112 protein-coding genes and 1 riboswitch (2 of these 113 cut by a window edge) are annotated in these 112,027 nt (G+C 72.4%); of the genes, 63 read left to right on the top strand and 49 right to left on the bottom strand.

From position 1 onward, the window contains the following. Nucleotides 1–93, bottom strand: partial view of a hypothetical protein gene (locus FR742_RS22965; RefSeq protein ID WP_187281268.1) — the 5' portion only. The gene continues 231 nt to the left of window position 1, outside the view; 93 of the gene's 324 nt are visible here — the first part of the coding sequence; it begins with the start codon at nt 91–93; its stop codon lies beyond the left edge, outside the window. 65 nt (nt 94–158) lie between these two features. Between FR742_RS22965 and FR742_RS22960 the strand changes: the two genes are divergently transcribed. The 3 genes from FR742_RS22960 to FR742_RS22950 are packed head-to-tail and all read left to right on the top strand — an operon-like array spanning nt 159 to nt 2,264. Then, nucleotides 159–620, top strand: a complete 462-nt coding sequence (locus FR742_RS22960) for an RDD family protein (RefSeq protein ID WP_148032847.1) — start codon at nt 159–161, stop codon at nt 618–620. A 49-nt stretch (nt 621–669) separates the two neighbouring features. Next, nucleotides 670–1,275 carry a TetR/AcrR family transcriptional regulator gene (locus FR742_RS22955; protein WP_261808689.1) on the top strand — a complete coding sequence of 202 codons (606 nt, stop codon included), beginning with the start codon at nt 670–672 and terminating at the stop codon, nt 1,273–1,275. Then, nucleotides 1,272–2,264 carry a hypothetical protein gene (locus FR742_RS22950; protein ID WP_222709024.1) on the top strand — a complete coding sequence of 331 codons (993 nt, stop codon included), beginning with the start codon at nt 1,272–1,274 and terminating at the stop codon, nt 2,262–2,264. The genes FR742_RS22955 and FR742_RS22950 overlap by 4 nt, the downstream gene beginning before the upstream one ends. Here the strand turns inward: FR742_RS22950 and FR742_RS22945 are convergent. The 6 genes from FR742_RS22945 to FR742_RS22925 all read right to left on the bottom strand — a co-directional run bounded on the left by FR742_RS22945 (nt 2,245) and on the right by FR742_RS22925 (nt 8,448). Beyond that, nucleotides 2,245–3,009 carry a class I SAM-dependent methyltransferase gene (locus FR742_RS22945; RefSeq protein ID WP_148032845.1) on the bottom strand — a complete coding sequence of 255 codons (765 nt, stop codon included), beginning with the start codon at nt 3,007–3,009 and terminating at the stop codon, nt 2,245–2,247. The genes FR742_RS22950 and FR742_RS22945 overlap by 20 nt on opposite strands. After that, on the bottom strand, nt 3,009–3,689 hold the full coding sequence (locus FR742_RS22940) for a DUF4191 domain-containing protein (protein ID WP_148032844.1): 681 nt from the start codon (nt 3,687–3,689) through the stop codon (nt 3,009–3,011). Before FR742_RS22940 ends, FR742_RS22945 begins: the two co-directional genes overlap by 1 nt. A gap of 93 nt (nt 3,690–3,782) precedes the next feature. After that, nucleotides 3,783–6,149 carry a beta-glucosidase gene (locus FR742_RS22935; RefSeq protein ID WP_148032843.1) on the bottom strand — a complete coding sequence of 789 codons (2,367 nt, stop codon included), beginning with the start codon at nt 6,147–6,149 and terminating at the stop codon, nt 3,783–3,785. A 31-nt stretch (nt 6,150–6,180) separates the two neighbouring features. Next, on the bottom strand, nt 6,181–6,990 hold the full coding sequence (locus FR742_RS22930) for an alpha/beta fold hydrolase (protein ID WP_187281267.1): 810 nt from the start codon (nt 6,988–6,990) through the stop codon (nt 6,181–6,183). Then, entirely contained in the window at nt 6,987–7,373 is a 387-nt protein-coding gene (locus FR742_RS44675; protein ID WP_187281266.1) for a VOC family protein, read from the bottom strand. The genes FR742_RS22930 and FR742_RS44675 overlap by 4 nt, the downstream gene beginning before the upstream one ends. Nucleotides 7,374–7,488: 115 nt before the next feature. Further along, entirely contained in the window at nt 7,489–8,448 is a 960-nt protein-coding gene (locus FR742_RS22925; protein WP_187281265.1) for a helix-turn-helix domain-containing protein, read from the bottom strand. 92 nt (nt 8,449–8,540) lie between these two features. Between FR742_RS22925 and FR742_RS44670 the strand changes: the two genes are divergently transcribed. Continuing rightward, the gene (locus FR742_RS44670) at nt 8,541–8,693 is read left to right on the top strand and encodes a hypothetical protein (RefSeq protein WP_187281264.1); all 153 of its coding nucleotides are present in this window, start codon (nt 8,541–8,543) and stop codon (nt 8,691–8,693) included. Here FR742_RS44670 and lipA read toward each other — a convergent pair. From lipA to FR742_RS22885, 8 genes are all read right to left on the bottom strand, one after another. After that, nucleotides 8,657–9,586, bottom strand: coding sequence for a lipoyl synthase (lipA, locus tag FR742_RS22920; protein WP_148032841.1), 930 nt, complete (start codon nt 9,584–9,586; stop codon nt 8,657–8,659). The two genes, FR742_RS44670 and lipA, sit on opposite strands and share 37 nt — an antisense overlap. 49 nt (nt 9,587–9,635) lie before the next feature. Next, entirely contained in the window at nt 9,636–10,598 is a 963-nt protein-coding gene (locus FR742_RS22915) for a hypothetical protein (protein WP_148032840.1), read from the bottom strand. A 75-nt stretch (nt 10,599–10,673) separates the two neighbouring features. Further along, entirely contained in the window at nt 10,674–11,366 is a 693-nt protein-coding gene (lipB, locus tag FR742_RS22910; protein ID WP_148032839.1) for a lipoyl(octanoyl) transferase LipB, read from the bottom strand. Between the two features lie 38 nt (nt 11,367–11,404). Continuing rightward, on the bottom strand, nt 11,405–12,142 hold the full coding sequence (locus FR742_RS22905; RefSeq protein WP_148032838.1) for a peptidase E: 738 nt from the start codon (nt 12,140–12,142) through the stop codon (nt 11,405–11,407). 34 nt (nt 12,143–12,176) lie between these two features. After that, a complete protein-coding gene (locus FR742_RS22900) occupies nt 12,177–13,070 on the bottom strand; it encodes a TIGR01777 family oxidoreductase (protein WP_148032837.1) in 894 nt (297 codons plus the stop codon). Nucleotides 13,071–13,348: 278 nt separating this feature from the next. Further along, nucleotides 13,349–14,794 (bottom strand): 2-oxoglutarate dehydrogenase, E2 component, dihydrolipoamide succinyltransferase, encoded by a 1,446-nt coding sequence (sucB, locus tag FR742_RS22895; protein ID WP_148032836.1) that lies wholly within the window; start codon nt 14,792–14,794, stop codon nt 13,349–13,351. A 37-nt stretch (nt 14,795–14,831) separates the two neighbouring features. Beyond that, a complete protein-coding gene (gene lpdA, locus FR742_RS22890) occupies nt 14,832–16,196 on the bottom strand; it encodes a dihydrolipoyl dehydrogenase (RefSeq protein WP_148032835.1) in 1,365 nt (454 codons plus the stop codon). A 42-nt stretch (nt 16,197–16,238) separates the two neighbouring features. After that, nucleotides 16,239–17,717 (bottom strand): leucyl aminopeptidase, encoded by a 1,479-nt coding sequence (locus FR742_RS22885; RefSeq protein WP_261808688.1) that lies wholly within the window; start codon nt 17,715–17,717, stop codon nt 16,239–16,241. A gap of 104 nt (nt 17,718–17,821) precedes the next feature. Here FR742_RS22885 and FR742_RS22880 point away from each other — a divergent pair, with 104 nt between their 5' ends. The 3 genes from FR742_RS22880 to FR742_RS22870 are packed head-to-tail and all read left to right on the top strand — an operon-like array spanning nt 17,822 to nt 20,036. Beyond that, nucleotides 17,822–18,169 carry a GntR family transcriptional regulator gene (locus FR742_RS22880; RefSeq protein ID WP_187281263.1) on the top strand — a complete coding sequence of 116 codons (348 nt, stop codon included), beginning with the start codon at nt 17,822–17,824 and terminating at the stop codon, nt 18,167–18,169. Beyond that, a complete protein-coding gene (locus FR742_RS22875; protein ID WP_148032833.1) occupies nt 18,166–19,128 on the top strand; it encodes a DUF1648 domain-containing protein in 963 nt (320 codons plus the stop codon). The genes FR742_RS22880 and FR742_RS22875 overlap by 4 nt, the downstream gene beginning before the upstream one ends. Beyond that, a complete protein-coding gene (locus tag FR742_RS22870; RefSeq protein ID WP_148032832.1) occupies nt 19,125–20,036 on the top strand; it encodes a CPBP family intramembrane glutamic endopeptidase in 912 nt (303 codons plus the stop codon). Before FR742_RS22875 ends, FR742_RS22870 begins: the two co-directional genes overlap by 4 nt. On the opposite strand, the gene FR742_RS22865 is transcribed toward FR742_RS22870, so the two are convergent. Together FR742_RS22865 and FR742_RS22860 are read right to left on the bottom strand one after the other, a co-directional pair. Next, a complete protein-coding gene (locus tag FR742_RS22865; protein ID WP_261808687.1) occupies nt 20,018–20,854 on the bottom strand; it encodes an adenosylcobinamide-GDP ribazoletransferase in 837 nt (278 codons plus the stop codon). The genes FR742_RS22870 and FR742_RS22865 overlap by 19 nt on opposite strands. Next, complete coding sequence (locus FR742_RS22860; protein ID WP_148032831.1) at nt 20,851–21,573, bottom strand: aminoglycoside 3'-phosphotransferase; 723 nt, start codon at nt 21,571–21,573, stop codon at nt 20,851–20,853. Before FR742_RS22860 ends, FR742_RS22865 begins: the two co-directional genes overlap by 4 nt. Nucleotides 21,574–21,640: 67 nt before the next feature. On the opposite strand from FR742_RS22860, the gene FR742_RS22855 reads away from it, so the two are divergent. Then, entirely contained in the window at nt 21,641–22,438 is a 798-nt protein-coding gene (locus FR742_RS22855) for an ABC transporter ATP-binding protein (RefSeq protein WP_148032830.1), read from the top strand. Nucleotides 22,439–22,453: 15 nt separating this feature from the next. Here FR742_RS22855 and FR742_RS22850 read toward each other — a convergent pair whose 3' ends face one another. Beyond that, a complete protein-coding gene (locus FR742_RS22850) occupies nt 22,454–23,533 on the bottom strand; it encodes a bifunctional adenosylcobinamide kinase/adenosylcobinamide-phosphate guanylyltransferase (RefSeq protein ID WP_148032829.1) in 1,080 nt (359 codons plus the stop codon). Between the two features lie 157 nt (nt 23,534–23,690). On the opposite strand from FR742_RS22850, the gene FR742_RS22845 reads away from it, so the two are divergent. Next, nucleotides 23,691–23,897 carry a hypothetical protein gene (locus FR742_RS22845; protein WP_148032828.1) on the top strand — a complete coding sequence of 69 codons (207 nt, stop codon included), beginning with the start codon at nt 23,691–23,693 and terminating at the stop codon, nt 23,895–23,897. A 55-nt stretch (nt 23,898–23,952) separates the two neighbouring features. Here the strand turns inward: FR742_RS22845 and FR742_RS22840 are convergent, their stop codons facing one another. Then, nucleotides 23,953–24,954, bottom strand: a complete 1,002-nt coding sequence (locus tag FR742_RS22840; RefSeq protein ID WP_148032827.1) for an aldo/keto reductase family protein — start codon at nt 24,952–24,954, stop codon at nt 23,953–23,955. 82 nt (nt 24,955–25,036) lie between these two features. Further along, the gene (locus tag FR742_RS22835; protein WP_261808686.1) at nt 25,037–25,621 is read right to left on the bottom strand and encodes a DUF3043 domain-containing protein; all 585 of its coding nucleotides are present in this window, start codon (nt 25,619–25,621) and stop codon (nt 25,037–25,039) included. Between the two features lie 151 nt (nt 25,622–25,772). Here FR742_RS22835 and FR742_RS22830 point away from each other — a divergent pair, with 151 nt between their 5' ends. From FR742_RS22830 to FR742_RS22800, 7 genes are all read left to right on the top strand, one after another. After that, nucleotides 25,773–26,594, top strand: a complete 822-nt coding sequence (locus FR742_RS22830) for a PspA/IM30 family protein (RefSeq protein WP_148032826.1) — start codon at nt 25,773–25,775, stop codon at nt 26,592–26,594. Continuing rightward, nucleotides 26,591–26,869, top strand: coding sequence for a PspA-associated protein PspAA (locus FR742_RS22825; protein WP_148032825.1), 279 nt, complete (start codon nt 26,591–26,593; stop codon nt 26,867–26,869). The genes FR742_RS22830 and FR742_RS22825 overlap by 4 nt, the downstream gene beginning before the upstream one ends. Nucleotides 26,870–26,873: 4 nt before the next feature. Continuing rightward, nucleotides 26,874–27,773, top strand: a complete 900-nt coding sequence (htpX, locus tag FR742_RS22820) for a zinc metalloprotease HtpX (RefSeq protein ID WP_148032824.1) — start codon at nt 26,874–26,876, stop codon at nt 27,771–27,773. 5 nt (nt 27,774–27,778) lie between these two features. Next, on the top strand, nt 27,779–28,336 hold the full coding sequence (locus FR742_RS22815) for a PspA-associated protein PspAB (RefSeq protein ID WP_148032823.1): 558 nt from the start codon (nt 27,779–27,781) through the stop codon (nt 28,334–28,336). A gap of 41 nt (nt 28,337–28,377) precedes the next feature. Beyond that, complete coding sequence (locus FR742_RS22810; RefSeq protein ID WP_148032822.1) at nt 28,378–29,742, top strand: alpha/beta fold hydrolase; 1,365 nt, start codon at nt 28,378–28,380, stop codon at nt 29,740–29,742. A gap of 123 nt (nt 29,743–29,865) precedes the next feature. Continuing rightward, nucleotides 29,866–32,067, top strand: a complete 2,202-nt coding sequence (locus FR742_RS22805; RefSeq protein WP_187281262.1) for a serine/threonine-protein kinase — start codon at nt 29,866–29,868, stop codon at nt 32,065–32,067. A gap of 16 nt (nt 32,068–32,083) precedes the next feature. Further along, nucleotides 32,084–32,695, top strand: coding sequence for an SIMPL domain-containing protein (locus tag FR742_RS22800; RefSeq protein ID WP_261808685.1), 612 nt, complete (start codon nt 32,084–32,086; stop codon nt 32,693–32,695). On the opposite strand, the gene nadA is transcribed toward FR742_RS22800, so the two are convergent. After that, complete coding sequence (gene nadA, locus FR742_RS22795; protein ID WP_148032820.1) at nt 32,692–33,843, bottom strand: quinolinate synthase NadA; 1,152 nt, start codon at nt 33,841–33,843, stop codon at nt 32,692–32,694. The genes FR742_RS22800 and nadA overlap by 4 nt on opposite strands. Nucleotides 33,844–34,002: 159 nt before the next feature. Here nadA and erpA point away from each other — a divergent pair, with 159 nt between their 5' ends. Both erpA and FR742_RS22785 read left to right on the top strand, forming a co-directional pair. After that, a complete protein-coding gene (erpA, locus tag FR742_RS22790) occupies nt 34,003–34,356 on the top strand; it encodes an iron-sulfur cluster insertion protein ErpA (protein ID WP_148032819.1) in 354 nt (117 codons plus the stop codon). Between the two features lie 116 nt (nt 34,357–34,472). Next, entirely contained in the window at nt 34,473–35,459 is a 987-nt protein-coding gene (locus tag FR742_RS22785) for a carbohydrate kinase family protein (RefSeq protein ID WP_148032818.1), read from the top strand. Between the two features lie 52 nt (nt 35,460–35,511). Here the strand turns inward: FR742_RS22785 and FR742_RS22780 are convergent, their stop codons facing one another. The 3 genes from FR742_RS22780 to FR742_RS22770 all read right to left on the bottom strand — a co-directional run bounded on the left by FR742_RS22780 (nt 35,512) and on the right by FR742_RS22770 (nt 37,367). Then, the gene (locus FR742_RS22780) at nt 35,512–35,928 is read right to left on the bottom strand and encodes a CBS domain-containing protein (protein WP_148032817.1); all 417 of its coding nucleotides are present in this window, start codon (nt 35,926–35,928) and stop codon (nt 35,512–35,514) included. Nucleotides 35,929–35,991: 63 nt separating this feature from the next. Then, nucleotides 35,992–36,237 carry a sulfurtransferase TusA family protein gene (locus tag FR742_RS22775; RefSeq protein ID WP_148032816.1) on the bottom strand — a complete coding sequence of 82 codons (246 nt, stop codon included), beginning with the start codon at nt 36,235–36,237 and terminating at the stop codon, nt 35,992–35,994. After that, nucleotides 36,234–37,367 (bottom strand): cysteine desulfurase family protein, encoded by a 1,134-nt coding sequence (locus FR742_RS22770; RefSeq protein ID WP_148032815.1) that lies wholly within the window; start codon nt 37,365–37,367, stop codon nt 36,234–36,236. The genes FR742_RS22775 and FR742_RS22770 overlap by 4 nt, the downstream gene beginning before the upstream one ends. Nucleotides 37,368–37,583: 216 nt before the next feature. Between FR742_RS22770 and FR742_RS22765 the strand changes: the two genes are divergently transcribed. The 4 genes from FR742_RS22765 to FR742_RS22750 all read left to right on the top strand — a co-directional run bounded on the left by FR742_RS22765 (nt 37,584) and on the right by FR742_RS22750 (nt 41,772). Next, nucleotides 37,584–38,351 (top strand): cytochrome c oxidase subunit II, encoded by a 768-nt coding sequence (locus FR742_RS22765; RefSeq protein WP_246639776.1) that lies wholly within the window; start codon nt 37,584–37,586, stop codon nt 38,349–38,351. Beyond that, entirely contained in the window at nt 38,348–40,021 is a 1,674-nt protein-coding gene (ctaD, locus tag FR742_RS22760; protein ID WP_148032813.1) for a cytochrome c oxidase subunit I, read from the top strand. The genes FR742_RS22765 and ctaD overlap by 4 nt, the downstream gene beginning before the upstream one ends. After that, entirely contained in the window at nt 40,021–40,434 is a 414-nt protein-coding gene (locus FR742_RS22755) for a cytochrome c oxidase subunit 4 (protein WP_148032812.1), read from the top strand. The genes ctaD and FR742_RS22755 overlap by 1 nt, the downstream gene beginning before the upstream one ends. A 165-nt stretch (nt 40,435–40,599) precedes the next feature. Further along, on the top strand, nt 40,600–41,772 hold the full coding sequence (locus FR742_RS22750) for an Ig-like domain-containing protein (protein WP_261808684.1): 1,173 nt from the start codon (nt 40,600–40,602) through the stop codon (nt 41,770–41,772). A gap of 33 nt (nt 41,773–41,805) precedes the next feature. Here the strand turns inward: FR742_RS22750 and trpD are convergent, their stop codons facing one another. Together trpD and FR742_RS22740 are read right to left on the bottom strand one after the other, a co-directional pair. Next, nucleotides 41,806–42,849: an anthranilate phosphoribosyltransferase gene (trpD, locus tag FR742_RS22745; protein WP_148032810.1), complete on the bottom strand. Its 1,044-nt coding sequence runs from the start codon at nt 42,847–42,849 to the stop codon at nt 41,806–41,808. Nucleotides 42,850–42,858: 9 nt separating this feature from the next. Beyond that, nucleotides 42,859–43,257, bottom strand: a complete 399-nt coding sequence (locus FR742_RS22740; protein ID WP_148034755.1) for a hypothetical protein — start codon at nt 43,255–43,257, stop codon at nt 42,859–42,861. A gap of 193 nt (nt 43,258–43,450) precedes the next feature. Between FR742_RS22740 and FR742_RS22735 the strand changes: the two genes are divergently transcribed. Genes FR742_RS22735 through FR742_RS22720 form a run of 4 tightly spaced genes read left to right on the top strand, consistent with a single transcriptional unit; the run spans nt 43,451 to nt 47,695 of the window. Continuing rightward, nucleotides 43,451–44,104, top strand: coding sequence for a heme-copper oxidase subunit III (locus FR742_RS22735; RefSeq protein WP_148032809.1), 654 nt, complete (start codon nt 43,451–43,453; stop codon nt 44,102–44,104). Between the two features lie 14 nt (nt 44,105–44,118). After that, on the top strand, nt 44,119–44,928 hold the full coding sequence (locus FR742_RS22730) for a c-type cytochrome (protein WP_148032808.1): 810 nt from the start codon (nt 44,119–44,121) through the stop codon (nt 44,926–44,928). Further along, nucleotides 44,925–46,046: a ubiquinol-cytochrome c reductase iron-sulfur subunit gene (locus tag FR742_RS22725; RefSeq protein WP_148032807.1), complete on the top strand. Its 1,122-nt coding sequence runs from the start codon at nt 44,925–44,927 to the stop codon at nt 46,044–46,046. The genes FR742_RS22730 and FR742_RS22725 overlap by 4 nt, the downstream gene beginning before the upstream one ends. Beyond that, nucleotides 46,043–47,695 (top strand): ubiquinol-cytochrome c reductase cytochrome b subunit, encoded by a 1,653-nt coding sequence (locus tag FR742_RS22720; RefSeq protein ID WP_148032806.1) that lies wholly within the window; start codon nt 46,043–46,045, stop codon nt 47,693–47,695. The genes FR742_RS22725 and FR742_RS22720 overlap by 4 nt, the downstream gene beginning before the upstream one ends. A gap of 287 nt (nt 47,696–47,982) precedes the next feature. On the opposite strand, the gene FR742_RS22715 is transcribed toward FR742_RS22720, so the two are convergent. Together FR742_RS22715 and FR742_RS22710 are read right to left on the bottom strand one after the other, a co-directional pair. Next, a complete protein-coding gene (locus FR742_RS22715) occupies nt 47,983–48,270 on the bottom strand; it encodes an Lrp/AsnC family transcriptional regulator (protein WP_148032805.1) in 288 nt (95 codons plus the stop codon). Between the two features lie 17 nt (nt 48,271–48,287). After that, nucleotides 48,288–50,012 carry a DEDD exonuclease domain-containing protein gene (locus FR742_RS22710; protein ID WP_148032804.1) on the bottom strand — a complete coding sequence of 575 codons (1,725 nt, stop codon included), beginning with the start codon at nt 50,010–50,012 and terminating at the stop codon, nt 48,288–48,290. Between the two features lie 85 nt (nt 50,013–50,097). Between FR742_RS22710 and FR742_RS22705 the strand changes: the two genes are divergently transcribed. The 3 genes from FR742_RS22705 to FR742_RS22695 all read left to right on the top strand — a co-directional run bounded on the left by FR742_RS22705 (nt 50,098) and on the right by FR742_RS22695 (nt 54,724). Further along, entirely contained in the window at nt 50,098–51,606 is a 1,509-nt protein-coding gene (locus FR742_RS22705) for a serine/threonine-protein kinase (RefSeq protein ID WP_148032803.1), read from the top strand. Beyond that, nucleotides 51,596–53,047 carry a serine/threonine-protein kinase gene (locus FR742_RS22700; protein ID WP_148032802.1) on the top strand — a complete coding sequence of 484 codons (1,452 nt, stop codon included), beginning with the start codon at nt 51,596–51,598 and terminating at the stop codon, nt 53,045–53,047. Before FR742_RS22705 ends, FR742_RS22700 begins: the two co-directional genes overlap by 11 nt. Nucleotides 53,048–53,248: 201 nt before the next feature. After that, on the top strand, nt 53,249–54,724 hold the full coding sequence (locus FR742_RS22695; protein ID WP_148032801.1) for a hypothetical protein: 1,476 nt from the start codon (nt 53,249–53,251) through the stop codon (nt 54,722–54,724). Here FR742_RS22695 and FR742_RS22690 read toward each other — a convergent pair. From FR742_RS22690 to FR742_RS22670, 5 genes are all read right to left on the bottom strand, one after another. Continuing rightward, a complete protein-coding gene (locus tag FR742_RS22690; RefSeq protein ID WP_148032800.1) occupies nt 54,721–57,711 on the bottom strand; it encodes an FtsX-like permease family protein in 2,991 nt (996 codons plus the stop codon). The genes FR742_RS22695 and FR742_RS22690 overlap by 4 nt on opposite strands. Then, nucleotides 57,708–58,520 carry an ABC transporter ATP-binding protein gene (locus FR742_RS22685; protein WP_148032799.1) on the bottom strand — a complete coding sequence of 271 codons (813 nt, stop codon included), beginning with the start codon at nt 58,518–58,520 and terminating at the stop codon, nt 57,708–57,710. Before FR742_RS22685 ends, FR742_RS22690 begins: the two co-directional genes overlap by 4 nt. Further along, entirely contained in the window at nt 58,517–59,161 is a 645-nt protein-coding gene (locus tag FR742_RS22680) for an ATP-binding cassette domain-containing protein (protein WP_148032798.1), read from the bottom strand. Before FR742_RS22680 ends, FR742_RS22685 begins: the two co-directional genes overlap by 4 nt. A gap of 85 nt (nt 59,162–59,246) precedes the next feature. Next, nucleotides 59,247–59,603 (bottom strand): hypothetical protein, encoded by a 357-nt coding sequence (locus tag FR742_RS22675; protein ID WP_148032797.1) that lies wholly within the window; start codon nt 59,601–59,603, stop codon nt 59,247–59,249. 31 nt (nt 59,604–59,634) lie between these two features. After that, entirely contained in the window at nt 59,635–60,144 is a 510-nt protein-coding gene (locus FR742_RS22670; protein WP_148032796.1) for a PH domain-containing protein, read from the bottom strand. A gap of 112 nt (nt 60,145–60,256) precedes the next feature. Between FR742_RS22670 and FR742_RS22665 the strand changes: the two genes are divergently transcribed. The 8 genes from FR742_RS22665 (at nt 60,257) to FR742_RS22630 (ending at nt 69,279) form a co-directional block, all read left to right on the top strand. Next, the gene (locus tag FR742_RS22665; protein ID WP_148032795.1) at nt 60,257–61,465 is read left to right on the top strand and encodes a sensor histidine kinase; all 1,209 of its coding nucleotides are present in this window, start codon (nt 60,257–60,259) and stop codon (nt 61,463–61,465) included. Nucleotides 61,466–61,511: 46 nt separating this feature from the next. Continuing rightward, a complete protein-coding gene (locus tag FR742_RS22660) occupies nt 61,512–62,180 on the top strand; it encodes a response regulator transcription factor (RefSeq protein WP_148032794.1) in 669 nt (222 codons plus the stop codon). A gap of 296 nt (nt 62,181–62,476) precedes the next feature. Continuing rightward, complete coding sequence (locus tag FR742_RS22655; RefSeq protein WP_148032793.1) at nt 62,477–63,799, top strand: NYN domain-containing protein; 1,323 nt, start codon at nt 62,477–62,479, stop codon at nt 63,797–63,799. A gap of 84 nt (nt 63,800–63,883) precedes the next feature. Continuing rightward, nucleotides 63,884–64,858, top strand: a complete 975-nt coding sequence (locus FR742_RS22650) for an NlpC/P60 family protein (RefSeq protein ID WP_261808683.1) — start codon at nt 63,884–63,886, stop codon at nt 64,856–64,858. Between the two features lie 310 nt (nt 64,859–65,168). Further along, nucleotides 65,169–65,335: riboswitch (cyclic di-AMP (ydaO/yuaA leader) on the top strand. A 61-nt stretch (nt 65,336–65,396) separates the two neighbouring features. Continuing rightward, entirely contained in the window at nt 65,397–65,945 is a 549-nt protein-coding gene (locus tag FR742_RS22645) for a C40 family peptidase (RefSeq protein WP_261808682.1), read from the top strand. A gap of 84 nt (nt 65,946–66,029) precedes the next feature. Then, on the top strand, nt 66,030–66,851 hold the full coding sequence (locus tag FR742_RS22640; RefSeq protein ID WP_148032792.1) for a hypothetical protein: 822 nt from the start codon (nt 66,030–66,032) through the stop codon (nt 66,849–66,851). Between the two features lie 95 nt (nt 66,852–66,946). After that, nucleotides 66,947–68,197: a M48 family metallopeptidase gene (locus tag FR742_RS22635; RefSeq protein ID WP_148032791.1), complete on the top strand. Its 1,251-nt coding sequence runs from the start codon at nt 66,947–66,949 to the stop codon at nt 68,195–68,197. Then, nucleotides 68,194–69,279, top strand: a complete 1,086-nt coding sequence (locus tag FR742_RS22630; RefSeq protein ID WP_148032790.1) for a glycosyltransferase family 4 protein — start codon at nt 68,194–68,196, stop codon at nt 69,277–69,279. The genes FR742_RS22635 and FR742_RS22630 overlap by 4 nt, the downstream gene beginning before the upstream one ends. A gap of 1 nt (nt 69,280) precedes the next feature. Here the strand turns inward: FR742_RS22630 and FR742_RS22625 are convergent, their stop codons facing one another. The 4 genes from FR742_RS22625 to FR742_RS22610 all read right to left on the bottom strand — a co-directional run bounded on the left by FR742_RS22625 (nt 69,281) and on the right by FR742_RS22610 (nt 74,284). After that, entirely contained in the window at nt 69,281–70,198 is a 918-nt protein-coding gene (locus FR742_RS22625; RefSeq protein WP_148032789.1) for a carbohydrate ABC transporter permease, read from the bottom strand. Beyond that, nucleotides 70,195–71,067 carry a carbohydrate ABC transporter permease gene (locus FR742_RS22620; protein WP_148032788.1) on the bottom strand — a complete coding sequence of 291 codons (873 nt, stop codon included), beginning with the start codon at nt 71,065–71,067 and terminating at the stop codon, nt 70,195–70,197. The genes FR742_RS22625 and FR742_RS22620 overlap by 4 nt, the downstream gene beginning before the upstream one ends. Then, entirely contained in the window at nt 71,067–72,350 is a 1,284-nt protein-coding gene (locus FR742_RS22615) for an ABC transporter substrate-binding protein (protein WP_148032787.1), read from the bottom strand. The genes FR742_RS22620 and FR742_RS22615 overlap by 1 nt, the downstream gene beginning before the upstream one ends. Nucleotides 72,351–72,517: 167 nt before the next feature. Next, on the bottom strand, nt 72,518–74,284 hold the full coding sequence (locus tag FR742_RS22610) for a long-chain fatty acid--CoA ligase (protein WP_148032786.1): 1,767 nt from the start codon (nt 74,282–74,284) through the stop codon (nt 72,518–72,520). 137 nt (nt 74,285–74,421) lie between these two features. On the opposite strand from FR742_RS22610, the gene FR742_RS22605 reads away from it, so the two are divergent. The 7 genes from FR742_RS22605 to FR742_RS22575 are packed head-to-tail and all read left to right on the top strand — an operon-like array spanning nt 74,422 to nt 80,137. Continuing rightward, nucleotides 74,422–75,189 carry a metallophosphoesterase gene (locus tag FR742_RS22605; RefSeq protein ID WP_148032785.1) on the top strand — a complete coding sequence of 256 codons (768 nt, stop codon included), beginning with the start codon at nt 74,422–74,424 and terminating at the stop codon, nt 75,187–75,189. Nucleotides 75,190–75,237: 48 nt separating this feature from the next. Continuing rightward, the gene (locus FR742_RS22600) at nt 75,238–75,675 is read left to right on the top strand and encodes an SRPBCC family protein (protein ID WP_148032784.1); all 438 of its coding nucleotides are present in this window, start codon (nt 75,238–75,240) and stop codon (nt 75,673–75,675) included. Between the two features lies 1 nt (nt 75,676). Continuing rightward, nucleotides 75,677–76,858 carry an ArsA family ATPase gene (locus FR742_RS22595; RefSeq protein WP_148032783.1) on the top strand — a complete coding sequence of 394 codons (1,182 nt, stop codon included), beginning with the start codon at nt 75,677–75,679 and terminating at the stop codon, nt 76,856–76,858. A 38-nt stretch (nt 76,859–76,896) separates the two neighbouring features. Continuing rightward, nucleotides 76,897–77,334, top strand: a complete 438-nt coding sequence (locus FR742_RS22590; RefSeq protein WP_148032782.1) for a hypothetical protein — start codon at nt 76,897–76,899, stop codon at nt 77,332–77,334. A gap of 15 nt (nt 77,335–77,349) precedes the next feature. Then, nucleotides 77,350–78,282, top strand: a complete 933-nt coding sequence (locus tag FR742_RS22585; protein WP_148032781.1) for an ROK family glucokinase — start codon at nt 77,350–77,352, stop codon at nt 78,280–78,282. Nucleotides 78,283–78,287: 5 nt separating this feature from the next. Beyond that, complete coding sequence (locus FR742_RS22580) at nt 78,288–78,986, top strand: endonuclease/exonuclease/phosphatase family protein (RefSeq protein WP_148032780.1); 699 nt, start codon at nt 78,288–78,290, stop codon at nt 78,984–78,986. Nucleotides 78,987–79,024: 38 nt separating this feature from the next. Next, the gene (locus tag FR742_RS22575; protein ID WP_261808681.1) at nt 79,025–80,137 is read left to right on the top strand and encodes a hypothetical protein; all 1,113 of its coding nucleotides are present in this window, start codon (nt 79,025–79,027) and stop codon (nt 80,135–80,137) included. Here FR742_RS22575 and FR742_RS22570 read toward each other — a convergent pair. Both FR742_RS22570 and FR742_RS22565 read right to left on the bottom strand, forming a co-directional pair. Continuing rightward, a complete protein-coding gene (locus FR742_RS22570) occupies nt 80,134–80,595 on the bottom strand; it encodes a hypothetical protein (protein WP_148032779.1) in 462 nt (153 codons plus the stop codon). The genes FR742_RS22575 and FR742_RS22570 overlap by 4 nt on opposite strands. Before the next feature lie 46 nt (nt 80,596–80,641). After that, nucleotides 80,642–81,400: a carboxylesterase gene (locus FR742_RS22565; protein ID WP_148032778.1), complete on the bottom strand. Its 759-nt coding sequence runs from the start codon at nt 81,398–81,400 to the stop codon at nt 80,642–80,644. Between the two features lie 148 nt (nt 81,401–81,548). Here FR742_RS22565 and FR742_RS22560 point away from each other — a divergent pair, with 148 nt between their 5' ends. Beyond that, nucleotides 81,549–82,256, top strand: coding sequence for a 1-acyl-sn-glycerol-3-phosphate acyltransferase (locus tag FR742_RS22560; RefSeq protein ID WP_148032777.1), 708 nt, complete (start codon nt 81,549–81,551; stop codon nt 82,254–82,256). Nucleotides 82,257–82,272: 16 nt separating this feature from the next. On the opposite strand, the gene mmuM is transcribed toward FR742_RS22560, so the two are convergent. The 3 genes from mmuM to FR742_RS45295 form a co-directional block, all read right to left on the bottom strand. Continuing rightward, complete coding sequence (gene mmuM / locus FR742_RS22555) at nt 82,273–83,130, bottom strand: homocysteine S-methyltransferase (RefSeq protein ID WP_148034751.1); 858 nt, start codon at nt 83,128–83,130, stop codon at nt 82,273–82,275. Between the two features lie 940 nt (nt 83,131–84,070). Next, on the bottom strand, nt 84,071–86,389 hold the full coding sequence (locus tag FR742_RS22550) for a VIT domain-containing protein (protein WP_148032776.1): 2,319 nt from the start codon (nt 86,387–86,389) through the stop codon (nt 84,071–84,073). Beyond that, nucleotides 86,386–87,480 carry a helix-turn-helix domain-containing protein gene (locus FR742_RS45295; protein ID WP_222709022.1) on the bottom strand — a complete coding sequence of 365 codons (1,095 nt, stop codon included), beginning with the start codon at nt 87,478–87,480 and terminating at the stop codon, nt 86,386–86,388. Before FR742_RS45295 ends, FR742_RS22550 begins: the two co-directional genes overlap by 4 nt. 89 nt (nt 87,481–87,569) lie before the next feature. Here FR742_RS45295 and FR742_RS22535 point away from each other — a divergent pair, with 89 nt between their 5' ends. Both FR742_RS22535 and FR742_RS22530 read left to right on the top strand, forming a co-directional pair. Continuing rightward, entirely contained in the window at nt 87,570–88,037 is a 468-nt protein-coding gene (locus FR742_RS22535; protein ID WP_148032775.1) for a Dps family protein, read from the top strand. Between the two features lie 145 nt (nt 88,038–88,182). After that, complete coding sequence (locus tag FR742_RS22530; RefSeq protein WP_148032774.1) at nt 88,183–89,205, top strand: alkaline phosphatase PhoX; 1,023 nt, start codon at nt 88,183–88,185, stop codon at nt 89,203–89,205. Here the strand turns inward: FR742_RS22530 and FR742_RS22525 are convergent. Beyond that, nucleotides 89,169–89,786 carry a TetR/AcrR family transcriptional regulator gene (locus FR742_RS22525; RefSeq protein ID WP_261808680.1) on the bottom strand — a complete coding sequence of 206 codons (618 nt, stop codon included), beginning with the start codon at nt 89,784–89,786 and terminating at the stop codon, nt 89,169–89,171. The genes FR742_RS22530 and FR742_RS22525 overlap by 37 nt on opposite strands. Nucleotides 89,787–89,879: 93 nt before the next feature. On the opposite strand from FR742_RS22525, the gene FR742_RS22520 reads away from it, so the two are divergent. Then, nucleotides 89,880–92,048: an MMPL family transporter gene (locus FR742_RS22520; protein ID WP_261808679.1), complete on the top strand. Its 2,169-nt coding sequence runs from the start codon at nt 89,880–89,882 to the stop codon at nt 92,046–92,048. Here FR742_RS22520 and FR742_RS22515 read toward each other — a convergent pair. After that, entirely contained in the window at nt 92,005–92,919 is a 915-nt protein-coding gene (locus FR742_RS22515) for a helix-turn-helix domain-containing GNAT family N-acetyltransferase (protein WP_261808678.1), read from the bottom strand. The genes FR742_RS22520 and FR742_RS22515 overlap by 44 nt on opposite strands. A 39-nt stretch (nt 92,920–92,958) precedes the next feature. Here FR742_RS22515 and FR742_RS22510 point away from each other — a divergent pair, with 39 nt between their 5' ends. Then, nucleotides 92,959–93,870 (top strand): beta-propeller fold lactonase family protein, encoded by a 912-nt coding sequence (locus FR742_RS22510; protein ID WP_148032771.1) that lies wholly within the window; start codon nt 92,959–92,961, stop codon nt 93,868–93,870. Here the strand turns inward: FR742_RS22510 and FR742_RS22505 are convergent. Beyond that, on the bottom strand, nt 93,867–94,592 hold the full coding sequence (locus FR742_RS22505) for a Clp protease N-terminal domain-containing protein (RefSeq protein WP_148032770.1): 726 nt from the start codon (nt 94,590–94,592) through the stop codon (nt 93,867–93,869). The two genes, FR742_RS22510 and FR742_RS22505, sit on opposite strands and share 4 nt — an antisense overlap. 31 nt (nt 94,593–94,623) lie before the next feature. Next, complete coding sequence (gene glpK, locus FR742_RS22500; protein ID WP_148032769.1) at nt 94,624–96,090, bottom strand: glycerol kinase GlpK; 1,467 nt, start codon at nt 96,088–96,090, stop codon at nt 94,624–94,626. A 116-nt stretch (nt 96,091–96,206) separates the two neighbouring features. On the opposite strand from glpK, the gene FR742_RS22495 reads away from it, so the two are divergent. After that, the gene (locus FR742_RS22495; RefSeq protein ID WP_148032768.1) at nt 96,207–97,232 is read left to right on the top strand and encodes a 6-phosphofructokinase; all 1,026 of its coding nucleotides are present in this window, start codon (nt 96,207–96,209) and stop codon (nt 97,230–97,232) included. Nucleotides 97,233–97,380: 148 nt separating this feature from the next. Here the strand turns inward: FR742_RS22495 and FR742_RS22490 are convergent, their stop codons facing one another. After that, entirely contained in the window at nt 97,381–98,208 is an 828-nt protein-coding gene (locus FR742_RS22490) for an MHYT domain-containing protein (protein WP_148032767.1), read from the bottom strand. A 216-nt stretch (nt 98,209–98,424) separates the two neighbouring features. On the opposite strand from FR742_RS22490, the gene thiI reads away from it, so the two are divergent. Continuing rightward, nucleotides 98,425–99,621, top strand: coding sequence for a tRNA uracil 4-sulfurtransferase ThiI (gene thiI / locus FR742_RS22485; protein WP_148032766.1), 1,197 nt, complete (start codon nt 98,425–98,427; stop codon nt 99,619–99,621). A 35-nt stretch (nt 99,622–99,656) separates the two neighbouring features. Here thiI and aroF read toward each other — a convergent pair whose 3' ends face one another. After that, nucleotides 99,657–100,688: a 3-deoxy-7-phosphoheptulonate synthase gene (gene aroF / locus FR742_RS22480; RefSeq protein ID WP_148032765.1), complete on the bottom strand. Its 1,032-nt coding sequence runs from the start codon at nt 100,686–100,688 to the stop codon at nt 99,657–99,659. Nucleotides 100,689–100,936: 248 nt separating this feature from the next. Between aroF and FR742_RS22475 the strand changes: the two genes are divergently transcribed. From FR742_RS22475 to FR742_RS22465, 3 genes are all read left to right on the top strand, one after another. Then, the gene (locus FR742_RS22475; RefSeq protein ID WP_219543360.1) at nt 100,937–101,533 is read left to right on the top strand and encodes a molybdopterin-dependent oxidoreductase; all 597 of its coding nucleotides are present in this window, start codon (nt 100,937–100,939) and stop codon (nt 101,531–101,533) included. Nucleotides 101,534–101,588: 55 nt separating this feature from the next. Next, nucleotides 101,589–102,716 (top strand): sensor histidine kinase, encoded by a 1,128-nt coding sequence (locus FR742_RS22470; RefSeq protein WP_148032763.1) that lies wholly within the window; start codon nt 101,589–101,591, stop codon nt 102,714–102,716. Nucleotides 102,717–102,781: 65 nt separating this feature from the next. Then, nucleotides 102,782–103,522 carry a LytTR family DNA-binding domain-containing protein gene (locus FR742_RS22465; protein ID WP_148032762.1) on the top strand — a complete coding sequence of 247 codons (741 nt, stop codon included), beginning with the start codon at nt 102,782–102,784 and terminating at the stop codon, nt 103,520–103,522. Nucleotides 103,523–104,048: 526 nt separating this feature from the next. Here the strand turns inward: FR742_RS22465 and FR742_RS22460 are convergent. Beyond that, the gene (locus tag FR742_RS22460) at nt 104,049–104,891 is read right to left on the bottom strand and encodes a deoxyribonuclease IV (RefSeq protein ID WP_148032761.1); all 843 of its coding nucleotides are present in this window, start codon (nt 104,889–104,891) and stop codon (nt 104,049–104,051) included. Between the two features lie 158 nt (nt 104,892–105,049). Here FR742_RS22460 and uraD point away from each other — a divergent pair, with 158 nt between their 5' ends. The 9 genes from uraD to alc form a co-directional block, all read left to right on the top strand. Next, a complete protein-coding gene (gene uraD / locus FR742_RS22455) occupies nt 105,050–105,559 on the top strand; it encodes a 2-oxo-4-hydroxy-4-carboxy-5-ureidoimidazoline decarboxylase (protein WP_148032760.1) in 510 nt (169 codons plus the stop codon). Further along, the gene (gene uraH, locus FR742_RS22450) at nt 105,556–105,855 is read left to right on the top strand and encodes a hydroxyisourate hydrolase (RefSeq protein ID WP_148032759.1); all 300 of its coding nucleotides are present in this window, start codon (nt 105,556–105,558) and stop codon (nt 105,853–105,855) included. The genes uraD and uraH overlap by 4 nt, the downstream gene beginning before the upstream one ends. Further along, nucleotides 105,856–106,719 carry a factor-independent urate hydroxylase gene (gene pucL / locus FR742_RS22445; protein ID WP_148032758.1) on the top strand — a complete coding sequence of 288 codons (864 nt, stop codon included), beginning with the start codon at nt 105,856–105,858 and terminating at the stop codon, nt 106,717–106,719. A gap of 5 nt (nt 106,720–106,724) precedes the next feature. After that, nucleotides 106,725–107,585, top strand: coding sequence for a xanthine dehydrogenase family protein subunit M (locus FR742_RS22440; protein ID WP_148032757.1), 861 nt, complete (start codon nt 106,725–106,727; stop codon nt 107,583–107,585). Beyond that, nucleotides 107,585–108,055 carry a (2Fe-2S)-binding protein gene (locus tag FR742_RS22435; RefSeq protein ID WP_148032756.1) on the top strand — a complete coding sequence of 157 codons (471 nt, stop codon included), beginning with the start codon at nt 107,585–107,587 and terminating at the stop codon, nt 108,053–108,055. Before FR742_RS22440 ends, FR742_RS22435 begins: the two co-directional genes overlap by 1 nt. Continuing rightward, nucleotides 108,052–109,446, top strand: coding sequence for an 8-oxoguanine deaminase (locus tag FR742_RS22430; protein WP_148032755.1), 1,395 nt, complete (start codon nt 108,052–108,054; stop codon nt 109,444–109,446). Before FR742_RS22435 ends, FR742_RS22430 begins: the two co-directional genes overlap by 4 nt. A gap of 46 nt (nt 109,447–109,492) precedes the next feature. Next, nucleotides 109,493–110,635: a glycerate kinase gene (locus FR742_RS22425; protein WP_148032754.1), complete on the top strand. Its 1,143-nt coding sequence runs from the start codon at nt 109,493–109,495 to the stop codon at nt 110,633–110,635. A gap of 72 nt (nt 110,636–110,707) precedes the next feature. Further along, the gene (gene allB, locus FR742_RS22420) at nt 110,708–112,009 is read left to right on the top strand and encodes an allantoinase AllB (protein ID WP_148032753.1); all 1,302 of its coding nucleotides are present in this window, start codon (nt 110,708–110,710) and stop codon (nt 112,007–112,009) included. After that, nucleotides 112,010–112,027, top strand: partial view of an allantoicase gene (alc, locus tag FR742_RS22415; protein ID WP_148032752.1) — the start only. It continues 927 nt past the right edge of the window; only the first 18 of its 945 coding nucleotides appear in the window; it begins with the start codon at nt 112,010–112,012; the stop codon falls past the right edge of the window. It begins immediately after the preceding gene.

The following is a 112,027-nucleotide window of genomic DNA, read 5'->3' as shown; positions in this document are numbered from 1 at the left end:
CCGCTCCTCCTCGCTGAACTGCGCGACCAGTTCGTGGAAGCGCGCGTCCAAGTCGTCCCCGTACGGCATGGCCTCCATCATGCGCCGGACCACCCGCGTCACGGAAGCGCGGACGGGTCACGATCCCGACCGCCCCCACCGGCGGATACCTTTGACACATGAGCAGCAACGAGCCGCGGTGGACGCAGACCTGGCTGGGCGGGCTCCGGTCCGCCGGGGTCGATCTCGGTTATCCGGGGCAGCGCCTCGGGCTGCCGGAGGAGGGGAGCGGGTCCGTCTCCGGCTGGGGGCGCAGGATCGCCGCCCTGGTCATCGACTGGATGATCTGCACGTGGGCGATCACGCAGCTGCTGCTCGGGATCAGCACGGCAGAGCAGCCGTGGGTGCCCGCGATCGTGTTCGCCGTGCAGTACGTGGTGCTGGTCGGGTTCATGGGGCAGACGTTCGGCCACCGGCTGGCCGGCATCCGGGTGGCGGCGATGGACGGCGGCGACCCCCGCCTGTTCCCGGTGCTGGTGCGCACGGTGCTGCTCGTGCTGGCCCTGCCGGCGCTGATCTTCGACCGCGACCACCGCGGCCTGCACGACCGCGTGTCGAACACCGTGGTCGTCCGTATGTGAAAACCGTACCGGGTTTACTTTTGTACTGAGTACAGTTTACGCTGCCGTCATGATGATGGCGGGCTTGCGCGAGCGCAAGAAGGAAGAGACCCGGCGGCGCATCGCGGGCGTCGCGCTGGAGCTGTTCGCGGAGCGCGGGTACGACGCGGTGACAGTCAGCGAGATCGCCGAGGCGGCCGGGGTCGCCAAGGTCACCCTGTTCAACTACTTCCCCAGCAAGGACTGTCTGGCTCTCGACGGCATCCACGACGACCTCGCCTCGATCGTGGCCCGGCGGCCGCCCGGCCAGACGCCCCTGGACGCGCTGCGCGCCCACTACGCCGCGCCGGCCGCCGACGGTCCCCGCGACGTCGCCCGGATGCTCGCCCAGGTCAGGGTCATCGCGTCCACGCCGGTGCTCATGGCGGGCGTCTACCAGGCGCACATGGGGCAGCGTCACGAGCTGGCCGCCGCGCTGCGGGACACGGCCGGCTCCGAGACGGCCGCGCAGCTCATGGCCGCCCAGATCACCGCCGTCATCACCACGGTCGAGGAGGCGTTCTTCCAGCGGCTGGCGTCCGGGACGCCGCTGGAGGAGGCGGGCCGGATGCTCGCTTCCGACGTGGAGCTCGCCTTCGACCAACTCCAAGACGGTATCGGTAAGGACAAATCATGAAAAAGGGCATCAACTATGACACCGGCTTCCTGCCCGAGCCCGACCGCAGCCGCAAGGCCTTCGACCGGGACACCGTCCGGCGCGACCTCCAGGTGATCGCCCGCGAGCTGAGCTGCCGGGCCGTCCGCGTCTCCGGCGGCGACCCCGCCCGCCTCGCCGTCGCCGCCGAGGAGGCGGGCGGCGACCCCGCCCGCCTCGCCGTCGCCGCCGAGGAGGCCGCAGCCGCCGGGCTGGAGGTCTGGTACGCGCCGTTCCCGGTCGACCTCACCCCCGAGGAGACCCTGCCGATGCTGGCGGAGTGCGCCACGAAGGCGGAGGAGCTGCGCGCGGGCGGCGCCGAGGTGGTGCTGGTGGCGGGCTGCGAGGCCAGCGCGTTCCTGTCCGGGTTCATGCCGGGGGAGACGTACGGCGAGCGCCTGGGATCACTCACCGAGGCGTCCCCCGAATGGTGGAGCAGGGAGATCCCGGCGATCACCGAACGCCTGGACTCCTACCTGGCCGAGGTCGCCGCCACGGTCCGGCCGCTGTTCGGCGGCAGGATCACCTACGCCTCCGCGCCCTGGGAGTTCGTCGACTGGACCCCGTTCGACGTCGTCGGCCTCGACGCCTACCGCGCCGCCTACAACGCCGAGACCTTCCGCGACGAGCTGCGCGCCCGCTCCGGGCAGGGCAAGCCGGTGGCCGTGACCGAGTTCGGCACCTGCGCCTACCGCGGCGCCGGCGAGCGGGGCGGCTCGGCCTACCTGGTGCCCGAAGGCGCGGTGCCCGACGAGGACGAGCAGGTCCGCTATCTCGACGAGCTGCTCGACGTCTTCGAGCAGGAGGGCGTCGAGACCGCCCTGTGGTTCACCTTCGCCGGTTTCACCAGGATCGGCCGGGACAATCAGGCCGACCTCGGCTCGTACGGCGTCGTCAGGATGCTCGACGAGACGCGCTGGGAGCCGAAGGCGGCCTTCCACGCCATGGCCACTAGATACGCGCGCAGCTGAAGATGGCGGTGCCGGGCAGGTGGCGGCCGCGCAACGGGCTCCAGCCGCCCCACACCCGGTCGTGCCCCTCGGGCCACTCGGGCTCCAGCAGCCCGGTGATGGCGAGCCCGGAGGCGGCCAGCAGGCCCACCCAGTCACCCATGGTGCGGTGGTGTTCGGCGTAGGTGAGGGCGCCGTGCTCGTCGCGTTCCTCGTACGGGCTGCGGTCGAAGTAGGAGCGGTCGGAGGTCAGCCCGCGCGGGCCCGGGTCGTCGGGGAACGCCCACCGGATCGGGTGGCTGACCGAGAACACGAACCGGCCGCCCGGCCGCAGCACCCGGCGCACCTCGCGCAGGACCGCCGCCGGGTCGGCCACGAACGGCAGCGCGCCGTACGCCGAGCAGGCCGCGTCGAAGCTCTCCGCGGCGAACGGCAGCGACTCGGCGTCGGACTGGACCGCCGGCACCCGCACGCCGGTCTCCTCGTCGATGCGGCGCGAGTGGAGCAACTGGCCGCGCGACAGGTCGAAGGCGGCCACCCGCGCACCCCGCGTCACCAGCCAGCGGGCGCACTGCGCGGCGCCGCAGCCGATCTCCAGCACGTCGCGCCCGGACACCTCGCCGAGCAGCCGGGCGTCGGCCTCGTCGACGCCCTCAGGGCACCACACGAAGCCGGCGTCGCGCAGGAACGCGCCGTGCTCCGCCTGGTAGTCGTCGGCGTTGCCGTCCCACCAGCCGCGGTTGGCCCGCGACGACAGGGACGGCACTAGCGCATCTTGGGGCCGCGCGGCATGCGGGCGCCCTTGGGCATCGGACCCTTGGGCATCGGCATGTTCTTCGGCAGGGACCGCAGGCGGTCCTTCACCTCGTTGACCGAGGGCTTCTTCAGGTTGCGCGGCAGCTTCATGATGTGGCGCTGCAGCTTGGCCAGCGGGACCTGGCCCTCGCCGTCACCGCACTGGACGTCATAGATCTCCACGCCCAGCACCGCGCGGGCGATGCGCTTCTTCTCCGCCGCGAGCATGCGGGCCGTGCGGTTGCCCGGCCCCTCGGACACCAGGATGACGCCCGGATAGCCCACCACCATGTGGACCAGGTCCTGGTCGCGGTTGACCGCGATGGCCGGGGTGACCTGCCAGTTGCCGCGCATGCCCTGCAGCACGGCGGCGGCGGCGCCGGTCTGGCCGTGCAGCAGCGAATACTGCGCCCGCTGCGCGAGCTGCCCGAACACCACCAGGCCGACGGTGAACGCCAGCAGGATGCCCAGGAAGATCGAATACCACAGATAGTCCGTGACCAGACCGATCACGACCACCACAGCCAGCGTGCCGACCGCCGAGAGGAAGACGATCGGCATCCCCTTGGGATTGGACTGCTTGATGATCTGCGCGATCATGCGGAGCTGCTTGATGCGCCCCGGCTTCTCTGGGTCCTTGGACTTCGCCATGGAAGGAAGGATACAAACGAACCGGACAGGACGGAGAACGCGGCCGCCAGGCAGCCTCGCCGCGACCGCGATCTTTTTGCCGAATCCTGACTCTCAGACCTTGACCGTCGCCGAAAGCCTCCGGTCGGCGTAGTGGCGGGCGGCCTCCAGCAGGTACTCCCCGGACGCGACGCGCCACCCCCGCCCGTCCCAGACCTCGAACGTACGGTCAGGCACGTCCACGACGGCGGTCACGCTCTGCCCCGGCTCGGCCTCCACCACCGCGAACCCGGCCAGCCACCGGGCCGGGCGCCCCGGATCGGGCGTGACCGGCGCGGCGTAGACCTGCACGACCTCCCGGCCGCGCCGCCCGCCGGTGTTGGTCACGCGCACGGTCACCGACCCGCTCCCGCCGGAGATCGAGTCGTACGACCAGGTGGTGTAACCGAGCCCGTGCCCGAACCAGAACGCCGGCGCGCGCCCGCTCCGCTCCCACGCCCGATACCCGATGAACAGCCCCTCCTCGTAGACCATGACACCGCGGTCCGGAGTCACGTTCACCACCGGCGCGTCGGCCAGCTGGGCGGGCCAGGTCGTCGGCAGCCGCCCGCCCGGCTCGGCGTCGCCGAACAGCACGTCCGCCAGCGCCGCCCCCGCCTCCTGCCCCGGGAACCAGGTGAGCAGCACCGCCGCTACCGAGTCCAGCCACGGCATCTCCACCGGCGAGCCCGCGTTCACCACCACGACGGTGCGCGGGTTGGCGGCGGCGACCGCGGCGATCAGCTCGTCCTGGCGGCCCGGCAGCACCAGGTCCCCGCGGTCGAAGCCCTCGCTCTCCACCTCCGGCGTGGTGGCGGCCACCACCACGGCCACGTCACTGCCGGCCGCCACCCGCACCGCCTCGGCGAACAGCTCGTCCTCGCCGGGCGACGGCTCGGCGTGGCCGAGCACGCACACGATGAACACCATCCCCCGGAACCCGGCCGTCCGGTGCAGGACCTCCAGCTCGTACGTGACGCCCGCGTCCAGATCGGCGGTCACCCGCCGCTCCGGCGGCGACAGCAGCGCGGCCGGGTCGTCACCGCCGGGGGTCAGCGTCTCGTCGAGCAGCACCCGGCCGTCCACCGACAGCGTGTACGCGCCCGCGCCGGCCACCGACAGCTCGTGCCGCCCTCCGGTCTCCGGCGTGTACGCGGCGCGCAGCCGGACCGCCGCGAGCCGGTCGGCGTCCACTCCGGGCGGGGTCTCGCCGATCCAGCGCCCCTCGGTCGCCGGCAGCGGATGCTCGGCCAGGACCCGGCCGCCGGCGTCCAGGAAGGCCGCGGTGGCCGGGACCGCCAGCGGGGACAGGCGGACGCGCGGATCGGTGCCCCGCGCGTACCGGACCTCGACGCCGTCACGCCCGCGCAGGCCGTCCAGCGGGGAGACGACGCGGGCGGGGAACACCTGGGCGCTGCCGCCGCCCATCACCCTGGCCTCCCTGGCCGCCGACCCGATCAGCGCCACGGACCGCACGCCGGACAGCGGAAGCAGCGGCCCGTCGTTCTTTAGGAGGGTGAAGCTCCGCGCGGCCACCTCACGCGCCAGCGCCACCCCGTCGATGACCTCACCGGCCGCGGCGGGCGGCGGCCCGCCCAGCGCGCCCGTGCGCTCGGCCAGGCGGAGCACGCGGCGCACCCGGTCGTCGATCAGCGACTCCGGCACCCGCCCCGCGCGCACCGCCTCCTCCAGCTTGTCGCCCCACGGCCCGTGCGGGCCCGGCATGGCCACGTCGGTGCCGCCCAGCGCGGCGGCCTCGGTGGTGCGCACCGCCGTCCAGTCGGACACCACGAGACCGTCGAAGCCCCATTCGTCCTTCAGCACCCCGTGCACCAGATCGGCGTGCTCGCTCATCGTGACGCCGCCGACCGCGTTGTAGGCCGTCATGACACCCCACGCGCCGGCCTGGACGACCCGCTCGAACGGCCGCAGGTACAGCTCGCGCAGCGCCCGCGCGGACACCTCGACGCTGACCGTGAACCGCTCGGTCTCGGAGTCGTTGGCCACGAAGTGCTTGGGGGTGGTCGCCACCCCGCCCTCTTGCACGCCTTCCACGTACGCGGCCGCCACCTCGCCCGTCAGGTGCGGATCCTCGGAGAAGCACTCGAAGTGCCGCCCGCCCAGCGGCGACCTGTGCAGGTTGACGGTCGGCGCGAGCAGCACGTGCACGCCCTTGCGCCGGGCCTCCTGGGCGAGCAGCCGACCCACCCGCCGGATCAGCCCCACGTCCCAGGTGGCGGCCATGGCGGTGGGGCTCGGCAGCGCGATCGACGGGCTGGCAGCGCTCCACCGTTCGCCGCGCACGCCGATCGGCCCGTCGCTCATCACCAGGCGGTCCAGGCCGATCTCCGGCACCGGGTGCAGCGCCCACATGGAGGCGCCGGTCAACATCCTGACCTTGGTACGCAGGTCCAGCCCGCTGATCACGTCATCGAAGTCCACGATCACAGTGTCGGCGGCCCGGCGGCCGGGGTCACGCCACCACGAAGAACTCCAGCAGCTCGGGCAGCAGGGCCTCCGGGGCCACGGCGTGCGCCTGCCCCTCCAGCACCCGGTGGACGGCGCCGGGGACGCGCCCCGCCACGGCCCGCGCGGCCGCCGCCATCCACGCCGGGCCGGCGTCGCCGTTCATGACCAGCGCCGGCTGCGTGACCTCGGCCAGCCGGGCGGCCGGCAGCGCGTTGCCCGGTCCCATGACGGCCGCCTCGTACGCCAGCGTGTGCGCGACGGCCTCCACCTCCGGCCAGGACGGGTCGGCCCGCATCAGCGCCACGGCCTCCCGCGGCACCTCGGCCGCCGCCACCATGAACAGCTCGGCCGCGTCCCCCCGCCGCCCCTCCCGGACCAGGGCGTCGAGCCGGGCGGCGAAGTCGTGCGGCAGTACGGGGGCGTCGGCGGTCACGTGGTAGGGCGGCTCCCACACCGCCAGCTTGGTGACCTCCGGCAGCCGGGCCGCCGCCTCCAGCGCCAGCGCGCCGCCCGACGACCCGCCGAACACCATCGCCCGCCCGCCCGCCGCCCCGACGACCGCGGCCAGATCCTCGATCTCGCGCTCCACCGCGTACGGGGAGGTGTCGCCGCTGCCTCCCCGCCCGCGCCGGTCGTATTCGTACACGGTGAACCACGGCGCCAGCCCCGCCGCCACGCCCGCCAGCGTGGGGTGACCCCTGCCGGCGAACGCGCCGTGCACCAGGACCACGGCCGGTCCCGAGCCGTGGCGGTCGTAGGCGATGGCGGTCCCGTCGGCCGAGACCGCCGTGCCCGTCAGCGTCACGGTGCTCATCCGGCCGGCTGCGCCAGGCAGAGCGCCTCCCAGTGGTGGCCGTCGAGGTCGGCGAAGGCCCGCTGGTAGCGGAAGTCGTCCTGCCGGGGCGGGCCCAGCGGGGTGGCGCCGGCGGCGACGGCCTTCTCGGTCAGCTCGTCCACCTGGGCCGGGTTCTCCAGGCCGATGACCAGGATCGCCTCGGTCGTCTTGGCCGGGTCGGCGAGCTCCCTGGCCGCGTAGCCGGCGAACACCGGCTCGGTCAGCAGCATGACCTGCGCGCCGTCGTTGATCATCACGGACGCCATGTCGTCGGCCATGCCGAAGAAGGCGAAACCGAGCGCGGTGAAGAACTCCTTCGAGCGGTCGAGATCCTTGACCGCCAGGTTCACGAAGAGCTGCATGACCGGACTCCATCCTCGTCAGGGGGTTCCCGCGTTCTCGCGGGAATGGGACCAGTCTGCGGATCGCGGCGGCCCCGGTCTTGGATCTGCGCGCCACCCCCTTGACGATGCGCGCCTACCGCAGGCTCGCCCGCCGGTACTCGGCCGGCGGCACCCCGTACGCGCGCTTGAACAGACGGCTGAAGTGGGCCGGGTCGGGCAGCCCGCAGCGGGCCGCCACCGCGCTGACCGGCACGCCCGCCAGCGCCGGATCGGCCAGGTCGCGGCGGCAGCGCTCCAGCCGCCGATGGCGGATCCAGCCCGCCACCGTCGTGTCGCGGGCCTCGAACACCCGGTGCAGCGAGCGCGGCGACACGTGACAGGCGGCGGCCACGGCGGCCGGGTCGAGGCCGGGATCGCCCAGATGGCGTTCGATGAAGGCGTGCACCCGCGCCGTCAGCGCCTCCTGCCGGGCCCGCTCGGGCACCTCGTCCAGCCGGTCCACGCGCTCGGCCACGGCGGTGGCCACCAGATCCATCACCACCGTGGACAGCCGCGCGGCGCTGGCCGGCCGGTAGGTCTCCAGGTCCAGCGCCACCCGGCGCAGCAGCGGCGCGGCCAGCGCGGCGGAGCCCTCGCCGGCCGGGATGGGCACGGCGGTGATCGAGGTGGCCGCGCCGGCGGGCAGCGACAGCAGCTCGCGCGGGAAGCTGAACACCGCCAGCCGCACCGCCGCGTCGTAGGCCAGCTCGTAGGGCCGGGTGAAGTCGTAGAGGGCGAACCCGCCCGGCGCCAGCCGGACCGAGCGGCCGTCCTGCGACAGGATCGGGCTGCCCGACACGGCCAGCACCAGCCGGTAGAGCTCGGGGCTGTCACGCCGGATCAGGCCCGCCGTGCGGTGCACGCTGTGGGGCGTGGAGGTCTCCACCTTGCCGACGCCGATCGGGCCGAGCTGCCCGGCCTCGATCTGCCCCCGCAGCGGGGTGCCGCGGGCGATGTGGAAGTCGAGCGGGCCGAGCGTGTCGCAGACCACGCTGCGCCAGGCGTCGAGCCGCTGCCCCGGCGGCACGTCCCCGGTCCGGATCAGAATGGCCACGTTTCGCCCCCTTCCGACGCTCACGGTAGCGCGGCGACCGGATCGGGGAAACGCGAAAGCCCCGGGACCCCGCCCGGGGCTTCCGACACCACGTGGACACCGCGAAGGACGCCGCGAACGACGCCGCGAACGACGCCGCGAACGACGCCGCGACCACGCCACGAAGACGGCGCGGTGACGCCGCGAACACGCCGCGCTGGCGGCGCGGTCAGGCCGTCTGGCGGGCGGCGATCGCCTGCTGGTAGAGCTTGCCCGCGCGGTAGGACGAGCGGACCAGCGGGCCGGACAGCACGCCGGCGAAGCCGATCTCCTCGGCCTCCCGCTGCAGCTCCACGAACTCCTCCGGCTTGACCCAGCGCTCCACCGGGTGGTGGCGCGGGGTCGGCCGGAGATACTGCGTGATGGTGAGCAGGTCGGTGCCGGCGGAGTGGAGGTCGCGCATCGCCTCCAGCACCTCCTCGCGGGTCTCGCCCAGGCCGAGGATGAGGTTGGACTTGGTCACCAGCCCGGCCTCGCGGGCCGTCGTGATCACCTTCAGCGAGCGGTCGTAGCGGAACGCGGGCCGGATCCGCTTGAAGATGCGCGGCACGGTCTCGACGTTGTGCGCGAACACCTCCGGCTTGCTGGAGAAGACCTCCTCCAGTTGGCCGCGGTCGCCGTTGAAGTCGGGCACGAGCAGCTCGACGCCGCAACCGGGCAGCAGCGCGTGGATCTGCCGCGCGGTCTCGGCGTAGAGCCAGGCCCCGCCGTCGGGCAGGTCGTCGCGGGCCACGCCGGTCACGGTCGCGTAGCGCAGGCCCATCTGCTGGACGGACTCGGCCACCCGGCGCGGCTCGTCGCGGTCGTACTCCTTGGGCTTGCCGGTGTCGATCTGGCAGAAGTCGCAGCGGCGGGTGCACTGGTCGCCGCCGATGAGGAACGTCGCCTCGCGGTCTTCCCAGCACTCGTAGATGTTGGGGCAGCCCGCCTCTTCACAGACCGTGTGCAGGCCCTCGCGGCGCACGAGCGATTTCAGCTCGGTGTATTCGGGGCCCGTCTTCAGCTTGGTCTTGATCCACGGGGGCTTGCGCTCGATAGGGGTCTCGGCGTTGCGCACCTCCAGGCGGAGGAGCTTTCGGCCTTCAGGAGCAACGGTCACCCTGCCAGCTTACGTCTCCCGCCCGCATGGCCCTCGCCAGGGGCGTGGATCAGGCGATGAGCCCGAAACCGCGCACCGCGCGGGTGTAGTGGGCGAGTAACTCCTCGTCGATGCGCCCGGACTCCACCTCGCCCAGCAACGGGGAACGCGCGGGCCCCGGCCGGTCGGCGCGGGCCAGCGCGTCGCGCCTGATCGCGGGCACGGTCTCGCCGCGCAGCGCGGCCGCCTGCATCGGCGCGAGGTAGCCGCCGGCGGCGATCAGCTCCTCCAGCTCCGCCACCTCCTCGGGCGTGACCGCCTTCGCGGCCAGCGCCAGCCTGCGCTCGCGCGCCCGCCCGTCGCCCGAACGGGCCAGCCGGGTGAGCGCGTACTCCACCAGCAGCACCGGGGCGCCAAGCACCCGGCCGATCACCCGGCCGATCCACCCGGCCACCTCGTAGCTCGTGTCCGGCGTGTGGAGCGCGCCGAGCGTACCGGTGAACTTGTCGCGGGCCTCCTCGCGCGCCGTCAGCGGCGCGGAGCCCAGCAGCGCCTGCCGCCACTCGCCCAGCGTCGACAGCGCGCCGCCCACCACCAGGTCGTCGCCGGTCGCCTCGCCCGCGTAAGCCGTCGCCAGCAGGGTCACGCGCTGCCGCGGGCTCAGCGCCAGCCACACCGGCAGCCCCACCAGGAGCACCGGCGTGCGCCTGAGCCCCACTCTCCGGTAAGACGTCCCGGTCTCGAGATCCCTGACCGCCACCAGCTCCGGCGGCCTGACCCCCATCCGGGACGCGACCCGCCCGGCCGTCGCGTACAGCTCGGCGGCGTCCTCCCGGCCGAGCACCTCGGCGTCGGCGGGCACGCGCGCCAGGCGCGGACGCAGCAGCCACCCGATGCCGATCAGCAGCCCGCCGATCAGCCAGCCGAAGACGAACTCGGCGTTGACCACGATCGTGCGCGCGCCCAGCACGATGAAGGCGAGCGTCAGCGCGTGCACCAGAAGGGCGATGAGAAAGGCGGCGGCGCGTTTCACGCCCTGATCATAGGCACCGCCGCCCCGGCCGGGTAAGGGCCCGAGGGTTGATCCGCGGGGTCAGACCAGGGGAGGTCAGCGGCGCAGGAGATCCTCCTCGTGGAGGTCGTACGGCTCGCGGCCGAGGGCCTCCGCCAGGCGCTTCTCCGCGATCGGCATGACCTCCTCGGCCACGATGCGCCGGCCCGTCTCCGCCGACAGCGTCGAGACGCCCACGTCGGGCAGGCCGCACGGCACGATCCGGTTGAACCACCGCGGGTCGTTCGCGCAGTTGAGCGCGAACCCGTGCATCGACACCCCGCGCGAGACCCGGATGCCCACCGCGCCGAGTTGCCGGTCGGGCAGGCCCAGGCTGGCGTCGCCGGCGGCCCACACCCCTGGACGCCCCTTGACCCGCCTGGCGGTGACGCCGAAGTCGGCGCACACCTGGATCATCGTCTCCTCCAGCCGGCACACGTAGTCGACGACGTCCGAGACCGCGACGATCGGATAGGCGACGAGCTGGCCGGGGCCGTGCCAGGTCACCCGGCCGCCCCGGTCGACGTCGATGACCGGCGTGCCGTCGGCCGGACGCTCGTGCGCGGCGGCCCGCTTGCCGGCCGTGTAGACCGGCGCGTGCTCAAGGACCAGCAGCGTGTCGCCGAGCTCTCCGGCGGCCCGCTTGCCGTGCACCCAGCGCTGCAGCGACCAGGCCTGCTCGTAGGGGACGTCGACGCCTAGACGGACGATGGCGAGACTGTGGGGATCGACCCCGTTGATGGGGCGCATGGGTCCATTGTGCCGTTCCCTCACCCTTGTAGGGTAATTCAGGATGTCAGCAGCCGAGGTTCGATCCTGAACTCCTTCACCCCGCCGGCGCCGTCATGCTCGACGCGGTACGCGTGACCCTCGGGCCGGCAGCTGACCGCCTGGATGAACTCGGTGCCGGCGTAGTGGAGCGCCACGCCCTCGTCGGCGGCGTAGCCGTCGGGCAGCTCGCCGCTCGCCACCGACTCGTGCAGCAGCGGCCGCCGCTGCGGCTCGGAGTCGTAGTGGACGCCGCACGAGTAGGGCAGCAGGGCCAGCCCGTCGGACCACGCCCGCAGCTCGGGGCCGAAGGAGTCGGTGTTGCCGCCGACGTGCCAGCACAGCGCGCCCGCGCTCTGCCCCGACAGCACCACCCCGGCCCGCCACGCCTCCGCGAACGCCTCGTCGAGCCCGTGCAGCCGCCACAGCGCCATCAGGTTGGCCACGCTGCCGCCGCTGACGTAGATCATGTCCTGTTCGAGCATCCAGGCGGCCGGGTCCTCGACGTTCGGCATCGGGAACACGGTCAGGTGGCTGACCTCGACGTCCCATCCGGTGAACGCGCCGTACATCTTCAGCAGCCAGGCGGCGTCGTCGCCGGTCGCGGTGGCGAGCAGGCCCAGCTTGGGACGGTCCTGACCGGTCAGGTCGAGGCCGTAGCGCAGCAGCGGGCTCGCCTCCATGAAACCGTAGCGGCCGGTCGGGCGGAACGAGCCGCCCCCGATCGCGAGGATGTGCGACTGGCCTGACCTGGTCATACGGAGTCTCCCGGAGCGAAGGTGGAACAGCTCACTACAGTACGGCGCGGAGCGCGTCGGCGAGGTCGCTATGGGTGAACTCGTACCCGCTGTCCAGCAGTTTCCCCGGCCGCAGGCGATGGCTCGGCAGCAGCCCCGCCTTGGCGAACTCGCCGAGCCCCAGCGACAGCGCGAACCCCGGCACCGGCATCGGCATCGTCGGCCTGCGCAGGACCTGGCCGAGCGTCCGGGTGAAGACGGCGTTGGTGACCGGCGTGGGGGAGCCCATGTTGACCGGCCCCGCCACCTCGGGCGTCGCCAGGATGTGACGCACCGCGCCCACCCAGTCGGGCTCGCTGATCCACGACCAGTACTGCTTGCCCGAGCCGAGCGGCGCGCCGAGACCGGCCTTGAAGACGGGCAGCATCCTGACGAGCGCGCCGCCGCGCCCGCTCAGCGCCAGCCCGGTCCGCAGCCGCGCCACCCGCACCCCGAACTCCTCGGCGGCGGCCGCCTCCGCCTCCCACCGCTCGCACAGCTCCGGCAGGAACCCGCTGCCGCCAGGCGCGCCCTCGTCGACCACCCGGTCGCCGGTGTCGCCGTAGAAGTCGACCCCCGACGCCGAGACCAGCACGCCCGGAGGCCGCCCCGCCTCTCTCATCGCCCGCACCAGCAGCCTCGTGCTGTCGACACGGCTGCGCACCAGCTCCCGCTTGTACGCGGCGGTCCAGCGCCGCTCGGCGATCGGCGCCCCGGCCAGGTGCACCACCGCGCTCGCGCCGTCCAGGACGGCCGGGTCCAGCACCCCCTCAGCGGGCCGCCAGAGGGCCTCGTCGCCGCTCCTGGGCTCGCGCCGCACCAGAGTGACCACCCGCTCGCCCGCGCCCCGCAGCGCGGCGACCAGCGGCACGCCCAGCAACCCCGATGCCCCCGTCACGATGATCGCCATACGACCACCCTACGACGCCGCCTTCCCGCCGGCCGTCACCTCCCGCGCGATTCCCGACGACCCCATAACCGCGCCCGCCGCACTCACTGACCCGTGACCGTGCTCGCCGTGCTCACGGATCGACGGTCCGAGAGCGTCCGGCAGCCGCGCCGAAGCGGTCCCGGGGCACCTGCCGTCGGAGCTTTGTCCTGCGGTTGGTGCCGGGTGCCCGAAGTTCGTTCGGGAACGCGCGAAGGGGCCGGGCGCGACGGTGCGCGCCCGGCCCCTTCAGGTCCTCGTCAGGCGAGGCCGAGCTGGGCCTCGAAGCGGCCCTCCTCCAGGCGGCGCTTGATCGTCGTCAGGAAGCGGGCGGCGTCGGCGCCGTCGACCAGGCGGTGGTCGTAGGTGAGCGCCAGGTAGACCATCGACCGGACCGCGATGACCTCACCCTCGGGCGTGTCGACCACGACGGGCCGCTTGACCACGGCGCCGGTGCCGAGCATGCCGACCTGCGGCTGGTTCAGGATCGGCGTGTCGAACAGGGCGCCGCGGCTGCCGGTGTTGGTCAGCGTGAACGTGCCGCCGGTGATCTCGTCGGGGGTCACCTTGTTGGCGCGGGTCCGCTCGGCCAGGTCGGCCGTCTTGCGGGCGAGCCCGGCGAGGTTGAGGTCGCCGGCGTTCTTGATGACCGCCGCGATCAGGCCGCGCTCGGTGTCGACCGCGATGGCGAGGTGCTCGACGTCGAAGTACGTGACCTCCATGGTCTCGTTGTTGATCGTCGCGTTGAGCTTCGGATGCTGCTTGAGCGCCTCGATCGCGGCCATCTCGAAGAACGGCATGAACGACAGCTTGACGCCCTCACGGCGGAAGAACTCGTCCTTGGCCCGCGCCCGCAGCTGCGCCACCTTGGTGACGTCGACCTCCACGACCGTGGTGAGCTGGGCGGCCGTCTGGAGCGACTCCACCAGGCGCTTGGACATCGTCTGGCGCAGCCGCGTCATCTTCTCGGTGCGGCCGCGCAGCGTGTTGTCGACCTCCACCTGCTCGGGCGCGGCGGCCGGGGCCTGAGCCGCCGGGGCGGCGGCCTGTGGCGCGGCGGCCGGAGCGGCGGCGGCCGGGGCCTGCGCGGCGGCGGGGGCGGGTGCCTGCTCACGCTGCTGCTTGGCGGCCTCGAGCACGTCCTGCTTGCGGATGCGGCCGCCGACCCCGGTGCCGGTGACGGAGTCGAGGTCCACGCCGTGCTCGTTGGCCAGCTTGCGCACCAGCGGCGTCACGTACGGGCTCTCGCCCGAGGTGGGCAGCGGCGCCGGCGCCTGCGCCGCGGGCTGGGCCGCGGGCTGCGGAGCCGGCCGGGGCGCGGGCTGCGGGGCCGGCTGCGGAGCGGGGGCGGCCGGGGCGGGCTGCGGGATCGACGAGGCGGGCGCGGGCTGCGGCTCCGGCTCGGGCTCCGGCTCGGGCTCGGGAGCGGGGGCCGCCTCCTCGGCCGGGGCGGGGGCGCCGGCCTGGCCGCTCTCGTCGATGACGGCCAGCTCGGCGCCGACCTCCACCGTCTCGTCCTCCGCCACGACGATCTTCTGGAGCACACCGCCGGCGGGCGACGGGATCTCGGTGTCGACCTTGTCCGTCGACACTTCGAGGAGCGGCTCGTCGGCCTCGACGCGCTCGCCCTCCTTCTTCAGCCAACGGGTGACGGTGCCCTCGGTGACGCTCTCGCCGAGCTGGGGCATCTGTACGGAGACCGGCATCGTTATCTTCTCTCGCGTTCTGATCTCGAGGGCTTGACTAGTTGTGTACGTGCAGCGGCTTGCCGGCCAATGCCAGCATGGCCTCCCCGACCGCTTCGGACTGCGTCGGGTGTGCGTGGACGAGCTGGGCGACCTCCGCGGGCAGCGCCTCCCAGTTGTAGATGAGCTGCCCCTCGGTGATGAGCTCGCCGATGCGGCGGCCCACCATGTGGACGCCGACGACCGGCCCGTCCTTGCGGGCGAGCACCTTGACCGCGCCCGCCGTGCCGAGGATCTGGCTCTTGGGGTTGCCCGCCAGGTCGTAGACCTGCTCGACGATCTCCATCCCGCGCTCCGCCGCCTGCGCGGACGTGATGCCGACCGAGGCGACCTCGGGGTCGGAGTAGGTGATCCGCGGCACCCCGGCGTAGTCGATGGGCGCCGGGCCGAGCCCGGCGATGTGCTCGGCGACCATGATGCCCTCGGCGAACCCGGCGTGGGCCAGCTGAGGGGTCGCGATCAGGTCGCCGACGGCGTAGACGCCGGGCGCGGAGGTGCGGCAGTGCTCGTCGACGGTGACGGTGCCGCGCTCGACGGCCACGCCGGCCTCCTCGAAGCCCAGGCCCTCCGTGACCGCGCCGCGGCCCACCGCCACGAGCAGGATCTCGGCGTCGAGGGTCTTGCCGTTGGCCAGCGTGACGAGCACGCCGGTCTCGGTGGTCTTGGCGGCGTCGAAGCGCACGCCGAGCTCGTACTTGATGCCGCGCCGCCGGAAGGCGCGCTCCAGCAGCTTGGAGCTGGACTCCTCCTCGGCGGGCAGCAGACGGGGGAGGGCCTCGACGATGGTCACCTCGGCGCCGAACGAGCGGTAGACGCTGGCCAGCTCGACGCCGATGACGCCGCCGCCCAGCACCACCACCGAGGACGGCACCCGGTCCATCCTGAGCGAGTGGTCGCTGGTGATGACGCGCTCGCCGTCGATCTCGAGGCCGGGCAGCGACCTGGGCGCGGAGCCGGTCGCCAGCACGAGGTGGCTCCCCTCGTACACCTCGGAGCCCACCTGGACGCGGCGCCCGCCCGCGAGCCGGCCCTCGCCCTCGACCAGGGTGACGCCGGCGGCCTTGAGCAGCCCCTGCACGCCCTTCCAGGCACGGGTGACGATCTTGTCCTTGAACGCGTGGACGCCGGGGACGTCGATGCCGTCGAAGCGAGCCTTCACGCCGAACGACTCGCTCTCCCTGGTCTCGTCGGCCACCTCGGCGACGTGCAGCAGGGCCTTGGTGGGGATGCACCCCCGGTGGAGGCAGGTGCCGCCGATCTTGTCCTTCTCGATCAGCGCGACGGACATGCCCAGCTCGGCCGCCCGCAACGCGCAGGCGTAACCGCCGCTGCCGCCACCTAGGACGACGATGTCGTAGGCCACAGGAAGGCTCCTTGTCGGGGTGGTCTTGTCGCCTTCATCTTTTCATTTGTTCGCCGTGCTCGCGTGCCGCTCGGCCAGTCCGATGAGCGTGCGCGTGACGGCGCCGGTGCCGCCCTTGGGGACGTAGCCGTACGGCTCGCCCTTGTTGAAGGCGGGACCGGCCATGTCGATGTGGGCCCAGCGCACGCCGTCGGGCACGAACTCCTTCAGGAAGATGCCGGCGGCGAGCATGCTGCCCCAGCGCTCCGGCTGGAGGTTGGCGATGTCGGCGATCGGGGAGTCGAGGCCCTTGCGCAGCTCCTCGGGCAGCGGCATCGGCCAGGCGCCCTCGCCGGCGGCGCCGGCCGCCTCGACGACCAGGTCGCGCAGCTCGTCGTCGTTGCCCATGATGCCGGCGGTGCGCCAGCCGAGCGCGACGATCTGGGCGCCGGTCAGCGTCGCCACGTCGATGATCGCGTCGGGGTTGTCCTCGGCGGCGCGGGCGATGCCGTCCATGAGGACCAGGCGGCCCTCGGCGTCGGTGTCGAGCACCTCGACGGTCTTGCCGCTGTAGCTGTGGATGACGTCGGAGGGGCGCTGCGCGGTGCCGCTGGGGAGGTTCTCCGCCAGGCAGAGGTAGCCGATCGCGTTGACCCGCAGGCCGAGCCTCGCGATGCCGACGAGCGCGCCGAACACCGCGCCCGCGCCGCCCATGTCTGACTTCATCCAGTCCATGGACGCGGACGGCTTGAGCGACAGGCCGCCGGAGTCGAACGTGATGCCCTTGCCGACGAAGGCCAGGGTCTTGTCGGCCTCGGGGTGCGTGTAGGACAGGCGGACCAGCCGCGGCGGGTTGGCCGAGCCCTGGCCGACGCCGATGAGGCCGCCGTAGCCGCCGTCCTTGAGCTGCTTGTCGTCGAGCACCTCGACGGACAGGCCCGCCTCGCCGCCGGTCTGCTCGGCGATCTCGGCGAACTTGGCCGGCCACAGGTCGGACGGCGGGGTGTTGACCAGGTCGCGCACCAGCGCGACGGACTCGGCCAGGACGGCGGCGCGTGCGGCGACCTCGCCGGGCGCGCCGGACAGCACGGTCAGCTCGGCGACGGGGTCCTTCTGGCCCTCGCCGGTGCGGTAGCGCGAGAACGCGTAGGCCCCCAGCAGCCCGCCCAGCGCCACGGCCTCGGCCTCGTCGGCCGATTCGGCCGGCAGGACCAGCGCGGCGCGCGCGGTGCCGGCCAGCGAGCGCACGGCGGCGCCGGCGGCGCGGCGCAGCCCTTCGAGGTCCGCCGACTCGCCCAGGCCGACCGCGACCAGCAGCGGCGCGGCGACGGAGCCGAAGGCCGGCAGCTTGGCGATCTCGCCGGGCTTGCCGGCGAACCCCAGGGAGGAGAGCGTGGCGGCCAGCTTGCCGCCGAAGGCCGCTTCGAGGGGATCGGCGCCCGTCGCGGGGCGGGGACCTTCGGGGCCGGACCGGAAACCGACGATCAGCGCGTCGGTGTCGAACGATACGGGATCTGCTGAGTTCAGCCGCACAGTGGTCACGTAAACCGACTCTATCGAGGGTTTCTGAGTACTAACAAACAGGGGTTCATCCCATGAATCGTGAGTCGCCTTCATGAAGACATGGTGCTAGTGTCATTAGCATCATGTTGCTGACGTTGGACCTCAACGACGCTCGTCCCCTGCACGAGCAGGTGGCCGCGGCCATCCGCCGCGCCATCGGCGAGGGCCGCTACGCCCAGGGAGACCGGCTGCCACCGGCCCGCGACCTGGCGGCGGCGCTGGGCATCAACCCCAACACCGTGCTGCGCGCCCTGCGCGAGCTGCGCGACGAAGGGCTGCTGGAGTTCCGGCGCGGGCGCGGCGTCAGCGTCGCCGCCCGCGCCGACGCGCGCACCCTGCTCCGCGAGCGGGCCCGCGAGCTGCTGGACGAGGCCCAGAGGTACGGATACGGCCGGGAGGATCTGATCGCCATACTCGAGGAGCTCGCATGAACCTGCGCACCATCGCCGTGCCGGCGGGCGCGGTCGTCGCCGTCGCGGTGGTGGGGCCGCCGCTGGCGCTGCGCGACCGGCTGCCCGACCCGATGGCCGTCCACTGGGGCCCCGGCATGGCCCCCGACAACGCCGTGTCCTTCCCCGTCCACCTGATCATGCAGGCGGCGGTGTGGGGCTTCCTGTGGCTGGGGCTGGTCGCCGCCGCGCGGCGGGCCAGGGACAGCAGGTCCGGGCGCGTGTCCTGGTGGGCGCTGTTCGCCGGCGGCGCGCTGTTCGCGATCAGCATCTCCGCCATGACGCTGCTGGCCAACCTCGACGTCCCGGCCTGGACGGACGCGCGGCTCAGCCCGCTGGCGGCGGTCGCGGTGCTCGTCGTGCCGCTGGCCGCCGCGGCGCTCTCCGGCTATCTGGGCAGGGGCGAGCCCGACCCGCTGTCCGGCGACACGGAGCCGCCCAGGCTCACGCTGCGCAGCGGCCAGCGGGCCGTCTGGGTCAGCCGGATCAGCAACCCGTGGCCGCTGCTCATCACCGCCGCCGGGGCCGCCGTGCTGTTCGTGCTCGGCACGCTGGACGTGACCGGGGTCGTCCGCCTGTCCAGCTTCGGCGCCGTGCTGCCCGCGCTGGTGATCGTGCTGGCGGTGGGGCTGTTCGCCTCCTCGCTCACGGCGCGGGTCAGCGAGGACGGGCTGGTGCTGGCCTTCGGGCCGTTCGGCTGGCCCGTCCGCCGCATCAGGCTCGACAAGATCGACCGGGCCTACACCGAGGATCGCCACCCGAGCCAGGTCGGCGGGTGGGGCGTGCGCGGCCTGCCCGGCAGGGCCACCATCATGCTGCGCGGCGGCGAGTGCCTGGTCCTGCGCTACCGCTCCGGCGGCCAGCTCGGCATCAGCATCGACGACGCCGAGCGCGGCGCCTCCCTGATCAACACCCTCATCGCGGAGAGGAGGGCCGCGTGAAGCCGCTCCCCGTCTTCCTCGCCGTCGCCTTCGTCCTGTCCTGGCTCGCCGCCCTGCCGCTGTGGCTGGGCGGCGGTCTCGGACACCCGCTGATGCCGGTCTTCGGCATGCTGATGATGTTCACACCCACGCTGGGGGTGCTGGCGGCGTGGCGGGCGTCGCGGGTGCCGTTCCGCGAGTGGGCGCGCGAGACCGGGCTCACGCTCGGCGAGCGCAAGGGCCGCACCCTGCTGCTCGTGCTCGCCGCGTGGCTCGGCGTGCCCGCGCTGGTAGCCCTCGCGGCGGCGCTCAGCGTCGCGGCCGGGCTGCTCACCCTCGACCTCGACGGGCTCGGCCTCTATCGGGCGCAGCTGGAGGCGCAGAACGTGCCCGTGCCCGCCGGCCTGGCCACCGGCGTCGTCATCCAGTTCGTCGTCGGCGTGGTGGCCGGGCCGCTGCTCAACGCCCTCCCCTCGCTGGGGGAGGAGTGGGGCTGGCGCGGCTATCTCGTGCCGAGGCTCACCGGAACGCGCGGCGTCGTGGCCGGTCTGATGCTCTCGGGCGCCATCTGGGGGCTGTGGCACGCGCCGCTGACCCTGCTCGGCTACAACTACCCCAACCTGGGCGCCGGGGCCGCGCTCTACTTCACCGGCTTCTGCGTGGTGGCCGGAGTGGTGCTCGGATGGCTGCGGCTCCGCTCGGGCAGCGTGTGGCCGGCCGTCGTGGCGCACGGCTCGCTCAACGCGACCGCGGGCGTCGTCCTGCTCCTCGGCGACGTCGCCGAGCCGCCCAACCTGGCGCTCGTCGGGCTGACCGGCCTCGTGGGCTGGGTCCTGCTCGCGATCCTCGGCGCGGTCCTGCTCAGGATCTTCCCGGTACGGGCACCGTCCGCCGACTGGCTCGCCGGGCGTCAGACGACCAGCACGTAGACCACCAGGGTCGCCGCGGCGGCGGTCTCCACGAGGGCGCCGAGCACGTCGCCGGTGATCCCGCCGAGCCTGCGCCGGGCATGGGCGAGCAGGAGCATCGCCAGCCCCAGCCCGGCCAGCAGCGCGACGGGCGGCCCGAGGATCCCCGGCCACGGCTCCCAGATCCCCGGTTCCAGCTGCTCCCGGTAGCGGAGCAGGTTCTGGAACACCCCGGCAGCCGGTTCGGGCGCGGTCCACGACCTCACCAGCCCGGCGGCCGGGGCGAAGGCCGCCGTGACGACCAGGGCGGCGAGGGTCACCAGGAGGGCGGCGCCGGTCCGTACCGTGCCCGCGACCATCGCGCCCAGCCCGTCGGGGCGGGCGGCGGGCACGGCGGGGCGGCAGGCCCAGGCGAGCGTCAGGCGGCCCGCCACGCACGCCGTGACCAGCCCGGCGGCCCCGGCCTCCGTCAGGGCGGCCGCCTGGACGACGACCGTGAACAGCACGGCCATCACCCCGAACGGCCCGATGTCCGACTTTTTCATGATGTCGAGCGCCTGGGCGGCGGGCTTCCCGCTGCCCAGCCCGTCCGCCAGATCCGCGAGCCCGTCCAGGTGCAGCCCTCGCGTCAGCACCGCCAGCAGCCCGAGCGCCAGCGCCGCGCCGAGCAGCGGCGGCCCGGGCAGCAGCAGCGGCAGCGCGGCGACCGCGCCGAGCGCCAACCCCACGGCCGGGGCCAGCGCCATCGCCCGGCCCGCCGCCCCGCGGTCCACCCGCGTCACCCGTACCGGGAACACGGTGAGCGTGCCGAGCGCGAGCCGCAGCCCGGCGGCGCTCAAAGCAGCTCTGCCAGCAGCCGGTAGTAGGAGAGCCTGGCCTCGTCGACCTCGGCGGGCCCGTACGCGGCCAGGAGGTCGGCGGCGGCCCGCCCGTCCAGCTCGCGCAGCGCGACGGCCAGGTCCACGTGGCGGTCGGCCACGCCGAGCTCGCCGACATCGACCAGGATCGCCTCGCCCGAGCCGGAGGCGAGCACGTTGGCGGGGGTGAAGTCGCCGTGCGTGACCACCAGATCCTCGCCGGCCGGCCGCTCCGCCAGGAGCCTGTCGTACACCTGCTCGGGCGTGAGGCCGGCGTGGTCGCCGTGGAAGCGGGCGGGGTCGACCAGCCCGGCGCGCACGTGACCGGCCGCCCTGGACAGCTTGACGTCCAGCCGCTCGTCGAAGGGGCACTCCGCCACCGGGATCTCGTGCAGCTCGCGCAGCGCCCGCCCCATGATCGTGCCGGCGTCCGGCGGCGGCCTGTGGTCGAGGCTCCGCCAGCCCGCCTCGGCCAGCACCAGCACGTCGCCCTCGAACGCCACCACGTCCGGCACGCTCGCCCACCGCTTGAGCCACCGCAGCCGCTCGTGCTCGGCCACCGCCACCGGGCCCTGCTTGATGAAGAACTCGCCGTGCGGTCCCGTCACCCGCAGCGTCTCGGCACTCAGGTCCGCGTGGTCGTCCGACCAGATCGCGTCTTCGCCGCCGACCAGATCGAAGACGTTCTCAGGGAAGCGCATGAGGACCGATCCTACGGGTGACGGCGATCGCGGCGGCCTGTCACCCGGTGTCCCATAGGCTTGCCGGATGCACGTGGTTGAACTCGAAGGCGTAGGCGTCCGGGTCGTCGGCAAGACCCTGCTGGACGCGGTCGACTGGCACGTGGCCTACGGCGACCACTGGGTGGTCCTGGGCCCCAACGGCGCGGGCAAGACGACGCTGCTGTCGCTCGCGGCGGCCGTGCGCCACCCGACCGTGGGCGCCGTGACCGTGCTCGGCCACCGGCTCGGCCGCGTCGACCTGCGCGAGCTGCGCCGCCACATCGGCCTGGTCTCCTCCAGCCAGCACCTGATCGACGAGAGCCTGATGGAGGAGGAGGGCGCGACCGCCCACACCGTGGTCCTCACCGGCCACACCGGCACCAGCGCCCCGCTCTGGGACCGCTACGGCGACGCCGAGCATGACCGGGCCAGGCGGCTGCTCGCCGACCTCGGCTGCAAGGACCTCGCCGACCGGCGGTTCCGGGTGTGCTCGCAAGGGGAGCAGGCCCGGATCCGGGTGGCCAGGGCGCTCATGGCCGACCCGGCGGTGCTGCTCCTCGACGAGCCGTTCGCCGGGCTCGACCTGCCGGCCCGCGAGGACCTCATCGACGCCGTCGAGGGCCTGGCGGAGACCCGGCCGGTGCTCACCACCGTCACGGTCACCCACCACCTGGAGGAGGTGCCGTCGACGACCACCCACGCCCTGCTGCTGCGCGAGGGTCGGGTGCTGGCGGCGGGTCCGGTGGCCGACGTGCTCACCCCGGCCAACCTGTCCGACTGCTTCGGCCTCCCGCTCCACGTCGACCGGCTGCACGGCCGCTGGTACGCCCGCTCCGTCCGCTGACGTCAGCAGCCGACGTCAGAGGGGGAGCGGCCGGCCCGCCACGACCAGCGTGACGTCCTCCGACTCGGCCGCCAGCCGCTCGTTCAGCCGGCCGAGCGCGTCACGGAAGGCGCGGCCGCTCGCCGTGGCCGGCACCACGCCCATGCCGGCCTCGTCCGACACCGCCACGACGCGCCCGGGCGCCCGCCGCCAGGCGCTCACCAGCTCGTCGCACCGCTCGTCCACCGGCGTGCGGTCGCCGTCCCACGCGCCGTGCTCGTCGAAGACCGCCGCCAGCCACGTGCCCAGGCCGTCGACCAGGAGCGGGGCCGTGGCCGCGCGGATCGCCCCGGCCAGGTCCGTGGTCTCCTCGGTGTCCCAGTGCGCGGGCCGCCGCGCCCGATGGGCGCGCACCCGGGCCGCCCACTCCGCGTCGCCCTCCGCCGAAGGGCCGGTCGCGACGTACGTGACGTACGGCTCCGCCGCCAGCCGCAGCTCGGCCTCTGCCGACTTGCCGGAACGCGACCCGCCCAGGATCAGCGCCCGTCGCGCCGGGGGCACGGCCTCCCCCTCGACGCCGCCCGGCTGTCCGGGGTGGCGTGCGGTTCCGTCCGGGGGTCGTCCGGTCGTGAGCGCGGTCGCCTCCGGCGGCGGCCCGCCGGCGTGGAGGACGGCCCCGTCCGGCACGGTGACGGCGCCCCACAGGCGCAGCCGCCGGCGCAGCTCGGCCGCGGACCGGACGCGGTGGTCCAGGCCGACGGCGACGACCTGGGTCTCGCCGGTGACCGCGCCGGACCGCCGCAGCGCCCCGAGCCTCTCGGGGCGGTCCAGGAGGTCGATCAGGACGACGTCGTACGGGACCGCCGCGTCGAGCGGCGCCTCCCGATCGGCGGGCACGCACAGCACCCGACGACCGTCCGGCCCCGCGAGCCCCAGCCCGCCCGCGAGCACCTCGTAACCGCGCGGCGCCGCCGCCCACGGGAACGCCACCACGTCGTCGACGACCAGGCCGAACGGCCGTCGGCCTGGCCGGTCGGCCGTAGCACAGGACGCGCACGGGCACCCCGGCTCCGGCCAGCCTCCCGTCCCCGCGGTCCCGGTGAGAAGAAGCCTCATCGCGCCGAGCGTACAAACCCGGGGGAGGAGGCCGCGCGGCGGGGCCCGATCATGGAGGGGAGCGGGCGCGCGGGATCGATCACGTGCCGCGGCCGGAGTAGGGTTCCAATGCCGCCGGGGGGTGTGCCGGCGGGCCGGCGGAGAAGGAGCGAATGGCATGACATGGCGTTGGCGTTACGAGGACGCGCACGGCGGTGAGGTGACGGACCGTCCCTTGCCCCGTGAGGTCTTTCCCAGCCAGGCCGACGCCGAGTCGTGGCTCGGCGAGAACTGGCGTGAGCTGCTCGACTCGGGGGTCGAACAGGTGGCGCTCCTCGAAGAGGAACGGGTCGAGTACCGAGGGCTGTCGCTGCGCCAGGAGTGACGTCCCCGCGAACGGGACGACCCCTTGAGCCCGGGGCTCAAGGGGTCGTCGCTCGTCAGGGACGCTTCGGCGGGCTCGCCGTCTTGCCGGGGTCGCGCTCGACCAGCGAGCCGAGCACGTCGTCGATGCGCTTCATCACCTCGGCCTCGAGCTTGACGCCCGCCGCCTTGACGTTGTCGCGCACCTGCTCGGGGCGGCTGGCGCCGACGATGGCGCTGGAGACGTTCGGGTTCTGCAGCACCCACGCCACGGCCAGCTGCGCCATCGACAGCCCCAGGTCGGCGGCGATCGGCTTGAGCTCCTGCACCTTCGCCAGCACGTCGTCCTTCATGAACCGGGCGATCATGCCCGCGCCGCCCGCCTGGTCGGTGGCCCGGGAGCCCTCGGGCGGGGCCTGGCCGGGCAGATACTTGCCGGTGAGCACGCCCTGCGCGATCGGCGACCAGACGATCTGGCCGACGCCCTCGCGCTCGCACAGCGGCACGATCTCGCCCTCGATGACCCGCCAGAGCATCGAGTACTGAGGCTGGTTGGAGACGATGCGGTCGAAGCCCATCTGATCGGCGATCTTCAGCGCCTCGGCGATCTGGGGCGCCGACCACTCGCTGACGCCCACGTACAGGACCTTGCCCTGCCGTACGAGGTCGTCGAAGGTCTTGAGCGTCTCCTCCAGCGGGGTCTCATAGTCGAAGCGGTGCGCCTGGTAGAGGTCCACGTAGTCGGTCTGCAGGCGGCGCAGCGAGGCGTGGATGGACTCGGTGATGTGCTTGCGCGACAGGCCCCGGTCGTTGCGGCCCTTGCCGGTGGGCCAGTAGACCTTGGTGAAGATCTCCAGCGACTCCCTGCGGACGCCCTTCAGCGCCCTGCCGAGCACCTCCTCGGCCTTGGTGCCCGCGTAGACGTCCGCGGTGTCGAACGTGGTGATGCCCTCGTCGAGCGCCGCCTGCACGCACAGCTTGGCGGCGTCCTCCTCGACCTGGGAGCCGTGGGTGAGCCAGTTGCCGTAGCTGATCTCGCTGACCATGAGACCGCTGCGGCCGAGGTGACGGAATTCCATGGATCAGACCTTATGGCTTCATGCCGGAAGATCCGCCCGTGGTCCGGCGGAGGCGTGCTGCGGCGGGGTTCCGCGCGCGGGTCTACTTCTTCGGCGGCACCGGCTTGCCGCCCGGCAGCAGCGTGGGCGGCGGGAAGCGCAGCCTGCGGATCTGCAGGGCGCGCATCGCGGCGTAGAAGCCCACCCCGCGCAGCGACTCGTCCGGCAGCTTCGCCGCCACCTCGCGCTTGACCTTCCAGGACACGTAGACGGACGTGAAGACCACGCCCACCATCATCACCGGCCAGCCCACCACGATCACCGCGTTGAGCACCTGGACGCGGACGGCGGGCGGCCACGGCACCCAGGTCGCCAGCAGGATCAGCAGCGAGAACGGCAGGAAGTACTGGCTGGGCAGCCGGCGGGAGTCGACCCAGTCGCGCGCGAACTTGCGCGCCGGGCCCTTGTCGCGCGCGGGGAGGTAGCGCTCGTCGCCCGCGAGCATGCCCCTGCGGGCCCGCTCACGCTCGGCGGTCTGCTTGGCCCGCATCTGCCGATAGGCCTCTTTGCGGTCCTTCGGCGCGCTCACCGGCTGGCGTCGTCTGCTCTCGGCGTCCCGGCGCTTGGGAGTGGGACGGCCCTTGCCCTGGGGCTTAGGATCGTCAGAGGGGACGGGGGAGTCGTCCACGGAGGTTTGGGAACGGCGTCGCAACACGTCTCAACCCTACCTGGACTGCAACTTAGTGACGCCCTCGTGCGTTATGCGTAGGGTAATCCCAAGGCGGCTGCGCTGCACTGGGTGACCACAGCACGACCGAAGAAGGGGACGGCCGACGCGCATGAGCGTGATGAAGAGACTTTCAATGATCTTCAAGTCCAAGGCCAACAAGGCCTTGGACAAGATGGAGGATCCACGCGAGACCCTCGACTACTCCTATCAGCGGCAGCTGGAGCTGCTGCAGAAGGTGCGTCGCGGGGTGGCGGACGTCGCCACTTCTCGCAAGCGTGTGGAGCTGCAGATCAATGGCCTTGAGCAGCAGAGCAAGCGTCTTGAGGAGCAGGGCCGCAAGGCGTTGTCCGTGGGGCGCGAGGACCTCGCCAGGGAGGCGCTGCAGCGCCGCTCCAACCTCCAGGCACAGATCGGTGACCTCAGGGTCCAGCACGACAACCTGCAGGGTGAGGAGGAGAAGCTGACCACCGCCTCGCAGCGGCTGCAGGCCAAGGTCGACTCCTTCCGCACCAAGAAGGAGACCATCAAGGCGACCTACACCGCCGCCGAGGCGCAGACGCGCATCAACGAGGCTTTCTCCGGCATCTCCGAGGAGATGGGCGACGTCGGCCTCGCGATCCAGCGCGCCGAGGACAAGACCGCCCAGATGCAGGCACGCGCCGGCGCCATCGACGAGCTGCTCGCCAGCGGCGCGCTCGACGACTACAGCGGCAGCCGCGGCGACGACATCCAGGCCGAGCTCGACCGCATGGGCGGCGGCATGGACGTCGAGCTGGAGCTGGCCAGGATGAAGTCCGAGCTCGGCCAGGGCCCCGCTCCGCAGTCCGCCATCGAGCAGGGCCAGCAGCCGCCGCAGCAGCAGGCTCAGCCGCAGCAGCAGGCTCAGCCCCAGCAGACCCAGCAGCTTCGTCAGCCTGGGGAGGGCGCATGATCGTCAGGATTATGGGCGAGGGTCAGATCGAGATCTCGCCCGAGGACATCGCGGTGCTCAACGACCTCGACAGCGAGCTCGAGGCGGCCATCGACGCGGGCGACGAGAAGGCGTTCCGCGTCAAGCTGCACGCGCTGCTCGACAAGGTGCGCCATGTAGGCAAGAGCCTGCCGGACGACTCCCTGGAGCCTTCTGAGCTGATCCTTCCCCCCGCGGACGCCTCTATCGAGGAGGTCCGGGAGATGCTGGGAGACCAGGGCCTGATTCCGGGCTGAGCCGATGAAGACCAGGTTCGCGCCCGACAGCGGCCTCACCCGCCGGATGGTCGCGACGATGTTCCTTCTCGGCCTGCTCTACGTGGTGTTCGTCGGCGTCCTCATCGCCTTGGGGGCGCAGGCGGTCACCGTGCTGGTGATCGCGGGGGTCCTGCTGTTCGTGCAGTACTTCCTGTCCGACCGCATCGCGCTGTTCGCGATGCACGGCCGGGAGGTCTCGCCCCAGGAGGCCCCCGAGCTCCACGGCATGATCGATCGGCTGTGCGCGATGGCCGACATGCCCAAGCCCCGGGTGGCGATCGCGCAGTCAGACGTCCCCAACGCGTTCGCCACCGGGCGCAACCGCAAGAAGGCCGTCGTCTGCGTGACGACCGGCATCCTGCGCAGACTGGAGCCGCGCGAGCTCGAAGGGGTGCTGGCCCACGAGCTGTCGCACGTCGCCCACCGCGACGTGGTGGTGATGACGATCGCGTCGTTCCTGGGCATCGTGGCCGGGCTGATGACGCGCGTCGCACTCTATACCGGGCTCGGCAACCGCCGCGGCAACGGCCAGGGCGGCCTGCCCATCGGGCTGATCGTCATGGTCGTCTCGATCGTGGTGTACGCGGTCAGCTTCCTGCTCACGCGAGCACTGTCGCGCTACCGCGAACTGTCGGCCGACCGGGCGGCCGCGCTGCTCACCCAGCAGCCGTCGGCCCTGTCGAGCGCGCTGGTCAAGATCTCCGGGGACATGGCCAGGATCCCCACCCGCGATCTGCGCGACGCGGAGCCGTTCAACGCGTTCTACTTCGCGCCCGCCCGGGCCAAGGGGGAGACGCTGGCCAACCTGTTCTCCACCCACCCGCCGCTGGAGCGACGGCTGGACCAGCTCGCGAAGATCTCCAACCAACTCGGAAGGGGCTGAGCGCGATGGGTTGGCTCGATGCCATCCTGGGCCGGACGAAGCCGGTCAAACCCGATCTCGACGCGTTGTTCGCACTGCCGTCGGCGGCCGTGACCCTCCAGGCGGCGACCGGCATGGTGCCGACCGGCACCGGCTCGGTGTCGTTCCGCGCGGCCGAGGGCGGCGCCTTCGCCACCCTGGAGCGCGACGTCAAGGACCTGCTCGGCGGCCGGGTGGAGGAGTTCACCGACAGCTACGGCTACACCTGGCTGCTGGTGCGCCGGGCGCCCGACGCGGTCGGCGACCTGGTCACCGAGCTGCACGCGGTCAACTCCTCGCTGGAGGACGCCGGGTTCGGCCCGTCGCTGCTGTGCTCGCTGGTGTCGTTCGCCGACCCCGACGGCAGGCGGCTGGCCGTCGTCTACCTCTACAAGCGCGGCACCTTCTACCCGTTCGCGCCGCTGTCGGGACAGCGCCGCGACAACGCTCTGGAGCTGCAGGCGCGCGGGGTGCTCGACGGCGAGCTGCCGCTGGAGGAGGACCTCAGCCGCTGGTTCCCGGTCTGGGGCGCTCCCGGGCTCTGACGCTTCCCGGCCCCCGTCGCCCACGGTGATGTAATCATCACGTGGAGCGAAGGTTGTGCGTGCTGGCCGCGTCCGCGTTCATCGGGGCCGCGCTGCTGTCCAGCGCGTGGGTCACCGGCCAGCTGACGACGCCGCGGGTCGACAGGGCCCACGGCTACGTCGGCGAGCTCGCGGCCCGCGACCAGGAGTGGACGCGCCTGTTCAGGGTCAGCGACGTGCTGGCCGGGCTGGCCTGCCTGGCCGGCGTGGCGCTCGCGCCCCGGGTGCGCCAGGAGTGGCAGGGCTGGCTCGCGCTGGCCTCGGCCGGCCTGCTGACCGCGCTCGCCGGCCTGTTCCCGATGGACTGCGCCGTGCTCAGCGACCCGGCCTGCGTCCCCGCCACCCTCTCCCACCGCGCGCACGTCGCCGCCGCCGTGCTCGCCGCGGTCGCCGTGCCGGTCTCCATGGCGGTGCTCAGCGCCCGCTGGCGCGCCACCGGGGCGTGGCTGCTGACCGGGCTGACCGCCGTCGCCGGCGTGCTGACCCTGGTGACGGCCGCCTCCGGCCAGCTCGCCGGGCTCGCCCAGCGGGGGCTGGTCACGCTGGTCGCCGTCTGGCTGGTGTACGTGGCCGTACGGCTGCTCGAATCGGAAGCCACCGTCCTGATGCCCGGCCCCCTGCACGTCGTCCGGGAGGGCTCGGGCCCGGCCGTGCTGATCGCCTGCGGTCCGGGCGGCGCCTGGTGCCACTGGGACGCGATCGCCGCCGACCTGGCGCGTGACCGCCTCGTCATCCGGTTCGACCGCCCGGGGCTCGGGCTGAGCCCCGCGTCCCCCGTACCTCCGACCCTGCACGGCGAGGCGGCGCGGCTGGCCGCGCTCGCCCCGGAGCACCCCGAACGGGTCACGGTGGTCGCGCACGCCGTCGCCGCCTGGCACGCCGAGGCGTTCGCCCGGCTGCACCCGCTGCGCGTGGCCCGGCTCGTGCTCGTGGACCCGGCCTGCCCGCCTCCGCCGGGGCGCGGCACCTCCTCGATCGGGCGGGCGCTCGGCGCGTGGCTGCCCGCGCTGGGCGGCACGTGGGGCGCGGCCGCGCTGGCCCGCCTGGCCGGGCCGGTGGCGCACCGGCTGATCGCGGGCTGCGCCGACACCCACCGGCTCTACCGGGGCGGGCGGGTGGCCGCCGCGATCGCGGGGGAGTGGCTGGCCCGCCGCGACATGGCCGTCGAGCTGCGCGAGATCAGGGCCGAGCATCGCCTGCCCGCCGTGCCCGTGACCGTGATCCGCACGCGGCGGAGGTCCGCGGGCTGCCCGGAGCGGCTGGCCGCGCAGCTGAACGCGCGCCTCGTGCACCTGCCCGCCCACCGGTCCGCACCGGGGCTGCGGCTGCGTCCGCACGCGTTGCGGGCCATCGCCGACGCGGTCTGACGGCGTGAAAAGGTGACGCGGACCGCCGCGAGCCGCGACAATGTCCAGAAGTCATGACGTAGGCCACATGTGGGGAATATCGTGCCGGACCTCGCGCCTCTGCGCCCAGGGGACCCTGCCTCGGTGGGGGCGTACACGCTGGCCGGACGGATCGGTGAAGGCGGGCAGGGCCTCGTCTTCCTCGCGACCGCCCCCGACGGAGCCAGGGTGGCGGTCAAACTGCTCCGCACCGACCTGGCCGGGGACGAGGAGGCGTCGGTACGGTTCGTCCGCGAGGTCGAGCTGGCCCGGCGGGTGTCGCCGTTCTGCACCGCCCAGATGATCGAGACGGGGCTGGTCAACGGGCGCCCGTACATCGTCAGCGAGTACATCGACGGCCCCACGCTGGCCGACGTGGTGCGGACCGAGGGACCGCGGTCCGGCACCTCGCTGCACCGGCTGGCCATCGGCACCGTCACCGCGCTGGTGGCCATCCACCAGGCCGGGATCGTGCACCGGGACTTCAAGCCGTCCAACGTGGTGCTGGCCTCCGACGGGCCCCGGGTGATCGACTTCGGCATCGCGAAGGCGCTCGACCTGACCTCCACGCTCACGGCCAGCGCGATCGGGACGCCGTCGTTCATGGCGCCGGAGCAGTTCAGCGCCGGGAGCCCGGGAGCGGCGGCGGACATGTTCGCCTGGGCGTGCACGCTGCTGTACGCGGCCTCGGGGCAAGCGCCGTTCGGCCAGGACAGCGTCCCGGCGGTGGTGAACCGGATCATGAACACCGATGCGGACGTCGGCGTCATCGCCGACCCGGCGCTGCGTTCGCTGGCGGCCGACTGCCTGGCCAAGGACCCGTCCCGGCGGCCCACCGCCCAGCAGGCGCTGATGCGCCTCCTGGGCCAGTCGCAGGACGCCCCGTGGGCGAACCCCGCGGGTCCGGGGACGCCTGCCGGGTCCTTCCCGGGTGGCGCGGGTGTCATGGGCGGCTTCTCCGCTCCGGGAGCGGCCGGGGGTTCGGGTCCGTACCCGGGTGGTCCCGGCATGCCCGCCGGCTCCTTACCGGGCGGCGCCGGTGTGCCCGGCGGGTTCTCCGGGAGCGGCGCTCCAGGTCCGTATCAGGGCGGGTACGGGGCGGACGCGGCGGGGCTGCTGTGGCAGGGGAGCGCCGCCGCGGCCGGGCCCGGCCACGCGCCGCGCCCCACCGGCCCCGGCCAGGCGCCGTACGGGCCGCACGGGCCGCACGGGCCGTACGGGCACGGGCCGTATCCTCCCCCCACGCGCCCGGGCAAGGGGCGCGGGACCGGATGGATCGTGGCGGGCGCCGCCGTGGCCACGGTCGTGCTCGTGGCCGCCGGCGCCTTCGTGGTGAGCAGGCTGGCCCTGCCCGACGCGACGCCCACGCCGTCCCCCACGCAGGCCGCCACCAGCGCGGCGCCCACGCCCACGCCGACCCCCACGCCGGAGGCCAGGACGATCCGGCTCCCCGAGACCTCCGTCGAGCTGGAGGAGCGGTCCTCCGACCCCATCAAGCTGGCCTCGTACACCACGGAGAGCGGCAAGAAGCTCTACGTCAGGCAGCCCGGCACCGACCGGTTCGGCCGCGACTCGCGCTACTTCGAGTACGTGCTCAACCACGACGGCAGCCGGGCGCTCGGCACCGACGTCGACTACAGCACCGGCCGCAAGGCGCTGCTGTCGGTCATCGACCACCGCACCGGGGACAGGCGCGCCATCGAGGTCAGCGACGCCCCGATCTTCCCCACCACCCCGCGCTGGTCGCCCGACGGAAAGCTCGCCCTGGTCACCCTGTACCGGGCCACCGACTCCGAGAGCGTCGAGTACGGGTACGGCATCGTCGACGTGGACGCCGGCACCGCGCGCACGTACGAGATCAAGCAGAAGGGCGCGGGCGAGTGGCGGTTCTTCTGGAACTCCGGCGGTGACGAGGTCGGCACCTGGGTGAACGGCCGGATGACGTTCTACGACCTGAACGGCGGGAAGCTGCGCACCCTGCCGAAGGCGGGCGAGCCGGTGTGGGTGGAAGGCGACGACGTGTCGCCCGGCGGCGACCGGTTCCTCGCCCACTGCGCGCCCGCCTCCGCCACCATCTGCGCGCACCCCACCGGCGGCGACGGCGAGGCCGACCGGGTGCCGTTCACCAGCGAGAGGCTGATCGGCTGGTGGGACGACGAGCACCTGGCCGTGTGGCGGGCCAAGGGCGCCGGGTTCGAGGCCGTGGTGATCGACCTGTCGGGGAAGGTACAGAGGGTGCTCGCGACCGCCCCGAAGCGGTCAGAGTTCGACAAAATGGCATTCCGATTCAGCAGGGGAACACCCTAGAGGCCGGAGGGCCCTCGTGGACATCACCGCGGACATCACCGTGATCGGAGAGGGCGCGGCCGACGCCGTGCCGGACGTGATGCGCCTGCACACGGGCGTCGAGGTGCGCAGGCAGTCGGCTGCCGAGGCGTTCGCGGGGGCCAGGGCCGCCGCGGCCCGGCTGGCCGAGGCGCTTCGCGGGGCCGGTGTCGCGGCCCACGACCTGCGCACCACCGAGCTGTCGCTCGGCCCCGAGTACGAGGCGTACCCCAAGGTGTCGGCCTACCGGGCGGCGCAGGGCGTGGAGGCGGTGGTCCGCGACCTGGCGCGGGCCGACCATGTCATCGACACGGTGGCCGGCGTGGGGGAGGAGGCCAGGCTGAACGGGATCGCGTTCGAGGTGTCCGACCCGGACGCCGCGCTGGCGACGGCCAGGGACGAGGCGTTCCGGCAGGCCGCGGCCAAGGCCGGGCAGTACGCCGGGCTGGCCGGGCGGCCGCTCGGCCGGGTGGTGTCGGTCAGCGAGGAGTCCGGCGCGCCGCCGAGGCCCATGGCGCGCACGATGGCGGCCGAGGCGCAGGATTCGGTGAGCCCCGGACGGCAGGCGGTGCACGTCACCGTCCGGGTCGGCTACGACTTCGGCGACTAGGCCAGGGCGAGCATCCGGTCCAGGGCGACCCGCGCCCAGTGGGCGGTGTCCTCGTCGACGGTGATCTGGTTGACCACGTCGCCGAGCGCCAGCGACTCCAGCGCCCACACCAGGTGCGGCAGGTCGATCCGATTCATGGTCGAGCAGTAGCAGACCGTACGGTCCAGGAACGACACGCTCTTGTCCGGGAACATCTGGGCCAGCCGCTTGACCAGGTTGAGCTCGGTGCCGATGGCCCAGGCCGACCCGGCGGGCGCCTCGCGCAGCGTCTTGATGATGTGCTCGGTGGAGCCCACGTGGTCGGCCTTGAGCACCACCTCGTGCCGGCACTCCGGGTGCACCAGCACGTTGACGCCGGGGATGCGCTCGCGCACGTCGTCCACCGACTCGGCCGTGAAGCGGCCGTGCACCGAGCAGTGGCCGCGCCACAGGATCATGCGCGCCCGCTCCAGCTGCTCGGTGGTCAGCCCGCCGTTGGGGCGGTGCGGGTTCCACACCACGCAGTCGTCGAGCGACAGGCCCATCTCCAGCACGGCCGTGTTGCGGCCGAGGTGCTGGTCGGGCAGGAACAGCACCTTCTCGCCCTGCTCGAACGCCCACGTCAGGGCGCGGCGCGCGTTGGACGAGGTGCACACCACGCCGCCGTTGCGCCCGCAGAACGCCTTGATGTCGGCGCTGGAGTTCATGTACGTGACCGGGACCACGCTGCCGGCCAGCCCGGCGTCCTCCAGCGCCTCCCAGGCCTCCTCGACCTGGTCGAAGGTGGCCATGTCGGCCATCGAGCAGCCCGCGGCCAGGTCCGGCAGCACCACCTTCTGCGAGCCGGTGGTCAGGATGTCGGCCGACTCGGCCATGAAGTGCACGCCGCAGAACACGATGTACTCGGCCTGAGGCCGGGCGGCGGCCTGCTGCGCCAGCTTGAACGAGTCGCCGGTGACGTCGGCGAACTGGATCACCTCGTCGCGCTGGTAGTGGTGGCCCAGCACGAACAGGCGGTCGCCGAGCGCCTCCTTGGCCTTACGGGCCCGTTCGACCAGCTGGGGGTCTGAGGCCGGTGGCAGCTCGCCGGGGCAGTCGACCCCTTTCTCGCTGTGCGGATCGGCGCTCCGTCCGAGCACGAAGAGCGGAAGTCCCGTCTGGGTGGTCATCGCCCTGCCCCCTTATCGTCTAAGTGACGCATACATCATGTCATACCCGTACGACCGATTTGTCCCGGGGGGAGCGAGGTGGGAATGTGTGGCATCCCCCCGGTGTTGGTAGCGTCATTAGTAGGACGTCGGAAACAGACCCGGTTAGGGAGTCAGCAGATGACGGTTGAGAGCAGCGAGACCACGGCACAGGGCCTGGTCCTGACCGAGGCGGCCGCGACCAAGGTCAAGTCCCTGCTGGAGCAGCAGGGCGAAGAAGGTCTGCAGCTGCGCGTTGCCGTGCAGCCGGGTGGTTGCTCCGGGCTGCGTTACCAGCTCTTCTTCGATGACCGTTCGATGGACGGCGATGTCGTGACCGACTTCGACGGAGTGGGCGTGGTCACCGACCGGATGAGCGCTCCCTACCTGATGGGCGCCACCATCGACTTCGTCGACACCATCGAGAAGCAGGGCTTCACCATCGACAACCCGAACGCCACCGGCTCCTGTGCCTGTGGCGACTCGTTCAACTAGTCGATCAGCCCGCCCGATCGGGCACCGGGGGCCCCGATCCGTCTTTGTGCGGGCGGGGCCTTCGCGTATCCTCGTGGGGCTCAACTGGCTTGCTGACAACGAGGAAGAAGAATCCCGTGCGCATCGCCGTCACCGGCTCCATCGCGACTGACCACCTGATGACCTTTCCCGGCAGCTTCGGCGATCAGCTCATCGCCGAGCAGCTCGACCGGGTGTCGCTGTCGTTCCTGGTCGACGACCTGCAGATCCGGCGTGGCGGCTGTGCGGCCAACATCGCCTTCGGCATGGCCTGCCTGGGTCTGCGGCCCTTCCTGGTCGGCGCGGTCGGCAACGACTTCGCCGACTACCGCTCCTGGCTGGAGCGCCACGGCGTCGACTGCGAGTCGGTGCACGTCTCCGAGACGCAGCACACGGCGCGGTTCCTGTGCACCACCGACGACAACCACAACCAGATCGCGTCCTTCTACACCGGCGCGATGGCCGAGGCGCGGCTGATCGAGCTGCAGCCCGTCGCCAGCCGGGTGGGCGGCCTGGACCTGGTGCTCGTCGGCCCCAACGACCCCGACGGCATGCTCCGCCACACCGACGAGTGCCGCCACCGCGGCATCCCGTTCGCCGCCGACATCTCCCAGCAGCTCGCCCGCATGGCCGACGAGCAGATCCGCCAGCTCGTCGACGGCGCCGCCTACCTCTTCTCCAACGACTACGAGAAGGGCCTGATCGAGCAGAAGACGGGCTGGTCCGACGAGGAGGTGCTGAGCAGGGTCGGCGTCCGCGTCACCACGCTCGGCCCCAAGGGCGCGGTCATCGACCGCGAGGGCGAGCCCTCCATCCACGTCGCCCCCGCCCCCGAGCGGGGCAAGGTCGACCCGACGGGCGTCGGCGACGCCTTCCGCGCGGGGTTCCTGGCGGGTCTGGCCTGGGGGCTGCCGCTGGAGAGGTGCGGCCAGATCGGCAACCTGACGGCCACCCACGTGCTGGAGCGCGTCGGCGGCCAGGAGTACGAGCTCGGCCAGAAGGTCTTCCTGGACCGTTTCACCGAGGCCTACGGCACCGACGCCGCCGCCGAGATCGCCCCGCACATCCGCTGCTACCACCCCTGACACGGGCGCGCCCCCGCCGCGGGCGGCGGGGGCGCGGTGTCCTTCCGTACGGTCAGGTCCCCGCGTAGACCCGGTGGACGAACTCGGCGAGCTGGTCGTCGGGCAGGTGGCGGGCCAGGTCGGCTTCGCTGATCATGCCGACCATGCGGTGGTCGCGCATCACCGGGAGCCGCCTGATCTGGTGCTCCTCCATGCGCGCCAGAGCCTCCTCGACCGTCGCGTCGGCCGGTATCCACACCAGCCCGGTCGCCAGGTCGCCGGCCCGCACGCGGGACGGGTCGTGGCCCGTGGCCACGCACTCCACCACGATGTCGCGGTCGGTGATGATGCCGGTCACCCGATCGTCCAGGCATACCGGCAGCGCGCCCACCCCGAGCTCGCGCATGAGCTGCGCGGCCCGGTCGAGCGTCTCGTGTGACTGGATGCACTCGACCCCTTGGCTCATCAGGTCGCCGGCGGTGTCGCTCATGTCTCTCCCCCTCGAAGAAGTGCTGCTTCCTCTCCAAGGGGCCGCTACCCCGTACAGGGCGGCTCAGTAGTTGCGCCGCACGTGGATCGCCCAGCCCCCCTGGGGCAGCTCGTACGAGCCCACATGGCGGTGGGACTTGAGCCGGCACCAGGCCGGCACGTCGGTGAAGGCGGCCGGGTCGTCGGCCAGCACGGCCACCACGGCGTTGAGCGGGACGTAGTTGATCTGCTCGGCGAGCATGATGATCGGGATGGGGCACTTCTTCCCCAGCGCGTCGATCGTCAATGCCGGCTGAGTGGCCTCGGTCATGCGACTCCTGCGTCCTGGCGGATCCGGTGCACCAGCTCGGGCAGCACGGTGAGGAACCTGTCGACCTCGGCCGCGGAAGCGCCCCTGGGCAGTGACACCCGGACATTCCCATGCGTGAGCACGCCCATCGCTTCCAGGACGTGCGATGGACGAAGCGTACTAGCCGTGCAGGAACTCCCGGACGAGACCGCGAATCCGGCCTTGTCGAGCTCGGTGAGCAGCGCCTCGCCGTCGACGTACAGACAGGAGAACGTGACGATGTGCGGGGCCCGGTCGTCCGGGTCGCCGATCACCTCCACGTCCGGCACCACCTTCGGCACCGTCTCCCTGATCTTGCCGACCAGCGCGGACAGCCTGGAGCGTTCCCGGGCGGCGTCGGCCGTCATCGCGCGCAGCGCGGCGGCCGCCGCCACGATGCCCGGCACGTTCTCGAACCCCGGCACGCGCCTGCGCTCGCGCTCGTCCTCCGGCAGGAACGAGCGGAACCGGGTGCCCTTCCTGACCGCCAGCACGCCGACGCCGGGCGGGCCGCCCCACTTGTGTGCGCTGGCCGTCAGCACCGACCAGCCCTCGGGCAGCGGCATCCGGCCGGCCGTCTGCGCCGCGTCCACCAGCAGCGGCACCCCGTGGCGCCGGCAGGCCGCGGCGGCCTCGGCCACCGGCTGGACCGTGCCGACCTCGTGGTTGGCCGTCTGCAGGCAGGCCAGGGCCGTGTCGGGGCGCGCCACCGCCTCGGTGAAGGCCGCCAGGTCGACCCGCCCCAGCCGGTCGACGCCGACGAGCTCGGCGCTGCCGCCGTCGCGTTCGTGCAGGCGGGCCGCGTGCAGCACGCTGGAATGCTCGACGGCGGAGGTCACCAGATGGCGGCCCGCCCGCCGCCTGCCCTGTAGGGTGCCGAGCAGACCGAGATGCACGGCCTGCGTGCCGGAGGAGGTGAACGTCACCTCGTCGGGCCGCGCGCCCAGCGCCTCGGCCACCTCCGTGCGGGCCTGCTCCAGCAGCAGGTGGGCACGGCGGGCCTGGTTGTAGAGCCGCGCGGGATCGGCCCAGCCGACGTCGATGGCCGCCAGCAGCGCTTCACGTGCCTGGGGATGCAGCGGCTCGGTGGAGGCCGCGTCGAAGTACGCCACGCTTCTATGATCCCACTCATGGCACGCCATCGAGGGGGCGCGCGGAAGGGCGGGGCACTTGCGCGCTAATGTGTCTGCAATCAGCTGTGCATCAGGAAATACGAGCGCCCGGGAGAGACTCCTGGGCTTCATCTGTGGGGTAGGCGATCCGTGAGTCCGACCCGCCGTTCGACGCGGCGTTCGTTGGCCCGGCGTAGAGTGCCGCGCGCCGCCGCTTTGGCGTTGCTACTGGCCTCCGCTACGGCGTGTGCAAATGACGTTCCCGAGGCAAAGTGGTCCAACGGACTGCTGCCGGACGCCATCACCCAGCAGGGTGAGACCGTCACGGCCCTGTGGAACGGAGCGTGGATCGCCGCGCTCGCCACCGGCGGAGTGGTCATCGGCCTCATCGTCTGGGCCTGTCTTTTCCACACCAGGCGCAGGGCCAAGGCTGATCTCCCGCCGCAGGTTCGCTACAACCTGCCGATCGAGATGCTCTACACCCTGGTGCCGCTCGTCATGGTGTCGGTGTTCTTCTTCTTCACCGCCCGTGACAGCGAGGAGCTGAGCCGGGTGACGGGCGACGCCGACGTGAAGGTCAAGGTGGAGGCGTTCCAGTGGAGCTGGCGTTTCACCACCACGACGGCCGACGGCAAGACGACCGAGCCGGTGAGCGGCATGCCGGTGAGCGACTACCAGCAGGGTCCGCAGCTCGTGCTGCCCGTGGACAAGAAGGTGGAGTTCGACCTCTTCACCGATGATGTGATCCACTCCTTCTGGGTGCCCGACTTCTTGTTCAAGCGGGACATCATCCCCGGCATCCCCGATGACAACCCCGGGCGCAAGTTCGAGGTGACCACCCTCAGCAAGCCCGGCGTCTACGCCGGCCGGTGCGCCGAGCTGTGCGGCGTCGACCACAGCCGCATGCTCTTCTCGATCAAGCTCGTGACGCAGCAGGAGTTCGACCAGTACGTCGCGTCCAACCAGGCGGGGAGTGCCCAGTGACCGCCATCCAAGAGCCGATCACCACCCCGGCCCCGCCGGTGCGCCGGCCCACCTCCAAGGGCCGGATCATCGCCAAGTGGCTGTCCTCCACGGACCACAAGGTGATCGGCAACCTCTATCTGATCACCTCGTTCATGTTCTTCCTGGTCGGCGGCATCATGGCGCTGGTCATGAGGGCCGAGCTGGCCCAGCCGGGGCTGCAGTTCACCAGCAACGAGCAGTTCAACCAGCTGTTCACCATGCACGGCACGATCATGCTGCTGATGTTCGCGACGCCGCTGTTCGCGGCCTTCGCGAACGCGGTCATGCCGCTGCAGATCGGCGCCCCCGACGTGGCGTTCCCGCGGCTCAACATGGTGAGCTACTGGCTCTACCTGTTCGGCAGCCTCATCGCGGTCTCGGGCTTCCTCACCCCGGGCGGCGCGGCGTCCTTCGGCTGGTTCGGGTACGCGCCGCTGTCCAACGCGGTCTACTCGCCCGGCATCGGCGGCGACCTGTGGATCATGGGCCTGACGATGTCGGGTCTGGCGACGATCCTCGGCGCGGTCAACTTCATCACCACGATCATCTGCATGCGCGCGCCCGGCATGACCATGTTCCGGATGCCGATCTTCACCTGGAACATCCTGCTGACCAGCATGCTCGTGCTGATGGCCTTCCCGGTGCTGGCCGCCGCGCTGCTCGCGCTGGAGTCCGACCGCAAGTTCGGCACGCACATCTTCAGCTCCGAGGTCGGCGGGCCGATGCTGTGGCAGCACCTCTTCTGGTTCTTCGGCCATCCAGAGGTCTACATCATCGCGCTGCCGTTCTTCGGCATCATCACCGAGATCCTGCCGGTCTTCAGCCGTAAGCCGATCTTCGGCTACATCAGCCTCGTGGCCGCGACGATCTCCATCGCCGGCCTATCGATGACCGTGTGGGCGCACCACATGTTCCCCACAGGCCAGGTGCTGCTGCCGTTCTTCTCGTTCATGACCTTCCTCATCGCGGTGCCGACCGGCGTGAAGTTCTTCAACTGGGTCGGCACGATGTGGCGCGGTCACCTGAGTTTCGAGTCGCCGATGCTCTACTCGATCGGCTTCCTGGTGACGTTCCTGCTCGGCGGTCTGACCGGCGTCATCCTGGCCTCGCCGCCGCTCGACTTCCACATCAGCGACACCTACTTCGTCGTCGCCCACTTCCACTACGTGGTGTTCGGCACCGTGGTGTTCGCGATGTTCGCCGGGTTCTTCTTCTGGTGGCCCAAGCTCACCGGCAAGATGCTCGACGACAGGCTCGGCAAGGTGCAGTTCTGGCTGCTGTTCATCGGCTTCCACGCGACGTTCCTGGTGCAGCACTGGCTGGGCATGCTCGGCTTCCCGCGCCGCTACGCCGACTACGGGGCCGCCGACGGCTTCACCGACCTCAACATGATCTCGTCCGTGGGCGCGTTCGTGCTCGGGGCCTCGACGCTGCCGTTCTTCTACAACGTCTGGAAGACCTGGCGCACGGCGCCCAAGGTCACCGTCGACGACCCGTGGGGCTACGGTGGCTCGCTGGAGTGGGCGACCTCCTGCCCGCCGCCGCGCCACAACTTCACCAAGCTGCCTCCCATCCGGTCCGAGCGTCCCGCGTTCGACCTCAAGTACCCGCACCTGTCCGCCAAGCCCGCGCCGGAGGTGGAGGCCTGATGAAGGTCCAAGGTTGGCTGTTCCTGCTGTGCGGCCTGTTCTTCGCCGGTGTCACCGTCGCCTACTGGTTCTGGACCAAGGCGGCGACCGGGGTGGGCGAGCCGGTCGGCACCACCGCGCTGGCCATCTCGGTCGGCTTCGCGTTCATGATCGGCTACTACCTGATGTTCACCGCGCGGCGCATCGGCGCCCAGCCGGAGGACAACAAGCAGGCCGACATCAGCGACGGCGCCGGTGAGATCGGCTTCTTCAGCCCCAGCAGCTGGTGGCCGCTGTTCGTCTGCCTGGCCGCCGCCTTCACCTTCGCCGGGTTCGTCATCGGCCTGTGGATGTTCATCATGGGCGTGTTCCTGGTGATCATGGCCATGATCGGGTTCGTGTTCCAGTACTACCGGGGCCACTTCTCGCACTGACCCCTCGTCCATGAGCGGGCGTCCTTCTTCAGAGGGGACGCCCGCTTTTTGGTGTTCTTTACTGGACTGCGGATGTGGCCAAACGATCACCGAGGGTAATAACAGAGATGAATCTGCTCGACTCGGACGGGGGGAGTGCTGATGGGGCGCGTAGCGGGTCGATCGATGAGCCTGGGCCTGGGCATGGCCGTGCTGCTGACGGCGTGCTCGGCGAGCATCGCCGCCGACGAGGAGCGCAAGGCGGCGCCTGACGCCACTGTGGCGATCCAACCGGCCGACCGGGCGGCCGACGTGCCGACGGACCAGACGGTCGTCGTGGCGGCCCATGGAGGCACGCTCAGGAGCGTCACCGTACGCAGCGAGGACGGTGCCCTGCCGGGCGTGCTGAGCGCCGACGGGACCCGCTGGCGCAGCACCGCCACCGCCCGCCCCGGCACCACCTACACGATCCGCTCGGTCGCCGCCAACAGCGACGGCAAGCAGACCGAGAAGAGCAGCACGTTCTCCACCGTCAAGGCGGCCACGTCCTTCGACATCGAGAGCATCTCGCCCAGCAAGAACACCACCGGCCTGACCGTCGGCGTCGGCATGCCCATCATGATCGCCTTCGACCAGCCGATCGCCGACCGGGTCGCGGTCGAGCGCAACCTGCTCGTCCGTACCTCCAAGCCCGTCGAGGGGGCCTGGCACTGGTTCGACGACAAGCGGGTCGACTTCCGGCCGCGCGAGTACTGGCCCGCCCACACCGACGTGCGCGTCGAGGCCAACCTGGCGGGCGTGCAAGGCGGCAAGGGCATGTTCGGCAAGCGCGACCTGGCGATCGACTTCAAGATCGGCCGATCGCAGATCACCAAGGGCAGCGTCGACGAGCACGTGCTGGTCGTGCGGCGGAACGGCAAGAAGATCCGCGAGATGCCGATGAGCGCCGGCAAGGGCGGAGTGATGAAATATCACACCACCTCAGGCATCCACCTGGCCATGTCCCGCGAACCGGTCACCATCATGACCTCGCCCGGCATCGGCCCCGGCCAGGCCGGCTACTACCAGATGACCGTGTACAACACGGTGCGCATCTCCAACAGCGGCGAGTACGTGCACAGCGCCCCCTGGTCGGTGGGCTCCCAGGGGTACGCCAACGTCAGTCACGGCTGCGTGAACGTCAGCCCGGACAACGCGGCCTGGTTCATCAAGAACACCCTGATCGGCGATCCCATCATCATCACGGGCTCCCCGCGCCCGCTGGAGCCGACGAACGGGTGGGGGCACTGGCAGGAGAACTGGAAGCAGTGGCTCAGGTGGAGCTCCATCAAGGACGGGCCCACCCTGCCGTTCTCCTGACCTCGTACGGGCCTGACCGCGGCGGGGCCGCGGTCAGGAGGAGACGGAAGCGCTGGTCTTGATCCAGCCGTCGAGGGTGGCCGAGGCGCGGCCGGAGTCGACGGCCTGGGTGGCGCGGGCGTAGGCGTCGATCATGGCCGAGTCGAGGTCGTCGCCGGGGCCGTCGAGCGCGACCAGGGCGGCGGCGGCGTTCAGCAGGACGGCGTCGCGCACCGGCCCGGTCTTGCCGCCGAGCAGGTCGTGCACCGCCTGGGCGTTGAAGGCCACGTCGCCGCCGCGCAGGGCGCCCGCCTCGGCGCGCGGGATGCCGAGCACCGCCGGGTCGAAGGTGGTCTGGGTGGCGCTGCCGTCGGCGACCATCCACACCGTGGAGGTGGTGGCGATGGTCAGCTCGTCGAGCCCGTCGTCGCCGCGGAAGACCAGCGCGGAGACGCCCCGCTCGGCGAAGACCCCGGCCAGCACCGGGAGCATGCGCGGGTCGTAGACGCCGATGGCCTGGGCGGCCGGGCGGGCCGGGTTGGTGAGCGGGCCGAGGAAGTTGAAGACGGTGGGGACGCCGATCTCCTTGCGGGTCGGCCCGGCGAAGCGCAGCGCGGGGTGGTAGACCGGCGCGAAGCAGAAGGCGATGCCGGCCTCGGTCGCCACCCGGGCGGTCTGCTCGGGGGTCAGGTCGAGCCGGATGCCGAGGTGCTCCAGCACGTCGGCGGCGCCGCACGAGGAGGAGGCGGCGCGGTTGCCGTGCTTGACGACGCGGGCGCCCGCGGCGGCGGCCACGATGGCGGCCATGGTGGACACGTTCACGGTGTGGGCGCGGTCGCCGCCGGTGCCGACGACGTCCACGACCGGGCCCTCGAGGTGCAGCGGCGTGGCGAGGTCGAGCATCGTGCGGGCCAGGCCGGTCACCTCGGCCACGGTTTCGCCCTTGGCGCGCAGCGCGACCACGAAGGCGGAGATCTGGGCGGGTGTGGCGGTGCCGGACATGATCTCCCGCATCGCCCAGGCCGTCTCGTCGGCCGTGAGGTGCTCCCCGGACAGGAGCGCGGAAAGGATGGCCGGCCAGGTCGTCCGCGAGTCCACGTCAGGCACCTACTTGGCGTTGAGTCGGGTGGAGGAGCGACGGCGCATGAGGTCGGCGACGGTGTCGGCCAGCACCATGGGCTCCAGGGGCTGGGACACGACGGCGTCGGCCCTGGACCAGTCGGCCAGCCAGCGGTCGTCGCGCCGGGCGATGATGAGGCAGATGGGCGGGCAGTCGTAGACCTCGTCCTTGGCCTGGCGGCTGACGCCCATGCCGCCCGCGGGCTGGGTCTCGCCGTCGAGCACGGCCACGTCGATCTCGCCGGAGCCGAGCCACTGGTGCACCTTGGGCTCGGTGGCGCACTCCACGACCTCCACGAAGGGCACGTCCATCGCCGGCCGCCGGCCGATCGCCTGCCTTACCGCCTGCCGGGTGGCGGCGTCGTCGCTGTAGACGAGGACCTTCATCGTGTCGGTGCTCACGGTCGCGCTCACTATCGGTCGTAGCGGTAGGGTCATCTGGGATCGTACCGTTGGCACGGCGTGCGGACCCAGGTTGGCGCCCCTGGCGGGCGATATGTCCCAATTATCCCAGGTTAGACGCCTGATTGTTCCCGCTAACGGGGGGGCGTGCGCCGGACCGACCACCAGAGCCGCAATAATGCTGCCCGTGGCGACAGCATCCGCAATTACTTCGACGACGACAGGTCAGCCGTACCGCAGACCCAACCTGGTCAGCGTGGGTACGATCGTCTGGCTGTCCTCTGAGCTCATGTTCTTCGCGGCGCTGTTCGCGATGTACTTCACCATCCGGTCGGTGAGCGTGGGCCAAGGCATCGACTGGGCACCCGCCTACATCCCGGCGGGCGCCTCGGCCGAGGGCCTGGCTCACCTGAACATCCCGTTCGCGACGGTCAACACGACGATCCTGGTTCTGTCCAGTGTGACGTGCCAGCTCGGCGTGTGGGCCGCGGAAAAGGGGCAAGTCAGCAAGCTCAGGTTCTGGTATCTCGTCAGCTTCCTGATGGGGTCGGTGTTCATCGCCGGCCAGCTGTACGAGTACATGGAGCTGGCGAGCATGGGCGCGACCTTGTCCGCCAACCCCTACACGTCGGTGTTCTACCTCACGACGGGCTTCCACGGCCTGCACGTGACCGGTGGCCTGATCGCGTTCCTGTTCGTGCTGGGACGTACGTACGCCGCGAAGCGCTTCACGCATGAGCAGGCAACCAGCGCCATCGTCGTGTCCTACTACTGGCACTTCGTCGACGTCGTCTGGATTGGTCTTTTCGCGACCATCTACATCATTCAGTAAGGAACGGGACCTCTGTGACTAGGATCACCGCGTGGCGGCGGCATCCCCTCGCGAGATATGCCGTCCTGATTCTGGCGTTGGCGCTGGTCGGGACGGCATATGCCACCTTTGTGCAGGTGAGCAAGCCCGCTGACGCGGCGCTCGCGTCGGGCAAGGTGGACGACGTGGCGAACGGCAAGAGCCTCTTCCAGGCTCACTGCGCCAGCTGCCACGGGCTCAACGCCGAGGGCACGTCGACGGGCCCCACGCTCATCGGCGTCGGCGCCGCCTCCGTCGACTTCCAGATGAGCACCGGACGGATGCCCGCGTCCAACCCGGGTGCCCAGGTGCCGCGCAAGCCGCTGCCCGAGTGGGTCGACAGCGACAGCATCAGCGACATCGCGGCGTACGTGCAGTCGCTCGGCGGCGGTCCCACCGTGCCGTCCGGCGACCAGGTGGACCCGGCGCTGGGCGACGCCGCCAAGGGCGGTGAGCTCTTCCGCGCCAACTGCATCCAGTGCCACAACTGGGCGGGCGCCGGCGGCGCCCTGACGCGGGGCAAGTACGCCCCCAACCTGAACGAGTCTTCTCCCACCCAGATCTACGAGGCGATGGTCACCGGCCCGCAGGCGATGCCGGTCTTCAACGACACGACCATCACGCCCGAAGAGAAGCGCAACATGATCGCCTACATCGTCCAGGTGCGGGAGCAGACCGACCCCGGAGGTTTTGCCCTGGGTCGGATTGGCCCGGTAACCGAAGGCCTCGTAGCCTGGGTCGTGGGCATCCTTGCCCTCGTCCTCGCCGCAATCTGGATCACCGCGAAGAAGCGACAGAAGTCATGACTGACAACGAGCACGAGATCGAGCAGCCGGACGAGCGCGTCCCCAAGCGCGTGATCGGCACCCCGCCGCCGGGCACCCCGATGCTCGGCGAGGCGGAGGCGCGCGACGCCGGCGACGCCGGGGGCGAGACCCCCGGCATCACGCTGCAGGACGAGAAGAGGGCGAGCGGGGCCGAGAAGCTCGTCGCCCTCTGCTTCCTGCTCGCCTTCCTGGGAGGCGTCGCGTTCCTCGTCTCCTACGTGGTGTTCCAGGTGGGCAGTCCCGAGGCGACCGGAGTCTCCAACCTGGCTCTCGGCAGCTCCCTCACCGTGGCGGTGCTGGGCCTGGCCGTCGGCATCGTCGTCTGGGTCCGCCAGATCATGCCGAAGTACGCCCTGGTCCAGGAGCGCCACCTGATGGTCTCCGGCGAGGACGACCGCGAGGTCGTGGCCGACACCTTCGTCGAGGGCGCCAACGAGAGCGGCTTCGTCAAGCGCAAGATGATGCGCCGCACGCTGCTGTTGGCGGCCGCGCCGCTCGGCCTGATCCCCCTGATCCTGCTGCGCGACCTCGACAACACCAAGATGAAGGCCACCAGCTTCAACAAGCTGCTGCGCCACACCGTCTGGGGCGAGAAGACCGTGGAGGGCCAGCCGCGACGCCTCATCGTCGAGGGCACCGGCCAGCCGATCAGGGCGGCCGACTTCAACTCGCCCGGCGGCATCCTGTCCATCGTCCCCGAAGGCTACGAGCACGACCTGAACGTGCTCGCCAAGGCCACGCTGATCCTGATCAAGTTCCGGCCCGAGGAGCTGAAGTCGGGCGTCAACAAGAACTGGACGCACGACGGCATCGTGGCCTATTCGAAGATCTGCACGCACGTCGGCTGCCCCGCGGCCCTGTACGAGCAGACGACCCACCACATCCTGTGCCCGTGTCACCAGTCGACGTTCGACGCCGCCGACGGCGCCAAGGTCATCTTCGGTCCGGCGGCCCGGCCGCTGCCGCAGCTGCCGATCACCGTCGACAACGAGGGTTTCCTCGTCGCGGCCGGTGACTTCCCGGTGCCGGTCGGCCCCAGCTACTGGGAGCGCGGCGACGCCGAGGCGGAGGCCAGGGCCAAGGGAGGCCAGGCATGAGCGAGCTGACAACCGTGCCCAAGGCGGTCGGCGGACCGTCCAACTGGCTCGACGAGCGCCTCGGCGGAGCCAACTTCCTCAAGCGCAACCTGCGCAAGGTCTTCCCCGACCACTGGTCGTTCCTGCTGGGTGAGATCGCGCTCTACTCGTTCATCATCCTGCTGCTGACCGGTACGTTCCTGACGTTCTGGTTCAAGCCGAGCATGGAGCACGTCCTCTACGACGGCTCCTACGCGCCTCTGCAGGGCGTGGGGATGTCCGCGGCCTACGCGTCGTCGCTGGAGATCAGCTTCGACGTCCGCGGAGGTCTGCTCATGCGGCAGATGCACCACTGGGCGGCCCTGCTGTTCATCGCGGGCATGATGGTCCACATGCTCCGGGTGTTCTTCACCGGCGCCTACCGCAAGCCACGTGAGATCAACTGGATCATCGGCATCCTGCTGCTGACCCTGGCCCTGGCCGAGGGCCTCACCGGTTACTCGCTGCCGGACGACCTGCTCTCCGGCGCGGGCGCGCGCATCACCCAGGGCGTGGCGATCTCGCTGCCGCTGGTCGGCACGTACGTCTCGTTCTTCCTGTTCGGCGGGGAGTACCCGGGCACGGATCTCATCTCCCGGTTCTATGCGCTGCACATCCTGCTCATCCCGGGCATCCTGCTGGCGCTGATCTCGGCCCACCTGGTGCTCATGTGGGTGCAGAAGCACACCCAGATGCCGGGCAAGGGGCGGGCCAACACGAACGTGGTGGGCGCGCCGTTCTACCCGGCGTTCATGGCCAAGGCGGGCGCCTACTTCCTGTTCACGCTCGCCGTGGTGGCAGGGCTGTCGACCTTCGCCCAGATCAACCCGATCTGGATCTACGGTCCCTACACGCCCGCCGACATCTCGGCCGGGTCCCAGCCAGACTGGTACATGGGCTTCCTCGAAGGATCCCTGCGCATCATGCCGGCGTGGGAGATCAACATGTTCGGCACGGCCCATGCCGGCACACTGCCACTGAGTGTGATCATCCCGGCGTTGTTGCCACTGGGGCTCGTCATGACGGGTCTGGCGCTCTATCCGTTCCTGGAACGCTGGATCACGGGCGACCACCGCGAGCACCACATGGCGGAGCGCCCGCGCAACAACCCGCACCGCACCTCGATCGGCATGGCCGGCATCTCGTTCTACGGGGTGCTCTGGCTGCTCGGCGCGAACGACGAGATCTCGGCGTTCTTCCACATCAACCTGAACTGGACCACGTACGCCGGCCGCGTGCTGGTGTTCGCCGCCCCGGTGCTGGCGTACATCATCACCTACCGGATCTGCCTGGGCCTTCAGCGTTCGGACGCCGAGGTCGTCTCCCACGGCGTGGAGTCGGGTGTCATCAAGCGGCTGCCGCACGGTGAGTTCATCGAGATCCACACGCCTCCGGCGGAGGACATCGAGGCCCACGTGCGGGGCAAGGAGCCGGTGGCCATGCTGCCGATGGCCGAGGACCCGTCCGGCATCCCGCACAAGGGCATGCGCGGGCCGATCGGCAAGCTCCGTGCCCGCATGTCCAAGGCGTACGGCGGGGAGAAGATCCCCCTCGTCGACGGCCACGGCCACGAGGAGGAAGAGCGCGCCGCGGTCGGTCCCGGCGAGGAGGACCATACGCTGACGCGATAGACGGTGGTCAAGGGGCTCGGGCGGTTCGCCCGGGCCCCTTTGCCTTTCCCGGCGTGGGGGGTTCTTTTCTTTTACGGCACGGCCAGGGAAGGCCTACCCGCCGCACCTGGCCGGGGGCCTCCAGGAATACGGCCGCTGATCCCGCACGGGGCCGGGCGCCGTTACGCGCGCCTGCTGGGCCGTCTGAGCGGTAGTCGTGGACCGCTGCTTCTCGCTGACAGGAGACAGCCTGGAAGCGGAGGCCGGGGCTGAGAGGTGGTGAGTCGGCGGCCGGGGCTGAGAGGTGGTCAGTCGGCGTCGGGGAAGCCGATGGAGAAGGCGGCGTCGAGGTCGTGCTTGGAGTAGGCGCGGAAGGCTATGTGGGTCTCGGTGTTGAGCACGCCGGGCACCTTGTTGATGCGGCCGGGGATCACCTCGGCGACCTGCTCGTACTCGGCCACGCGGACCATGGCCAGCAGGTCGTAGGCGCCGGTGATGGAGTAGACCTCGCTGACGCCGTCGATCTCGGCGATCGTCTCGGCGACCTCCGGGATGCGGTCGACCTCGGCGTTGATGTGAACGATAGCCGTGACCATGGAACTACTGTATCGAATCACCGCAGAGGCCGCCCTTCGCGGTGGCGGACGCGGTCGATCCCCTGATAGGCCAGGTCGATGCGGGCCTTGTGGCGGGCGGCGCCGTGGGCCGGCAGGCTCCACTCGCCGTCGACCTCGACCAGCCGCACCCCGGGTGACTCCAGCCATCGCAGGATGCACTCGGTCTCCTCGGCGCTGGCCGCGTGGACCGGCCCGGGGCCGGGGATGACGGCCTCGGCCGTGGCGGTGAGCGACTCGACGAACGGGGTGGGGTGGGCGCCGCGCGGCATCACGCCGGCCGCGGCGAGGCGGCCGTAGCGGATGACGTGGATGTCCCAGCCGCCGTCGAAGGCGGGGCTGGCCGCCACCAGGTGGGGGATGCGGGTGACGGCGGAGAGCCGCTGCATGCGGGCGGCGGTGCGGACGAACGCGGCCAGCCGGTCGCGGTCGACGGACGCCTCCTCGTAGCGCTGCTCGACCGACAGCCGCTCCATCCGGGCCGAGACCGCGGAGAAGACGGGGGAGGCGTCCAGTGTCATCGCCCGCCGCGCCGCCTCGGCGTGGGCCAGGTAGTCGGCCTGGCTCTGCTTGCCCTCGCAGGGGGCGCCGCAGCGGCCCATGTCGTGCAGGACGCAGGCCGAGCGGAGGGTGCGCAGGCTGATCGGCTGCGTGCACTGGCGCAGCGGCACCGCCTCGTGCAGCGCGGTGCGGGCGTCGTCGGCCAGACGCGTGCTGGAGAAGGGGCCGAGGTAGGCGGCGTCGTCGTCCTTGACCTCGCGCACGATCGACAGGCGCGGGAAGGGCTCCTGGGTGAGCTTGAGCCAGAAGACCTTCTCGGGGAACCGGGACCTGCGGTTGTAGCGCGGCTTGGCGCCGCCGATCAGCCGCAGCTCGCGCACCTCGGCCTCCAGCGCCGTCGCGCACACGACGTGGCGGACCCGATCGGCGATGCCGATCATCTCGCGGATGCGGGGCCTGGTCTCGCTGGCGGTGAAATAGGAGCGCACCCGGTTGCGCAGGTTGGTGCTCTTGCCGATGTAGAGGATCTCGCCGCGCTCGTCCTCGAAGAAGTAGACGCCGGGCGCGTGCGGCACCGACTCGGCGAGGTGGCGCTTGCTCTGCTGCTCGGGCGTGGGGGCGCGGACGAACGACTTGAGCTCCTCCAGCGTGTGGACCTGGAAGGAGCCGGCCCGCTCGATGAGCCCGTGGAGCACGTCGACGGTGGCCCTGGCGTCGTGGAGCGCGCGGTGGCACGGCTCCGTCGAGGCGCGGAAGAAGCGGGCCAGCGTGGACAGCTTGGCGTTGGGCGTCTCGTCACGGGTCAGCACGCGCCGGGCCAGGTCGACCGTGTCGACGACCGGGTTGGCCGGCGGGGGATAGCCGTGGGCGGCGCAGGCGGCCTTGAGGAAGCGGGTGTCGAAGCCCGCGTTGTGGGCGACGAGCGTGGCCCCTCTGATGAACTCCAGGAAGCTCGGCAGCACGGCCTCCACGCGCGGCGCCGCCATGACCATCGCGTCGGTGATGCCCGTCAGCACCGAGATGAACGGCGGGATCGGGCCACCGGGATCGACCAGGGTGGAGAACTCGCCCAGCACCTCGCCCGCCCGGACCTTCACCGCGCCGATCTCGGTGATCTTGTGCTCGGCCGGTGAACCGCCGGTGGTCTCGAGGTCGAACACCACGAAAGTGACTTCGCTCAGCGGGGTGCCGAGCTCGTCGAGAGTGCCTTGAACGGGATCCACGAACCAAGACCATAGAGAGGGCCACCGACAGTTGCGGAGCCGAACGAATAACTATTCGGCCTGTTCCTTCGTTACGCTTCCCCTTGTGTCCCAGGAACGACTCGCCCGCCGTTACCTCCTGCTGCGGCCGCTCGGCAGCGGCGGCATGGGCCGGGTCTGGCTGGCCAGGGACGAGATGCTCGACCGCGAGGTGGCCGTCAAGGAGCTGACGCTGCCCGAAGGGCTGCCCCCGCAGGAGCGCGCCGAGCTGATCGCCAGGGCCGCGCGCGAGGCGCAGGCCACGGCCCAGCTCCGTCACCCCGGCATCGTGGCGCTGCACGACGTGGTCGTCGAGCACGACCGCCCCTGGCTGGTCATGGAGCTGCTGCGCGGCCGCACCCTGGGCGACGCGGTGCGCGAGCACGGCCCCATGCCGCAGGAGTACGCTGCCAGGATCGGCGCCGAGATGCTCGACGCGCTGTCCGCGGCCCACGCCCGCGGCCTCCAGCACCGCGACGTCAAGCCCGGCAACGTGTTCCTGACCGACAGCGGCAGGGTGGTGCTCACCGACTTCGGCATCGCCCGCCAGGAGGGCCAGGCGACGCTCACCGAGCAGGGCCTGATGATCGGCTCGCCGGGCTTCATCGCGCCCGAGCGGCTGGAGGGCGACCCGGGCGGCCCCGCCAGTGACGTGTGGTCGCTCGGCGCGACCCTGTTCACCGCGGTGACCGGCGCCCCCGCCTACGGCGGCACGGCGGCCGAGCGCATCCGGGCGACGCTCACCCAGCCGGTGCCGCACGCTCCCGGCCCGCTCGGCCCGGTGATCGCCGCCATGATGGCGCCCCATCCGGCCGCCCGCCCGCCCGCGCCGCAGCTGATCCAGGCGTTACGCCAGGTCGCGGCCGGTCAGCAGGCGCAGCTGCCCGCCCACCACGAGGCCACGACGCCCGTGCGGGTCAGGAAACGCGGCAGGCCGCTGCTGTGGGTGGCCGTCGCCGCGGTCGCGGCCGTGGTGGTCGCCGCCGCCACGACCACCGTCCTGCTGATGCGCGACCGGGCCTCGGGCGGTGTCCCCGAGGCGTTCACCGCGCCGATGGACGTGTGCTCGCTGCTCGGTGAGGAGGAGGTCGGCCTCTTCCTGCGCACCCAGCAGCCGCCCAAGGCGACGCCCGGCTCCGACGAGGTCGGCCCCCGCTGTCAGTGGCCGATCCAGGGCAGCGGGGTGGAGCTCCAGGTGCAGAAGGACTCCGACACCCGGGACCCGTGGGCGATGACCCCCGAGACGGCCCGCACCCTCTTCGCCAACCAGCGGCGCTGGTGGGACACCCACGACAAGCTCGACTGGACGTGGCCCGAGATCGGGACCAAGGCCAGCGTCCCGGTGACCCGCACCCCCGTGCGGACGATCGCCGGCGTCGGCGAGGAGGCGTTCGCGTTCGAGCTGAAGGGCGGCACCGGCCGCATCCACACCGCCATCGTCCACTACCGCCTTTCCAACCTGGTGGTCTTCGTCGGCTACACGGCGCTGTCCGAGCGGCTCGGCGACGAGGACATCAAGCAGGCGGCGGTCAAGGCCGCGCAGGCGACCGAGCGGGCGTTGCGCCATGCCGGTTGACGCCTACCTGCTGGCCGGCCGCTACCGGCTCGTGGAGCGGCTCGGCGAGGGCGGCGCCGGCACGGTGTGGCGGGCCCGCGACGAGACGCTCAACCGCGAGGTCGCGGTCAAGCAGGTGCGGATCCCGCCCCGGCTGACCCCGGCGCAGCGGGCCGAGTTCGCCGACCGGGCGATCTACGAGGCGCGGGCCGCCGGGCGGCTGCGCGACCCGGCCATCGTCGTGATCCACGACGTGGTGCTGGAGGCCGACCAGCCCTGGATCATCATGGACCTGGTCACCGGCCGCTCACTCGACCAGGCGATCAAGGACTTCGGTCCGCTGCCGCCGCCGAGCGTGGCCCGCATCGGCCTGAGCGTGCTGTCGGCGCTGCAGGTCGCCCACTCGTACGGCATGGTCCACCAGGACGTCAAGCCGGCCAACATCCTCCTCGACGCCGACGGCTCGGCCATGCTCACCGACTTCGGGATCGCCGTCACCATGGGCGCCAAGGGCGACCGCTACGGCAGCGCCGGGTCGCCCGGCTACATGGCGCCGGAGCGGCTCAACGAGCAGCCGTCCGGCCCCGCCTCCGACCTGTGGTCCCTCGGCGCGAGCCTCTACACCGCCGTGGAGGGGCGGCCGCCCTTCGCGCGGCCCAACCCGGCCGCGATGGCCGCCGCCGTGCTGCTGCACGACCCCCCGTTCCCTGCCAGGGCGGATCGCGAGCTCGGCGGGCTGCTGATGGCGATGCTCGCCAAGGACCCTGCCGCGCGCCCCACCGCCGGGCAGGTCCGTCAGGCGCTGGAGCACGCCGTCTCGCCGGGCCGTGCCCCCGCGCCGTCCGCGGGCCGGCGCCGGGTCCGGTGGCTGGTGCCGGTGCTGCTCGCCGCCGTCGCACTGCTCGGCACCGCGGGCTGGTACGGGTGGACTGTGCTCTACCAGGGCGAGCCGGGCCGTTACGCGGCCGCGCCCGACCCGTGCCGCCTGCTCACCGCCGCCCAGGCCGAGCAGGTGGTGGGAGGCGCGACGGGGGCGGAGAAGACCCGCGAGGGCGAGTGCCAGTGGCGTCTGCAGCAGGGCTCCCTGGTCACGCGCAGGGTGACCGTGCGCGTCTGGATCGAGCGGCCCGACGGCTCGCGCGGCGCCCCCGAGGTGGCTGCCCGCCGGTTCGACATGGAGCGCGCCAGCAGGCGGGCCGCCGAGGGCTCGGTGTTCCGCGAGCGGGTCGGCGAGGTGCGCGACGTGCCCGGTACGGGCGAGGCCGCGTTCGTGCAGTCCCGCTTCGAGCGCTACATCAACTCGCCCGACTCCGGCCGGGCCGACACCGCCGTGCTGCTGCGCGACAGCAACCTGATAGCCGAGGTGGTCTGGCACCGGACGGACATCGGCATCGACGATCCCGCCGACGAGAAGACCGCCGTCGACGCCGCCGGGATGGTCTCGGGTGCGTTGCGAGGATGAGGTCGTTCAAGTGGCTTGCAACCGGGCTGACTAGCATGTCTCCCCGCAAGTCATGGCTAACCCCAGGAGTCACTGGTGCATCCCGGTAGCGAGAACCAGCCGCCGAACCCCTACCCGGCACCTGGCGGACCCTTCCAGCCACCGGTGGGTCCCCCGGGGCCGCACCCGCCGCCGCACCCGCCGATGCAGGTGATGCGGCAGATGCCTCAGATGCCGCAGAGCCTGCCGGGCCTGCCGCCCGGGGCGCCGCGCCCGCCCAGGCGCCGCCCGTGGCTGCTGCCGCTGCTGGCCGCCGCCGCGGTCGTGCTGGTGGGCGGGGGCGCGAGCGGCTATCTGGTGTACGGGCAGCTCTCGCGGGCGAGCGACCCCGCGCCCACGCGGCAGCAGACGGGCCCCACCGCCTCCCAGGCGTCGGCCGGCGCGGCGGCGGTGGACGGCCCCGACGTCTGCGCGATGCTGCCCAAGGAGGAGGCCGACCGGCTGGTGCCCGGGGCGACCGTGGTCAAGGGCTCCCGGCAGCACCCGTCGGTCACCACGTTCACCTGCAACTGGGTGAACCAGCGCATCTCGTACGGCGAGTTCTGGCGCAACCGCGAGGTGGACGTCAAGATCGGGCAGCACCTGGGCGACGGCGCGAAGACCGGCAGGGCCATGGCGCAGAGCTCCTACGAGTTCGACTACGGCGGCGCGAAGTACCGCGAGACGGCCAGGCCGACCCCGAAGAAGGGCGAGAAGGAACGCATCTCCCCGGTCACGGACATCCCCGGCGTCGGCGACGGCGCCTACGCCCAGTACACCTGGCGCCGCTCCGGCCAGCTGCTGTGGTACTCGTTCGGCCAGGCCTACGCCCGCGTCCACGACATGACGATCGAGGTCAAGTACCAAGCGGGCCAGCAGCGCAAGGACGCGCAGACCCTCAGCAACCAGACCACCCAGTCGATCACCGAGGAGAACGCGATCCGCGAGGTGACCGGCCTGATCAAGCACTTCGCCAAGGGCGTCGCTGACTGGAAGGCCAAGCACCCGAACGTCGTCGCCCAGCCGTACCCGACCGTCACGAGCACGCCGCAGGCCGCCCCCACCCCGACGCCGACGGAGCTGAAGATCTTCCCCGCCGCCTGCGAGTCCATCACGCAGGCCGCCACCGCGCTGGTGCCGGAGCCGGAGACCCGGGCGCGCGGCACCGAGACGGGCAACGACACCCAGACCGAGTGCCGCTGGCTCAACCGGGACGCGCCGGGCGTGGCGGGCAAGACCCGCGTCCGCAGCGTCCTCATCACCGTGCACAGCTTCACCAACCGGGCCGGCGTGGCCGACAAGACCGCGGCCGGGTCCTACTACTCGACCCAGCGCGGCCAGGACAACAGCACCGAGAACTCGTCGTTCAGCGGCATCGTGTTCGGTGACGTCCGCGACGTCGAAGGGCTCGGCGAGGCCGCCTACGGCCGCTACGTCCAGACCCGGCGCGGCGATGTGCACGCGGGCAGCGGCAGCGTGACGGCGCGGCAGGGCTCGCTGGTCGTGGTGGTCGACTACGCGGGCGCCGACCGGCCCGAGGGCAAGCCCGCCGACGCGCCCGAGGCCGGGATGCTCCCGGAGAAGGAGGCCCGCGACGGCGCGGTCACGATGGCCAAGGCGTTCCTGGCCGCGCTGGCCCAGAAGCCGATCGGCAGCTAGGCGGGGGTGTCGCGCAGGCGTTCCACCCGTACGCCGCGCAGCAGCAGCTCGGAGACCAGCAGCGCGCACAGCAGCGTGGCCGCCAGCGCGGCGCCGGTGACGAGCGCCACGGGCGCCGCCGCGACCTCGTGCGGCAGCGGCGGCGTCACCACCGGCTCGGCGAACTGCGGGATGCGGCCCAGCGCCGCCTCGGCGGCGACCAGCCCGGCCACCAGCCCGGCCAGCGTGCCGGTCACGACCGTGATCGCCTGTTCGAGCAGCAGCGACAGCCGCAGCGCCGGCGCCTTCGCGCCGGCCGCCTCCAGCGCGGCCAGCTCGTAGCCACGCCGCCGCGCCGCCGTGTGCAGGGCCAGCACGGTCCTGCCGAGCGCGAGCACGGCCGCGGCCAGCGCCGACACCAGCAGCAGCATGAGCGCCAGCCCCGGCCCCTCGGCGGCGTATCCGGCCTCCAGATCCGCGGCGCGCACCGTGGACACCACCGTCAGCCCTTCCCTGGCCAGCGCCGCCTCCAGCGCCGCGGTGCCGGACTGGCGGGTCCACACCTGGAACTGGGCCTTCTCGTCCACCCCGTACGCGATCCTGTCGGCCTGTTCGAGATCCATCAGGACGCCGGCGCCGGTGATGCCCGGCGCGGCTGCGGCGGTGACCGCGGGCCGGACGCGGTAGGCGAAGGCGTTGTCCAGCCCCGGCACCGCCTTCGCGCCCACCTCGCCGACCACGATCCCGGCGGGCTCCTGCTCGTAGGTGGCCGGCCGCAGCACCTGCATGCCCGTGTCGGAGACGCCGAAGCTGCCGTCCGTCCGGCTCGGATCCTGGTCCACCCGCCAGGCGGGCGCCGGCACCGGCTGCCAGGCGCCGTCCCGCAGCACCTCCATGCTCTCCACCCGCACCTCGACGAAGGCCCCGCCCTCCACGCTCCCCAGGGCGTTCAGGTCGGCGTGGATCCTGCGCAGCTCGCAGGGCACCTGGCGGCAGGGCAGGGGCAGGTTCCACTCGTACGCGCCGCCGGCGCCGCGGAGCTCGCCCATGGTGATCGAGACCGGGCCCACCCTGCCGGTGATCCGGAAGGCGGCCTTGACCTGCGCCGCCCAGTTCTCGGTCAGCTCACTGTGGGCCAGCCGCAGCCGGAACCGCTCGCCGCGCACCCACACCCGGGCGGCGTCGGGGCCCGGCAGCGCGGCCATCGCCCCGGCCAGGTCCTTGCCGCCCGCCAGTTCGGGATCCCAGTGCGCCACCCGCGCCAGCCGGTCGGGGTCGGAGACCACGAGCTGCGGCGTACCCGGCATCTTGATCACCGGCGCGGCGAGCGCGCCTCCGGGGTCGGCGGCCTCGACCGCGGCGGCCAGCTCGCCAGGCTCGACCGGCTGGACGGTGATGGCGGTGGGAGCGCCGTTGTGGAAGGCCGCCACCCGCGCGTAGTCGTCGCTCGTCGCCGTCCACGCCGCCACGGCGAAGGTGGCCAGCCCGAACGCGGTGCCCAGGACGATCACACTGCCCGCCGTCACGGGACCCCTGGCCACCTGGCGCAGCGCCAGGAACGGCCCCAGCCCGCCGCGCCGCCGGGTGAGACCGAACAGCCACCCGCTCGCCACCGGCAGGACACGGCTGGCCAGCAGCGCGACGCCGAGCGCCATCAGCCCGGGCACGGCCATCGCGCCGGCGCTCTCCCCCGAGGCATCGGTGATCACACCGGCAGCCAGCAGCTCCGTCAGCCCCAGCGCCGTCACGGCCAGGACCACCGCGTCCAGCGCCCAGCCGCGGGCGCTCCTGCGCGGCGTGCGCCGCCACTCCTCGGTGACCGGCCGGGTGGCGACGCGCCAGGCCGACGCGGTCGCGGCCAGCACCCCGCCGAGCGTGGCCGCCAGCCCGGCCGCGACCGCCGCCGGAGGGAACGTGGTGGGGACGCCCTCGGGCAGCAGCGCGCCGATCATCAGGCTCGCCGCCGCGAAGCCCGCCGCGAGGCCCAGCGGCACCGCCAGCAGGAGCAGCAGCAACGGCTCGGCGAGCGCGAACCGCCACACCCGCACCCTGCCGTGGCCGCGGAGTCTGGCCAGCGCGATCTCCGGCCCCCGGGCGCGCACCAGGTCGCCGACCGTCTGGAACAGCAGCAGCCAGCCCAGCCCGACGAGCTGCGCCGCCACCAGCAGCGCGGGCACGCCCAGCGTGCCGGCGTTGGCGTTCATCGTCCGCAGCGTGTCGGCCATCCGGGAGAACACGATGGCGTCGGTGGTCCGGCCCGTGGCCTCGGCCAGCGCCTGCATCTCCGCCAGCAACGGCAGGTCCGTGCCGGTCAGCCGGTCCGGATTGACGCGGATCAGGGCGTAGTCGGTCCAGGCCTGCTCCCCGAGGCCCGAGCCGACGTAGTAGGTGACGGAGCGGGTCTCACGCGCCGTGAACAGCGCGTCGGCCTTATTCTGGCTGGGCTGCCCCTGCGGGTCGAACAGTGTCCTGCCGAACCAGAACGGGTCCGCGGGGTCGCCCGGCCGGTAGACGCCGACGACCTCCAGCGGGGCCGTCTCCAGCGTGGCCGAGCCCGGACGCGCGGACCGGAGCGACCTCAGGCGCACGACGTCGCCGGTCTCCAGCCCGGACGCCTCGCTGGCCATCACCTCCCCGGCGGCGGCGGGGCAGCGCCCCCGGGCCGGCTCCAGGTGCTCGCACTGGCCGTCCTGCCACACCACCGTGTACGCGCGACGGTCGTCCTGGTCGGCGCTGCCGCTGGACACCTCCATGCCGAACACCGGCGGGTCGGTGAAGCCCGCGCCCGCCGTGAAGCCGGCCACCTTGGGCTCGATGGTGCCGCCGGACGTGGTGTAGCGCCAGCCGCGGCCCTCCACCGGCGCCTCGCGTATCGCGTCGCGGACGATCGTGGTCAGCGCGCCCGCCGAGTAGATCGGCGCCACGGCGGCCGAGGCGATCGGCACGACCGCGATCAGCAGCACCACCAGGGCGAGCGTGCGGCGTTCCCACAGGCCTCGCAGGATCACGGCTCCACCCTTCGCAGCACGACCCCGTCCTCCACCGCCTCGATCCTGGCCATGGAACCGGGGGGCAGCAGGTGGTGGTACTCGGGCGGCACCTGCACCGCGCCCTCCCTGCCGACCACCACGAAGTCCTCGCCGTGACGGCCCTCGGCGCCGACCCGGCCGTCCCTGATCGTCACCGTGCGGCCCAGCGCCTCGCTGACGCCCGGGTCGTGCGTCACCACCACCGCCGTGGTGCCCTCGGCCTCGGCGGACTCCTTGATCAGGTCGATCACCCGCTGCCCGGACCCGGCGTCGAGCTGGCTGGTGGGCTCGTCGGCCAGCAGCAGCCTGGGGGAGTTGGCCAGCGCCACGGCCAGCGCCAGCCGCTGCTGCTCGCCGCCCGACATCCGGCCCGCGGGCCGGTCGCCGACGTCTTCCAGCCCGACGCGGGCCAGCAGGTCACGGACCCGGCGCCGGTCGCGTTTCACCGCGCGCTGGGCGAACGCGACGTTCTGGGCGGCCGGGAGGTAGCCGATCAGGTTGCGCGACGGGTTCTGCAGGACCACGCCGATGCGCGAGGCCCGCAACCGGTCGAGCCCGCGCTGGTCGAGCCGGCCCACGTCGGTCCCGTCGAGCCACAGCCGGCCGGCGCTGGGCCGCAGCAACCCGGCGAGCAGCCACAACAGCGTCGACTTGCCCGCGCCCGAGGGGCCCAGCAGCGCCACCGTCTCGCCGGGGTCGATCACCAGGTCGACGTCGCGCAGCGCCACCACCTCGACGTCCTGCGCCCGGTAGATCTGCACGATCCCGTCGCAGCGCACCATGCTCATCGGTGGACCGCCGCGCGCAGCTCGACGACCCGGTCGCAGCGTTCGGCCACCTCCGGATCGTGGGTGGCGATCACCAGCGTGGTGCCGTCCGCGCCGACGGCGAGCAGCTCGTCCAGCACCACCTCGCGGTGGACCGCGTCCTGCTCGGCGGTCGGCTCGTCGGCCAGCAGCACCTTGGGGCGCAGCGCCAGCGCCCTGGCCACGGCCACCCGCTGCTGCTGCCCGCCGGACAGCTCCTCCACCAGGTGATCGGCGAACCTGGCCACCCGCAGCCGCTCCAGCGCCGCCGCCGCCAGCCGCATCGCCTCACGCGGCGGCCGGCCCGCCGCGCGCAGCGCCACCTCCACGTTCTCCGCCGCCGTCAGCAGGCTCAGCAGACCGTACGACTGGAAGACGAGGGCCAGGCCGGCCCGCAGCTCCGGCTGCTCGTCGAGCGGCACGCCGCCCACCAGGACGCGCCCCTCGGCGGGCGGCGCCAGCCCGGCCAGCGTCGTCAGGAGCGTCGTCTTGCCCGAGCCGGACGGGCCCATGAGCGCGACCCGCTCGCCCTCGTCCAGTTCGAGTGTGAGGTCGTCGACGAGTTTCCTGCCCGCGACGACGCAGGAGAGCGCGCGACAGGAGATGGCAGGTGGGGGCACCACGCGCGGATCATCCTCCGGGGGGCGGCTTGACGTCAACCGTCAACGACCTCGCAAGTCCGCTGCAAGCACGCCGAATACCGTTGTGTCAGCAGGCGACACGTGAGCCGCGCGAGCAGAGCCGCCCAGCACAGGGGCCTGGGCGGGCAGGAGCGGGGGAGCCGCGCGGCTCACCGCCGTCTCCGTCCCACCCCCTGAGCCGTGACCTACTTGTGATCTTGTGGCCGCGGCCCCGGGCGCCGGCCAGAACGGCCCCGCCCACCAGGTCCCCGGCGCAGGCCGCGACGACCGCGCCCGGTGGCCAGTCCAGCCCTGCCAGCACGCGCGCCGGCACCGTCACCGCCGGCACCGCGACGGCCGGCGACTTGACAGCGGCCGCCCGCAGGTTGCCGCGAGGCAGCTCCTGCCACTCCTCCTCCGGCTCGGGCACGACGGTCTCGCCCATGTCACACCCTCCGTGCGCGCGGGTTCGGGGGTCATGTGGCGTCGCCCGGGGTGGACTGGGTGACGGCTGTCAGGCGGGCGCCCAACGAGGCGGCCACGGCCTCGTCGAGGCCCTCGATCCTGACGGCGCCCGCCGCCGAGGCCGTGGTCACCGTGACGTCCGCGAGCCCGAACAGCCGCTGCACCGGCCCCCGCGCGGTGTCGACCGTCTGGACGCGCGACATCGGCGCCACCCGCCAGGTGTGGGTCAGCCAGCCCCTGCGCGTGTAGACTGCCTCGCCGGTGACCTCCCAGCGCTGGACCCGGTAGTAGGCGTGCGGTGCCGCCAGAGCCACCGCCAGGCATCCCACCGCGAATGCCGTCGCCGCCACGCCCAGCCACAACGGCCGATCGGTCAGGAACCAGAACGCCGCGACCGCGCTCCCGCCGATCGGCAGCATGAACAGCAGCCACTGCACCGTCCACCAGGACACCGCCCGGGAATCCGCCTGATTGCGGGGCGGGCGCAGCGCGGTCTCGCGCGCATCGACGACCACGTCCATGGCCGTCAAGGGTGGCCGAGCCGTCCGGACCCGCGCGTCGGCCCGAGGTCTCGCGCGCCATCGACTTTGGTCGCTGTTCGATCGCCATCGGTAGCGCCTAACCTCGTGAGACGTGACCCCGACGAGCGAGCCGCACCAGGAGTACCGATGGGTGCTCCCGTCCGTGCTGCTCGGCGACGGCGGCGCGGGCGGGCCGGTGCGGCGCTCCACCCGTGACTGGATCGTCGACATCGCCATGTTCCTGCTGGCCTGCGGGCTCACTCTGATGACCGCGCTGGAGATCGACGGGCCGACGCCGCTGGTGGCCGCGGAACAGGTGGTGGGCGTGATCTCCTGCCTGTCGGTGTGGCTGCGCCGCCGCTGGCCGGTCGGCCTCGCGCTGGTCACCACCGTGGCCTCGGGCTACTTCGAGATGGTCGGCGGGGCGTCCGTGGTGGCGCTGTTCACGGTGGCGGTGCACCGGCCGTTCAAGATCTCCGGCACGATCGCCGGGCTCGGGCTGCTCGTGATCGTGCCGTTCTACTTCCTCCGCCCGGACGTGGATCTCGGCGGGCCGACGTACGCGATCCTCGCCCTCGCGATCGTGCTGACCACCTTCGCCTGGGGCATCGTCGTCCGGGCCAGGCGCCAGCTCATCTGGTCGCTCAGGCAGCGGGCCGACGGAGCCGCCGAGGAGGCCAAGCGGCTGGAGCGGGAGCGGATCGCCAGGGAGATGCACGACGTGCTCGCGCACCGGCTGTCCATGCTCAGCCTGCACGCGGGCGCGCTGGAGTTCCGGCCCGGCGCGCCCCCCGACGAGGTCGCCAGGGCCGCCGGGGCCATCAGGGCCAGCGCCCACCTCGCGCTGCAGGACCTGCGTGAGGTGATCGGCGTGCTGCGTCACCACGACGCGGACGCGGACGTCCCCGACCGGCCCCAGCCCACGCTCGCCGACCTGCCCGCGCTGGTGGCGGAGTGCGAGCAGGCGGGCATGGACGTGAGCCTGCGACTCAAGGCCGGCGAGGTGCCGGAGAAGCCGGGGCGCAACCTCTACCGCATCGTCCAGGAGGCGCTCACCAACGCGCGCAAACACGCGGCGGGCGCACCGGTCACCGTGACCGTGACCGGTGGGCCGGGCGAGGGGGTGTCGGCCGAGGTGCGCAACTGGCTGCCCGCGCGCCACGGCCCCCGCATCCCCGGCGTCCAGATCCCCGGCGCCGGGGCCGGGCTCATCGGCCTGACGGAGCGCGCCGCGCTGGCGGGCGGGCGGCTGGAGCACGGCCCGACCCCCGAGGGCGAGTACGTGGTCCGCGCCTGGCTACCCTGGCCGGCGCGGACATGACGGCGAGGGGCGGGGAGGCGCTGGTGAAGGGCTGGTGGCAGGACGGATGACGACGCCAGGGGCGCGGCCGGTCAGGGTGCTGATCGTCGACGACGACGCGCTCGTCCGGGCGGGGCTGTCGATGATCCTCGGCGGCGCCGGCGACATCGCGATCGTCGGTGAGGCGGGCGACGGCGCCGAGGTGCCGGTGATGGTCGCCCGCCATCGGCCGGACGTGGTGCTGATGGACATCCGGATGCCGGACGTCGACGGGCTGACCGCGACCGAGGCGCTGCGCGCCGCCCAGTCGCCGCCCGAGGTCCTCGTGCTGACCACGTTCCACGCCGACGCGCAGGTGCTGCGGGCGTTGCGCGCGGGCGCGGCCGGGTTCCTGCTCAAGGACATCCCGCCCGTCGAGCTGGTGGCCGCCATCAGGAAGGTGGCGGCGGGGGAGCCGATCCTGTCGCCCGCCGTGACCCGGCAGCTCATCGCCCACGTCTCCAACGGCGGCGCCGGTGGCCGCGCGGACCGGGCCAGGGCCCTGATCGGCCGGCTCAGTGAGCGCGAGCGGGAGGTGGCGCTGGCCGTGGGGCGGGGCAGGTCCAACGCGGAGATCGGGCGCGAGCTGTTCATGAGCGTCCCCACGGTCAAGGCGCACGTCTCGCGCATCCTGACGAAGCTCGAACTGAACAACAGGGTGCAGGTGGCCCTGCTGGTCTACGACGCCAGTCTCTGACGCACGTCCTGGAGTTCCAGGTTTTGCCCGCCCTTTCCCTTGCGGGCCGGTCCCGTACGGGAGTGACTCCACGCAGGTACGGGCCACACACGCACCGTCGGAACCGCTCGCCTCGCACGGACGGCGCGAGAGGACGCGCCCGAGTTCCCGAGGAGACGCCTCGCTGGTCGGCGATGGGGCAGGGGGTGGAAACGGCCGCGGGACCGAGCGCTTACCCGGAAAAGGATGCCCGTTACGGACAGGTACCCGGCAGCCGTACCCTTGTCTGAAAGAGCATGTCATGAAGGGACAGTGGGATGAGCTCAGCGGGTGAAGGCCTGTCTCGCCCGCTTCCCGAGCAGGTGCGACTCAACGTCGTCGACCTGGCCGCCCAGGTTCTCGGCTCGATGCCCGCCGCCGCCGTCCCGCCGCCGCTGCGCGGCATCGCCAAGTTCGATCCGCGCAAGCGTGCCCGCCTGGGCGGCGCGCCCATCGCCGCCCAGCTGGAGAACGACAAGGACTTCCGCGTGGCCGTCGCGGAGCACGTGACCGCCGGGTGGCCGGAGCTCGTCTCGTCGCTGGCCGAGGGCAACGTCCCGCCCGCCGCCGATCCCGTGCTCGTCGCCGCGGCCGCCTACCTCACCCGCCCGCCGGGGTGGGAGGAGATGATCGAGGCCGCCAGGACCGACCTGGAGAGGAACGCCGCCGCCGCCGAGGGCGCGGAGCGCGAGGAGGTCGTGTCCCGGCTGCGCGAGCAGCTCGCCGCGCAGAAGTCGGCGGCCAAGGAGGAGGTCGACCGGCTGCGCGAGCAGCTCAAGGCCGCCCGGGGGGAGAACTCCGACCTGCGCCGCAAGCTCCACGACGCCCGTGAGCGGGCGAAGGCGGCCGTGCAGCGGGCCGAGGCGATGGAACAGACCGCCCAGGACGCCAGGGCCGCGGCCACGGCCGCCGGCAGCGCCGGTGAGACCGAGCTGCGCCGGCTGCGCGAGCGCCTGGCCGACGTGGAGAAACAGCTCGAAGCCTCGCGCAGGGCCGCCCGCGAGGGGCGCAGCATCGAGGACGCCCGCATACGGGTGCTGCTCGACGCGCTGCAGGACGCCTCCGCCGGGCTGCGCAGGGAGCTGGCGCTGCCCACCACGATCTCCAGGCCCGCCGACTCGGTGGCCGCCGTCGCCGGGGAGACGCCGGGCGTGCGAGGGGTGCCGGCCCGCGCGCTGGCCGACGACGACCCGCAGCTGCTCGACCAGCTCCTCGCCCTGCCGCAGGTCCATCTGATCATAGACGGCTACAACGTGACCAAGACCGGCTACGGCACTCTCACGCTGGCCGACCAGCGCAACCGGCTGATGACCGGGCTCGGCGGCCTGGTCGCGCAGACCAGGGTCGAGGTGACCGTGGTGTTCGACGGCGCGGAGCTGAACGCGCCGGTGCAGGTCGTCGCGCCGCGCGGGGTGCGGGTGCTGTTCAGCGCGCCGGGGGAGATCGCCGACGACCTGATCCGCCAGCTCGTACGCGCCGAGCCGCCGGGCCGCGCCATGGCCGTGGTCTCCTCCGACCGCGAGGTGGCCGAATCCGTCCGGCGCATGGGAGCCAGACCCGTTTCGTCTGCTTTGCTGCTGCGCAGGCTCGGCCGCGCCTAGATTACAAATCAGTGTTTGGGTGAGACCTCACCTTCCACTTCTGTACTATTTCGCCCCAGATGTATTCCCCCTGGGAGGCGAGCTGTGAGGTTGGGCCGGGCGCCGCTGGCCGCGGGTCTCGTGATCGGGCTGATCACTCTCCCCACGGGAGGAGTGGCCGCCGACCCGCAACCGACGATCAGTCAGGCCAAGGCCAAGCTCGAGAAGCTCAACGACAAGGCCGACAAGGTCGTCGATCGCTACAACACGGCGACGGAGAACTACAAGGCCGCCAAGAAGCGCTACGACAAGCTCAACGCCGGCTACAAGCGCAAGCTCGCCACCGTCGCCGAGCTGCGCCAGCAGGTCGTCACGATGGCCGTCGACGGCTACAAGATGGGCCGCGACCTGACCTCGATGCCGACCATGGTGACCGCCGAGAACCCGGGTGACCTGCTCTACCAGATGGCGCTGACGGAGCGGCTGACCGCCGACCGCGCCGGCAGGCTGGCCGCCTTCGACCGGGAGAACCGCGGGCTCAAGACCGAGCGTGACAAGGCCCAGGGGGCTCTGGGCGAGGCCGACGAGGAGCGCGACAAGGTCAAGAAGGAGCGCTCCGAGATCGAGAAGCTGATCGCCCAGCAGAAGAAGCTGCTCGACCGCCTCGGCGCCTACCGCGTCGGCGACCCGAACAGCACCGGCGTCAAGTACACCGGCCCCGCCTCGGGGAGCGCGGCGGCGGTGCTCAACTTCGCGTACGCGCAGATCGGCAAGCCCTACCAGTTCGGCGGCACCGGGCCCGGCGGCTGGGACTGCTCCGGCCTGACGCAGGCCTCGTGGCGCGCGGCCGGCGTCTCCCTGCCGCGTACGACGTGGCAGCAGTGGGCCTGGGGCGCGAGCCGGAGGGTGTCGCTGGACGCCCTGGAGCCCGGTGACCTCATCTTCAGCGAAGGGCTGGGCCACGTGAGCATCTATGCGGGAAACGGCAAGATCGTGCACGCGCCGCAGACCGGTGACGTGGTCAAGGTCGTCCCGCTCTCCGCGTACGGGCGCCGGCTCGTCGGCGCGGTACGCCCGTGAGCCGCTGAAACCCCTGTGACTCATGTGACAGAAGGGCTCTGACACACCGTCAGGGCGGCAAGTGTGAGTATGGTCACATCTGGGTAACGGGACTGGCTTGCCAGCAGGGATCCGCGGGTCTGACAGCGGGCTTGTCAGATCGTCATGTGCTTACCGTGCCTTTGCCAGCCCATGACTTCAGGCGTAGGTTCTGGCGTCGCGGCGGACACTCCATGCCCGCCGCCGGCCATCGCCGCCGCGCCGCCGGCGCCGCGACGTGGACGAACAAGAATCCGCCGGTCACCGCCGCATCTCCGGGAACCTTCACCCGGGTGGTGGCCTGCCGAATCCGTGCAGCCAGGAGGCACGGAGCCGGGGAACCATAGATCCCGTCATTTCAGGGCGGGATCAGGGGTGAATCGGCGCGGCGACGCGCCGTAGGGCGACTTCCAGGCCCGAATCCGTCAGCTAACCCGGTAGGCGTTCGTGGAAGACTCAAGGAGCAATCCTGTCTACCTCCCCTAAGAACCCCCGTCTGTCTCGCCTTGCCGTCAGCGGCGTGGCGCTCAGCATGACCGTGACGGCCGGAGGGCTGGCCCTCCACGTCCCGGCGGCGCAGGCGGACACGGTGATCGCCCCGGCCGGAGCTTCGGTGACGACGGTCGAGGCCGTCAAGACCACTGCTTCCAAGAAGGCGACTTCGAAGAAGGTCCTGTCCAAGAAGCAGGCGAAGGCGGCCCGGCAGAAGGTGAAGGCCCACAAGGCCGTCGCGGTGGCCAAGAAGCAGATCGGTGACCCGTACCGCTACGGGGCCACCGGGCCGCACGCCTTCGACTGCTCAGGTCTCGTCCAGTTCGCCTGGCGGAAGGCCGGGGTCAAGATCCCGCGCGTGACGAACAGCCAGTTCGCGGGCATCAGGAAGAAGGTCTCCTACAAGAACCTGAAGCCGGGTGACCTGATGTTCTTCCGCGGGCTCGGCCACGTGGGCATGTACATCGGCAAGGGCAAGATGGTGCACTCGCCGAGCTCGGGCAAGACGGTGCGCGTCGAGAAGCTGAACGGATGGCGCAAGTCGTCGTTCGCCGGCGCGGTACGCCCCGGTCTGTGACCGATCGCGAAGGCCCCGCCCCTGTCTGGGGGCGGGGCCTTCGTGATGCGTGGGACGGGCGTCCCGCCGCTAGCATCGGACAGCATGTCCGGGATCGTGGGCCGTCGAGCGGTGGTGGCGGGGCTGGTCCTCGCCGTGGCCGCGCCCGGCGGGGCGGCGCCGGAGTCGTGGTCCGCCGGGGTGCCCGACGAGCTGGCCGGGGTGCGGGAGCTGTGGCGGGGCGAGCTGGGCGTCGCGCGCGGCGAGCGGGCGCTGGTCGCCGGGCAGCGGGCCGATCCCGGGCTGCTGGCCGATCTGGCGCGGCGGGCCGACGCGGCGGGGCGACGGGTGTCGGGCGTGCTGGGCCGGCCCGTGCGCCCGCTGGTGCTGGTGCCCGCCTCAGGGGAGCAGGCCGCGCGGCTGGCCGGCGTCGCCGACGTGCGCGGGCTGGCGGCGGTGGCCGACGGGCGGCGGGTGATCGTGGTGCCCGAGGGTTTCGCGCGGCTCAACCCGACCGGCAGGGACGTGGTCCTCGCCCATGAGCTCACGCACGTCGCCGCGGGCACCGACGGGCTGCCCGGCTGGCTGTACGAGGGATTCGCCGACTACGTGGCCTATCGGGACGCGGGGCTGGCGGTCACCGTGGCGGCGGCCGAACTGGCGGCCGAGGTGCGGGCGGGGCGGCTGCCGGACGAACTGCCCGGGGCCGGTGACTTCGGCTCCCGGGGGGACGCGCTGGCGCGGGCGTACCAGGAGGCGTGGCTGGCGTGTCGGTTCCTGGCCGAGAGCGCGGGCGAGGGGACTCTGGTGAGGCTCTACCGTGATGCCCAGAGTGTCGGCACCGACCGGGCACTCGCCGCGAGGGGGCTCACGCTCGGCGGCCTGACCCGGGGGTGGCGCGCGTACGTGCGGGACCAGCTGGGGTGAGAGGACGCGAAGTGGACGACGGCCACGACAGGAACGGCGCCGCTGGCGAGCGGACCGAGACCCGATCCGGGACGCCGGGGCCGCAGGACGGTGGGGTGGGTCGGAGGGGGCGGCGGCAGGCTGGGGTGGCCGGGGTCGTGCTGGGGGCCGGGATCCTCGTGGTGGTGGGGCTGACGACGCCGTGGCAGGCGCTGCCGGGGGCGCCGGAGGTGGCCGCCGACCCGGCCGCGGACTTCACCGCCGGGCAGATCGCCCGCGCGCAGGCGTTCGACACGGCCACCGGTGTGCCCGGCTATCTGTCGCTCGGGCTGACGCTGGTGTTCGCGGGCCTGCTCGTCGCCACCCCGCTGGGCGCCAGAATCCTCGGGGTGCTGCGCGGGCCGTGGTGGGTGCGGGTCCTGCTGGGGGTGCTCGTGCTCACGGTCGTCGAGGAGGCGCTGCGCTGGCCGCTCGGCGTCTGGTTCGAGACCGTGCTGCGCGACTACGGCCTCTCCACGCAGGACTGGGCGTCCTGGACGGGCGACCGGCTCAAGAGCATCGCCATCAACACGGCTCTGCTGGGCGTGATGGTCGTGGCGGTGGTGGCGCTGGCCCGGCGGTTCAGGCGCTGGTGGATCCCCGCCGCGGCGGGGGCGTTCGCGCTCACCGTGGCCGCCTCGTTCGTCTACCCGGTGGTGTTCGAGCCGGTGTTCAACGACTTCAGGTCCATGTCCGAAGGCCCGCTGCGGACGAACCTGCTGGCGATGGCCGAGCGCGACGGGGTGCCGGTGGAGGACGTGCTGGTGGCCGACGCCTCCCGTCGCACCACCGCGCTGAACGCCTACGTGTCCGGGTTCGGCGCCACCCGCCGCATCGTGGTCTACGACAACCTGCTCAAGGCCCCGCAGCCCGAGGTCGAGCTGGTGGTGGCGCACGAGCTGGGCCACGCGGGGGAGAACGACGTGCTCTACGGCACGCTCGTCGGCGCGCTGGGCGCGGCGCTCGGCGCGATCCTGCTGTTCCTGGTCTTCGGGCCGGTGCGCCGGCGCGCCGGGGTCACGTCGATCGCCGACTGGCGCGCGGCGGGCGCGATCCTGGGGTTGATGACGCTGGCGACGTTCCTGTCCGGCCCCGCGCAGAACTTCGTCAGCCGCCACATCGAGGCCAGGGCCGACGCCCACGCCCTCAACCTGACGCGGGATCCGGTCACGTTCGCCGCGATGCAAAAACGCCTGGCAACAGCCAATATTTCCGACTTGTCGCCCGATGCAGTGGAATATGTGCTCTATGCCTCCCATCCCACGGCACCGGAACGGATCGCGATGGCCCGCTCCTGGGCGAAGCTGAACGGCGTCCCCGGCCCGTGACCCGAGTCGTCTTCGTCACCAACGACTTCCCGCCCCGCCCGGGCGGCATCCAGTCGTTCGTGCACGGCCTGGCCCAGCGCACCCCGGGCGCGGTCGTCTACGCCCCCGCCTGGCGCGGGTGCGCCGAGTTCGACCGCCGTCAGCCGTACCCCGTCGTCCGTCACCCCGGGCGGCTCATGCTGCCCGTCCCGTCCGTCGCCCGTACGGCGGCCGAGCTGGTGGCCGGGCACGGCGCGGACACCGTCGTGTTCGGCGCGGCGGCGCCGCTCGGCCTGCTCGCGCCGCGCCTGCGCGCGGCGGGCGCGCGGCGCGTGGTGATGCTCACCCACGGCCACGAGGCGTCGTGGGCGAGCGCGCCCGGCTTCCGCGCGGTGCTGCGCCGCATCGGCGCGCACGCCGACGTGGTCACCTACCTGGGCGAGTACACGCGCGCGCGGCTGGCCCGCGCCATTCCGCAGGACAAGCTGGTACGGCTCGCGCCCGGCGTCGACACCGGCCTGTTCCACCCGGGGGCGGCCAAGGCGGAGCTGGGGCTGGCGGGCAGGCCGGTGGTGGCGTGCGTGTCCAGGCTGGTGCCGCGCAAGGGCCAGGACCGGCTCATCAGGGCCTGGCCGGAGGTGCTCGGCGCGGTGCCGGACGCCGTGCTGCTCCTGGTCGGCGGCGGGCCGCACCGGCGCGCGCTGGAGAAGCTGGCCGGCGGGCACCCGTCGATCGTCTTCACCGGCACCGTCCCGGCCGCGGACCTGCCCGGCTACTACGCCGCCGCCGACGTCTTCGCCATGCCGTGCCGTACCCGATGGGGCGGGATCGACGTGGAGGGGCTCGGCATCGTGTTCCTGGAGGCGGCCGCGACCGGCCTGCCGGTCGTGGCCGGCCGCTCGGGCGGCGCGCCCGAGGCCGTACGCGACGGCGAGACCGGACTGGTCGTCGACGGCGCGGACCCGTCCCCCGCGGCCCGCGCCGTCGTCGAGCTGCTGACCCGTCCCGAGCAGGCGCGGAAGATGGGCGAGACCGGCCGCGACTGGGTCGTCGGCGAGTGGTCCTGGGACCGGGTCGCCGCCCGCTTCCACGCCCTGCTCTGATTCATCCCTTCGTCGAGCCGAGCGTCAGCCCGGCCACGAAATGCTTGTGCAGCAGCTGGAACACGATCAGCGTCGGCAGCGCCACCAGCACCGATCCGGCGGCCAGCAGGTTGTAGTCGGTGAAGAACTGGCCGCGCAGGTTGTTCAGCGCCGAGGTGACGGGCAGCTTGTCGCCCGACACCATGAGCACCAGCGCCCACAGGAAGTCGTTGTACATCCAGGTGAACTGCAGCGTGCCCAGCGCCGCCAGCACGGGCCTGCACAGCGGCAGCGTCAGCGTCCAGTAGCGGCGCCACAGGCTCGCCCCGTCGACCAGCGCCGCCTCGGAGATCTCCTCGGGGATCGTGCGCATGAAGTTCGCGATGACGAACACGCAGAACCCGAACTGGAACGCCACGTGGATGAGGATCAGCCCCAGGTACGAGTCGTACAGGGACTGTGAGTCCGACAGCCACGCGGGCAGCGGGATCAGCGTGTAGAGCGAGTACAGCGGGGTGATGAGGACCTGCGGCGGCAGCAGGTTGCCCGCGGTGAACACGATGAGCAGCGTCTTGCGGCCGGGGATGCGCGCCCGCGCGATGGCGAACGCCACGAACGAGGCCAGGAACAGCGTCAGCACCAGCGCCGGGATCACGATGATCAGCGTGTTCAGGTAGTAGCGGGGCAGCTCGGCCTGGCTCCACGCCTGCCCGTAGTAGTCGAGCGTGAGCTGCTCGGGCAGCGAGAAGTAGCCCAGGCGGGCGGTCTCGTCGTACGGGCGCAGCGACGCGTACACGGCCAGCAGGAGCGGCATCAGCCAGCCCAGGGCCACCACCGCCAGGAAGGCGTGCAGCAGCCAGCGCAGCGGCCGGGCCCCGCGCCGGGGCGGCGGCGCCGCCTCGCGTTCCGGGCTGGTGCCGACGGGCGCGGTCAGCGTCATCGTTCCTCCCTGAACAGCTGCGACAGGTAGGTGACGATGAACCCGAGCGAGATCACCAGCAGGATCACCGCGATGGCCGAGCCGAACCCGATCCGGCTGGCCTCGCCCACGATGTTCTCGGTGACCAGCACCGACAGCAGTTCGAGCCCGTTCCTGCCCTTGTTGATGGCGTAGACGATGTCGAACGCGCGCAGCGCCTCGATCACCGTGATCACCAGCACGATCACGTTGACCGGCCGCAGCGTCGGGAACACCACCCGGAAGAACGCCTGCCTCTCGTTGGCCCCGTCGATGGCGGCGGCCTCCTTGAGCGCCGGGTCCACCGCCTTCAGCCCGGCCAGGTAGATGATCATGACGTAACCGACGTGCCGCCAGGCCGCCGCCACCATGACCACCCAGATGTTGATCGACCGGTCGCCGAGCCAGTCGGCCGACAGCCCGGTGACGGCGTTCAGCACGCCGTAGTCGTGCGAGTAGACGAGCTGGGCGATGAACCCGACCACCGCCAGCGACAGCACGACCGGCATGTACAGGGCGCTCTGGTAGAAGCGCGAGCCGCGCAGCCGCCGGTCCAGCAGCACCGCGCAGAACAGCCCGAACGGGGTCGCGACCAGCCCGAGGAAGACCAGCCAGAGGATGTTGTTGCGGACGGCCGACCAGAACGGCGGATACTCGCCGGCCAGGTCGGAGTAGTTCCGCCCGCCGATCCACTCGATCGGCCCGAAGCCGTTCCAGTCGGTGGCGGACAGGGCGACGGAGGCCAGCGTGGGCCCCCAGATGAGGCCCACGTTGACGATGATGGCCACCCCCACCCCGATGACCAGCACGGTCACGTCACGGGCGGAGTAGCGACGGGTCTTGACGGTCATCAGCGGAAGATGTTGGCCTTCTGCTGTTCGATGCTCGTGAGTAAGGAGTCGATCTCGGCGGGCTTGTCGACGAACGACTGCAGCGACGGGATCATCACCGTGGAGGCGAAGTCCGGCCGCGTGTCACGGTCGAGGAACTGGGCGATGTGCGAGGCCTGCGACACCAGTTCGGCGCCGCGCTTCTGCAGCGCGCTGTAGCCGCTGGTGTCGGCCTTGGAGCTGGCCGCGAGGGTGCCGGGGTCCAGCTCGGTGGCGATGTCCTGCGACGACGCCTGGGCGAGGTGCTTGACGAGCGCCTTGGCCCCGTCGACGTTCTTGGCCTTGGCGGAGACCATGTAGCCGTCGATGGGGGCGTCGATGGAGTCGGTGCCGTGGGTGGGGTTGATCTCCGGGAAGGTGAAGAAGTCCAGGTCGGCCAGGTCCTCCTCGGGGAACTGCTGGGCCACGAACATGCCGAGCAGGTACATGCCGCTCTTCTTCTGCACCAGCGACTGCGCGGCCTCCTGCCAGGTGCGGCCCAGCGACGCCGGCTGGTGATACTCCATCAGCCCGCGCCAGGTGTCGAACACCTGCTTGACCCGCGGGTCCGTCCACGACTCCTTGCCCGCCATGAGCGAGATGTGGAAGTCGTAGCCGTTCATCCGCATGTTGATGATGTCGAACGTGCCCATGGCGGGCCAGCCGTCCTTGTCGGCGAACGCGATCGGGACGAGGTCGTCGCCCTGCATCTTCTTGGCCAGCGCGGTCAGCTCGTCGAGCGTCTTGGGCGGCTCGTAGCCCTTCTCCTCCCACACGCTCTTGCGGTAGAAGACCGCCCACGGGTAGTAGGTGAACGGGATGAAGTACTGCTTGCCGTCGACGCCGGTGGAGGCGTCCTTGAACGCCTGCGTGTAGTCGCCGCCGATCTCCTGCCACACGTCCGAGATGTCGGTGGCCAGGCCCTGCTCGGCGAAGAACTGCATCCGGTAGCCGGCGAACCAGGTGAACACGTCGTCGGGCGTGCCCCTGAGGTAGCGGTTGATGTTCTCCTGGAAGGTGTTGTGGTCGACGGTGTTGATCCGCACGCTCGCCTGGGTGAACTTCTCGATCACGGTGGCGAGCGACTTCTTCGGCACCTCGTCGGAGGCGTTGGATCCCAGGGTGACTGCGCCGAGGTTGCCGGAGGTGCTGCCGGGGCTCGGCTGTTCGGAGCCGCCGCATCCTGCCAGCACGGCGGGCACGCCGAAGGCGGCGGCCGTGCCGAGCAGCAGATTGCGGCGGGAGATCGGCGGACGGTGGTCCATGGTGGTTCCTCCTTGGCCGGACCCTCAGATTCCCCCGAGTTCGATCACCCTTCATCGAAAAGCCAACTTTTCAAACTGTCAACGGACATATGGCAAAAGGCCGCCAGGGCGTCCTGGCGGCCTTCCGGGTGTTCGTGAGTTGCGGGAGTGGCGTTTGTGGGGCTTGATCAGCCCTTCGTGGCGTACAGCGCCTCGATGTCGGCCTCGAAGTCGCGCATCACGACACCCCGCTTGACCTTGAGCGTCGGGGTCAGGTGACCGCTCTCCTCGGTGATGTCCGCGGCCAGCACGGTGAACTTCTTGATCTGCTCGGCCTTGGACACCATGCTGTTGGCCCGGTCGACCGCGCCCTGCACCTCGGCCAGCACGCGCGGGTCGGTGCGCAGCTCCGCGGCCGTGGCCGGGGCGTACGGCTCCAGCGCCTCGGGATCGAGGGTGACGAGCGCGCTGACGAACGGCCGCCCGTCGCCGATCACCATCGCCTGGGAGACGAGCGGGTGCGCGCGCAGCGCGTCCTCCAGCGGGCCGGGGGCGACGTTCTTGCCCGCGGCCGTCACCAGGATCTCCTTCTTGCGCCCGGTGATGCGCAGGTAGCCGTCGTCGTCCAGCTCGCCCACGTCGCCGGTGTGGAACCAGCCCTCGGCGTCGAGGACCTCGCCGGTGGCCCGGTCGTCGTTCCAGTAGCCGGTGAAGACGTTGCGTCCCCTGGCCAGGATCTCGCCGTCGTCGGCGACGCGCAGGGTGACGCCGGGCAGCGGACGCCCCACGGTGCCGATCTTGTTGCCGCCCGGCAGGTTGACCGAGCACGGGGCGGACGTCTCGGTCAGGCCGTAGCCCTCGAACACCTCGATGCCGACGCCGCGGAAGAAGTGGCCCAGCCGGTCGCCCAGCGCCGACCCGCCCGACACCGCCGCCGACAGCCGCCCGCCCGTGGCCTCGCGGAGCTTGGCGTACACCAGCTTGTCGAAGACGGCGTGCTGGAGCCGCAGCCCGAGCCCGGCGCCGCCGCCGGCGCGGGCCTTGCTCCAGGCGACCGCCACGTCGACGGCGCGGGCGAAGATCTTGCCCTTGCCGCCCGCGATGGCCTTCTGCTCGGCGGCGTTGTAGACCTTCTCGAACACGCGCGGCACGCCCAGCAGGAACGTCGGCCGGAACTCCTGGAGGTCGGGCGCGACGTTCTTCATGTTGGGGGTGTGCGCCATGACCGCGCCCGCCTCCAGCAGCACGACCTGGATCATCCGCGCGAAGATGTGCGCCAGCGGCAGGAACAGCAGCGCGGCGGGAGCGCCGGTGAACAGCGGCCGCAGCGGCCCGCGCAGCACGTTCAGCGCGGTGAACAGCAGGTTGTCGTGGGTGATGAGGCAGCCCTTGGGCCTGCCCGTGGTGCCGGAGGTGTAGACGATCGTCGCCAGGTCGGACCCGCTCACCCGGGACCTGAGCTCCTCCAGGGCGGCGTCGTCCACGTCGCCGGGGGCGAGTGAGCCGTCCAGCGCGGCCTCCACCCGCCAGACGTCCTTCAGCCCGGGCGCCGCCTCGCGCACCGTGCGCTCGTGCGTGTCGAGCTCGGTGAAGGCGGCCTTGGCCCCGCTGTCGGAGATGATCCACCTGACCTGTTCGGCCGAGGAGGTCTCGTAGATCGGCACGGTGACCGCGCCGATCGTCCAGAGCGCGTAGTCGACGAGCGTCCACTCGTAGCGGGTGCGCGACATCAGCGCCACCCGGTCGCCGTGCCCGACGCCCGCCGCGGTGAGCCCCTTGGCCAGCGCGGCCACCTGGTCGCGGAACTGTCCCGCGGTGACCTCGGGCCAGCCGTCGCCGGTCTTGCGTGCCATGATCACCCGGTCGGGCTCGTCCCGGCCCCGTTGGAACACGGTGTCGGCCAGCGAGGCAGAGGCGGGGACATCCACCAGTACGGGGACGCTGTACTCGCGCACGGATCAACTCCTCCGGGTGCACGCTTCGGTCGACCCGGACGTTACCGCGATATGTTACCTAGCGGTAGGTTTCGTCATCCAGGCGTTATGTGGAACGAATCATCACGCTAGCAGGCGTAACTCGTAGGATTTCCCGCATGAGGGTCCATGTGGTCAGTGACGTACACGGCAGGGCCGACGCACTGGCGACCGCGGGAGACGGCGCCGACGCGCTGATCTGTCTCGGTGATCTCATCCTGTTCATCGACTACGACGACCACGGCCAGGGCATCTTCGCCGATTTGTTCGGCGCCGAACGGGCCGGGGAGTTCATCGCCCTGCGCACCGCCAAGCGCTTCGACGAGGCCCGGGCGATGTCGGCCAAGCTGTGGGCGAGCCTCGACGGCGACCCCCGCGACCACATCGAGCGCCACGTGCGCGCCCAGTACGCCGAGCTGTTCGCCGCCATGCCCGCGCCGGCCTACCTGACCTACGGCAACGTGGACGTGCCCCGCCTGGGCGGCGACTACCTCAGGCCCGGCCACCAGGTGCTCGACGGGGAGACGGTGGAGATCGGCGGGCTGCGCTTCGGCTTCGTCGGCGGCGGGCTCAAGACCGACTACCGCACCCCCAACGAGATCAGCGACGAGGAGTTCGCCGCCAAGGTGGAGGCGGTCGGCGAGGTGGACGTGCTGTGCTGCCACATCCCGCCCGCCGTGCCCGAGCTGCTCTACGACGTGGTGGCCCGGCGCTTCGAGCGCGGCAGCGAGGCCACGCTGGAGCTGATCAGGCGCACCCAGCCGCGTTACGCCCTGTTCGGGCACGTCCACCAGCCGCTCCACCGCCGCACCCGCATCGGCCGCACCGAGTGCGTCAACGTCGGCCACTTCAGGGGCAGGGGCGTGCCGTACGTCCTCGAGTGGTGACCCGGGCCGCTCCGCCGCTGAGGCGGGTTTCTGCACTACTTTGGTCCCATGGCTGATCGCACCAGTTCGAGTATCACCGTCGACGCCGACCGCGCCCGCGTGATGGCGGTCATCGCGGACCTTCCCTCGTACCCCGAATGGGCAGGTCAGGTCAAGAGCGCCGAGGTCCTCAGCAGCGGCCCCGACGGCAGGCCGGAGACCGTGCGGTTCGTGCTCGACGCCGGAGTGATCAGCGACACCTACACCCTCGCCTACACCTGGAACGGCGACGAGAGCGTCACCTGGCAGGTGTCCGAGCCCGGCAAGATGGTCTCCGAGCTCGACGGGCGTTACCTCCTGGCGGACACGGGCAAGGGAGTCGAGGTGACGTACGAGCTCGCCGTCGGCCTCGCCGTCCCCATGATCGGCATGATCAAGCGGAAGGCGGAGAAGGTGATCGTCGACACGGCGCTCAAGGGTCTCAAGAAGCGTGTCGAAGGTCGTTGAGGTGACTCCGCGCGTTCTGCTCTTCACCGGCAAGGGCGGCGTCGGCAAGACCACCGCCGCGGCCGCCACCGCCACCCTCGCGGCCCGGCGCGGGCTCAAGACGCTCATCGTCTCCACCGACACCGCCCACTCCCTGGCCGACGCGCTCGCCGCCGAGCCCGGCGAGATCGCCCCCGGCCTCCACCTGCACCAGGTCGACACCCAGCGCACGCTCGAACGCCACTGGGGAGAGCTGCGGGAGTACGCCCGCGGCGTGCTCGTCGAGCTGGGCCTCGACGAGATCACCTCCGAGGAGATCACCGTCCTGCCCGGCGCCGAGGAGATCATCGCCCTGCTGGAGCTGCGCGAGCACGCCCGCGAGGGCCGCTGGGACGTCATCGTCGTCGACTGCGCGCCCACCGCCGAGACGCTGCGCCTGCTCGCCCTGCCCGAGGCGCTCGACTGGCACGTCAACCGCCTGCTGCCGGTCGGCCGCAGGCTCATGCGGCTGGCCGCCCCGCTGGTGCGCGGCGTGGCCAGGGTCAGCACGCCGGGCGAGGAGGTGATGAGCGCCGGCGAGCGCTTCCACCGCGGGCTGCTGGAGGTGCGCGAGCTGCTCACCGGCGACCACGCCTCCGTGCGCCTCGTGCTCACGCCGGAGGCCGTGGTGCTCGCCGAGGCCAGGCGCACCCTCACCTCGCTCAACCTGTACGGGTACCGCGTCGACGCGGTCATCGCCAACCGGATCTTCCCCGGCGAGGACGCCGACGAGTGGCGCGCCCGCTGGGTGGCCGCCCAGTCGCGGCTGCTGGCCGAGGCGGAGGAGTCGTTCGCGCCGCTGCCCGTGCACACCGTGCCCTACCTGCCCGCCGAGCCCGTCGGCCGGCACGCGCTCGCGGCCGTCGGCGAGGCGCTGTACGGCGAGTGCGACCCGTTCGCGCCGCCCTCGGTGGAGCCCCCGCTGCGGCTGTCGGCCGACGAGCTGACCCTGGCCCTGCCCGGAGCCGAACGGGGCGAGGTCGACCTGGCGCGCAAGGGCGACGAACTGATCATCACCGCGGGCCCGTACCGGCGCATCCTGGCCTTGCCCATGGCGCTGGCGCGAAGGAAGATCAGTGGGGCCGTGCTCCGCGACGGCCTGCTCCGGGTACGGTTCACCTCGGAGGCGGAAACCGACGAAGCGCACGGCCGGGACGGCACGTGAGCGAAGAGGGCGGACGCCGTACCGACCGGGAGGGTCCCATGACCGAGAACACTCGCAACACAGAGAACGACAGAGATCCCATCGGCGCCGTCGCCGAGGAGGCGCGCAAGCTCTTCGACAGCTTGCAGGGCCGCGCCACCCGGCATGTCGGGAAGTCCGTCTTCCACTCGTTCACCGGTGGTGGCGGACGATCCGAGAAGGACGTGTGGAGCGAGGCCGTCGCCGAGCCCGACGACGAGTACATCTGCCGCGCCTGCCCGGTCTGCCGGGCCATCGCGGCGCAGCGCGAGTCGGGCGCCGGCCGCGCCCCCGAGGGCACCGCCGACGTCGCCACCCACCTCGTGGCGGCCGGCGGCGAGCTGTTCGCGGCCTTCCGCGGCGCGCTCGACGTGCTCGGCAGCCGCCCCGAGCCGCGTCAGCGGGACGACAGGGGGCGCGACGACCGCGACAATGTGGAACACATAGACCTGGACTAGCTGAGGGGATGCGTCATGCTCACGATCGGTGTGGACATCGGCGGCACCAAGGTGGCAGCGGGCGTGGTGGACGACGACGGCGTGATCGTCGAGCAGACCCTCAGGCCCACCGACGCCGAACACCCCGATCTGGTCGCCGAGACCGTCGCCGCCTGCGTCCGCGAGCTGGGCGCCGGGCGGGAGATCGAGGCGGTGGGCATCGGCGCGGCCGGGTTCGTCGACGAGTCCCGCTCGGTCGTGCGCTTCGCGCCCAACCTGGCCTGGCGGGAGGAGCCGCTGCAGAAGCGGATCAGCGGCCTGGTCGGGCTGCCCGTCGTGGTGGAGAACGACGCCAACGCCATGGCCTGGGGAGAGTTCAGGTACGGCGCGGGGCGCGGCCAGTCGCACATCGTCTGCCTGACCATCGGCACCGGCATCGGCGGCGGCATCGTCCTCGACGGCGCCCTCTACCGCGGCCGCTGGGGGATGGGCGCCGAGCTGGGCCACACGCAGATGGTGCCCGGCGGGCGGCTGTGCGGCTGCGGCCTGCACGGCTGCTGGGAGCAGTACGCGAGCGGCAACGCGCTGGTCGTCGAGGCCAGGGAGATCGCCGCCGCGCACCCCGAACGGGCCGAGATCCTGCTCGGGCTGGCCGGCGGCAAGATCGACGGCGAGGAGGTGACCGAGGCGGCGCGCCAGGGCGACGACGCCTCGCTGTCCGCCTTCGCCGTCCTCGCCGACGGGCTCGGCCAGGGCATGGCCGATCTGGCCGCCGTGCTCGACCCCGGCTGCTTCATCCTCGGCGGCGGCGTGTCCAGGGCGGCCGACCTGTTCGTCGACCGCGCCAGGAAGGCCTTCGAGGAACGGCTGACCGGCAGGGGCCACCGGCCGGTGGCCGAGGTGCGGCTGGCCGAGCTCGGTCCCTCCGCCGGCCTGGTGGGCGCGGCCGACCTGGCCCGCCGGCGCTGAGCCGGTTGACCACCCTCAGGATCGGCACGTACAACCTGCGCGGGCTGCGGGACGACGTGCCCGCGCTGGTCCGCGTGATCAGCGCGATGGGCGCCGACCTGGTCTGCCTGCAGGAGGCTCCCCGGCTGGCCGGCTGGCGGGCCCGCTGCCGCGCGCTGGCGGCCCGTTGCGGCCTGCGCCTGGTCGCGGGTCAGGGCGTGGCCGGGGTGGCGGTGCTGGCCGCCCCCTGGGTGCGGCCGGTGCACGCGGAGAGCCGCCTGCTCCGGGTCTTCCTCGGCCTGGAGCCGCGCGGGCTGGCCATGGCCGTCGTGCGGGCGGGCCCGGCGCTCCTGGCCGTCGGCTCGGTCCACCTCGACCTCGACGGCCGGGCCAGGCTCCACCACGCCGCCGAGGCGGTGGCCCGCCTGCGCCGGATGGCGGCACCGTACGGCGCGCCCGTCGTGCTGGGCGGGGACGTGAACGAGAGCCCGCACCAGCCCGCCTGGCGCTACCTCGCCGGGCAACTGACCGACTGCTACGCCGCCGCGCCCCGGGGCGACGGGCTGACCTTCAGCTCCAGGCGGCCCCTGCACCGCATCGACGGGCTGTTCGCCGCGCCCGGGATCCGGGTGGTGTCCTGCGGCGGCGTGGACGCCTCCGGCGCCGATCTGGCCGGTGCCACCGACCATCTGCCCGTCGTCGCCGAGGTCCGACTTGGAGAGTGAAGGGTGATCGGCGTCGCGCAACCCGTAGCATTTCCCTCATGACCCGTCGCTCTCGGCGGCGTGCGCTCACCATGATCCTGGCGGCCGTCCTGGCCGTACCCGGCCTCCCGACCGCCGCGCATGCCGATCCACGTCCACGCCCCGCCGCCAACGACGCGTGGCAGCGGACCACGAGCGTGCAGCTGCCGGTCGACGGGTCGCTCTCCGACGTGCTCGCGCTGTCGCCCGGCGACGTGTGGGCCGTCGGCCAGCAGCAGATCTGGGACGTGTGGAAGAACCGCGGCACCATCCGCCACTGGAACGGCGAGCGGTGGAGCGAGATCGGCATCCGCGACGCCACCGGCGCCGGCAACCTGCGGTCGGTCTCGGCGGCCAAGGCGGGCGAGGTGTGGGCGGTCGGCGACGGCCACGACGGGGTGCCCTACATCGCCCACGGCAACGTCGGCGGCTTCGACCGGATCAGGCCCCAGGGGCTGCGCAGCGGCGACTGGCTCGGCGGCGTCGAGGCGGGCGCCGACCGGGTCGTGGGCGTCGGCAGCCGCGGCAAGCACGCGCTCGTCGTCACCCGCGAAGACGGCGACTGGCTCGTCCGCGAGACCGGCGAGAAGGGCGCTCTCTACGCCGTCGACGGTGACTTCGCCGTCGGCGACACCGGCACCGGACCGTTGATCATGAAGCGGTCCGGCAGCTCGTGGAAGCGGGTGAAGACGCCGGCCATCGCCGGCGGCTACCTGCGCGACGTGCACACCGACAGCGCCAAGCGGGCGCTCGCCGTCGGCGGCGTCTACCACGGCCCCGGCGAGGTCGAGCCGCTCGCGCTCACGTGGAACGGCAAGCAGTGGCGGCGCCTGCCCGTCCCGACCGGCGCGGCCCGGCTCTACGGGGTGACCGGCGACGGCAAGGGCCACTACTGGATCTCCGGCTACGACCCCGGCCACGCCGCCGAGGCCTACATGCTGCGCTGCGGCAGGCGTTCCTGCGACGTCGTGCGGGGCAAGGCGGCCGACGGCAGGAGCAGCGTCCGCCTGCAGGCCGTCACCTACCTGGCGGGCAGCCAGGCGGTGTGGGCGGTCGGCCACGCCGTCGACGCCCAGGAGCGCTACACCGACGTGGTGGAGTCCTTCGGGCCGCGCGATCCGAAGAAGTCCTAGAGACGGGCGCCGTCGTCCCACCCGGAGTCGCCGCTGGGGCCGTCGCCCATGCGCACCACCAGCGCCACGAACCCGCCGATGAACGCCGCCACCGCGGTGAACAGCGCCCAGCCCTCCATGTGCCAGTCGGCGATCGCGGCGATCAGGAGGTAGGCCGGGCCGCCGAACAGCGCCACCCAGGCGAGCTTGGCCGGCAGGTCGAGCTTCGGCAGCGGGGGAGGAGGCGGCGGCACGTAGTGGTCGTCGTCCTCGTGGGGCTTCTCGTCATCGTCGTCGTCGGCGCCGTGCTCGTCGTCCTCGGCGAACTCCTCCGGCGGCCTGACCACCCGCCGCCCGGGCTCCACCGGGACGTTCTCGCTGTCCGGCCAGGGCTGATCGGCCGAGTCGCGCTCGGCGGTGTCATTGAAGGACGCGACGATCTGCCGCCAGACCTCGTCCTCGTCACTCTGGGGCGTCACCTAGATGGGCCTCTCCACAGCGATCGCGACTTCCCCCTGGGTGCGATCAGTCCCTCTGCAAGGGTACCGAGGCATGGGTTCGGATGAAGTCGAGGCTCCCGGCAAAGATCCTGTCGGCATCGTTGTCCAGCGTCGCAACATGGTAACTATCGGCCAGCTCCTCGATCGTGGCCTGCGGGACCTTCTCACGGATGATGGCCACGGAGGCGGGTTTCACCACATGGTCGTCGGTGCTGTGGTAGACGAGCACCGGCTGCGTCAGCTTGTCCAGGTCCGCCTGCACCAGCGACCAGAGCTCGGGCAGCGACGCCGCCGCCTTCACCGGCGTGCGGCTGTAGCCCAGCTCGGTGACCCCCGGCTTCTTCACGTCGTTGGCCACGCCGGGCACCGACGGGACGAACCACTTGAGCAGCGGCGCCAGCTTCATCAGCCACACGTCGTTGGTGATCGACGGGTTGACCACCACCACGCCGCGCACGCCGTCGCCGTGCATCTCGGCCAGCCGCAGCGCCAGGCAGCCGCCCAGCGACAGCCCCGCGGTGAACACCTCGGCGCAGCGGCCCTGGAGGTCCTCGAACGCCTTCTCCACCTCGGCGTACCAGTCCTCCCAGCGGGTGCGGTTCATCTCCTGCCAGGTGGTGCCGTGACCGGGCTGCCGCGGCAGCGACACGGTGAGCCCGCGCGCGGCCAGATACTCGGCCCACGGGCGCAGCGACTGCGGCGTGCCGGTGAAGCCGTGGCACAGCAGCACGCCGATCGGACCTGCTCGGTGGTGATAGGGCTCGGCGCCTGGCATGAGCGGCATAACAGCTCCTCCATGCTTTTTCATCCCGGAACTGCCCGATCGTCGCACGATCCAGGGCATTTGTGCGAGAGCTGGTGTAGGAGCATCCACCGAGGGATGGGAAGATGACTACGCGTTGCCGACCGTCGCGTGAGGAAGAGGTGGCCGGGTGTTCTACTGGGTGGTCAAGGCCATCTTGGGGCCGATCCTCCACATCGTCTTCCGGCCGTGGGCCGAAGGCGTCGACAACGTGCCCAAGGAGGGGCCCGCGATCCTCGCCGGCAACCACCTCTCCTTCGCCGACCACTTCTTCGGCCCGCTCCACCTCCGCCGCAAGGTCATCAGCCTGGGCAAGTCCGACTACTTCACCGGGCGCGGCATCAAAGGCTTCTTCACCCGCATGTTCTTCAGCGGGGTCGGCACCGTCCCGATCGACCGCTCCGGCGGCAAGGCCAGCGAGGCGGCGCTCCGCACCGGTCTTCGCGTGCTGCGCGAGGGCCACCTGCTCGGGATCTACCCCGAGGGCACCCGCTCGCCCGACGGCCGCCTCTACAAGGGCAAGACCGGCGTGGCCAGGCTGGCGCTGGAGTCGCGGGCCCCGGTCATCCCGTGGGCCATGGTCAACACCTTCGAGATGATGCCGCCGGGCCGCCCGCTGCCGAAGTTCGGCATCCGGCCCGAGGTGCGGTTCGGCAAGCCGCTCGACTTCTCCCGTTACTACGGCATGGAGGACGACCGGCTGGTGCTCCGCGCGGTGACGGACGAGATCATGTACGCCCTGATGGAGCTGTCGGGGCAGGAGTACGTCGACAAGTACGCCGCCAGCGCCAGGGTCGAGATGGAGCGCGCGGCCAGGGCCGCGGCCAAGGGCGAGTGACCCCGGCTCCCGCCTGTCAGGGCAGGTGGGCGACGATCTGCCGGATGTGCTCGGGAGTCGTACGGCAGCAGCCGCCGATCAGTGAGGCCCCCGCCGCCTGCCACTCCTTGGCCGCCTGACCGTACTCGATCGGGTCGGCCAGGCCGCGCCAGCGGCGGGCGGCGGCGTCCCAGGTCTCGCCGGAGTTCGGGTAGACCACGATGGGCAGGCCGCCGCGGAGCGCGGCGATGAGGCCGGGGATGTGCCGCGGGGCGGTGCAGTTGGCGCCGACGGCCACCACCTGCGGGTTGCCGGCGAACAGGGCCGCGGCCTCGGTGATCGGGGTGCCGTCGCTGATGTGGGCGGCGTCGCGGCAGGAGAAGCTCACCCACACCTTGACCGACGGCGTCTCGGCCAGCAACCTGGCCAGCGCCCGCGCCTCCGCGAACGACGGGATGGTCTCGCAGGCGAGCATGTCGGCCTCCGAGGAGGCGAGGATCTCCCAGCGAGGGCGGTGCCAGGCCAGCAGGGCGTCTTCGTCGATGCCGTAGTCGCCGGTGTATTCGGCGCCGTTGGCGAGGTAGGCGCCGTAGGGGCCGATCGAGGCGGCGACGAGCCCGTGGCCCGCCTCGTCGCGGGCCTGCGCGGCCACCTCCACCGACGCGCGGATCAGGCGCTCGGCCTGGCCGCGGTCGAGGCCCCTGCGCACGAAGCCGGGGACGGACGCCTGGTAGCTGGCGGTCGTGGCCACGTCGGCGCCGGCCGCGAAGTAGGCGGCGTGCGCCTGGCGGATCAGGCCGGGGTCGTCGAGGAGCAGGCGCGCCGTCCAGAGCTCGTCGCCGAGGTCGGCGCCGAGCGCACTGAGCTGGGTGGAGAGCCCACCGTCCAGAACCATCGTGGTCACCCGTCCAGAATATGGTCCGGACGGGGTTGTCCGGCCCCTCAGGCATGCGTTTTCCCGGGACCGTCATCCGCTCGTTTGTCAGCCGCCCCCGAGGAGACCCCGCCCCCGCCTAGGAGGAATCGGACCCTGCAGGACACCTTCGCCGCAGGGCGTACGAAGAGGCGAAAGGCCTGCTGAAGCCGGTGTAATACCTCACCGAGCGTTCTCTCGACATCCAAGGTCTGGAGGATGTCAAGACTGTGAGAAATCACCCCAAACAAAGCCCTTCGGCGCGTCGCCGCGCAACACGGCGAGGCTCTCCGGCGGGGGGCGCCGTCCGGCCGCGTGGCTTTATGGCGCTGCGCGCTGTCCGGCCGCGTGGCTTTACGGCGCTGCGCGCCGTCCGGGGCCCCGCGCGGCTCTCGGGTTTGGCCGGGTTTCCGGCGGAGCGCGTCGTCGGGCGGCGCCGCTCGGCTCTCGGGTTTGGCCGGGTTTCCGGCGGAGCGCGTCGTCGGGCGGCGCCGCTCGGCTCTCGGGTTTGGCCGGGTTTCCGGCGGAGCGCGTCGTCGGGCGGCGCCGCTCGGCTCTCGGGTTTGGCCGGGTTTCCGGCGGAGCGCGTCGTCGGGCGGCGCCGCTCGGCTCTTGGGCCTGGCCGCGTTCCCGGTGGGGCGGGTCGTCGGGTGGCACCGCGCGGCTCTTCGGCCTGGCCGAGTTTCGGGCGGGGCCCGTCGTCGGGCAGACCGGGCGGCTCTCCGGCCCGACCGGGGTACCCGGCCGGGCCGGAGCGACGGCGGACTCGACGCGCCGGGCGCCGCCCGTCAGGACCGCTTCAGAACGGGCGGCGCTCCGCGTCGGGCGGTGCCGTCAGGGGCGCTTCGAGAACGGGCGGCGCTTCGCGCCGGGCGGTGCCGTCAGGGGCGCTTCGAGAACGGGCGGCGCGCCCGGGGCGCCGTCAGGGGCGCTTCCAGAAGGGGCGGCGGTCGTCGCCGGGGTTTCCCGGGGGAGGGCCGCCGGTCAGGGCGGTGAGCACCTCGATGGCTCGCTGCCTGAGGGACTCGGGGTCGGTTCCCGGACGTTCGGCCGATTCCAGCTCGCGGGCCAGCGCCGACAGCTCGGCGTGCCCGCCGAGGTACGCCGACAGGGCGGCCAGGCGGGAGCCGAGGTCCGCCAGGTAGAGGGCGTTCGGCGCGTGCAGCGCCTTCAGCCGGTCCAGCTCGGCGACGAGCTGGACCCTGACGGTGTCCAGGCCCCGCGTCGCCCGCGGGGCGGGCGCGGGACGGGCGGACATGGGACCGCGAGGCATCCCCGCGGGCCGGCCGGACACCGGACCACGCGGTCTCGCCGCGCCGCCAGTCAGGAAGTCGGGCACGTCCAGGTCGTCGAAACCGGCCGAGCTCATCCGGGCCACCGCCGGCGCGATCGCGCCGGGAGCCGGGCCCGCCATCGCGGTGAGCCCGAACGCCATCGGCGCGGCGGGCGTCTCCCACCCGCTCGGCAGCTCCACCGGCTGGATCACCCGGTGCTCGGGGCCGCCCTCGGCCGCCGGCCGGGAGTCGACCGCGACGTAGGCGGTGAACCGGCACAGCACGCCGTGCTCCAGCGAGACCCGGACGATCTCCCGCTCCAGCTCCCGCTCGCCCATCGCGTACCGGTCCTCCAGCTCGCGCAGGTGGGCCCGCGCCCAGACGGCGCGCAGCGCGGGGCTGTCGGCGACGGTGCCCGGCACCCGCTCCTCCCACGGCGCGCCGGACGCCAGCCCGCGCACGGTCACCGACGAGCCGCCCCGGCACCGCCCGTACACCCGCAGCGGCACGCCCGGGAAGATCGACCCCAGCCGGGTGACCGTGCCCGGCTCCACGTCCAGGTCCTTCAGCGACAGGTCCGTCACCATCGGCGCGCCGATCCGGCGGTGGATCTGCTCCATCGCCGCGTCCAGCCGGTCCTCCGACTCGACCAGCTCGCTGCGGCCCGCGCCGAGACCGGCCAGCCTGCCCAGGAAGCCCGCGTTCACCGCCCGGTCGATGCCGACCGTGTGCACCCGCATCGCCGACAGCGCGCCGCCGGTCAGCTCCAGGATGTGGTCCTCGTTGCCCACCTGGCCGTCGGTGACCAGCACCAGGACGCGTTCCCTGCCCTGCTCGCCGTCGAGCAGGCCGATCGCCCGGCGCAGCGGCTCCAGCAGCTCGGTGCCGCCGCGCGCGTCCACCCTGGCCAGGTGCTCGACCGCGCGGTAGCGGTTGCGGTCGGACCCGTCGGCCAGGCCATCGAACGCCTCCTCCACCACCGAGTCGAACGCCAGCACCGCGAACCGGTCGCGCGGCGTGAGCGTGTCCACGATCCGGGCCGCCGCCCTGCGGGCCGCGACCATCTTCCAGCCCGCCATGCTGCCCGAACGGTCCAGCAGCAGGACGAGGTCGCGCGGCTGCCTGTCGGCCTCCAGCTCGGGCGGGACCACGAACAGCGCGAACGTGCCCGCGCCGTCGAACTGCAAGGACGTGGACGCGGCGAACGACATCCGCAGGATGAAGTCCCGGTCCAGTCGTTCACCGGCGCGCAGTCGTACGATGTCGCCTTCTTCCTCGACCACGTGCAGGCTGGAGGCCAGCTCGCGCAGCTCCAGCCCGGCGGCGTCGATCCTGGCCGACAGGGACAGGCGGACGGGGTTCGGGAAGCCGGGGAGCAGCACCGGGGGAGTGATGCGGGAGGCGTCCGGGACCGCGTCGGTGTCCGGCGCGGCGCCCGAGCCAGCCGGCTCGCCGTCGATCGGCTCGCCGGGGATGTAGCGGGGCGCCACCACCAGCGGGAAGCGGAACGTCGCCGCGCCGTCCTCGTACGGCAGCGGCTGGCTCAGCGTCAGCCGGACCGTCACCCGCTCGCCGGGCAGGATGTTGCCCACCCGGATGGTGAACACGTCCGGCCGGTCCTCCTCGGCGATCGCCGCCCGCCTGCCCTCGCGCAGCGCCCGGTCGTAGTCGGCGCGCGCCTGGCCGCGCTCCTTCAGCACGCCCTCGACGACGCGGTCGTCCGCCTCCATCCGGAACGCGGTGACGGCCGCCCTGTCGGGCAGCGGGAAGACGTACGTGGCCTCCAGCGTGACGTCGAACGGGTTGCGGAAGCCCTGGGCCACCTCGACCCCGGCGACCAGGCCCGAGATCGTCGCGTGCACGTCGACGCTCTCCAGCGGCAGGTTGCCGCGCTCGGTCCGCAGCGCGCCGATCCCCGCGTCGGGCTCCGGCACGCATCGGGCGGGCTCGAGCGATGTGATCTTCATGTGAGTCCCCTCTCTTCGAGCACCGCGAGCAGCGGCGCCGCGGCCGCGAGTAGTGCCCGCACGTCGTCGTCTCCCGGCGCCGGGCCCGTCCCGTCGAGCACCAGCACCACCCCGGCCGCCAGTCGCACCCCGTGCACGGCACCCGGCACCTTCTCTTGTACGGGCCGGTCCGCCCCTTCCGCAGCCCGATCCGCCTCCTGCGCCGTCCGGTCCGTCCAGAACCTGGCCCGTACCTCCGGCTTCCCGTCCCCTCGGTACGCACCCTCACCCCCGCCTTCGGTAAGCCCCCCTGGCGGGGTCACCCCACCAGAGGGAACCACCGAGTTCCCCCGGCGACCCGTTCCCGGCCCAAGAACCCGCGCCGCATCCGCTCCCGTGGAGTGCGGGGGAGGTGGCGCGGGGGCCTGCGTCGGGTCTGTCCCGGTGGGGTGTGGAGCGCGCGGCCGGGAGGTTTGTGACGCATCCGCTCCCGTGGAGTGCGGGAGAGCTGGTGCGGGGATCTGCGCCGGGTCCCGTCCCGCGAGGTGCGGAGCGCCCGGTCCAGAAGTTTGCGCCGTGTCCGATCCCGTGGGGTGCTGAGCTCTCGGTGGGGTGGGTTCCGTGGCGTGCGACTGGTCTGCCCTTGCGGCCTGTGGCGTGCCGGGGCCCGATGAAGGCCGGGGGGTGTGCGGAGCCGCTATGGCGGGGGCCGGGGGCAAGGGCGTGGTGGGGGCCGGTTGGTGGAGGTCTGGGGTGGGGTGGCCGGGGTTCGGACCCGGGACGGGCCAATGGTGGGGGGCGGTGGGGAGGCGGGCGGTGGCTTCGAGGGTGGTGTCCGCGGCGCCGGCGAGGGCGATCTGGATGTCGGCGATCGACATGCCCTCCGCCTGCAGCCGCTTGACGGCCACGAGTTGCAGCAGGTGACGGCGCCCGTACCGGGCGATCCGGCCGCGCCGGGTCAGGGGCGGGTCGACCAGCCCGATCGTGGTGTACCACCTGATGAGCCGCTCGCCCGGCACCTCGCGGACCCGGCCGTTGAGCGGTCGCGCGTGCGCGCGCAGCGCGTCGGCCGCGCGCTCCGCCAGCTCGCCGATCGTCCAGGTGTCGCTCATGTCCTCACAGTGACACTGTCACAATTACAGTGTCAAGGGGAATTCGGATAAGACGAATGAAAGGGACATCTACGGGGAGGAGGTACACCATGGCTCCGATTACCAGCCCGCTTTCGGGCGAAGCTAAGACCACCACCGCGAAGTGCCTGCAGGGCGCCCTGATGGACCTGATCGACCTGTCCCTGGTCGGCAAGCAGCTGCACTGGAACGTCATCGGCCCGAACTTCCGTTCGGTCCACCTGCAGCTCGACGAGGTCGTCTCGCTGGCCCGCGCGCACACCGACATCGTCGCCGAGCGCCTGGTCGCGCTGGGCGCCAACGCCGACGGCAGGGCCGCCACGGTGTCCAAGTCCACCAAGCTGACGCAGCCGGAGTCCGGCTGGATCGAGTCGGGCAAGGTGGCGGCGACGATGACCGACATCCTCGACGGCGTCAGCAAGCGGATGCGCGAGCGCATCGACCTGACCGATGAGACGGACCAGGCGACGCAGGACATCATCATCGCGGTCACCCAGGAGATCGAGAAGCAGCGCTGGATGTTCCAGGCCATGAGCTGATGTGTGCGGTCACCAGCCCGGGAGCCGAGCGGCCCCGGGCTTCCGCATGTCCGGCGCGGGCAGTTCGCGTTCTGTTCGATCCGGGAGTCCTCGCCATTCATGTCCGTGCGGTCCACTAGCGTGGCACCCAGAGGGAGGCCTCAAGATGTCCCGCAAGACTCTCCTCCGCACGGGCCCGCTCTCCCAGGGCGGCGCGGGCCCCTACGGACCTGTCGAGGAGCCCGTCGCCGGCGGGCTGACCCTGCCCGCGGGGTTCGGCGGCAGGGTGGTGGCCCGTTCCGGGAGCAAGGTGGCCGGGCTGACGTGGCACGCCGCGCCCGACGGGGGTGCCTGCTTCCCCGACGGCGACGGCTGGATCTACGTGTCCAACTCCGAGCTCTCGCTGCTCGGCGGCGCGGCGGCGATCCGCTTCCGGCCGGACGGCTCCGTCGGCGACGCCTACCGCATCCTGTCCGGCACCGAGCTCAACCGCGCCGGCGGCGCCACGCCCTGGAACACGTGGCTGTCGTGCGAGCTCGGCCACCGGGGCCGGGTGTTCGAGTGCGACCCGTACGGCGCCCGCGCGCCGCGGCCCCGGCTGGCCATGGGCCGGTTCAAGCACGAGGCGGCCGCCTGTGACCCCGACCGTCGGGTGGTCTACCTGACCGAGGGCGAGCCCGACGGCTGCTTCTACCGGTTTCGCCCGTACGACTGGGGCGACCTGACCGAGGGCGCGCTGGAGGTGCTGTGCGGCTCGGGCCGGTGGGAGCCGGTGCCGTGGCCGGCCGCGCTGCTCAAGGGCACCCGCCACCAGGTGCGCGGGGCGCGCCGGTTCGACCGCGCGGACGCCTGCCACTACGCGGGCGGCGTGTGCTTCTTCACCACCAGGGGCGACGGCGCGCTGTGGGCCTACGACGCCCAGACCTCGGCGGTGGAGCGGCTGTGCGACGGCGTGCGCGCCGTCACCGCGGCCCCGTCCGGCGACCTGTACGTGACCAGGCGGACCACGCGGATCGACGTGATCACCCCCGAGCGCGAGATCGCCCCGTTCCTCACCCTCGCCGGTCACGCGGGCGCCGAGCTGACCGGGCTGGCGTTCGCGCCGGGCGGTGACCGGCTCTACTTCTCCGCCAGGCGGGGCTCGGATGAGGGTCACACGTTCGAGGTCACCGGCCCGTTCCGCAGGTAGGCCACAAGCGCCCTCTTGAGCTCGGCGACGAGCTCGGCCGCCCGCGCCGGTCCGGCGGCGGAGACCAGCGGCATCACGGCCTTGACCATGGCCACCGCCATCGTGCCCATGAGCAGGGCGCGCGCCTCGTCCAGACCGGGGGAGCGGCGCCGCAGCATGGCCGCCACCTGCCCGGCGATCGCCTGGTGCAGCTGTTGTGAGGCCGCCGCCAGCTTGTCGCCGGTCGCGGAGCCGTACAGCAGCGACCAGTAAGCGGGTGAGCGCGCCTTGAACGCCACGCTCTCGTCCACCACCCCGTCGACCAGGGTCTCCAGCGGCACCTCCGGGGTGACGGCGGCCAGCCGCGACTCCCAGAAGTCCCGCCGGCCGTCGGTGTAGCGGGTCACCAGGCCGTCGAGGATCTCCTCCTTGTTGCGGAAGAACTGGTAGAGCGAGCCCGGTGACAGCCCGGCGCGGGCCGCGACCTGGTTCGTGGTCATGTCCGGGTAGCCGATCTCGGCGATCACCTGTTCGGCCGCGTCGAGGATCTCCGCCATCCGTTTCAGGCCTCGCGCCTGACGGCGCACCGTGCGCTCAGCCATGGCACCCCACATTGACAAATACGAGCATTCACTTGTATTTCTGGGTCGGCGAACAAAACACGAGTAGTTTACCGAGTTTCAGGGGTGGATGGAGTGCTGATCACGGAGCGCGCGCCGGTGCGGCGCGATGCCGGGCCGCCGCTGCGCAGGCTGGGGTTCTTCCTGGTACGCAGGCGGCGGGCGGTCCTGGGGCTGGCCCTGGCGCTGTTCGTGCTGGCGGGGGCGCTGGCGGCGGGGGCGGTGCCGCGGCTGTCGCTGGCCAGGTTCGAGGCGCCGGGTTCGGAGTCCGACCGGGCGCAGGCCGAGCTGGCCGAGCGGTTCGGCACCGGCAGCCCGGACATGATCTTCCTGGTCACGGCCCGGCGGGGCACCGTGGATGACGAGGCCGTCGCCGCCCAGGGCCGGGAACTGGCGGCGCGGGTGGCCGGGCACGAGGGCGTGGCCGGGGTGGAGTCCTACTGGAGCCGGGGCCGGCCGCCCACGCTGCGCAGCGAGGACGGCCGGCACGCGCTGATCCTGGTGCGCGTCCCCGGCGACGCCGGGCACGTCCGGGCCACCGTGCTGCCCGCGCTGGTCCCCGAGATCACCGAGGGGACGGAACTGCTGGAGGTCCGCTCCGGCGGCGGCGAGGAGGTGTTCCGGGCGACCGTCCCGCTGGCCAGGCAGGACTTCGTGCGGGCCGAGCTGGTGATCTTCCCGCTGGCGTTCGCGCTGCTCTGGCTGTACCTGCGCCGGGCGGCGGCCGCGCTGGTGCCGATCCTGGCCGGGGTGTTCGCCATGGTGGCCGGGCTGGCGCTGCTGCGGGTCCCGCTCACGTACACCGATGTCTCCACTTTCGCGCTCAATCTGACCTTGGCCATGGGGCTCGGGCTGGGCATCGACTACAGCCTGTTCGTGATCGCCCGCTTCCGCGAGGAGGTGCGCGCCGGGCGCGACCGCGCCGCCGCCGTGGCCGGGGCGGTCGAGCACGCCGGGCGCACCGTGCTGTTCAGCGGGCTGACCGTCGCGGCCTCTCTCGCCGTCCTGTTCGCGCTGCCCTTCGACTTCCTGCGCTCGTTCGCGTACGCGGGCATCGCCGTGGTCGCCGGAGGCGTCGTGGCGGCGGTGGTCGTGCTGCCCGCCGTGCTCGCCGCGATCGGCGGCCGGATGCTGCCGCGGCGGGAGCGGCCGGCCCGGCCCGGCGGGTTCTGGGCGGCGCTGGCAGTGCGGGTGATGCGGCGGCCCCTGGCGTACGGCGGCGCGGCGGCGGCGCTGCTGCTCCTGCTGGCCTCGCCGTTCCTGAGCCTGCGCTTCGGCGTCGCCGACGACCGCGTCCTGCCGCCCGACGCCGCGCCCCGGCAGACCCAGGACATCATCCGCCAGGGCTTCCCCGCCGAGGAGACGGACGCCGTCCAGATCGTCTCCGCCGGCGCGGCGGGCGGGGACGTGACCCGATACGCCGCCGCGCTGTCCCAGGTGCCGGGCGTCGCCCAGGTCGACTCCGCCGCCGGGATCTTCGCGGGCGGGCAGCGGGCGGGGGACGGCGACGTGTCCCGGTTCGCCGGGGAAGGGACCTGGCTGTCCGTGGTGCCCTCCGCCGAGGCGCTGGCCGACGACCCCGTCCGGCTGGTCGAGGCGGTGCGCGCGGTGCCGCCGCCGTTCGAGGTGCTGGTCGGCGGCTATCCGGCCGAGCTGGCCGACTACCGCGCCTCCGTGGTCGACCGGCTGCCGCTGCTGCTCGCGCTCATGCTCGGCGTGACGTTCGCCGTGCTGCTCGCCATGACCCGCAGCGTCCTGCTGCCCGTCAAGGCGACGCTGCTCAACGTGCTGAGCCTGGGTGTCATGTTCGGCGCCCTGGTCTGGGTCTTCCAGGAGGGCAACCTGTCGGGGGTGCTCGGGTTCACGCCGACCGGCTCGCTCGACCCGAGCATCCCCATCCTCATGCTCTGCGTGGCGTACGGGCTGTCGATGGACTACGAGGTGTTCCTCCTGTCGCGGATCAAGGAGGAGTACGACAGGACCGGCGACACCGAGCGGGCGGTGGCGTCCGGGCTGCAGGGCGGCGCCCCTCTGATCACCGCCGCCGGCGGCATCCTGGCGCTCACGTTCGCCGCCTACGCCACGGCCTCGGTCTCGTTCGTGCAGATGCTGGGCGTCGGCATGGCGGTCGTGGTGCTGGTGGACGCGACCTTGATCAGGGCGGTGCTGGTGCCGAGCCTGATGCGGCTGGCGGGCCCGCTCAACTGGTGGCCGCGAGGTCGAGCGACCACATCTCCTCGTTGAGCTCGATCCCGTTCTCCATCCCCTTCTCCTGGGAGTCGAGCCGGAACCCGGCGGCCTCGTAGACGCGCCGCGCGCTGGTCAGGCAGTCGCGGGTCCACAGCACCAGCCGCTCGCACCCGTCGGCCTTGGCGTGCCGCACGCACTCGTCCACCAGCCGCCGGCCCAGGCCCAGGCCGCGCGCGGACGGCTCCACCAGCAGCAGCCTGAGCTGCCCCGTGGTGTCGTCCTTGCGCATGTAGAAGACGGAGCCGGCGGGCCGGCCGCCGACCTCGGCGATCCAGGCCGTGTCGCGCGACGGGTCGAAGGCGGCGACGATCCGCGCCACCAACAGCTCGAAATCCCTGCCCCAGCCGTACTCCCTGGCGTAGAGCACGCCGTGCCGGTGGACCACCCAGCTCAGGTCGCCGTCGCGGAGCGGCCTGATCAGGCAGGACTCCGGCCCGGCGGGCGGGTCGAGCACGTCCCTGATCGCGCGCATGCCGGTGACCAGGCGCTCCCTGGCGTCCTCCGGCAATCCGGCGAGCAGGCGCTCGATGTCCTCGTTCGAGGCCTGGTCGAGCGTCTCGAACGCCTTCCGCCCCGCCGGGCTGAGCCGTACCACGTGTTTGCGCGCGTCGGCGGCCGAGCGCTCCCTGACGATCAGCCCGTCGCCGTCGAACCTGGCCAGGATCCGGCTCAGGTAGCCCGCGTCCAGGTCGAGCAGCGCCCGCAGCTCGCCGGTCCCGATCGAGTCCGCGTGCGCGACCTCGAACAGCACTCTGCCCTCGGTGAGCGAGTACGGCAGGTGGTGCATGCCGGCCTGCAGCACTCCGATGACCTTGGTGTAGAAGCGGTTGAAGGCCCGGACCTCAGAGACCCTTGCCTCTGTCAACGAATTCATTGCCTCAGTCAACCATGAGAGGATGGCCGTGTGAAGAGGCACCTTTACATAGGCGGCTACGGCCCCGGCATCATCGAGCCCGGAGGCGAGCTGACCCGCCTCGCCGCCCCCTCCTTCCTGGCGCGCCATCCCTCGCTTCCCGTGATCTACGCGGTGGGCGAGCTGGCCCAGGGCTGGATCACCGCCTTCGGCGCCGGAGGGCGCAGGCTGTCGCCGTGGGACGAGCGTTCCAGCGGGGGAGACAGCCCGTGCCACCTGGCCGTCCACCCGTCCGGGGAGCTCCTCGCGGTGGCCAACTACGGCGACGGCGCCGCCGCCCTCCACCGGCTCGACTCGCGCGGCGTGTTCGACGGCGACCCGATCGTGCTCCGCCACCACGGCTCCGGGCCCCACCCCGAGCGCCAGCGGGGGCCGCACGCCCACCAGGCCGTCTTCCACGAGGACCTGCTGTACGTCTCCGACCTCGGCACCGACGAGATCCGCCGCTACACCCTGGAAGGGGAGGCGCTGGAGCCGATCACGCTGCCGCCCGGCACCGGCCCCCGCCACTTCGCCTTCGCCGGCTCGACCCTCTACGTCGCGGGCGAGCTCGACGGCACCGTCACCCGCCTGGCCGCCGGCGAGGACGGCATCCGGGTGCGCGCCTCCACCACCGTGACGGACAACGCCCCGTCCCACCTGGAGCTCGCCGGTGAGCTGGTCTACGTCGCCAACCGCGGCCCCGACACGATCTCCGTCCTGCGGGCCGACGACCTGTCGCAGGTGGCGGAGGTGCCGTCGGGCGGCGCGTGGCCGCGCCACTTCGCGATCGAGGGCGACCGCATGTACGTGGCCAACCAGCACTCGGGGAGCGTGGCGGAGTTCGCGCTCGCCGGCGGCGTCCCCGAGCCGACGGGCGAGGTGATCGAGGCCGAGGGCGCGTCCTGCGTGCTGCCCGCCTAGCCGGTCCCGCCTCTGATCACGAGCTCCGTCAGCATCCGCTTGAGCTGCTCCTCGGCGGCCTCCTTGGTCAGCCCGAGCCCGGCCAGCGCCTGCGCGGCCGGGTCCTCGTCCAGCGTGAGCAGGGCGAGCAGCAGGTGCTCGGTGCCGACGTAGTTGTGGCCGAGCCGCAGCGCCTCGCGCAGCGTCAGCTCCAGCGCCTTCCTGCCCTGCGCGGAGAACGGCGGCGTGGCCGGCGGGGCGTCGCCGCCCGGGCCGAGCGCGCTCTCCACCGCCTGCCTGACCTCGGCGAGCGGCGCGCCGAGCGTCACCATGGCCTTGGCCGCCAGCCCTTCGGGCTCGTGCAGCAGGCCGAGCACGAGGTGACCGGGGCCGATGTGGTCGTGCCCGAGGCGGCGCGCCTCCTCCTGTGACTTGACGATCACCACGCGGGCGCGGGCGGTGTAGCGCGCGTAGCTGCTCAGGTCCTCGGCGAGCGAGCCCTCCTTGGGCACGAACCGCTTCTGCGCCGCCTGCTTGGAGACGCCCATGCTGCGGCCGATGTCGGTCCAGGACGCGCCGGAGTGGCGGGCCCTGTCGACGAAGTGGCCGATCAGATGGTCGGCCACTTCGCCCAGGTGCTCGCCCAAGGTGACCGCGTCGGACAGCTCGCCGAGCGGGTCGCCATCGGGGTAGCGGCTCTTGATGACCTCGATGAGGTCGTCGAGACGAACGGTGTGTTCCATGCGTCAACCATAGGTTGACGACAGGCGACCGTCAACCCTTGGTTGACGCCATGGCCAGCTCCACCGCCTTCCGCCAGCGGTCGTACAGGGCGTCGTCCCGCCCGCCCGGCTCGAACCGGCGGTCGAGCTGCCAGGTCTTGCGCAGCTCTTCCCGCGATCCCCACACCCCGGCGCCCAGCCCGGCCAGGAACGCCGCGCCCAGCGCCGTCGTCTCCTGGATCACCGGCCGCTCCACCGGCGTGCCGAGCTGGTCGGCCTGGAACTGCATGAGCAGGTCGTTGCCGCTGGCCCCGCCGTCGGCCTTGAGCACCGGCGGCCGGCCCTCGGCCGACGCCTCCACCACGTCACGCACCTCGAACGCGATCGCCTCCAGTGTGGCCCGCACCAGGTGCGCCCGGGTGGTGCCGCGGGTGATGCCGGTGATGAGCCCGCGCGCCTCCGGATCCCAGTGCGGCGCGCCCAGCCCGGTCAGCGCGGGCACGAACACCACGCCGCCGCTGTCGGGCACCGTGCGCGCGATCGCCTCGGACTCCGGCGCGGTGCCGATCAGCCCGAGCCCGTCGCGCAGCCACTGGATGGCCGCCCCGGTCACGAACACCGACCCCTCCAGCGCGTAGGTCCGCTCTCCCGAGGGCGCCTGCCAGGCCACGGTGGTCAGCAGCCCCGACTCCGAGCGGACGATCTCCCCGCCGGTGTTGGTCAGGATGAACGAGCCCGTCCCGTAGGTGCACTTGACCTCACCCACCGCGTAACAGGTCTGCCCGAACAGCGCCGCCTGCTGGTCGCCCGCCACCCCGCTGATCGGCAGCTCCAGCCCGAGGAACGCGCCCGGATCCGTACGCCCGAGCTCCCCGAAGTTGGGCACCACCTCCGGCAGCGCCGACTCGGGCACCCCGAACAGCTCGCACAGCTCCGGCTCCCACGCGCCGGACTCCAGCCCGTACAGCAGCGTGCGCGAGGCGTTGGACGGGTCGGTCACGTGCCGCGCGCCCGCCGTGAGCCGGGCGATCAGGTAGGCGTCGACGGTGCCCACGACCACCCGCCCCGAGGTGACGCCCTCCCACACGGCCGGGTCGTTCTCGGCCAGCCAGGTGAGCTTGGAACCGGTGAAGTACGGGTCGAGGCGCAGCCCGGTCAGCTCGGCCACCCTCGGCTCGTGCCCGGCCGAGCGCAGCCGCTCGCAGATGCCGGCCGTGCGCCGGTCCTGCCACACGACGGCGCGGCGCGGCGCGGCCAGCGACCGGCGGTCCCACAGCACGGCCGTCTCACGCTGGTTGGTGATGCCGACGCAGGCCGGCGTCGCCGCCGCCCCGGCCAGGGCGGCGGCGCAGGCGCTCAGCGTGGCCTGCCAGATGTCCTCGGGGTTGTGCTCCACCCAGCCCGGCCGCGGGAAGTGCTGGGCGAACTCCTCGTACCCCCTCGACTCGATCCGGCCGTCCTCGGTCACGACGAGTGCCGTGACACCCGTCGTTCCCGCGTCGATGGCCAACACACTCACGAAATCGCCTCCTGAACCGGGTTTGGGCCGCTACGCTCGCGTTTGGTCTAGACCAATGCCCGCTATGACGGGCACAATGCGATTCTGGTCGTGAACCACATCGGGAGGAACCCGCCATGCGTATAGGAGTGCTCACCGGGGGCGGAGACTGCCCCGGGCTGAACGCCGTGATCAGGGGCGTAGTCCGCAAGGGGGTGAGCGTCTACGGGCATGAGTTCGTCGGCTTCCGCGACGGCTGGCGCGGCCCCCTGGAGGGCGAGACCATGCCGCTCGACATCCAGGCCGTCCGGGGCATCCTGCCGCGCGGCGGCACGATACTCGGCTCCTCCAGGACCAACCCGCTCAAGATCGAGGGCGGCGTCGACCGGATCAAGGAGAACCTGGCGGCCACCGGGGTCGACGCGCTGATCGCCATCGGCGGCGAGGACACCCTCGGCGTCGCCAAGCAGCTCTTCGACCGCGACGTCAGGGTCGTCGGCGTGCCCAAGACGATCGACAACGACCTGTCGGGCACCGACTACACCTTCGGCTTCGACACCGCCGTCAACATCGCCACCGAGGCGATCGACCGGCTCCACACCACCGCCGAGTCCCACCACCGGGCGCTCATCTGCGAGGTCATGGGCCGCCACGCCGGGTGGATAGCGCTGCACGCCGGCATGGCCGGCGGCGCCAACGTCATCCTCATCCCGGAGAAGCCGTTCGACATCGACCGCGTCTGCGAGTACGTCGAGTCCCGCTTCCGCACCCGCTACTCGCCGATAATCGTGGTCGCCGAGGGCGCCCACCCGATCGAGGGGCAGATGCAGCTGCAGGCCGGCGAACTGGACGCGTTCGGCCACGTCCGCCTGGGCGGCATCGGGGAGACGCTGGCCAAGGAGATCGAGAAGCGCACCGGCAAGGAGGCCCGCACGACCGTGCTCGGCCACATCCAGCGCGGCGGCACGCCCACCGCGTTCGACCGGGTGCTGGCCACGAGGTTCGGCCTGCAGGCGATCGACGCGGTGCACGACGGCGACTTCGGCAAGATGGTGGCGCTGCGCGGCACGGACATCGTCCGCATCGGGCTCGACGAGGCCACCGCCGAGCTCAAGACGGTCCCGGTCGAGCGTTACGCCGAGGCCGAGGTCTTCTTCGGCTGAGTGTCGCCGGGCTGTAAGTGACTTGCAAGCGGCCGGCCGTACCTTCTGGAGCAGCGGGGTTACCGCTACAACCCCCCTTCAGGGTACGGCTTGCGCCGCGGCGAGTCGGCGGCCCACCACGCGTCGCAAGCCGTACCTAGGAGATAGCTCAACCGCGGGGCGTGCCGAAGTAGTCCACATCCGGCGCGCCCTCGCCGTCGCGCGGGTGGGGGCCGGCCGCGCGGGTGAGGTACTCCTGCTCGTGGCGGAGCTCCCGCTCGCTGGGGGAGAGCATGACGGCCAGCAGCAGGCCCACCGTGACGACGGTGATGCCGACGAGCAGCGGCAGCAGGAAGTCGATGCCCGGCGTGCCTCCCACCGGCCCGGGCGTGTGGTGCGGCTCCACGGACATCCCCAGCATGCCGGTGTAGTGCATGCCCGACACCGCCACGCCCATGAGCAGGGCGGCGGCGCCGATCTTCAGCGCCCCGGTGACCCGACCGGCGAACCAGAGCGCCGCGGTGGCGGCGGCGACGGCGATGAGCACGGACAGGGCGACCGTGACCGGGTCGTAGGAGACGTGCGCGGACATCCGCATCGCGGCCATGCCCAGGTAGTGCATGCCGGCCACGCCGACGCCGGCCAGCACGCCGCCGCTCAGCAGGAACGCCGTCCGCTGCCTGCCGTGGTGGGCCAGGAACAGGCCGGCGCCGACGACCACGATGGCCAGCAGGGCGGACGCGGCGGTGAGCGGCACGTCGTACTGGATCACGGTGCCGGCGACCGAGAAGCCCATCATGGCGATGAAGTGCATGGTCCAGATGCCGGTGCCGCCGACGGCGACGGCCGCGCCGATCAGCCAGTAGGCGCTCTCGCGTCCTTCCGCGAGCCGTGCGCGGGAGCTGAGCAGCAGTCCGAGCATGCAGCCCAGGCTGGACATGGCGTAGGCGAGGACGGGCGTGAGCCCGCCGTGCGCGAAGTGGTCGATCGGCGACATATCCCGCCCCTTGGTTCGGTTGGCAGGAGTATGCGGGCGGGGTAGATGAAAGCGCAACTAACGATTTCGTGTCGGCCGAAAGGGTCCCCACCTGGGAGAGGGCCGGCAAAGGCGAGGCAAGCTCACGACGTTCGCGAGCGTCCCGCGCGGACTAAACTCGATGCCGCGAGGCGTTGTTTCTACCGCGCATCCCCTGTCTCCCCCGGAGGTTCCACCATGACGATGCCAGCCCTGGGCGAGCCGTGCGTTCTGCTCAAACTGGGCGAGATCGTCCTCAAGGGCAAGAACCGCGAGCTGTTCGAACGCCGGCTCATCGGCAACATCCGCCAGGCGCTCAAGGAGTTCGACCTCAAGGTCGACGTGCGCAGGCGCCACGGCGTCATCGCGATCTTCCTGCCCGAAGGCACCACCGCCGAGCAGGCGCATGCCGTGGCCGAGCGGGTCGCCGACGTGCCCGGCCTGGTGTGGATCCACCCCGCCTGGCGGGTCGCCAAGGACCCCGAGACCGTGCTCAAGGCCGGGCTCGCGCTGTTCGCCGAGCGCGAGGAGGTCAAGCGCAAGGCCAGCTTCGCGGTCCGCTCCCGCCGCCGCGACAAGCGCTTCCCGCTGCGCTCCAACGAGCTCGACCGGCTCGTCGGCGGCGCCATCAACGACGAGTACGGCCTGCCGGTCGACCTCAAGAACCCCGAGCTGACCCTCTTCGTCGAGGTCGACAGGGACGAGGTGTTCGTCTTCACCGGCGGCCTGCCCGGCCAGGGCGGGCTCCCGGTCGGCAGCAGCGGCCGGGCGCTGGTGCTCATGTCCGGAGGCATCGACTCGCCGGTGGCCGCCTACCGCATGATGCGGCGCGGGCTGCACGTCGACTTCCTCCACTTCTCCGGCATCCCGTTCACCACGTCCGAGTCCATCTACAAGGCCTACGCGCTGGTCAGGAAGCTCGACCGGTTCCAGGGCGGGGCGCGGCTCTGGGTGGTGCCGTTCGGCAAGGCCCAGCAGTCGATCCGCAACTCCGGCCAGGACCGGCTCGCCGTGATCGCCCAGCGGCGGCTGATGCTCAAGACGGCCGAGGAGGTCGCCCACCGCATCCGCGCCGGGGCCCTGATCACCGGCGACGCGCTCGGTCAGGTGTCCTCCCAGACGCTGGCCAACATCACCGCCCAGGACCACGCCGTCGACCTGCCGATCCTGCGTCCCCTGGTGGGCTGGGACAAGACCGAGATCATGGCCGAGGCCCGGCGCATCGGCACGCTGGAGATCTCCGAGCTGCCCGACGAGGACTGCTGCTCGCTCCTGGCGCCGCGCCGCGCCGAGACCCGCGCCAAGATCGAGGATCTCAAGCAGATCGAGAAGCGCCTCGACGCCGAGGAGCTGGCCGTCCAGCTCGCCGACTCCATCCAGGAATACAAGCTCTGACATCGGCGGGGCCCGTGGCGGGCCCCGCCGGGGTCTCAGACCGTCAGCGCGGCGGCGGCCGTCTTGCCCAGCAGCGGCGGGAAGTCGCGCATCACCTGGGCCAGCTCGCCCAGGTCGGTGTCGACCAGCGCCTGCGGCCCGTCACACAGCGCCTGCTCCGGCCGCGGGTGCACGTCGATGATCACCCCGTCGGCGCCGGCCGCGATGGCCGCCCTGCTCAGCGGCAGCACCAGGTCGCGCCGGCCGCCCGAGTGGGACGGGTCCACGATCACCGGCAGGTGCGACAGGCGCTGCGCCACCGGCACCGCCGACACGTCCAGCGTGTTGCGGGTGGCGGTCTCGAAGGTCCTGATGCCCCGCTCGCACAGCACCACGTCCAGGTTGCCGCGCTGCGCGATGTACTCGGCCGCCATCAGCCACTCCTCCATGGTGCTGCTCATGCCGCGCTTGAGCAGCACCGGCTTCCCGGCCGCGCCGACCGCCTGCAGCAGCCCGAAGTTCTGCGCGTTGCGGGTGCCGACCTGCAGCATGTCCACGTACGAGGCCACCAGCGGCACGTCCTGGGCCTCCACCACCTCGGTCACGATCGGCAGCCCGGTCCGCTCGCGCACGTCGGCCAGGATGCGCAGCCCCGCCTCACCCAGCCCCTGGAACGCGTAGGGCGAGGTGCGCGGCTTGTAGGCGCCGCCGCGCAGCAGCGTCGCCCCGGCGGCCTGGGCCATCCTGGCCGCGTCCAGCGTCTGCTCCGGCGTCTCCACCGCGCACGGCCCGGCGATCAGTGTCACCGTGCCCGGCCCGATCGGCACCCCGCTCACGTGGACCGTCGAGCGTTCGGGATGGTTCTCCCTGCTGACCAGCTTGTACGGGGTCGAGACGCGCATCACGTCGCGCACCCCCGCCATGCCGCGCAGGCTGGCGGCGTCGAGCTGGGTCACGTCGCCCACCAGGCCGACGATCGTGCGCTGCACCCCCTTGCTCACGAACGCCTCCACACCGGCCGACTGCACGACGCCGACGACGGTCGCCACGTTCGCGGAGGTGGCCTCCGGGCCCATCACGATGACCATGTGTACTCCTTCGGGAAACGCAGAAGGCCCCGGGTCCTGTCGGACCCGGGGCCTTCGTGCTCGCCTATGTCTGCTAGCGCAGCGCTAGGTGGCGAACGGTCCGACCGATGGGTCCGTCGCCATACCAAAACAGGAACGCGGTGCGCATAGTGCCGCAATAGTACCCCACCTCGACCCGCTGCCGAGCCGCACACCGACCGGTGGGAGGATGGCACCCGACCGCGATACCGGTGAGGGGAGCAGTAATCGTGGAGGAGACGCGCCTGCCGCCAGGCCAGTACGTCCCCCGCGGCCTACCTGTGATCCACTACGGCCGGGTGCCCCCGTTCAAGCCGGAGTCGTGGGACTTCCAGGTGTTCGGCGCCACCGCCTCGGGCGAGGAGCGCCGCTTCGGCTGGGAGGAGTTCGCCGGCCTGCCCCGCGTGACCCGGGTCGCCGACTTCCACTGTGTGACCAAGTTCTCCGTGCCGGGCCTGGAGTGGAGCGGCGTGCCGCCGGCCGCCCTCGCCGCGGCCGTGCCGCCCGACCCGGGCGTGCGCCACGTGATGATCTGGGCCGAGTACGGCTACAGCGCCAACCTCCGGTGGTCCGACTTCACCGCGCCCGCCACGCTCTTCGCCACCGAGCTGGCCGAGAAGCCGCTCTCCGCCGAGCACGGCGCGCCCGTCCGCCTCGTGGTGCCCCATCTCTACGGGTGGAAGAGCGTCAAGTGGGTGCGCGCGATCGAGTATCTCCTGGAGGACCGCCGGGGCTTCTGGGAGGAACGCGGCTACCACAACGTCGCCGACCCCTGGCGCGAACAGCGCTACTCCTACCAGGAGGATCCGGGCGACGGCCCCCCATGAGGTGACCTGCGGGTTTCCGCCCACGCCTGGGTGGTTGTTGGCTACGGTTGCCCGCATGCTGACCACCGCCTGCGTGGTGCTCCCCTGTCTCGCCTTCATCCTCGGCCACACCCTTGCCCGGCGCCGCGCCGTGCCCGAACGCCGCCCGGACCGGGAGGCGACCTTCACGACCCTGCACCTCGCCGCCCTGGCGGCCCCCGCCCTGCGGGCCGGGCTCAACCGCGACTCCGCGCGCAGGGCCGTACGCCATCTGCACGCCCTGCTCGGCACGTACGCGGTCGCGATCACCTCCACCGAGGCCGCGCTGGCGTGGGACGGCCCCTGCACCGACGAGGTCCTCACCTACGCCAGGTCGGCGCTCGCCTCGGGGCGGGCGCAGGTGTTCGCCGGCGAGCCGTACGGCGCGGTCGTGGTGCCGCTGACCGTCGACGGCAGGATCGTCGGGACGCTGGCGGCCTTCGACGACGAGCTCAGCGCCGGTCTGGTGCGCACCGTCGGCGAGGTCGGCCGATGGATGTCGGGCCAGCTGGAGCTGGCCGAGCTGGACTCCTCACGGCGGCGCGCGCTGGAGGCCGACAGGCGGGCGCTGCGCGCGCAGATCTCGCCGCACTTCGTCTACAACGCGCTCACCACCATCGCCTCGTTCGTCCGCACCGACCCCAAGCGCGCCCGGGAGCTGCTGCTCGACTTCGCGGACTTCGCCCGGTACGCGCTGCGCCGGGCGCACGACTTCACCACCCTCGCCGACGAGCTCACCTGCGTCGACCGCTACCTGCTCCTGGAACGTGCCAGGTTCGGCGACAAGCTGCGCTTCAGCCTCCAGGTGGCGCCCGAGGTGCTGCCCGTGCCCGTCCCGTTCCTGTGCCTGCAGCCGCTGGTCGAGAACGCCATCAAGCACGGCATGCGGGGCCGCGCCGGCGAGGTGCGGATCGTCGCCCGCGACGCCGGGCCGGAGGCGCACATCACGGTCGAGGACGACGGCGCCGGGATGGACCCCGAATGCGCCAGGCGCGTCCTGGACGACGACCCCGGCCGCGAGGGCACCGGCATCGGCCTGGCCAACGTGGACCTGCGCCTGCGCCAGATCTACGGCGACGGCTACGGGCTGGTGGTCGAGACGGCGCTGGGCGCGGGCACGAAAGTGCGGCTGCGGGTGCCCAAAGCACAGTTGACCTCTCTGTGACGTCATTGTGACACAGCGTGTTCTTGGGCCTTGTGGGGCTGGCGTTTCTGGTGCAGCGTAGTGACATGCTTCGTGTTCTGGCCGTCGACGACGAGGTGCCCGCGCTGGAGGAGCTCGCCTACCTGCTGCGCCAGGACAGCCGCGTCGAGCAGGTGCTGACCGCCTCCGACGGGGTCGCGGCGCTGCAGGACATGGTCCAGATGGTGGCCTCGGGCGAGCGGCTCGACGCCGTGTTCCTCGACATCCGCATGCCCGGCCTCGACGGCCTCGACCTGGCCCGGCTGGTCGGCGGCTTCCCCAGCCCGCCGAAGCTGGTGTTCGTCACCGCCCACGACGAGTGCGCGGTGCAGGCCTTCGAGCTGGAGGCCGTCGACTACCTCCTCAAGCCCGTCAGGGCGGAGCGGCTGTCGGAGGCGGTGCGCAGGCTGGAGGTCTCCTCCTCGCCGCCCGCCGACCCCTGCCACGACGACGTGATCCCGGTCGAGCTGGGCGGCCGCACCCGGTTCGTGCCGCAGCAGGCGGTGCGCTTCGCCGAGGCGCAGGGCGACTACGTGCGCCTGCACACCGTGGACGGCAGCTACCTCGTCCGCATGTCCCTGGCGGCGCTGGAGCGCCGCTGGGCGGACGCCGGGTTCATCCGGGTCCACCGCAGCACACTGGTATCCAGCCGCCACGTGAGCGAGCTCAGGTTCGAGGGCGGCCGCGTCACCTTGACCGTCGGCACCGAGACCCTCCAGGTCAGCCGCAGGCACAGCAGGCAGGTCCGCGAGCAGCTGGTCCGCCAGCACCGCGGCGTCATGTCCTGACCCCCGCTCGTCCCCGGGCGGGCGTGAACGAGGAGCCGCCGCACACCCGTCCGCCGGGCTGCCGGGGTCCGTTGACGATCGTGATTTCCCAGGTCACACGGCCTCGCGCGGCCTCATCGCGGATCCACCGGGAACCCCAGGGGAGACCCGGGGCGGGCACGGAGCGACCGCTCGACGCGCCCCGGTGACCGCTCGTCGTGCGCGCACTCTCCGCACATCGATGGCTACACGCCGTTCAGCGAGCTGTCAGCCAAGGGGGTTTCCCCAGGTAGATCACGACCGTAGTGTTTCGGCATCGGAGCCACCCGGCGCATCTGGGGGGACGAGCCGGAAGGCTCACCGCATGTGCCGGATCCATGGTGACCAGCAGGTCACCTCGGCTGTCGGGCCCTCAACCGGGGGGTTGGGCCCGCCGGCCGGACACGTGCAGGGGCGCCCGCCGGGGCCGCGGCCAGACCGCGATCCGGCCACACGGGGGCGGCCGGATCCCACCGGCGGGCGCCCCTTGCACGTAAGACGCCCCTCGTCAGCCCTCGTCGCGCAGGCGCTTCAGAGTGGCGATGTCCTCGCGGTGCTTGTCGGCCTTGCCGGGGGTCTCGATGCACAGGGGCACGCCCGCGGCCGCCGGATGACGCATCAGCTCGGCGAAGGGGCGGGTGCCGATGTGGCCCGCGCCGATGTTCTCGTGACGGTCCTTCTTGGCGCCGCACACGTCCTTGGAGTCGTTGGCGTGGACGAGCTTCAGCCGGCCGGGCGCGATCTTGTGGAGCAGGTCGAGCGTGGCGCCGACGCCGCCCTCCGCGGCCAGGTCGTGGCCGGCGGCGAAGGCGTGGCAGGTGTCGAGGCAGACGCCGGCCCTCGGATGCCAGTCGAGCGCCGCCAGGTAGGGCTCCAGGTCGTCGACCGTGGCGCAGAGCATCGCACCCTGCCCCGCCATCGGCTCCAGCAGCAGGTCGGGCCCGCCGTCGGGGATCTCGTCGAGCAGCGGCAGCAGGTGCTCGCGGAGCTGGCGCATCGCGTCGTCGCGCGGCTGCGACACCGCCGACCCGGTGTGCACCACGACGCCCTTGGCCCCGATGTCGGCGCCGCGCCGCAGCGTGTGGCGGACCACCGCCACCGAGTTGGCCAGCGTCTCGACGCTGGGCGAGCCGAAGTTGGCCAGATACGGGACGTGGACGAAGGTCTCGACACCGGACTCGGCGAGCGCCGCGTCCTGGTCGGGCTTGCCGGGATTGAGCGCCCAGCCGCGCGGGTTGGTGACGAAAACCTGGATCATCTCGGCGCCGATGTCGGCCATGTAGGCGAGGCCGCCCTTGGCCAGGCCGCCGGTGACGAGCACGTGGCCGCCGATGAGAGAGCGTGAGGTCATGATGACCCCCAGTCTACGGGCGGGGGGAGTCCGCGCTGGTCAGCGGCCAGGAGCCCGCCGGGGTTGGAGCATGACACGAAAAGTCTTGGCCAACCCGGGCGCCGGTTCGGAGTTCTCGCGGATGGACCGGGCACGACCGGCGTGTGTGTACTCGTCTCATGCCGCACACGCCCGCGGGTCTGGCCGCCTTCAACGCCCTGGACCGGGAGGGCGCGGAGAAGGAGCTGCTCGCCTGCTGCGCCTCCCGCGCCTTCGCCCGGGAGGTCGCCGCGGGCCGCCCGTACCCGGACCAGGACAGGCTGGCCGACGCCGCCGGGCGGGCCGTGCTGGCGCTCGGCTGGCCCGACGTGCTGGAGGCGCTGGGCGCGCACCCGCGCATCGGCGAGCGGCCGGCCGGCGACTCGCGCGAGGCCGCCTGGTCCCGCCGCGAGCAGGCCGGGGTCGAGGACGGGCTGCGCGCCGCGCTCGCCGAGGGCAACCGCGCCTACGAGGACCGTTTCGGGCACGTCTACCTCGTCTGCGCCACCGGCCTGACCGGCGCCGAGATGCTCCGGCTGTTGCGCGAGCGCCTCGGCCACGACGAGGAGACCGAGCGCCGCGTCGTACGGGAGGAACTCGCGAAGATCACCCGGCTGCGGGCCGGCAAGCTGGCGGAGGGCGTCCGATGAGCTTCTCGACGCACGTGCTCGACGCGACGACCGGCCGGCCGGCGGCCGGTATGCGCGTACGGCTGGAGCACGAGGGCGCGGTCGTGGCCGAGGGCGTCACCGACGCCGACGGCCGGATCAAGGGCTGGCAGCCGGGGGCCGGGGTGCACCGGGTGGTGTTCGACACCGGCGCGCACCTGGCCGACACCTTCTACCCGGAGGTCGTCATCACCTTCACCGTGGCCGACCCCGGTGACCACTACCACGTGCCGCTCCTGCTCAGCCCGTACGCGTACTCGACCTACCGAGGGAGCTAGATGGCGATCGTTCTCGGACCCAACCGCTACGGCAAGGCGGAGACCAGGCTGGTGCGGGTCGTCAGGGACGGCGGCGTCCACCACGTCAAGGACGTCAACGTCAGCACCTCGCTGTCCGGCGCCATGAGCGAGGCGCACCTCACCGGCGACAACGCCGCCGTGCTGCCGACCGACACGCAGAAGAACACCGCGTACGCCCTGGCCCGCGAGCACGGCGTCGGCCAGATCGAGGACTTCGCCCTGCTGCTGGCCCGCCACTTCACCGGGCACGACACGATCCACCACGCCAGGGTCGCGGTCGAGGAGTACGGGTGGAACCGGATCGGCGACACCGGCCACTCCTTCGCCCGCGACGGCGGCGAGGTGCGCACCTGCGTGGCGCACCACGACCGCGACGGCCGCGCCAGCGTGGTGTCCGGGCTGACCGGGCTGGTGGTGATGAACACGACCGGCTCGGAGTTCCACGGCTTCCTCACCGACCCCTACACCACGCTGGAGCCGGCCACCGACCGCATCCTCGCCACCGCCGTGGACGCCCGCTGGCGGCACGCGGGCACGAGCGCCGACTTCGCCGCGTCCTTCGCGCTCGTGCGCGGCCGCCTGCTGGAGGCGTTCGCCGGCACGCACAGCCTGTCGTTGCAGCAGACCCTGTACGCGATGGGGGAGTGGGTGCTGGCCGCCTGCCCGGACATCTGCGAGATCAGGCTCACCCTGCCGAACAGGCACCACTTCCCCGTCGACCTGGCCCCGTTCGGGCTGGACAACGAGAACGAGATCTTCTACGCGGCCGACCGGCCCTACGGCCTGATCGAAGGCACGGTGCTGCGCGACGACGCGCCCGGCGCCGGATTCGCCTGGGAGTGAGAGCGATGGAATTCCTGCGCCCCACCACGTGGGCCGAGGCGCTGGCCGCCAAGGCGGACCAGCCGGACGCGGTGCCCATCCAGGGCGGCACCGACGTCATGGTGGAGATCAACTTCTCCGTGCGCCGCCCGCCGGCCCTGCTCGACCTCACCGCCGTGCCCGAGCTGGCCACCTGGTCCCTGGACGGGGGCCGGTACCGGATCGGCGCCGCCGTCCCGTACAGCGTGATCATCGGCGAGCTCGGCGGCGCGCTGCCGGGGCTCGCGCAGGCGGCGCGGACGGTCGGCTCGCCGCAGATCCGCAACCGGGGGTCGGTCGGCGGGAACCTCGGCGCGGCCTCGCCGGCGGGCGACAGCCACCCGCCGCTGCTCGCCGCGGGCGCCGCCGTCGAGGTGGAGTCGCGCGAGCGCGGCGTCAGGATGATCCCCGCCGACGCGTTCTACCTGGGCGTCAAGCGCTCCGCGCTGCTCCAGGACGAGCTGATCAGGGCCGTGCACGTCGAGCCCGCGGCCGGGCCGCAGTACTTCTCCAAGGTCGGCACCCGCAACGCCATGGTGATCGCCGTCTGCTCGTTCGCCGTCGCGCTGCACCCGGACGAGCGGCGCGTCGGCACCGGGCTCGGCTCGGCCGCGCCCACCCCGCGCCGGGCGCGGGAGGCGGAGGAGTTCCTGGCCGCCGAGCTCGACTGGTCGGCGCCGCTCCAGCCGGCGCTGCTGGCGCGGTTCGGCGAGCTGTGCGCGGGCGCCGCCGCGCCGATCGACGACGTGCGCGGCACCGCCGGCTACCGCCGGCACGCCATCGCGGTGCTGGCCCGCCGCACGCTCACTTGGGCGTGGCACGACCATCTGGAGAGGAGGGCGGCCTGATGAGGGTGACGTTCACGGTCAACGGCCGCGAGGAGACGGCCGAGGACGTGTGGGAGGGCGAGAGCCTGCTGTACGTGCTGCGCGAGCGGCTCGGCCTGCCCGGCTCCAAGAACGCCTGCGAGCAGGGCGAGTGCGGCTCCTGCACGGTCTACCTCGACGACGCGCCGGTGTGCGCCTGCCTGGTCGCCGCGGGTCAGGCCCAGGGCCGCCGGGTCCGTACCGTCGAGGGCCTGGCCGAGCGGGGGCTCGACCCGGTGCAGGAGGCGTTCGTGGAGACCGGCGCGGTGCAGTGCGGCTTCTGCACGCCCGGCCTCGTCGTGCAGGCCCACGACCTGCTCGAACGCGTCGAGCGGCCGTCCGACGCGGAGATCCGCGAGGCGCTGGCCGGCAACCTGTGCCGGTGCACCGGCTACGAGAAGATCCTCGACGCCGTCCGGCTGGCGGCCGAGCGCAAGGCGGCGGCCCGGTGAGCATCCTCATCGAGAACGCGTACGTCGCCCCCGTCGCCGGCCAGGAGATCGAGCGCGGCTGGATCCTCGTCGACGGCGACCGGATCACCGCGCTCGGCCCCATGGACCGGCCGCCCGCCGCCGACGGCGCGACCAGGATCGACGCCACCGGCTGCCTGGCCACCCCCGGCCTGGTCAACACCCACCACCACCTCTACCAGTGGGCCTCACAGGGGCTCGCCCAGGACGCCACCCTGTTCGAGTGGCTGGTGGCGCTCTACCAGGTGTGGGCCGCGATGGACGCCGAGGTCGTCAAGGGCGCCGCCGGGGCCGGGCTCGGCTATCTCGCGCTGTCCGGCTGCACCACCTCCAGCGACCACCACTACGTCTTCCCCAAGGGCCGCGGCGACCTGCTCGCCGCTGAGATCGAGGCCGCCCGCGAGCTGGGCATCCGCTTCCACCCGGCCCGCGGCTCCATGGACCGCGGCCAGTCGCGGGGCGGGCTGCCGCCGGACGTGGTCGTGGAGGAGCTGGACGAGATCCTCGCCGCCACCGCCGACGCCGTGGACGCCTACCACGACCCGTCCCCGTCCTCGATGCTGCGGATCGCGGTCGCGCCCTGCTCGCCGTTCTCCGTCAGCGGCGAGCTGATGACCGAGGCCGCCAGGCTCGCCCGCGACAAGGGCGTGCGGCTGCACACCCACCTGGCCGAGACGCTCGACGAGGAGGAGCACTGCCTGGCCCAGCTCGGCATGCGCCCGGTCGACTACATGGACAAGCTCGGCTGGCTCGGCGCCGACGTGTGGGTGGCGCACGCCGTGCACCTCAGCGACGCCGACATCGCCAAGCTCGCCGCCACCGGCACCGGCTCCGCCCACTGCCCGTCGTCCAACGGCCGGCTCGGCGCCGGCATCGCCCGCGTGTCGGAGATGCTGCGGCGCGGCGCCAACGTCGGGCTCGGCGTCGACGGCAGCGCCTCGTCGGAGCTGACCGGCCTGGCCGGGGAGATGCGCCAGGCGCTGCTCTTCCAGCGGGCCCGCTACGGCCCCGCGGCGCTCACCGCCCGGCAGGCGCTGGAGATCGCCACCCTCGGCGGCGCCCGCAACCTCGGCCGCCAGGACGAGCTCGGCACGCTGGAGCCCGGCAAGCTCGCCGACCTGGCGCTGTGGCGGGTGGACGGGCCGTTCACCGCCGCCGTGGCCGACCCGGTCTGCGCGCTCGTCTTCGGCCCGCAGCCGCCGCTGGCCCGGCTGTTGGTCGGCGGGCGGACCGTGGTCGAGGACGGCGAGCTGCGCACCGTCCCGCACGACGCCACCGGCCGGGCCGGCGCCGACGCCCACCGCCGGCTGCTGCGGATGGCGCGCGAGCAGGGCTTCGCCGCCTCGCGTGAGCTCCCGGACGCGCGGATGTGATGATGGTGGATCTCGCCGCCATGTCGCCCAAGACAGGAGTTCCCCAGTGGTCCAGCACGTCCTCGTCGCCCCGGACAAGTTCAAGGGATCGCTGACCGCGGCCGAGGTGGCCGCGACCGTCGCCGCCGCTCTCGGCGTCCCCGCCGTCGAGCTGCCCGTCGCCGACGGCGGTGACGGCACCGTCGACGCCGCCGTGGCCGCCGGGTTCGACCGCGTGACCGTACGGGTGACCGGGCCCACCGGCGAGCCCGTCGACGCCTCGTACGCCAGGCGCGGCGAGACCGCCGTCGTCGAGCTCGCCGAGGCGTCCGGCCTGCGCCGCCTCCCGGCGGGGCCCGAGCCGCTCACCGCCACCAGCCACGGCACCGGCGAGCTGATCGCCGACGCCGTCAAGCAGGGCGCCACCCGGGTCGTGCTCGGCCTCGGCGGCAGCGCCTGCACCGACGGCGGCGCGGGCATGGTCCAGGCGCTCGGCGCGCGCCTCCTCGACGCCGGTGGCCGCGAGCTGCCGCGCGGCGGCGCCGCCCTGCGCGACCTCGACCGCGTCGACGTCTCCGGCTTCCTCGACGTCTCCGGCGTCACCTTCGTGGTGGCGAGCGACGTCGACAACCCGCTGCTCGGCCCGCACGGCGCCGCCGCCGTCTACGGGCCGCAGAAGGGCGCCACCCCCGAGCAGGTCAAGCTGCTCGACGCCGCGCTCGGCCGGCTCGCCGCCGTCGCCACCCGCACCCACGGCCTGGCGGGGGCCGTCGAGCACGACGACACGCCGCGCGCCATGGGCGTCGCGGGAGCGCCCGGCGCGGGCGCGGCCGGCGGCGTCGGCTTCGCCGCGCTCGCCTTCCTGCACGCCGACATCCGGCCCGGCATCGACTACCTGCTCGACCTGCTCGGCTTCCACCAGCACGTCAAGGGCGCCCGGCTGGTGATCACCGGCGAGGGGTCGCTCGACGAGCAGACCCTGCGCGGCAAGGCCCCCGCCGGCGTCGCCCGCGCCGCCGCCGCGGCGGGCGTCCCCGTCGTGGCCGTCTGCGGCCGCCGCACCCTCACCGACGAGCAGCTGCGCGAGGCCGGCATCGAGGCCGCGTACGCGCTCGCCGACCTGGAGCCCGACCTCGGCCGCTCCATGGCCGAGGCCCGCCCGCTCCTCGGACGCCTCGCGGCCCGGCTGGCCGCCGACCGGCTCACCTGAGGCGGGCCCGGCAGGAGGGCGCGTCCAGGGAGCCCAGAACGAGCAGCGAACGAGCGCTGAAGGAGCACGCCCGTGTACGACCTCGTGGTCCGATCACGCAGGACCGTCACCCCGGACGGCGAACGGCCGCTCGCCGTCGCCGTCCGCGACGGCCGGATCGCGTCCCTGCACGACCACGCCGCCCCGCTGGACGCCGCCGAGGACGTCGACCTGCGCGACCTCGCCCTGCTGCCCGGCCTCGTCGACACCCACGTGCACGTCAACGAGCCCGGCCGCACCCACTGGGAGGGGTTCGCCACCGCCACCAGGGCCGCGGCGGCCGGCGGCGTCACCACGATCGTCGACATGCCGCTCAACGCGCTCCCGCCCACCGTCAGCGTCGCCGCGCTGGAGGCCAAGCTGGCCGCCGCCGGCGGGCGATGTCACGTCGACGTCGGCTTCTGGGGCGGCGCCGTGCCCGGCAACCTCAAGGAGCTCCGGCCGCTGCACGACCGGGGCGTGCGCGGGTTCAAGTGCTTCATGTCGCCGTCCGGCGTGGACGAGTTCCCCGAGCTCGGCCTCGGGGAGATCCGGCAGATCATGACCGAGCTGGCCGGGTTCGGCGGGCTGCTGGTCGTGCACGCGGAGGACCCCGCCCTGCTGACCGGCTGCGCCGGGCCCGGCTACGCCGCGTTCCTGGACTCCCGGCCGGAAGCGGCCGAGCGCAGTGCCGTCGAACAGGTCGTCCGGCTCGCCCGCGAGACCGGCGCCCGCGCGCACATCCTGCACGTCTCCGGCGCCGGCTGCCTCGACGTGCTGGAGGCCGCGCGGGCCGAGGGCCTCCCGGTCACCGGCGAGACCTGCCCCCACTACCTGACCCTCACCGCCGAGGACGTGCCCGACGGCGACACGGCCTACAAGTGCTGCCCGCCCATCCGCTCCGCCGCCAACCGCGACCGGCTCTGGGACGGCCTCGCCCGGGGCGTGCTCGACTGCGTCGTCACCGATCACTCGCCGTCCACGGCCGACCTCAAGGTGCCCGACTTCGCCGCCGCCTGGGGCGGCGTCTCCTCACTCCAGCTCGGGCTGCGCGCCGTCTGGACCGAGGCATCCCGGCGCGGGCACGGACTCGGCGACGTCGTGCGCTGGATGTCGGCCGCCCCCGCCCGGCTGGCCGGGCTGCGCGGCAAGGGCGGCATCGAGCCCGGCAACGACGCCGACCTGGTGGCCTTCGACCCCGACTCCGCCGAACCCGTCGACGCCCGGCGGCTGCACCACAAGAACCCCGTCACCCCGTACCAGGGACGCCGCCTCAAGGGCGCCGTGCTCACCACCTGGCTGCGGGGCAGGCCCGCCGACGACGTCCCGCACGGGACCTTCCTGCTGGGAGCGTAGATGCGCGACTTCACCCGC

Origin of the sequence: Nonomuraea sp. C10, assembly GCF_008017515.1 — a bacterium.
GTDB classification, from domain to species: Bacteria; Actinomycetota; Actinomycetes; order Streptosporangiales; family Streptosporangiaceae; genus Nonomuraea; species Nonomuraea ferruginea.
This window is presented reverse-complemented; position numbering and strand designations above follow the sequence as displayed.

What these genes read in the sequence shown, in the direction of transcription:
- FR742_RS22960 (WP_148032847.1), top strand. Translation starts at nt 159, where the DNA reads ATGAGCAGCAACGAGCCGCGGTGGACGCAGACCTGGCTGGGCGGGCTC.
- FR742_RS22955 (WP_261808689.1), top strand. Translation starts at nt 670, where the DNA reads ATGATGATGGCGGGCTTGCGCGAGCGCAAGAAGGAAGAGACCCGGCGG.
- FR742_RS22950 (WP_222709024.1), top strand. Translation starts at nt 1,272, where the DNA reads ATGAAAAAGGGCATCAACTATGACACCGGCTTCCTGCCCGAGCCCGAC.
- FR742_RS22940 (WP_148032844.1), bottom strand. Translation starts at nt 3,689, where the DNA reads ATGGCGAAGTCCAAGGACCCAGAGAAGCCGGGGCGCATCAAGCAGCTC.
- FR742_RS22930 (WP_187281267.1), bottom strand. Translation starts at nt 6,990, where the DNA reads ATGAGCACCGTGACGCTGACGGGCACGGCGGTCTCGGCCGACGGGACC.
- FR742_RS44675 (WP_187281266.1), bottom strand. Translation starts at nt 7,373, where the DNA reads ATGCAGCTCTTCGTGAACCTGGCGGTCAAGGATCTCGACCGCTCGAAG.
- lipB (WP_148032839.1), bottom strand. Translation starts at nt 11,366, where the DNA reads ATGCGCCCCATCAACGGGGTCGATCCCCACAGTCTCGCCATCGTCCGT.
- FR742_RS22905 (WP_148032838.1), bottom strand. Translation starts at nt 12,142, where the DNA reads ATGACCAGGTCAGGCCAGTCGCACATCCTCGCGATCGGGGGCGGCTCG.
- FR742_RS22900 (WP_148032837.1), bottom strand. Translation starts at nt 13,070, where the DNA reads ATGGCGATCATCGTGACGGGGGCATCGGGGTTGCTGGGCGTGCCGCTG.
- sucB (WP_148032836.1), bottom strand. Translation starts at nt 14,794, where the DNA reads ATGCCGGTCTCCGTACAGATGCCCCAGCTCGGCGAGAGCGTCACCGAG.
- FR742_RS22880 (WP_187281263.1), top strand. Translation starts at nt 17,822, where the DNA reads ATGTTGCTGACGTTGGACCTCAACGACGCTCGTCCCCTGCACGAGCAG.
- FR742_RS22875 (WP_148032833.1), top strand. Translation starts at nt 18,166, where the DNA reads ATGAACCTGCGCACCATCGCCGTGCCGGCGGGCGCGGTCGTCGCCGTC.
- FR742_RS22860 (WP_148032831.1), bottom strand. Translation starts at nt 21,573, where the DNA reads ATGCGCTTCCCTGAGAACGTCTTCGATCTGGTCGGCGGCGAAGACGCG.
- FR742_RS22855 (WP_148032830.1), top strand. Translation starts at nt 21,641, where the DNA reads ATGCACGTGGTTGAACTCGAAGGCGTAGGCGTCCGGGTCGTCGGCAAG.
- FR742_RS22850 (WP_148032829.1), bottom strand. Translation starts at nt 23,533, where the DNA reads ATGAGGCTTCTTCTCACCGGGACCGCGGGGACGGGAGGCTGGCCGGAG.
- FR742_RS22845 (WP_148032828.1), top strand. Translation starts at nt 23,691, where the DNA reads ATGACATGGCGTTGGCGTTACGAGGACGCGCACGGCGGTGAGGTGACG.
- FR742_RS22840 (WP_148032827.1), bottom strand. Translation starts at nt 24,954, where the DNA reads ATGGAATTCCGTCACCTCGGCCGCAGCGGTCTCATGGTCAGCGAGATC.
- FR742_RS22830 (WP_148032826.1), top strand. Translation starts at nt 25,773, where the DNA reads ATGAGCGTGATGAAGAGACTTTCAATGATCTTCAAGTCCAAGGCCAAC.
- FR742_RS22825 (WP_148032825.1), top strand. Translation starts at nt 26,591, where the DNA reads ATGATCGTCAGGATTATGGGCGAGGGTCAGATCGAGATCTCGCCCGAG.
- htpX (WP_148032824.1), top strand. Translation starts at nt 26,874, where the DNA reads ATGAAGACCAGGTTCGCGCCCGACAGCGGCCTCACCCGCCGGATGGTC.
- FR742_RS22815 (WP_148032823.1), top strand. Translation starts at nt 27,779, where the DNA reads ATGGGTTGGCTCGATGCCATCCTGGGCCGGACGAAGCCGGTCAAACCC.
- nadA (WP_148032820.1), bottom strand. Translation starts at nt 33,843, where the DNA reads ATGACCACCCAGACGGGACTTCCGCTCTTCGTGCTCGGACGGAGCGCC.
- erpA (WP_148032819.1), top strand. Translation starts at nt 34,003, where the DNA reads ATGACGGTTGAGAGCAGCGAGACCACGGCACAGGGCCTGGTCCTGACC.
- FR742_RS22780 (WP_148032817.1), bottom strand. Translation starts at nt 35,928, where the DNA reads ATGAGCGACACCGCCGGCGACCTGATGAGCCAAGGGGTCGAGTGCATC.
- FR742_RS22775 (WP_148032816.1), bottom strand. Translation starts at nt 36,237, where the DNA reads ATGACCGAGGCCACTCAGCCGGCATTGACGATCGACGCGCTGGGGAAG.
- FR742_RS22755 (WP_148032812.1), top strand. Translation starts at nt 40,021, where the DNA reads ATGAAGGTCCAAGGTTGGCTGTTCCTGCTGTGCGGCCTGTTCTTCGCC.
- FR742_RS22750 (WP_261808684.1), top strand. Translation starts at nt 40,600, where the DNA reads ATGAGCCTGGGCCTGGGCATGGCCGTGCTGCTGACGGCGTGCTCGGCG.
- FR742_RS22740 (WP_148034755.1), bottom strand. Translation starts at nt 43,257, where the DNA reads ATGAAGGTCCTCGTCTACAGCGACGACGCCGCCACCCGGCAGGCGGTA.
- FR742_RS22735 (WP_148032809.1), top strand. Translation starts at nt 43,451, where the DNA reads ATGCTGCCCGTGGCGACAGCATCCGCAATTACTTCGACGACGACAGGT.
- FR742_RS22725 (WP_148032807.1), top strand. Translation starts at nt 44,925, where the DNA reads ATGACTGACAACGAGCACGAGATCGAGCAGCCGGACGAGCGCGTCCCC.
- FR742_RS22720 (WP_148032806.1), top strand. Translation starts at nt 46,043, where the DNA reads ATGAGCGAGCTGACAACCGTGCCCAAGGCGGTCGGCGGACCGTCCAAC.
- FR742_RS22715 (WP_148032805.1), bottom strand. Translation starts at nt 48,270, where the DNA reads ATGGTCACGGCTATCGTTCACATCAACGCCGAGGTCGACCGCATCCCG.
- FR742_RS22700 (WP_148032802.1), top strand. Translation starts at nt 51,596, where the DNA reads ATGCCGGTTGACGCCTACCTGCTGGCCGGCCGCTACCGGCTCGTGGAG.
- FR742_RS22695 (WP_148032801.1), top strand. Translation starts at nt 53,249, where the DNA reads ATGCCTCAGATGCCGCAGAGCCTGCCGGGCCTGCCGCCCGGGGCGCCG.
- FR742_RS22685 (WP_148032799.1), bottom strand. Translation starts at nt 58,520, where the DNA reads ATGAGCATGGTGCGCTGCGACGGGATCGTGCAGATCTACCGGGCGCAG.
- FR742_RS22675 (WP_148032797.1), bottom strand. Translation starts at nt 59,603, where the DNA reads ATGGGCGAGACCGTCGTGCCCGAGCCGGAGGAGGAGTGGCAGGAGCTG.
- FR742_RS22670 (WP_148032796.1), bottom strand. Translation starts at nt 60,144, where the DNA reads ATGGACGTGGTCGTCGATGCGCGCGAGACCGCGCTGCGCCCGCCCCGC.
- FR742_RS22660 (WP_148032794.1), top strand. Translation starts at nt 61,512, where the DNA reads ATGACGACGCCAGGGGCGCGGCCGGTCAGGGTGCTGATCGTCGACGAC.
- FR742_RS22655 (WP_148032793.1), top strand. Translation starts at nt 62,477, where the DNA reads ATGAGCTCAGCGGGTGAAGGCCTGTCTCGCCCGCTTCCCGAGCAGGTG.
- FR742_RS22640 (WP_148032792.1), top strand. Translation starts at nt 66,030, where the DNA reads ATGTCCGGGATCGTGGGCCGTCGAGCGGTGGTGGCGGGGCTGGTCCTC.
- FR742_RS22625 (WP_148032789.1), bottom strand. Translation starts at nt 70,198, where the DNA reads ATGACGCTGACCGCGCCCGTCGGCACCAGCCCGGAACGCGAGGCGGCG.
- FR742_RS22620 (WP_148032788.1), bottom strand. Translation starts at nt 71,067, where the DNA reads ATGACCGTCAAGACCCGTCGCTACTCCGCCCGTGACGTGACCGTGCTG.
- FR742_RS22615 (WP_148032787.1), bottom strand. Translation starts at nt 72,350, where the DNA reads ATGGACCACCGTCCGCCGATCTCCCGCCGCAATCTGCTGCTCGGCACG.
- FR742_RS22605 (WP_148032785.1), top strand. Translation starts at nt 74,422, where the DNA reads ATGAGGGTCCATGTGGTCAGTGACGTACACGGCAGGGCCGACGCACTG.
- FR742_RS22600 (WP_148032784.1), top strand. Translation starts at nt 75,238, where the DNA reads ATGGCTGATCGCACCAGTTCGAGTATCACCGTCGACGCCGACCGCGCC.
- FR742_RS22590 (WP_148032782.1), top strand. Translation starts at nt 76,897, where the DNA reads ATGACCGAGAACACTCGCAACACAGAGAACGACAGAGATCCCATCGGC.
- FR742_RS22585 (WP_148032781.1), top strand. Translation starts at nt 77,350, where the DNA reads ATGCTCACGATCGGTGTGGACATCGGCGGCACCAAGGTGGCAGCGGGC.
- FR742_RS22575 (WP_261808681.1), top strand. Translation starts at nt 79,025, where the DNA reads ATGACCCGTCGCTCTCGGCGGCGTGCGCTCACCATGATCCTGGCGGCC.
- FR742_RS22565 (WP_148032778.1), bottom strand. Translation starts at nt 81,400, where the DNA reads ATGCCGCTCATGCCAGGCGCCGAGCCCTATCACCACCGAGCAGGTCCG.
- mmuM (WP_148034751.1), bottom strand. Translation starts at nt 83,130, where the DNA reads ATGGTTCTGGACGGTGGGCTCTCCACCCAGCTCAGTGCGCTCGGCGCC.
- FR742_RS22550 (WP_148032776.1), bottom strand. Translation starts at nt 86,389, where the DNA reads ATGAAGATCACATCGCTCGAGCCCGCCCGATGCGTGCCGGAGCCCGAC.
- FR742_RS45295 (WP_222709022.1), bottom strand. Translation starts at nt 87,480, where the DNA reads ATGAGCGACACCTGGACGATCGGCGAGCTGGCGGAGCGCGCGGCCGAC.
- FR742_RS22535 (WP_148032775.1), top strand. Translation starts at nt 87,570, where the DNA reads ATGGCTCCGATTACCAGCCCGCTTTCGGGCGAAGCTAAGACCACCACC.
- FR742_RS22530 (WP_148032774.1), top strand. Translation starts at nt 88,183, where the DNA reads ATGTCCCGCAAGACTCTCCTCCGCACGGGCCCGCTCTCCCAGGGCGGC.
- FR742_RS22525 (WP_261808680.1), bottom strand. Translation starts at nt 89,786, where the DNA reads ATGGCTGAGCGCACGGTGCGCCGTCAGGCGCGAGGCCTGAAACGGATG.
- FR742_RS22505 (WP_148032770.1), bottom strand. Translation starts at nt 94,592, where the DNA reads ATGGAACACACCGTTCGTCTCGACGACCTCATCGAGGTCATCAAGAGC.
- FR742_RS22495 (WP_148032768.1), top strand. Translation starts at nt 96,207, where the DNA reads ATGCGTATAGGAGTGCTCACCGGGGGCGGAGACTGCCCCGGGCTGAAC.
- FR742_RS22490 (WP_148032767.1), bottom strand. Translation starts at nt 98,208, where the DNA reads ATGTCGCCGATCGACCACTTCGCGCACGGCGGGCTCACGCCCGTCCTC.
- thiI (WP_148032766.1), top strand. Translation starts at nt 98,425, where the DNA reads ATGACGATGCCAGCCCTGGGCGAGCCGTGCGTTCTGCTCAAACTGGGC.
- aroF (WP_148032765.1), bottom strand. Translation starts at nt 100,688, where the DNA reads ATGGTCATCGTGATGGGCCCGGAGGCCACCTCCGCGAACGTGGCGACC.
- FR742_RS22470 (WP_148032763.1), top strand. Translation starts at nt 101,589, where the DNA reads ATGCTGACCACCGCCTGCGTGGTGCTCCCCTGTCTCGCCTTCATCCTC.
- FR742_RS22465 (WP_148032762.1), top strand. Translation starts at nt 102,782, where the DNA reads ATGCTTCGTGTTCTGGCCGTCGACGACGAGGTGCCCGCGCTGGAGGAG.
- FR742_RS22460 (WP_148032761.1), bottom strand. Translation starts at nt 104,891, where the DNA reads ATGACCTCACGCTCTCTCATCGGCGGCCACGTGCTCGTCACCGGCGGC.
- uraD (WP_148032760.1), top strand. Translation starts at nt 105,050, where the DNA reads ATGCCGCACACGCCCGCGGGTCTGGCCGCCTTCAACGCCCTGGACCGG.
- uraH (WP_148032759.1), top strand. Translation starts at nt 105,556, where the DNA reads ATGAGCTTCTCGACGCACGTGCTCGACGCGACGACCGGCCGGCCGGCG.
- pucL (WP_148032758.1), top strand. Translation starts at nt 105,856, where the DNA reads ATGGCGATCGTTCTCGGACCCAACCGCTACGGCAAGGCGGAGACCAGG.
- FR742_RS22440 (WP_148032757.1), top strand. Translation starts at nt 106,725, where the DNA reads ATGGAATTCCTGCGCCCCACCACGTGGGCCGAGGCGCTGGCCGCCAAG.
- FR742_RS22435 (WP_148032756.1), top strand. Translation starts at nt 107,585, where the DNA reads ATGAGGGTGACGTTCACGGTCAACGGCCGCGAGGAGACGGCCGAGGAC.